The following is a 111,984-nucleotide window of genomic DNA, read 5'->3' on the forward strand; positions in this document are numbered from 1 at the left end:
CTGGCTGGTCGGCACCGGCCAGGTCGCCCCCGAGCAGGTGCTCGGCCTGACGTTCACCAACAAGGCCGCCGGCGAGCTGGCCGAGCGGGTCCGCAAGGCGCTGGTCAAGGCAGGGGTGACCGACCCGGACGTCATCGACCCGGACGATCCGCCGGGCGAGCCGCGCATCTCCACGTACCACGCCTTCGCCGGCCAGCTCCTGACCGACCACGGACTGCGCATCGGCCTGGAGCCCACCGCCCGCCTCCTCGCCGACGCCACCCGGTACCAGCTCGCCGCCCGGGTGCTGCGCGAGGCACCCGGCCCGTACCCCGCGCTGACCAAGTCCTTCCCCACCCTCGTCAGCGACCTGCTCGCCCTCGACGCCGAGCTGGCCGAGCACCTGGTCCGCCCCGCCGACCTCCTCCGCCACGACGCCGGGCTGCTCGCCGCCCTCGCGGACGCCCGCCTCACCAACGCCGACCTCCGCAAGGTCCCGGAAGCCGCCGGCGCCCGCCGCGAGCTGACCGGCCTCGTCGTGCGCTACCGCGCGGCCAAGCGCGAGCGCGACCTGCTGGACTTCGGCGACCAGATCGCGCTCTCCGCCGAGCTGGCGCTCACCCGGCCCGAGGTCGGCGCGATCCTCCGCGACGAGTTCCGGGTGGTGCTCCTGGACGAGTACCAGGACACCTCCGTCGCCCAGCGGCTCCTGCTGTCGGGGCTGTTCGGCGGGGGCACTGGACACCCGGTCACCGCCGTGGGCGACCCCTGTCAGGCGATCTACGGCTGGCGCGGGGCGTCCGTCGCGAACCTGGACGACTTCCCCGAGCACTTCCCGCACGCGGACGGCACCCCCGCCACCCGCTTCTCGCTCAGCGAGAACCGCCGCAGCGGCGGTCGCCTGCTGGACCTGGCCAACGGGCTCGCAGAGCCGCTGCGCGCCATGCACGCGGGCGTGGAGGCGCTGCGCCCGGCGCCCGGCGCGGAGCGCGACGGCGCCGTGCGGATCGCGCTGCTGCCCACCCAGGCGGAGGAGCTCGCCTGGCTGGCCGACTCCATCGCCCACCTGGTCCGCACGGGGAAGGAACCCGGCGACATCGCCGTCCTGTGCCGTACCGCCACCGACTTCCCCGAGATCCAGGCCGCCCTCGTCGCCCGGGACGTCCCCGTCGAGGTCGTGGGCCTCTCCGGGCTGCTGCACCTACCGGAGGTCGCCGACCTGGTGGCGGTCTGCGAGGTGCTCCAGGACCCGGGCGCCAACGCCTCGCTCGTACGGCTGCTCACCGGACCCCGCTGGCGGATCGGCGCCCGTGACCTCGCTCTCCTGGGCCGCCGTGCCCGGCTCCTGGTGCACCGCTCCCGGGACGACGGCGACACGGACCCGGACGAGCGGCTGGCGGCGGCGGTCGAGGGCGTCGACCCGGCCGAGGTGGTGTCGCTCGCCGACGCCCTGGACACGTTCCTCGAACCGGCCGGCGAGGACGACGGCCTGCCGTTCTCCGGCGAGGCGAGGGTGCGGTTCGCGCGGCTCGCCACCGAGCTGCGCGACCTGCGGCGCTCCCTGGCCGACCCCCTGATGGACGTCCTGCACCGGGTGCTGGCCACCACGGGTCTGGAGGTCGAGCTGTCCGCCTCCCCGCACGCCCTGGCGGCCCGCCGCCGGGAGACCCTCTCGAACTTCCTCGACATAGCGGCCGGCTTCGCCTCCCTCGACGGCGAGGCGAGCCTGCTGGCCTTCCTCGGCTTCCTGCGCACGGCCGCCCAGTACGAGAAGGGCCTGGACAACGCCCTGCCCGGTGGCGAGAACACCGTCAAGGTCCTGACCGCCCACAAGTCCAAGGGCCTGGAGTGGGACGTGGTCGCCGTCCCGGGCCTGGTCACGTCGCAGTTCCCCAGCACCCGGTCGCGCGAGTCCTGGACGGCCCAGCCGCAGGTCCTGCCGCACGCCCTGCGCGGTGACGCCCCGACCCTCCCGGCGGTCGACGACTGGGACGCCAGGTCGCTGAAGGCGTTCAAGGACGCCATGAGGGACCACCAGCACACCGAGGAGCTGCGCCTGGGGTACGTCACCTTCACCCGCCCCCGCACCCTCCTGCTGGGATCGGCCCACTGGTGGGGCCCGACGCAGAAGCGCCCCAGGGGCCCGTCCCCCTTCCTGCACGCGCTGTACGACCACTGCGCGGCCGGTTTCGGCGAGATCGAGGCCTGGGCGGACGAACCGGACGAGGACGCCGAGAACCCCATGCTCCAGGAGGCCACGGCCGACCGCGCCTGGCCGCTGCCCTTGGACCCGGATTCGCTGGCCCGCCGCCGAGCGGCCGCCGACAAGGTCATGGAGTACCTGGACTCCCTCCCCGAGCCCGGCGCGGACGACCCGGTCTTCCCGCCGGACCCCCCGGCCGACCACGGCCACCCGGTGCCGGAGGCGCCGGACGACCCGGACGCGCACGGCCACCCGGACCCGGACGAGCCCTGGCCCGACGACCTCACCGGCTGGGAGGAGGACTGGGACGACTGGGCGACCGAACCGCCCGCCGCCGACCCCACCGCCGCCGAACCGCCCGCCGGGGACCCCACCGCCGCCGACCCCACCGCCGGAAACCCCTCCGGGGACCCCGCCGCCGGACCCGCGTCCCCGGCGGTGGACGCGGTCGCCGCGCACCCCGACACCGCTGCCGCGCACCCCGACACCGCTGCCGCGCACCCCGACACCGCTGCCGCGCACCCCGACACCGCTGCCGCGCACCCCGACACCGCTGCCGGGCACCAGGCCGCCGCCTCCCGCCCCGGAGACGCCGGCCCCGCCCGGCCCGGCGTCCCCGGCCCTCGCCACGGCGACACCGGGGGTCCGGTGCGCGGGGCGGGGGAGCGGCTCACGCCCGAGGAGGCCCGCACCATCGCCTCCTGGGACCGCGACCTCGACGCCCTCACCGGGGAGCTGCTGCGCGCCCGCGCCACCACCCGTGACGTCCTCCTCCCGGCGTCCCTGTCGGCCTCCCAGCTGCTGCGCCTGGCCTCCGACCCCGACGGCTTCGCGCAGGAGCTGGCCCGCCCCATGCCGCGCCCCCCGCAGCCCGCCGCGCGGCGCGGGACCCGGTTCCACGCCTGGGTGGAGGCCCGGTTCGAGGCCCTGCCGCTGCCCATGCTCGGTCCGGACGAGCTGCCGGGCGGGGAGGTGTACGCGGACGAGCCGGAGATCGCCGACGAGCGGGACCTGGCCGCCCTGAAGGAGGCGTTCGAGAACACCCCGTACGCCCACCGCACCCCCCACCGGGTCGAGGCGCCGTTCCAGCTGGCCCTCGGCGGCCGGGTGATCCGCGGCCGCATCGACGCCGTCTACCGCGAGGCCGACCCGGACACCGGCGCCGTGACGTACGAGATCGTGGACTGGAAGACCAACCGCTCGCACACCGCCGACCCCCTCCAGCTCGCGGTCTACCGGCTCGCCTGGGCCGAGCAGCACGGGCTGCCCCTCGACGCGGTCACGGCCGCGTTCGTCTACGTACGCACCGGGGAGGTCGTCCGCCCCGCCGACCTGCCCGGACGCGACGGGCTCGAACGCATCCTGCTCCTTGGGACGGCGGACGGACCGCCCCCCGACGCCGGATAGGCTCGGGGGCATGAGCGACACCCCGGACAGCGCCGTCCAGACCGTACGCGGATACATAGAGCAGCACCGCGCCGCCTTCCTCGACGACCTCGTCGAGTGGCTGCGCATCCCGTCCGTGTCGGCGCAGCCCGCGCACGCCCCGGACGTACGGCGCAGTGCGCGGTGGCTGGCGGACAAGCTCGGCGAGACCGGCTTCCCGGTCGCCGAGGTGTGGGAGACGGACGGCGCCCCGGCGGTCTACGCCGAGTGGCCCTCCGGCGACGAGGGCGCCCCCACCGTCCTGGTCTACGGCCACCACGACGTCCAGCCCGCCGCCCGTGAGGACGGCTGGGACACCGACCCGTTCGAGCCGGTGATCCGCGGGAACCGGCTCCACGCGCGCGGTGCCGCCGACGACAAGGGCCAGGTGTTCTTCCACACCCTGGGGGTGCGCGCCCACCTGGCGCTGACCGGCCGTACGGCGCCCGCCGTCAACCTCAAGCTGCTGGTGGAGGGCGAGGAGGAGTCCGGCTCCCCGCACTTCCGGGCGCTCGTGGAGCGGAACCGCGACCGGCTCGCCGCCGATGCCGTGGTCGTCTCGGACACGGGCATGTGGTCGGAGACCACGCCCACCGTGTGCACCGGCATGCGGGGCGTGGCGGACTGTGAGATCGAGCTGTACGGCCCGGACCAGGACATCCACTCCGGTTCCTTCGGTGGTGCCGTGCCGAACCCGGCCACGGTCGCCGCCCGGGTGGTCGCCGCGCTCCACGACGAGCACGAGCGCGTCACGGTCCCCGGCTTCTACGACGGCGTCGCGGAGCTCACCGACGCCGAACGGGCGCTGATCGCGGAGCTGCCGTTCGACGAGGACTCCTGGCTGGCGACCGCCACGTCGTACGGGACGCTCGGCGAGGCCGGCTACTCGACCCTGGAGCGGGTCTGGGCCCGCCCGACCGCCGAGGTCAACGGCATCGGAGGCGGCTACCAGGGCCCCGGCGGCAAGACGATCATCCCGTCCTCCGCGCAGGTCAAGCTGTCGTTCCGGCTGGTGGCGGGCCAGGACCCGCACAGGATCGAGGCGGCCGTGCGCGACTGGGTGGCCGCCCGCGTCCCGGCCGGCATCCGCCACAAGATCACTTTCGGTGCGCCGACGCGCCCCTGCCTGACGCCGCTCGACCACCCCGCCCTCCGGTCGGTCGTACGGTCGATGAGCCGGGCGTTCGACGGCGCGAAGGTCCGCTTCACCCGTGAGGGCGGCTCCGGCCCGGCCGCCGACCTCCAGGACGTACTGGGCGCGCCGGTGCTGTTCCTGGGGATCTCCGTGCCGTCCGACGGCTGGCACGCGCCGAACGAGAAGGTGGAACTGGATCTGCTGCTCAAGGGCGTGGAGACGACCGCCCACCTGTGGGGCGACCTGTCCGGGGCCCTGCGCTGAGCGGGCCGGCGCCGGACGGCACCCAGCTGAACGGACACCCAGGAGAACCCATCCACCGGGGGAGTTGGAAGCACAGTGAGCACCATCAGTAACGGGGCCGGGCACCGGCCCATCGGCCTCACCGCCCCGAGCGGCATCGACCGCGCGGCCCACCACCGTCTCGACGAGGCGTGGCTGGCCGCGGCGTGGAGCCACCCGACCACCCGGGTCTTCGTGGTGTCCGGTGGCCAGGCCCTGATCGACGACACCCCCGACGGCCGCACCGAACTGGTGATGACCCCGGCCTTCGAGGCGCCGGTCACCGAGACCCACCGGTACTTCCTGGGCACCGACGAGGAGGGTGTCCGGTACTTCGCGCTCCAGAAGGACTCCCTGCCCGGCCGCATGGACCAGTCCGCGCGGCCGGCCGGTCTGCGGGAGGCCGGTCTGCTGCTGTCCCCGCGCGACGCCGGGCTCCTGGTCCACGCGGTGGCGCTGGAGAACTGGCAGCGGCTGCACCGCTTCTGCTCGCGCTGCGGCGAGCGCACGGTGATCGCGGCGGCCGGCCACATCCGCCGCTGCCCGGCCTGCGGCGCCGAGCACTACCCGCGCACGGACCCGGCGGTGATCATGCTGGTGACGGACGAGGAGGACCGCGCGCTGCTGGGCCGGCAGGTCCACTGGCCGGAGGGCCGCTTCTCGACGCTGGCGGGCTTCGTGGAGCCGGGCGAGTCGATCGAGCAGTCGGTGGCCCGGGAGGTCTTCGAGGAGGCCGGGGTGACGGTCGGCGAGGTGGAGTACGTCGCCAGCCAGCCGTGGCCGTTCCCCTCCAGCCTGATGCTGGGCTTCATGGCGCGGGCCACGTCGTCCGAGATCGACGTCGACGGGGACGAGATCGAGGAGGCCCGCTGGTTCTCCCGGGAAGAGCTGCGGGCCGCGTTCGAGTCCGGCGAGGTCCTTCCCCCCTACGGAATCTCGATCGCGGCCCGTCTCATCGAGCTCTGGTACGGCAAGCCGCTGCCGAAGCCCGGGAACGTGGCGTAGGACCGACCGCGCTCAGGCGCCGATCTTCTGCTTGACCTGGGCCAGCGAGGGGTTCGTCAGCGTCGTCCCGTCGGCGAAGAGCACGGTCGGGACGGTCTGGTTGCCCCCGTTGGCCTTCTCCACGAACGCGGCCGACTCCGGGTCCTGCTCGATGTTGACCTCGGTGTACGCGATGCCCTCACGGTCCATCTGGCTCTTCAGCCGGCGGCAGTAACCGCACCACGTCGTGCTGTACATCGTCAGGCTGCCCTGCATCGTCTGCGCTCCTCGGTGTCGCTGGGGGTGGGGTGCCTCGGGGCACCAGGAAGCAGAACGTCCACCGGCGCTCCACCATTCCCGGGACCGGTACGACCGGAGGCCGGCCCTGTGGACAACCGTCCCGTCCGCCTCGGCCGACCTGGCAGCATGGCAGGGTGACAGCAGCAACGCACTCCACTCTCTTCCCGCAGGTACCGGGCTCGAGCCAGTTCACGGCCCCGCCCCGGGACGCCGACGCGGTGCTCGACGGGCTGGACCCCGAGCAGCGCGAGGTGGCGACCACCCTGCACGGTCCGGTGTGCGTGCTGGCGGGCGCCGGCACGGGCAAGACGCGCGCGATCACCCACCGGATCGCCTATGGCGTCCGCGCGGGCATACTCCAGCCCAGCAGTGTGCTGGCCGTCACCTTCACCAACCGCGCCGCCGGAGAGATGCGCGGCCGGCTGCGGCAGCTGGGCGCGGGCGGTGTCCAGGCCCGCACCTTCCACTCGGCGGCCCTCCGCCAGCTCCAGTACTTCTGGCCGAAAGCAGTCGGTGGTGAGCTGCCCCGGCTGCTGGAGCGCAAGGTCCAGCTCGTCGCGGAGGCGGGCGCCCGGTGCCGCGTCCGGCTCGACCGCAACGAGCTGCGCGACGTCACGGGCGAGATCGAATGGGCCAAGGTCACCCAGACCGTCCCCGCCGACTATCCGGCGGCCGTCGCCAAGGCCCAGCGGGACGCCCCGCGCGACCCCGCCGAAATTGGCCAGATCTATGCCATGTACGAGCAGCTGAAGCGGGACCGCTCGTCGATCGACTTCGAGGACGTCCTGCTGCTGACCGTCGGCATCCTCCAGGACCGGCACGACATCGCGGAGCGGATCCGCGGGCAGTACCAGCACTTCGTGGTGGACGAGTACCAGGACGTCTCCCCGCTCCAGCAGCGCCTGCTCGACCTGTGGCTCGGCGACCGCGACAACCTGTGCGTCGTGGGCGACGCCAGCCAGACGATCTACTCCTTCACCGGCGCCACCCCCGACCACCTGCTGAACTTCCGCACCCGGCACCCGGGCGCCACCGTGGTCAAGCTGGTCCGCGACTACCGCTCCAGCCCCCAGGTCGTCCACCTGGCCAACGGGCTCCTCGCCCAGGCCCGCGGCCGCGCCGCCGAGCACCGCCTGGAACTGGTCTCGCAGCGGGACCCCGGCCCCGACCCCGTCTACGCCGAGTACGCCGACGAACCCGCCGAGGCCGAGGGCACCGCCCGCCGCATCCGCGACCTGATCGCCGCGGGCGTCCCGGCCGGCGAGATCGCCGTGCTGTATCGGATCAACGCCCAGTCGGAGGTCTACGAGCAGGCCCTCGCCGACGCGGGCGTGCCCTACCAGCTGCGCGGCGCCGAGCGGTTCTTCGAGCGTGCCGAGGTCCGGGAGGCGGGCGTCGCCCTGCGCGGCGCCGCCCGGGCCGGGGGCAACGACTCCTTGCTGGACGACGCCGAGGACCTGCCCTCGCAGGTGCGGGCCGTGCTGTCCACCAAGGGCTGGACCACCGAGCCGCCGGCCGGCTCCGGCGCGGTCCGCGACCGCTGGGAGTCCCTGGCGGCGCTGGTCCGCCTCGCCGAGGACTTCGCCCGCGCCCGCCCCGGGGCGACCCTCGGCGACCTGGTCGCGGAGCTCGACGAGCGGGCCGCCGCCCAGCACGCCCCCACGGTGCAGGGCGTGACCCTCGCCTCGCTGCACTCGGCGAAGGGCCTGGAGTGGGACGCCGTGTTCCTCGTCGGCCTCACCGAGGGCATGATGCCGATCACCTACGCCAAGACCGACGAGCAGGTCGAGGAGGAGCGCCGCCTGCTGTACGTGGGCGTCACCCGCGCCCGGCTGCACCTCTCGCTGTCCTGGGCGCTCGCCCGCTCCCCGGGCGGCCGCGCCTCGCGCCGGCCGACGCGGTTCCTGACCGGGCTGCGCCCCGGCTCCGCCGCGCCGGGGGCCCGCACCAGGGGCGGGGGCGCCGGGATCGAGCGGGGCGGAGCGGGCGCTCCGGCGGCGGCCCGGCGGGGGCGACGAGGGCCCGTGCGGTGCCGGGTGTGCGGCGCGACGCTCACCGACGCCGGCGAGATGAAGCTGATGCGCTGCGAGGACTGCCCGTCCGACATGGACGAGGCCCTGTACGAACGGCTCCGGGACTGGCGCTCGGAGCAGGCCCGGCAGCTCGGCCAGCCCCCGTACTGCGTCTTCACCGACAAGACCCTGATGGCGATCGCCGAGACCGTGCCCGCCACCGACGGCGAACTGGCCCGCATCTCCGGGGTCGGCGTCCGCAAGCTCGGCCGCTTCGGCGCCGATGTTCTGGCCATCTGCGCAGGCCAGGAGCCCGGCGACGGTGCCGCGGAGGACTGATTCCAACTCGTCGAAAAAATAGTTTGCGCCCGCCCCGTCAAGCCCCATAGGTTCTTAACCACGGAAACGGCGGCTTCTCCGAAGCCCCGTCTTCGTGCTGTACTTATCCGAATACGCGCGGGACCGGTTCCGACCGATCCCCCCCGAGACGCCGAGAGGAGGCGATTGAAGTGATCAGCATCAACAGCAGCTCCGTCAGCACCACCGCCAAAATGACCGATCGCGTCGTCGTCTCCGCCTGCTCGCTCGGCCTCTCCCGTTCGGCCCTCGTGGGCACCGGTCTGCCCGGCTTCGCAGCCGTGCGTCCGGCCACCCTCCTGGCCGCTCTCCCCGTCCGGGAGCGCGCCGAGCGACCGACCGAGGCACTGGAAGCAGGAGTAGCAGCAGGCAAGGCCCAGGCCTATGCCTTTGCGGCGACCGGTGCCGAAACCAAGACGCAGAAGCAGCAGCACCACACGATGTGGGCCTTCCGTGGGCTCGAACCCTGGAGTGATCCAGCCTGATCCGAGATCAGGCCGGCGCCTTCAGGGCCGCGGAACCCCACCCGGGATCCGCGGCCCTTCTGTTTTGCCCGAACGGGCGAAGCGGAGCGAAGGGGCCTCGGGACGACGCAGTACCCGGTACCAGCCCACCGGCCAACAGGCCGGACCGACCAGACGAGGAAAACGAAACCGTGCAACTCGAAGCGCACGCCCCGTCCGTACCGCCTTCCGAAACGCTCCCCCCGCCCGGTCTCACGGAGGACTCCGCCTTGACCCCCCTCACCGCGCTCACCGCGCTCGACGACGCCATCGAGAACCTCGGCGTACCCGTCCCGTGCCGCTCCTACGACCCGGAGGTCTTCTTCGCCGAGTCGCCGGCCGACGTCGAGTACGCCAAGTCCCTCTGCCGTACGTGCCCGCTCGTGGAGGCCTGCCTCGCGGGCGCCAAGGAGCGGCGCGAGCCGTGGGGCGTCTGGGGTGGTGAGCTCTTCGTCCAGGGCGTGGTCGTCGCCCGCAAGCGGCCCCGTGGCCGCCCGCGCAAGAACCCGGTCACGGCATGAACGTCCGCGCCGGAACCATCGACCGCCCCCTCACGCACGATCCCCAGAAGCAGGCCCCGATGACCTCTTCCACCAGCGAGCCGTCCGGCTCCGCGACCCCAGCCTTCAGCACCCCCGGCGCGACCGTTCCGCGCCAGAACAGGAACCGTGAGATGCAACTCATCCAAGAAGCCCTGGCACGCGCCCATATGCATCAGCGCATGCAGGAAGCCGACGCGGAACGCCAGGCCCTGCGCCTGGTCGCCGCGCGGCGCATGCAGCGCCGTGCCGAGCGCGTGTCCCTGCGCGCCCGGCGCGCGCTGGCCATGGCCGTCATGAACTAGTGCCGACCCGGCACTGAATCACCTTGCGGGGACCGGTCCTGACGGGCCGGTCCCCGCGGTGCGTGGCGCGCGGCCCCGGCCGCCCGGCGGGGTTATCGTCTCGTGGTGAACGAGCGGACTCCTCCCCCCGCGCAGCCGGGAGCGCCGAACGTGGTGTGCTCCCGCTGCGGCGCGACCGCCGACAGCCTCCCGGTGACGTGGACCTGTTCCGTGGAGAACGGCGGCCGCCTCTACTTCTGCGACGACTGCGCCCGGGCCCACCTCAGAGCCATCGAGAGCAGGCTCGACTCCTCCTGGTGGTGACCCCGGCGCGGCCGGCGGACCCGTGCGGCCGGCCGCACGGGCCCCGCACCGGTCCACTCGCACGGACCGGCCGTGACCCGGGGCACGGTCAGACGTGCGCCTCCACCGGTGCCGGATCGGCGTCGTCCTCCGGCAGGAACCCGGGCAGCCACGACTCCAGTTCGTCGCGCAGCCTCACCGTCGCGTTCAGCTGGCACAGCACCCCGATGGTGCTCAGCGTCACCCGGTGGATCAGCAGGTACGACGGCGGCAGATTGAGCTGCTTGCCCAACTGGTGTGCGGGAGAACGCAGATCGGCGAGCCGGGTGGCCTGGCCGCGTATCCAGTCACGGGTGAAGGTGAACTCGTCCACCTCCGCCGGCTCGATGATCGGCAGCAGGTACTCCAGCACCGCGTCCGGGTCCAGCTCGATGGTCTCCTTGACGAACCCCTCCTTCCGGAGCAGTTCGTACACCGCCTCCGAATCGCCCTCCAGGGCCATGCGCAGGGAGGCTCCGATGGTCTCCGGCAGACCGCCCGGCAGCCGGTCGACGGTGCCGAAGTCCAGCACCCCGAGCCGCCGGCCCGCCACGTCCGCCTCGTCCCCGCCCGGCAGCAGACGGAAGTTGCCCGGGTGCGGATCCGCGTGGAGCAGGCCCGTCCGCGCCGGCCCGGAGAAGAGGAACCTCGCGAGCAACTGCCCCGCCCGGTCCCGCTCCTCCGCGCTACCCGTCGCGATGATCTCCGACAGCGGCGTCCCGTCGATCCACTCGGTCACCAGCACCTGGTCGGACTGGTGCACCACGTCCGGCACCACCACGTCCGGATCGTCCGCGAACACGGCGGCGTGCTCCCGCTGGGCCTCCGCCTCCAGGCCGTAGTCCAGCTCCTCGGCCACCCGGTCCCGCATCTCCGCGATCAGCGGTTTGATGTCCATGCCCGGCACCAGCGGCCCCAGCATCCGGGCCACCCGGCTCAGCTGTGTCAGGTCCGACAGCAGGGCCTCGCCCGCTCCCGGGTACTGCACCTTCACCGCCACCCGGCGCCCGTCGTGCCACACGGCCCGGTGGACCTGGCCGATCGACGCGGCAGCCGACGGCTTGTCCTCGAACTCCAGGAACAGCTCCCGCCATTCCTCGCCCAGCCGCTCCTGGAGCACCGCGTGCACCGTACGCGTCGGCATGGGCGGTGCGGCCTCCTGGAGCTTGGTCAGCGCCGCCCGGTAGGGGCCCGCCATCTCCTCGGGCAGCGCCGCCTCGAAGACGGACAGTGCCTGCCCGAGCTTCATCGCACCCCCCTTCAGCTCCCCCAGCACGCGGAACAGCTGGTCCGCCGTGCGCTGCTGGAGCTCGCGAGCGACGAGCTCCGCGGACTTCCCCCCGATCCGCTTGCCCAGCCCCCACGTGGCCCGGCCCGCGAAGCCCAGGGGCAACGCGGCCAACTTGACGGTACGGGTTACCGCCTTCCGGGGTAGATCAGACATGCGCCCCTCCAAATCCGGAACTGCCGTGCCGCGTTTGCCGTAGGCGTCGCTTCGCCGGCCGCGGTTACCCCGCCATTGTGTCCTGCCCGCTCGCGGGGCCCGAGGCGCGCATCCCCTCCGGCCTCCGGCCCGCCCCGCAGGGGCAGCCGGCATGGGGCGACAACCGCTCCGAGCGCCACTCCAGCAACGGCAGCGACACCTCCCACCGGGCGCCGGTGCTCGCGGGAAGCTCTCCGTCCAGGAACGCCACCGCATGAGCCGCCGCGAGCCCCGCGACCGCCGCCGCGAGCCCCTGGTCGCACGCTGGCACCCTGCTACGCCGCCCCGAACGCCACTGCGCCAGCATCCGGGGCCACGCCGGATCCCGGTCGGACCGCTCCCGCTCCACACACCCCGCGCACGCCGTGCCGCCCGGCAGCACCAGAGGACCCACCACACCCGTCGCCTCGATCACCCCGGCGTACAGATGGGGTGTGCCGGTGGCCACCCAGTCGTCGGCGGTCACCGGGTCCGGGGCGTACGCCGCCAGACCGTCCCGCGGAGCGACCACCACCAGGGACAGCCCGGGCTCCGATCCCGCGGCCCTGCCGTCCCGGACCGCCCGGCCGCCCGGGGCCGACCGCCCCACCAGCCTCCGCGCCGCCGCGTCACGCCGCTCACCGACCGCCTCCGCCGGCAGCCCGCCGGGCGCCACGTCCCACGGCTCGACGCGGTCGCCGTCCCGCACCTCCACCCGGCCCACACCCGAGGCCGACAGCAGGGCGGCCACCGCCGCCCCCACCCGCCCGGCGCCCCGCACCTGCACCCGCATCCCCCGCCGCGCCGCCAACCGCCGCGCCGCGCCGCCCGGTTCGCGGTGGACGACGGACAGCGACCCCAGGTCGGCCCGGAGCCGGTCGAGCGCCCCGCTCTCCCCGCGCAGCGCGTCGGTGGCCGGGGCGCCGGCCACCGGATCCTCCAGCAGGCCCGCCTCCGCCAGCCGGTCCAGCAGGGCCTCCAGCCGTCCGTCGGGCAGACCCAGCGCCCGCGCCTCCTCCCGCAACAGCTCCAGCCCCCGCGTCCCGTCGAACAGGGTGAGGAGACTGCCCGTCGTCGTGTCCACCGGCCCGACCACCACCGCGTGCGCGGGCGCCGCCCCGAACTGCACGAACTGCAGATTCCGCCAGGCCCGCCGCAGCGCCGGCTTCAGCATCGGATGCATATCCGCCCCCGTGATCCTCATCCTCGACGGCCGCCGGCGATCTCCGGTGAAGCCGGCGAACTCGTCGATCTCCCGGCGTCAGAATGCCCGGCACCGGCGACCGCCGCGGAAAGTTGTCCACAGGTACGGGGTATTAGTCGTTCAAATGGTGCAGGCTGTGGAGGGATCACGCGTCAACCGCTCGGGAGGCGGGACTTCCCGTGCTGACAGCGGGTAACGTCGGGGCGTGCCCGCCGACCCCCAGCCCACATCCGCGAGCGAACCGTCCCACGGCGCGGGGACGCGTGCGGTCGAGGTCCGCAGGAGCTCCCGGCGCAACCGGACCGTCTCCGCCTACCGGGAGGGCGACCTGACGGTCGTGCTCATCCCTGCCCGCATGTCCGAGGCGGAGGAGCGGCGCTGGGTGGGCGTGATGCTCGACAAGCTCGCCGCCCAGGAGAGCAGGCGCACCCTCGGTGACACGGAGCTGGCCGAGCGGGCGGAGCGCCTGTCCGACCAGTACTTCGGCGGCAGGGCGCGGCCCACGTCCGTGCGGTGGGTGACCAATCAGAACACCCGCTGGGGCTCCTGCACCCCGGCAGAGGGCAGCATCCGCCTGTCGCACCGGCTGCAGGGCATGCCGGAGTACGTCGTGGACTACGTCCTCGTCCACGAGCTGGCCCATCTCCTCGTCCCCGGGCACGGGCCCCGGTTCTGGCGGCTGCTGGAGGCCTACCCCCGCACCGAGCGGGCCCGCGGCTACCTGGAGGGCGTCGTCGCGGCGGCCCGGCTGCCGCACCTTCCGGCCGGTCGCGGAGAGTGACATTCGTCGATCCTGTACCGAAACAGTCCCGACTTGGCTCAATGTCGTCGCCAGCCGTTAGCCTGGCGCGACGCATTCGAAAATTCGGGATGGGGGACGGTCGTTACGCATGGCCAGGGAATTCCAACGGGGCCACAAGGCCAAGATCAGCGATCTCACACCCGGAACCGATCTGTACGTGGGTGTGCAGATCGGCGCTCCAGGTCTGACCTTCGACATCAGCTGCTTCGGCCTGGACGCCAATGAGCAGCTCTCGGACGACCGGTATTTCATCTTCTTCAACCAGCCGAAGTCGCCCGAGGAGTCCGTCCAGCTGCTCGGCGCGCAGGCCGGTGACACCGAGTCCTTCCGCGTCACGCTCGACCGCGTCCCGCCGCACATCCACAAGCTGTCCTTCACCGCCACGATCGACGGCGCCGGGCAGATGTCCCAGGTGGGCCCCGGTTACCTGCGCATCGTCGCCGGTGGCGAGGAGGTCGCCCGGTACGCGTTCGACGGTTCGGAGTTCAGCACCGAGCGCGCCGTGATGCTCGGGGACTTCTACCTCAAGGACGTCTGGCGGTTCGCCGCCGTCGGCCAGGGCTTCGACGGCGGGCTGGAGGCGCTGCTGAAGAACTTCGGCGGCGAGGTCGCCGAGGAGGAGCCCGCCGCCCCGCAGCAGCCGGCACAGGCCGCGGCGCCGTCCTTCGCACCGCCGCCCTTCGCCGCCCCCGCCGCCCCCGGCGCGCCCGCCGCGCCGCAGGCGCCGCAGCCCGCACCGTCGTTCGGCGCCCCCGCGGCACCCGCGCCGGCACCCGCACCCGTGCCCGCCCCGGCGCCGCCCGCGCCCGCCCAGCCGGTGCACACCGCGCCGACGCTGGCCGCGCCGATCGCCCCCGCCGCGCCGACCCCGCCGCACGGCGCCCCGGCCGCCCCGTACGGCCAGCCGCCCCAGCAGCCGGTCCCGCCCCAGCAGCCGCAGTACGGTCAGGTCCCCGGCCAGACCCCGCCGCACGGTGCCCCGGCGCCGTACGGCCAGCCCGCGCCCGCCCCTTACGGCCAGCAGCAGTACCCGCAGCAGCCGTACGGACAGCAGCCGCCCATGGGCATGCCGCCCGGTGGGATGCCCCCCGGCATGCCCCAGGGCGTTCCGCAGGGCGTGCCCCAGGGCGGTGCCGGACTGGAGGCGGCACTCCAGAAGTACCGCGAGACCGCCACCGGACAGCGCTGGACTCCGCAGAACCAGCAGCTCATGCGGGTCGACCTGGCCATGGGCGGCACCCCCGTCCTGGCGCGCCAGGGCAGCATGGTCATGTACCAGGGCAAGGTCGACTTCGGCTACAAGGGGGCCGGTTTCTCCGGCCGCATGGTCGGCAACGCCACGGGCCAGGAGATGCAGCTCATGCGCTGCACCGGACGCGGCCAGGTGTTCCTCGCCGAGAACGGCGCACACCTGCACCCCATCGAGCTCCAGGGCGACGGCATCTGCGTCTCCGCCGAGAACGTCCTCGCCTTCGACGAGTCGCTGCAGTACGAGGTCCGCCGCATCGAGGGCCACGGCATCCCCGGCGGGGCGCTGTTCACCATGCAGTTCCAGGGCACCGGCACGGTCGTGGTGAAGACCCACGGCGTCCCCGTCGTCCTGCCCGTCACCCCGACCACCTTCGCGGACTGCAACGCGGTGGTCGCCTGGTCGGCCGCCTCCCAGGTGATCCTCTCCAGCCAGGTCCGGCTGCGCCGGAACGCCTATCCGGGACACAGCGGGGAGACCGTCAACCTCCAGTTCCGGGGCGCCCCCGGCAACTTCATCGTCGTCCAGCCCTACGAGGTCTAGAGGGAGCCCGAACATGAACCAGCAACTCGCGGGCTACGCCCCGACCCCCGTGGCGGCCCGGATGGAGAACCACGGCCGGCACATGCTCAAGGTCGCCATGGCCTCCGGCCAGGACCTCTTCGCCCGTACCGGCTCCGTCGTCGCCTACGAGGGCTTCGTGCAGTACGAGCCGAACCCGCCCGCCGTCCGCCAGATCGCCTCTCAGTGGGTCACCGGCGAGGGCGCGCCGGTCATGAAGTGCTCCGGCGACGGCCTGCTCTACCTCGCCGACTACGGCGCCGACGTCGTCGTCATCAACCTCGACAACGACGCGCTCTCCGTCAACGGCACCAATGTGCTGGCCTTCGACGCCCACCTCCAGTGGGGCGCCGAGAGGGTCAAGGGCATGGCGAAGTTCGCCGGACAGGGCCTGTGGAACGTCCAGTTCGCCGGTACCGGCTGGGTCGCCCTGACCTCCCGCGGCACCCCGATCGTCGTCGACTGCGGCCGCGGCGAGGACGAGACGTACGTCGACCCCGACGCCCTCGTGGCGTGGTCCCCGACGCTCAAGGTCAAGGGCAAGCGCAGCTTCAAGGCCTCCTCCCTCATCGGGCGGGGCAGCGGAGAGGCGTACCAGATGGCCTTCTCGGGGCAGGGCATCGTCGTCGTACAGCCGAGCGAGGACAGCACCGACCGCCTGCGGATCCGGGGCTGAGGGGGAGCGAGAACAACCATGCAGAGCCCGCTTTTCAGCAACACCGAACAGCAGAGCCAGGAGCGGTACGTCGTGCAGAACCCGCAGCTCCTGCGGGTCGCCCTCACCGGCCACGACGACGTCCTCGCCCGCAAGGGCGCCATGGTCGCGTACCAGGGGCTGATCGACTTCGACGGCGAGTACCAGAACAACAACCAGAGGCGCGCCCGCGCCAACACCGGTGAAGGCCTGGACCTGATGCGCTGCTCGGGGCAGGGCACGGTCTACTTCGCCAACCTGGCCCAGTACATCCACGTCGTGGACGTCGACCACGAGGGCATGACCGTGGACAGCTCCTACGTGCTGGCGCTGGACTCCGCGCTGCACACCGAGGTGATCGCCGTGGACAGCCAGTACGGCATCTCGGGGTCCGGCAAGTACCAGCTGAACATCTCCGGCCGGGGCAAGGTCGCGCTGATGACCTCCGGGCAGCCGCTGATGATGGAGGTCACGCCGGAGAAGTACGTCAACGCCGACGCCGACGCGATCGTCGCCTGGTCGTCGTCGCTGCGCGTCCAGATGCAGGCGCAGACCCACTCGTCCAACGTGCGCCGCCGCCGGGGCAGCACCGGGGAGGGCTGGGAGCTGAGCTTCCTGGGGCAGGGCTTCGCGCTCGTCCAGCCCAGCGAGGTCATGCCGCCGCAGAACGCCGACATCGGGCAGGGGGTCGGCGCCCAGTTCGGCGTCGGCCAGCACGGCGCCCGCGCCCAGAACCAGAACAACGCCTGGAACTGACGGACGGCACACGGGTAAGGGGCGGTCACCATGGGTGGCCGCCCCTTACCCGTCTCCCCGCCGCCGTCCTAGAGCGCCGCGCGGGCCGCCCCGACCAGCCGGACGACCGACGCGTCGGCCACCGCCGCCACCTCGTCGTAACCGAACCAGCGCAGGTCGAGCGACTCCTCGCTGATCGCCGCCACGGCGTCCGGGGGAGCGATCGCCACGTACTGCACGTCGAGGTGCCAGTGGCAGGGCGCCGGGATCGGGTGCCGGTCCAGCCGGGCCGGACCGCCCGGAAGCAGCGTCAGGCCCGGGATGCCGGACTCCTCCGTCGCCTCCCGCAGCGCCGCCGCGGCGAGCGTCCCGTCACCGGGCTCGCAGTGGCCGCCCATCTGCAGCCACATGCCCAGCTTCTTGTGCAGGGTCAGCAGGACCCTGCCGCGCTCCGGGTCCACCACCAGGGCGCTGGCCGTCAGGTGCCCGGCCCCGCACGCCTTCCACATGCCGTCCGGATGGGCCGCGAGATGGTCCAGATAGACCTGGCGCAGCTCCGGCTGGTCCTCGTACTCCTTCAGTACGAGGACGGCGTCGTCGTGCAGGCTCACGTGCCGGACTCGCCCTCGCCCTTGTCCTGCCCGCCCTCGTCCTTGCCGCGGTCCTGCCCGTCCCGGCCGCCCCCGTCCCGCCCGGCTGCCTCGCCGAGCATCTTGTCGAGCTCCGAGAAGTCCAGGTGCTCGCGGTGGACGAAACCGTCCGGGTCGTCCAGGTCGGACGCCGTCGGCAGCATGTCCGGGTGCGCCCACAGCCCGTCACGGCCGTCGACCCCGCGCGCGTCCGTGAGCGACGCCCACAGGCGCGAGGCGTCCCGCAGCCGGCGGGGCCGCAGCTCGAGGCCGATCAGCGTGGCGAACGTCTGCTCGGCGGGGCCGCCCGACGCGCGGCGGCGGCGCAGCGTCTCGCGCAGCGCGCCGGCCGACGTCAGCCGGCTCTTGGCGGCCTCGTGCACGACCGCGTCCACCCAGCCCTCGACCAGCGCAAGAGCGGTCTCCAGACGTGCCAGGGCGGCCTTCTGCTCCGGGGTGTCCTCCGGCTGGAACATGCCCTGCTGGAGGGCTTCCTGCAGCTGCTCCGGGTTGGACGGGTCGAGCCCGCCGACCGCGTCCTCCAGCTTGCCCGTGTCGACCTTGATCCCGCGGGCGTACCCCTCGACCGCGCCGAACAGGTGCGAGCGCAGCCACGGCACGTGGGCGAAGAGCCGCTGGTGGGCGGCCTCACGCAGGGCCAGGTACAGCCGCACCTCGTCCTGCGGCACCCCCAGGTCCTTGCCGAACGCCGTCACGTTCAGCGGCAGCAGCGCGGCCTTGCCGGCCGGCCCCAGGGGCAGCCCGACATCGGTGGAACCGACCACCTCACCGGCCAGGACACCCACGGCCTGGCCGATCTGCTGACCGAACATGGCGCCGCCCATGGAGCGCATCATGCCGATCAGCGGGCCGGCCATGGCCTGCATCTCCTCGGGCAGGACGTTCCCCATCGCGGCGCCGACCTGCTCGGCGACCGGGTCCACCAGCTGCTGCCAGGCGGGCAGCGTCGCCTCCACCCACTCGGCGCGGCTCCACGCCACCGCGGTGCCCGCCCCCGACGGCAGGGACGTCACGCCGTCCAGCCAGAGGTCGGCCAGGCGCACGGCCTCCTCGACGGCCGCCCGCTCGGCGGGGCCGACGCTGGCGTCCTTGGTGCCGTCCGACGTGCCCTGGGACACCGTCTGGCGGGCGATCTGCTTGGCCATGTCCCAGTTGACGGGACCGCCCTCGTAGCTCAGCATCTGGCCGAGCTGCTGGAAGGCCGCTCCCAGGTCCGTGGGGTTCAGCGAGCCGAACATCGCGGCGAACGGGTTGTCCCCGCCGCCCGGCATGCCGCCGAACCCGAAGGGGTTGCCACCGGCACCCTGGCCACCTTCGGCAGGTCCCTTCTTCTTGCCTTCGTCGCCGTCCTCCGGCTCCTCCGGCGGAAGGCCGAATCCGAATGGGGTGTCACTCACGGGGTTCCTCGGCTCGTAGGGCCGCCGGCTTCCTGCCGGCGGCGGCTGCCCGACAACACCACCAGCGTAGACATCCGAGCCGGATGTGGGCTCGGTGCTCCGCCGGCTCATGGCCTGGGGCAGGATGGACGCCACCTGGTACGTACGCGTCATACACGTACGTACTGAAGACAACCGCTGGAGACGCCCGGTGAGTTCCCCAGATCCGCAGGTTCGCGCAGCGCGAAACCACTCAACCCAGTCCGCCGGCCGAGGCCCCGTCGTCGCGGTCACCGGTGCCGCGTCCGGCGTCGGTGACCTGCTCACCCGGCGCCTCGCCGCGTCCGAGGAGGTCAAGCAGGTCATCGCCATCGACGAGCGCCGGGGCGAGGTCTCCGAGGCGCAGTGGCAGATCCTCGACGTACGCGACCCGGCCATCGCCGAGAAGCTGCGCGGCGCCGACGTCGTGGTGCACCTGGCGCTCGACCTCGACCTGGAGACCGACGCGGCCGCCCGTACGGCGTACAACGTGCGCGGGACGCAGACCGTGCTGACCGCCGCGGCGGCCGCGGGCGTCCACCGGGTCGTGCTGTGCACCTCGGCCATGGTGTACGGGGCGCTGCCCGACAACGACATCCCGCTCTCCGAGGACGCCGAGCTGAGGGCCACCGCCGAGGCCACCGGTGTGGGAGACCTGCTGGAGATCGAGCGCCTGGCCCGCCGGGCGCCCCGCGCGCACCCCGGCCTCAACGTCACGGTCGTGCGCCCCGCCGTCCTGGTGGGCGGCACCGACACGGCGCTGACCCGCTACTTCGAGTCGCCCCGGCTGCTGGTGGTCGCCGGATCGCGGCCGGCGTGGCAGTTCTGCCACGTCGAGGACCTGGTCAGCGCCCTGGAGTACGCGGCGCTGGAGAAGGTGGAGGGCGAGTTCGCGGTCGGCTGCGACGGCTGGCTGGAGCAGGAGGAGGTCGAGGAGCTGAGCGGCATCCGCCGCATGGAGCTGCCCTCGGCCGTGGCCCTCGGTGCCGCCGCGCGGCTCCACAGGATCGGGCTGACCCCGTCCCCGGCCGGTGACCTCGCGTACACCATGCACCCGTGGGTGGTGAGCGTCGGACGGCTGCACGACGCGGGCTGGCGGCCGCAGTGGACCAACGAGGAGGTCCTCGCCGCGCTCCTGGAGGAGGTCGAGGGCCGTCACACGGTCGCGGGCCGCCGCCTCGGGCGCAAGGACGCCACCGCGGCGGGTGCCGCGGGCGCGACGGTCGCCCTGCTGGGCACCGCCGCCCTGGTACGCCGGGCCCGCAAGCGCCGCGGGCTGTAGCGCCCGCCGGGGCGCGGCCCTGTAGGAGGCTCCAACGCGCGCGTGACGGGGCAGGTCGAAACCGCTATTCCGCGATGTCGGTGCCGTGCGGCACGATGGGCTGCATGGCACCCACGTACGACCACCCCGGCGAGCGCGCGGCGGCGGATCCGATCCGGCTGCTGGCGATCCGTGACACCCCGCTCTCCCTCGACGAGGTCTTCCGTGCCGTCGGCGACGACGCGGCCGGCGGGACCGCCCTCTTCGTGGGCACCGTGCGCAACCACGACGGCGGCGCCGACGTGGACGAGCTGGGGTACTCCAGCCACCCCACCGCCGAGGCGGAGCTGCGCCGCGTCGCGGAGAAGGTCGTCGCGGACCACCCCGTGCGCGCCCTGGCGGCCGTCCACCGGGTCGGCGACCTGTCGGTCGGTGACCTGGCCGTCGTGGTCGCGGTGTCGTGCCCCCACCGCGCGGAGGCCTTCGCGGCCTGCCGCAAGCTGATCGACGACCTCAAGCACGAGGTGCCGATCTGGAAGCACCAGCGCTTCTCGGACGGCACCGAGGAGTGGGTCGGGGCCTGCTGAGCCTCAGGCACATGTGTGGGGCCCCGGACGGAGTCCGGGGGAGGGCCGGCGCCTGCTGAGCGCGGGCCCCGGAGCCGGCCCGGGACGGCTCCCCGGACGGGTCCGGTGGCGGCCGGCCCGATCCGGACGGTGGTCAAGCGTCCGATTTGCGTAACCCGACCCCTGGCGTGAGCGTTGAACCGGCGGATGGTTAATCTGCTGATCAGTCAGTGCGTTGTGCTCATTGGGGACGGGAGGTCGCGATGGCAGTCCTGGCCTGGTTGCTGATTCCGCTGTTCACCGCCATAGGTGCCGCGATATGGGGGAGCTGGGCCTCGCGCGACCGCACCACCGGTGACGTGGCCGAGCTCGCGGGGTACGCGCGCTTCCGCGAGGTCATGGAGAAGTCCCACTCGGGCGGCGGAACCGTCTGAGCACGCCGCCGCCCGTCCCCCCGGACGGACCGGCCCCGGGGGTGCACGCGTGCGCGCGTCCCGTACTGTCGTTCCATGCCACGCCGCACTGCGACGATGCTCGCCTCCACCCTCGTCCTCATTGCGCTGCTCTGTGCTGGTGTGTTCTTTCCGGTGCCGTACGCGGAGATGAGCCCGGGACCGACGGTCAACACCCTCGGCGAGGCCGACGGCGAGCCGGTGCTGCAGGTCTCCGGCCACAAGACCTACCCCACGTCCGGCAACCTCAATATGACGACGGTCAGGGTCACCGGTGCGGACTACAGGATGAACCTGGTCGAGGCGGTCTACGGGTGGCTCGCGCACGACAGCGTGGTGGTGCCGCACGACACGCTCTACCCGAACGGCAAGACCGAGGAGCAGTCGACCCAGGAGAACGCCGAGGAGTTCAGCCAGTCCCAGGAGAGCGCGAAGGTCGCCGCGCTCGGGCAGCTGGGCATCCCCGTGGCGTCCCGGGTGGTCGTCTCCTCCGTGCAGAAGGACAGCCCCGCCGAGGGCACGCTGCACGCCGGCGACGTGATCAAGGCCGTGGACGGTGCTCCGGTCCGGCAGCCGCAGGACGTCGCGAAGTACGTCACCAAGCACAAGCCCAAGGAGCCGGTGGTCTTCACCATCGTCCCGGCGAAGGACGCGGCGGCGGCGGAGAAGGCGGGCCGGGAGCCCACCACCACCCAGCAGGTCACCATCACCACCAGGACGTCCGACGAGGGCGACCGGGCGATCGTCGGCATCCAGGCCGGGACGGACCACACCTTCCCGTTCACCGTCGACATCAAGCTCGCCGATGTGGGCGGCCCGAGCGCGGGCCTGATGTTCTCCCTCGGGATCGTCGACAAGCTGACCCCGGGCGACCTCACGGGCGGCAGGTTCGTCGCCGGCACCGGGACCATCGACGACGCCGGCAAGGTCGGCCCGATCGGCGGCATCGAGATGAAACTGGTCGGCGCGCGCAAGGCGGGCGCCAGGTACTTCCTGACGCCGGCGGACAACTGCGCGGCCGCCGCCTCCGACACACCGGAGGGGCTCACCCTGATCAAGGTGAACACCATCAAGGACGCCATGGCGTCGCTGGAGAAGGTCCGCGAGGGAGCCACGACGGGCTTCCCCAGCTGCTCGGCCGGCTGACCGAGGAGCGCGGCAGCGTGCGGGCCCGCCGCTCGCGGGCCGTCGCCCGCCGGGGCGGACCCGGGCGGCGCCGACCCGGGCGGTCCCGCCCGCCGCTCGGCCCCGACGCGCGCGGCCCGGCGGCCGCCCATGAGGCGGGCCGGCCGCCGGGCCGCGGCACGGTCAGGCGAAGGTCGCGGCCAGGGCCTCGGCGAGGCCCGGCACGAGGTCGGCGCCGGTCAGGACCTCCGTGGGGGAGTCCTTCTCGCGCAGCCGGAGGGCCGACTCGCGGGCGCCGTCGCGGAGGACCGCCACCGTCATGCGGACCTCCTGGCGGTCCGGGTGGGCGGCGACCCACTTGGCGAGGCCCGCCTCGTCGAGGCCGTCCGGGACGGAGGCCTCGGCGGACGGCGGGAGCATCAGCCGCTCCACCGTCATCGCGCAGCCGGCCACGGCGTCGGGCCAGGCGATGGTGCCGAGGAACTCGTCGAGCGGCCGGCCCGCCGGGATCTCGTCCTGCTCGATCGGGGTGAGCGGGGCGGCGGACTCGTCGGAGCCGAGCCCGAGCTGGGAGGCCAGCCCCGGCTCCTGGGAGCGCAGCTGCGCGGTGTCGACGAGGGCGAAGAGCCGGGCCGGCTGGTCCCAGCCGAGGCCGGAGGCGTACTCGTCGATCTCGAGCACCGCGCGGGTCAGCGGGCTGGCGGCCATCGGGGGGCCGGAGGGGGAAACGTTGGACATGGTCAATATCCTGCCTCCTTTCGACCCGGGAACGGGAACTAGGTAAAGCTTCAGTAAGTTGCATGAGTGGGCTCTACGATCGCTGGGCCTGCTACACCACACGACCGCGAACTCGAGGGGCGCACGTTGGCTTTCCAGATGCCGGACCGCGGCGGAGGCCCGACCGGGCCACGGATCAGAGTCGGCCGGCCGTCCCGGCGGGCCCGTACCCTGCTCATGACACTGGGCGTGCTGGCCGTGCTGGCCATGCTGTTCGTCATGTTCGCCGGGTTCTGGACGGACTGGCTGTGGTACAGGTCCGTCAATTACTCGTCCGTCTTCACCACCACCCTGTGGACCAAGATCGGCCTGTTCGCCGTCTTCGGGCTGCTGATGGCCGTGGCGGTGGGGCTGAACATCTGGCTCGCGCACCGGCTGCGTCCGCCGCTGAGCGCGATGTCGCTGGAGCAGCAGAGCCTCGACCGGTACCGGATGGGACTGGCCCCGTACAAGAAGTGGGTGCTCCTGGCGATCACCGCCCTGGTCGGGCTGATCGCGGGTGCCTCGGCCTCCGGGCAGTGGCGCACCTGGCTGATGTGGGTCAACGGCGTGTCCTTCGGCCAGAAGGACCCCCAGTTCGGTCTGGACGTGTCGTTCTTCGCGTTCGACCTGCCCTGGTACCGGTTCATGCTCGGCTTCGGCTTCGCGGCGACCGTGCTGTCGCTGATCGCCGCGGCCCTGACGCACTACCTGTACGGCGGGCTGCGCATCACCAGCCCCGGTGCGCGCGCGACCGCCGCGGCGACCGGCCACCTCTCGGTGCTGCTGGGCGTGTTCGTCTCGCTGAAGGCCGTCGCCTACTGGCTCGACCGGTACGGCCTGGCCGTGAAGTCCAGCGACTTCAAGGCGACCGGCAACTGGACGGGCCTGCGGTACGTCGACGCCAACGCCTACCTGCCGGCGAAGACCATCCTCTTCTGCATCGCGGTCATCTGCGCCGTGCTGTTCTTCGCCACGCTCTGGCGCCGCACCTGGCAGCTGCCGGTGATCGGCTTCGGCCTGATGGTCCTGTCGGCGATCCTGATCGGAGGGCTGTACCCGGCGATCGTGCAGAAGTTCCAGGTCCAGCCGAACGAGCAGGCCAAGGAAGCGCCGTACATCGAGAAGAACATCGAGGCGACGCGCAAGGCGTACGACATCGACCAGACGAAGCCGGAGAACTACTCCGGCAAGTCCACGGTCAAGGCCAAGGACCGGCTCCGCGCGGACGCCGACTCGGCGGCCAGCTACCGGCTGGTCGACCCGAACATCGTGTCGCCGACGTTCCAGCAGCTGGAGCAGCGGCGCAAGTACTACCAGTTCCCGACCACGCTCGACGTCGACCGGTACCAGGGCAAGGACACGGTCATCGGTCTGCGTGAGCTGAACATCAAGGGCATCCCCAAGCGGAACTGGATCAACGACCACTTCACGTACACGCACGGCTATGGCGCGATCATGGCCACGGGCACGGCGACGGACGCCAACGGCTCCCCGATCTTCACCGAGTCGGGCCTGCCGACCAGCGGCCAGACGCCGAAGTACGAGCAGCGGATCTACTACGGCGAGAAGACCGAGCAGTACTCGATCGTCGGCGGCCCGCAGAAGGAGCTCGACTACGAGGAGAACGGCGAGAAGACCACCAGCTACAAGGGCAAGAGCGGGGTCAACCTCTCCAACACCTTCAACCGGGCCGCCTACGCCGTGGCCTTCAGCGAGCCGCAGATCCTCTACTCGGGCGCCATCGGCGACGGGTCGCGGATCCTGTACAACCGCACGCCCAAGCAGCGCGTGGAGGCGGTCGCCCCCTGGCTGACCATCGACGGCGACGCCTACCCGGCGGTGATCGACGGCCGCATCCAGTGGATCGTCGACGCCTACACGACGACGAACGGCTACCCGTACGCCTCGCGCACGACCCTGGGGGACACCACCACGGACTCCCTCACGGCCGGCAACCAGACGCGCGCGGTCGTGGCCCAGCAGAACCAGGTCAACTACATCCGCAACTCGGTGAAGGCCACCGTCGACGCGTACGACGGCACGGTGAAGCTGTACCAGTGGGACACCAAGGACCCGGTCCTCAAGACCTGGATGAAGGCGTTCCCCGGCACGGTCGAGCCGAAGACCGCCATCGGCGCCGACCTGCGGGAGCACCTGCGCTACCCGCAGGACATGTTCAAGGTCCAGCGCGAGCTGCTGACCCGCTACCACGTCCAGGACGCCGCCCAGTTCTACAGCGGCAGTGACGCCTGGCAGGTGCCGGACGACCCGACGAACAAGGACGGCAACGCGGTCCCGCCGTACTACCTGAGCATGAAGATGCCCGGGGACACGGCCCAGCAGTTCTCGCTGACGACGACGTTCACGCCGAACGGCCGGCCCAACCTGGGCGGCTTCATGGCGGTCGACGCCGACGCCAACAGCAAGGACTACGGCCGGATAAGGCTGCTGAGGGTCACCTCCGACGTGCCGGGTCCCGCGCAGGTGCAGAACAAGCTCAACAGCCTGCCCTCCGTAGCCCAGTTCGTCCGTGACCTCAAGGGCGCCGACTCCGACATCCAGTACGGCAACCTGCTGACGGTGCCGCTCGACGGCGGCTTCCTGTACGTGGAGCCGATCTACGCACAGGGCCGCAACGCGCTCTACCCGCTGCTGCGCAAGGTGGCGGTGTCGTACGTGGACGCGGACCAGCCGGAAGGCGACACGACCAAGGACACCACGGTGTTCGAGGACAACCTCGCCAAGGCGCTGAACGCGGTCTTCGGGGTGGACGGCGAGACGCCCACCACGCCGCCGCCGAGCGACCCGACCAAGCCGCCGGTCACCGGCGAGGCCGCGCTCCAGCAGGCGATCGCCGACGCGCAGAAGGCCTTCGCGGACAGCGAGGCGGCGTTGAAGAAGGGCGACTGGACGGCGTACGGCAAGGCGCAGGACGAGCTGGCCGCCGCGCTGCAGCGGGTCGCGGACGCGGACGCCCAGCGCAAGGCCGACGCCGGCAAGAACGCCGACGGCAAGCCGGCGGCCGGGGCGGCCAAGCCCGCGGCCCCGGGTGCCACGGCCAAGCCCGCCGAGCCCGCCTCCGGCGGCTGATCCACGGCGGTGCCCCCTGCCCGCCCCCGGGGCGGGCGGGGGGCCCTCCGGGTCGTGATACGGTAGTGACACAACGACGCGGGGTGGAGCAGCTCGGTAGCTCGCTGGGCTCATAACCCAGAGGTCGCAGGTTCAAATCCTGTCCCCGCTACTGAAAGCAAGGGCCCGGATCCTTCCAGGATCCGGGCCCTTGCTGTGTTCCCTGGGGCTTTCGGGGGGACGTCGCCACTCATGTGAAGAACGGCCCTGACGGGGGCAGTTGAGGTGGGACGTGTTTGACTTGTCTCCCTGTGGGCATGTCGACAAAACGCTGAAGTGACCTCACTGGCTGCGGTATACCAGGTGTACGCGGGTAGCAGGTGGTGCGACGATGGGAATTATGGGGGACAGGGCAACTCTGTTGGAGACAGGGCGGTTTGTGCAGCGGCACGCCGAAAGCGCCGCAGATGTGATGAGCGACGCTGCCATGGAGACCACCGCCATGGACAGCGCTGAGACCGGCGACCCCGTCGAGACCGAGGAGCGTCACCGCCGCGCCGCCGAGAAGGGCGACACCGCCGCCATGAGCGTCCTCGGGGCCCTGCTGCTCCGCCGCGGCGACCTCGACGCGGCCGAGCCCTACCTGCGCGCCGCCACCGCCGACGGCGACCGCGCCGCCGCCAACAACCTGGGTGTCCTCCTCCACCAGCGCGGCTACGCCGACGAGGCCGCCGGCTGGTGGCGCATCGCCGCCGTCGCCGGGTCCGCCGCCGCCGCCCACGCCCTCGGCCGCCACTACCGCGAGCGCGGCGACGAGCCCGCGGCCGAGTACTGGCTGCGCCAGTCCGCCGAGCAGGGCCACGCCCTCGGCGCCTACGCCCTCGCCGACCTGCTGGAGCACCGCAGCGACGTCGGCGCCGAGCGGTGGCTGCGCGCCGCCGCCGAGCAGGGCCACCGCGAGGCCGCCTACCGCCTGGCCCGCGCCCTGGAGCGGCAGGCGCAGGCGCAGGCCGCCGACGACACCGCGCCCGTCACCGGCGCCGAGACCGCCGAGCAGTGGTACCGGCAGGCCGCCGCCCGCGGCCACCGGCGCGCCGCCCTGCACCTCGGGGCCATCCTGGAGCGGCGGGGCGAGCTGAAGGAGGCCGGCCGCTGGTACCTGACGTCCGCCAAGGACGGCGAGTCCCGCGCCGCCTGCGCGCTCGGGTTCCTGCTCCGTGACGCCGGCGACGAGGAGAGCGCCGCCGTCTGGTGGCTGCGCGCCGCCCAGGACGGCGACGGCAACGCGGCCAACGCGCTCGGCGCCCTGCACGCCGCGCGCGGCGAGCACCAGACCGCCGAGCGCTGGTACCGCGCGGCCACCGACGCGGGCGACGTGAACGGCGCGTACAACCTCGGACTGCTGTTCGCCGCGCAGAACCGGGTCGCCCAGGCCGAGCAGTGGTACCGCCGCGCCGCCTACGCGGGTCACCGCGAGGCCGCCAACGCGCTCGCCATCCTGCTCCTCCAGAGCGGCGACCCCAACGGCGCCGAGCCGTGGTTCTCCAAGGCCGCCGAGGCCGGCAGCGTGGACGCCGCCTTCAACCTCGGCATCCTCTACGCGGGTCGCGACGACGACGAGGCGGCGCTGCGCTGGTACGAGCGGGCCGCCGCGGCCGGCCACACCGAGGCCGCGCTCCAGGTCGGCATCGCCCGCCTCCGCGACGGCGACGAGCAGGAGGCCGAGCGCCATCTGCGGTGCGCCGCGGGCGGCGGGAGCGCCGAGGCCGCGTTCCGCCTCGCCACGGTGCTCGACGCCCGCCAGGCGCCCTCCGGCCCGCCCGCGCTCGGCGAGCCGCAGGCGCCGAAGAGCGAGTGCGAGGAGTGGTACGAGCGGGCCGCCGAACAGGGCCACCGGCGCGCCCAGGTACGGGTCGGCATGCTGGCCGCCGCCCGCGGGGACACCGCGGAGGCGGCCCGCTGGTACCGGGAGGCCGCCGACGCGGGCAGCCGAAACGGCGCCTTCAACCTCGGCCTGCTGCTCGCCCGCGACGGGAACGAGCGGGAGGCGTCGCTCTGGTGGACCCGCGCCGCCCGCGCCGGTCACGGGCGGGCCGCCCTGCGCCTGGCCCTCCTGGCCGCGCGGCGGGGCGAGCTGACCGAGGGCCGCCGCTGGTGCGCCCGCGCGGTGGAGCTGGGCCCCGCGGAGGTCGCCGAGCGGGCGGCCCGGCTCAGCGAGGCGCTGCACCAGGAGCTCACCGCGTAGGAGGCGCTCGCGGCCGGCGCGGCGCCGGCCCACGGAGCGTCGGCGCGGCGCCGGCCCACGGGGCCCGGGACCGTGCCGGTCCAAGGCCGGCTTATGGATTTGCGCTGGTCCACGCGGTCCCGTAAGGTTGTGTTCATCGACGCGGGGTGGAGCAGCTCGGTAGCTCGCTGGGCTCATAACCCAGAGGTCGCAGGTTCAAATCCTGTCCCCGCTACTGAAACCGAAGGCCCGGATCCTCAGGATCCGGGCCTTCGGCGTGTCCGGTGCCGGGTCCGGTCGCCCGCGCAACGGCCCCCGGCCCCGACGCCGCCGCGACGGGACGCCCCGCGCCGCCGCGACGGGACGCCCCGGCACGACGAAGCCCCCGGCGCGGGTCGCGTCCGGGGGCTTCGGTGCCGGCCCGGGGGCGCCGGGCGGCGGAGCTGTCAGGCGGAGGTGCAGTTCGGGCAGACGCCGCGGTAGGTGACCTCGACGTCCGAGATCGTGAAACCGAAGCGCTCGGTGGTGGGCAGGTCCGCCAGCGGGTCGCCCGTCGGGTGGACGTCGCGGATGGCGCCGCACCGGGCGCACACCAGGTGGTGGTGCGGACGGTGGGCGTTCGGGTCGTACCGCTTGGCGCGGCGGTCCGTGGAGACCTCCAGGACCTCACCCAGCGTCACCAGCTCACCCAGCGTGTTGTACACCGTCGCGCGGGAGATCTCGGGAAGCCGCTCCACCGCGCGCGCGTGCACCTCGTCGGCCGTCAGATGGACGTGGTCCCCGTCGAGGACCTCGGCCACGACACGCCGCTGTGCGGTCATACGCCAGCCGCGTCCGCGCAGTCGTTCCAACAGGTCACTCATGAAAACCAGCCTAACAGCAGGGGACCCAAGTCCCGAATCGGTGTGGCTTTGGAAGCGGGCTTGACTTAGACAATGTCCATTGTAGGATCGGGACCGGCATTAGCCAAGGGACAGGACTTGCAGGACATCGCAGGACACACGCAGGAGGCGCACGTGACGCAGGGACCGCTCACCACGGAGGCCGGCGCGCCGGTCGCCGACAACCAGAACAGCGAGACCGCGGGCGTCGGTGGTCCGGTTCTGGTCCAGGACCAGCTGCTGCTGGAAAAGCTCGCCCACTTCAACCGCGAGCGGATCCCGGAGCGCGTGGTCCACGCGCGCGGCGCCGGCGCGTACGGCACCTTCACGGTGACCGCGGACGTCACCCGGTACACCCGGGCGAAGTTCCTCTCCGAGGTCGGCAAGCAGACGGAAACGTTCCTGCGCTTCTCGACAGTGGCGGGCAACCTCGGTGCGGCCGACGCCGTCCGCGACCCGCGCGGCTTCGCGCTGAAGTTCTACACCGAGGAGGGCAACTACGACCTCGTCGGCAACAACACCCCGGTGTTCTTCATCAAGGACGCCATCAAGTTCCCCGACTTCATCCACACCCAGAAGCGCGACCCGTACACCGGCTCCCAGGAGGCGGACAACGTGTGGGACTTCTGGGGCCTGTCGCCCGAGTCGACGCATCAGGTGACCTGGCTGTTCGGCGACCGCGGCATCCCGGCGAGCTACCGCCACATGGACGGCTTCGGTTCCCACACCTTCCAGTGGAACAACGAGGCCGGCGAGGTCTTCTGGGTCAAGTACCACTTCAAGACCGACCAGGGCATCAAGTGCCTCACGCAGGCCGAGGCCAACAGGCTCGCGGGTGAGGACCCCGACTCCCACCAGCGCGACCTGCGCGAGGCCATCGAGCGCGGCGACTACCCGTCCTGGACCGTCGGTGTGCAGATCATGCCCGCCGCCGAGGCCGCGACGTACCGCTTCAACCCGTTCGACCTCACCAAGGTGTGGCCGCACGCGGACTACCCGGTCATCGAGATCGGCAAGCTGGAGCTCAACCGCAACCCGCAGAACGTCTTCGCCGAGGTCGAGCAGTCGATCTTCTCCCCGGCGCACTTCGTGCCCGGCATAGGCCCGTCGCCCGACAAGATGCTCCAGGGCCGCCTCTTCGCGTACGGCGACGCCCACCGCTACCGCGTCGGCATCAACGCCGACCACCTGCCGGTGAACCGTCCGCACGCCACCGAGGCGCGAACGAACAGCCGTGATGGGTTCCTCTACGACGGCCGTCACGCCGGGGCCAAGAACTACGAGCCCAACAGCTTCGGCGGCCCCGCCCAGACCGGTCGCCCGCTGTGGCAGCCGGTCCCGGTCACCGGTGTGACCGGCGACCAGGAGGCGCCCGTCCACGCCGAGGACAACGACTTCGTCCAGGCGGGCAACCTCTACCGGCTGATGTCGGAGGAGGAGAAGGAGCGCCTGATCGCCAACCTGTCCGGCTTCATCGCCAAGGTCTCGCGCGACGACATCGCCGAGCGCGCGATCAACAACTTCCGCCAGGCGGACGAGGACTACGGCAAGCGGCTGGAGGCCGCGGTCCAGGCCCTGCGCGGCTGAACAGCGCTGGATCGCTTGTCGTGAGCGGAGGGCCGGCTCCCGTGCGCGGGAGCCGGCCCTCTCGCGTACCTGCCGCCGTGTCCGCGAAGTCCCGCCCGGCCCCGTCGGGGCGGACGGGCGATGCCTCGCGGACGTGCCCTAGCCCGCGGCCAGCGTGGCCTCGCGCAGCCGCGCCGGCGCCCAGCACCGGATGATGTCGCGGACGGAGACGACACCGACCGGTCCGTCGCCGTCCAGCACGATCAGATGCCGGAAGCCGCCGTGGGCCATGGCCTGGGCGGCTTCCGCGAGGGTCCATTCCGGTGAGGCGAAGACGACGTCGGTGGTGGTGTGCGCGCCGGCCGTCTCCAGGTCCGGGTTCTGCCCGGATCCGACGGAGACCAGGATGTCGCGTTCGGTGAGGATGCCGAGGCCGCTGGTGTCGTGGTCCAGCACGACGGCCGCGCCGACGCGGCGCGCCGCCATCAGGGCGGCCGCCTGGCGGAGGGTGTGTGCGGGGCCGATGGTGAGGACCACCGTGCTCATGGCGTCACGGACGAGCATGGGCGTAAGCCACCTCCTTGGTGAACCCCCATGAGAAAGGATTCACAAGTTCACAAGCGGGGGGACTCTCAGAGTGGCAGCCGGCACGGCCCTCAACAAGGGGGCCGCACCACCTGGCGCACCCACGCCACCACGCTCCGTACGCCGTCCACGGCGCCCGCGCGGGTCGTCAGCGCTGGTTCAGGTACCCCAGCAGCTCCTCGTGGAGCAGGCCGTTGGACGCCGCCGCGTTGCCGCTGTGCGGGCCGGGCTTCCCGTCGAGGCCCGTGTAGACGCCGCCCGCCTCCTGCACCACGATCGCCGGCGCCGCCATGTCCCACAGCGACAGCTCCGGCTCGGCGCAGATGTCCACCGAGCCCTCGGCGACCATCATGTACGACCAGAAGTCGCCGTAGCCGCGCGTCCGCCAGCACGCGCGCGTGAGGTCCAGGAAGCCCTCCATCCGCCCCTGTTCCTCCCAGCCGCCCAGCGAGGAGTACGCGAACGAGGCGTCCGACAGCTCCGCCACCTTCGACACCCGCAGGGGCGTCGCCGACGACAGGCTGCGGCCCGAGTAGGCGCCCGCCCCCTTCGCCGCCCACCAGCGGCGGTTCAGCGCCGGCGCCGACACCACGCCCACCACGGGCTGGTAGCCGCCCGGCCCCGCCTCCATCAGCGCGATCAGCGTCGCCCACACGGGCACTCCGCGCACGTAGTTCTTGGTGCCGTCGATCGGGTCGATCACCCAGCGGCGCGGGCCGGTGCCCTCCACGCCGTACTCCTCGCCCAGGATGGCGTCCCGCGGGCGCGCCCGCTGGAGGTGACCGCGGATCAGCTCCTCGGCCGCCCTGTCCGCCTCGGTCACCGGCGTCATGTCCGGCTTGGTCTCCACCTTCAGGTCCAGGGCCCGGAACCGCTCCATGGTGGCGGCGTCGGCGGCATCCGCGAGGACGTGGGCGAGACGCAGATCATCGTGGTAATCGACCATGGGCCGACTCTATCCCGGCGGATCGGCCGCTCCGGCGGGGCCTATTGACAGTGCGTGGCCGCCCGTCAACCCTGAGCGCAGGGCCGAGGTGACGTGCCTGGGAGGCGACGATGCCCACCGCGCGAGAAGCACTGCTCAACGCCGCCCTGGCGGCGCTGGCGGAACTGCCCTGGACGGCGGTCCGGATGGTCGACGTGGCCGGTGCCGCCGGGGTCTCCCGGCAGACCCTCTACAACGAGTTCGGCAGCAAGGAGGGACTCGCGCGCGCCCTGGTGCGGCGCGAGGCCGACGCCTATCTGCACGGGGTGGAGCGCGCCCTGCGGACCGGGCCCGACGCCGCGTCCCGGCTCGTCTCCGTCGCCGAGTGGACCGTGACGGCCGCGGCCGGGCGCCCACTGCTGCGCGCCCTGCTCACCGGCTGCTGGGGCGAGCGGCTGCCCGCCCCGCGCCCCGCCCCCGTCCGCTCCCGCGTCCTGGCCGGCACCCCGGCGCAGCGGCGCGCCGACGCCGGGCCGCCCGCGCCCGGCGAACTGCTCGCGGCGGTGCGGGACCGCTCGCGCACCGTGCTGGGGCGCGACGGCGCCGGGCCCGGCGAGGAGGCGTGCGAGCTGGCGGTGCGGCTGGCCCTGTCGTACGTGGTGGCGCCGGCCGCGGGCGAGGGCGAGGCCCGGGGGCTCGGCGCGGTGCTGCGCCGGGCGCTCAGTGCGATGAGCCCGACAGCTGCAGACCGATGACGCCGACGATCACCAGCGAGATCGAGACGATCTTCAGCACGGACACCAGGTCGCCGAGGAAGACCATCCCGTAGACCGCCGTGCCCGCCGCGCCGATACCGGTCCACACCGCGTACGCCGGGCCGATGTCCAGCTTCCGCAGGGACAGCGTCAGCAGCCCGAAGCTGCCCAGGGCGAAGCAGGCGAACGCGACCGTGGGCCACAGCCGGGTGAAACCGTGCGACAGCTTGAGGCAGACCGCGAAACCGGTCTCCAGGAAACCGGCGACAATCACCAGCAGCCACGCCATCGTCAGTGCCTCCCGCGTCGGTGACCTCGGTGAGTGATGTCGGTGACTGCTTCGTGTCACTTGGTGCGATTATGCACTTACCAGGCGGAGCCACCCGCAAACGTGCGCGGCTCAGTCCCCCTCGCGTCGCTCCCGGGTGGAGAGCAGGCGCCGCAGCGAGAACAGCCGGGCCGGATCGGCGTGCCCCTCCGCCACCCAGGCGTCCAGCCCGCAGTCCGGCTCGTCGTGGCTGCACGCGCGCGGGCACTGCTCCGTGCCCGGCACCAGGTCCGGGAAGGCGTTGATCACCCGGGACGGGTCGACGTGGTGGAGTCCGAAGGACCGCACGCCGGGGGTGTCGATCACCCAGCCCTCCGCGCGGTCCAGCGGCAGCGCCAGCGCGGAGGTGGTGGTGTGCCTGCCGCGCCCCGTGACCGCGTTGACCAGACCGGTGCTCCTGCGGCGCTCCTCGGGGACCAGCGCGTTCACCAGGGTCGTCTTGCCGACGCCCGAGTGGCCGACGAACGCGGTGGTGCGGCCGGACAGGTACTCGCGCACCCGGTCGGCGGCGGTGTGCCCGTCGTACAGCTCGTCCTGGCTCGTCACGACGTACGGGATGTCGAGCGCGCCGTACAGCTCCAGCAGCTTCTCGGGCGGGGCCAGGTCCGACTTGGTGAGCACCAGCAGCGGCTCCAGGCCGCCGTCGTACGCCGCCACCAGGCACCGGTCGACCAGCCGGGGCCGGGGCTCGGGGTCGGCCAGGGCGGTGACGATGGCGAGCTGGTCGGCGTTGGCGACGACCACGCGCTCGTAGGGGTCGTCGTCGTCGGCCGTGCGGCGCAGCACGGACGCGCGCTCCTCGATGCGCACGATCCGCGCCAGGGTGTCCTTGCTGCCCGACATGTCGCCCACCAGGGAGACCCGGTCGCCGACGACGGCCGCCTTGCGGCCCAGCTCCCGGGCCTTCATCGCCATGACGACCCGGTCCTCCACGAGGCAGGTCAGCCGGCCGCGGTCCACGGTGAGGACCATGCCCTCGGCCGCGTCCTCGTGTTTGGGGCGGATGTTGGTGCGCGGCCGGTTGCCCTTGCGGTTGGGGCGGGACCGGATGTCGTCCTCGTCGGTGTTCTTGCCGTAGCGGCGCATGTCGTCAGGCCTCGAGCATTCCGGTCCACATCTGCGGGAAGTCCGGCAGGGTCTTCGCGGTCGTCGCGACGTTCTCGATCTCCACGCCGGCCACGGCGAGGCCGATGACCGCACCGGCCGTCGCCATCCGGTGGTCGTCGTAGGTGCGGAACACGCCCCCGTGCAGCGGGCGGGGGCGGATGTGCAGGCCGTCCGCGGTCTCCGTGACGTCTCCGCCCAGCTCGTTGATCTCCTTGGTGAGCGCGGCCAGCCTGTCCGTCTCGTGCAGGCGCAGGTGGGCCACGCCGCGCAGCGTCGAGGGCGAGTCGGCGAGGGCGGCGATCGCGGCGATGCCGGGCGTCAGCTCGCCGACCTCGCCCAGGTCCACGTCGATGCCGTGGACGGTCCCCGTGCCGGTGAAGGTCAGGCCCTGCTCGGTGAGCTCGCAGGAGCCACCCATGCGGGTGAAGATCTCCCGCAGCGCGTCACCGGGCTGGGTGGTCCGCTCGGGCCAGTCGGGGACGGTGACCCGCCCGCCGGTGACCAGCGCGGCGGCCAGGAACGGCTGCGCGTTCGACAGGTCGGGCTCGACGGTCAGGTCGCGGCCGAGCAGCGCGGACGGCGAGACGCGCCACACGTTAGGCTCGCCGCCGGTCTCGGGCTCGTCGACCTGGGCGCCGACCGCGCGGAGCATGTCGACGGTCATCCGGATGTGGGGCATGGACGGCAGCCGGTCGCCCGTGTGCCGTACCTCCACGCCCTGGTTGAAGCGCGGCGCGGACAGCAGCAGCGCGCTGACGAACTGGGAGGAGGACGAGGCGTCGATCTCCACCGGGCCGCCCTCCAGGGCACCCGCCCCGTGCACGGTCATCGGCAGCGCGCCGCGCGCCTCGTCGTCGATCCGGGCGCCGAGCACCCGCAGGGCGTCGATCACCCCGTGCAGCGGCCGCTCGTAGGACCGGGGGTCGCCGTCGAAGCGCACCGGGCCGGTGGCCAGCGCCGCGACCGGCGGGAGGAAGCGCATGACCGTTCCCGCGTTGCCGACGTCGATCGTGGCCGGGCCGTGCAGGCCCGCCGGGATGACCCGCCACCGCTCACCGGTGCCGTCCGGGCCCACGCCCTCCTCGATGCCGACGCCCATCATGCGCAGGGCCTCCGCCATCAGCAGGGTGTCGCGCGAGCGCAGCGGGTGCCGCAGCCAGCCCGGCTCGGAGGCGAGCGCGGCGAGCACCAGGGCCCGGTTGGTGACCGACTTGGACCCGGGCACGGTGACGGTCGCGTCCACGGCTCCGGTCGCGTACGGGGCCGGCCAGAGATCGAGCTGTGCGGGTGTTTCGGTCATGCCCCTCACTTTAGACGGGGCAGGTGGTCACGGCCGATCACAGGCCGAGCAGCCAGCGACCCCCACCGATCAGGGAGCAGAGCGAGACGGCGTGGAAGAGGAACAGCCACAGGACCGCCGGGACGTGCGTGAGCCGGGAGAGCTGGTCGGCGTCCGAGTCCGGCGCCCCGCCGTGCCGCCGCTTGGCCTGGAGCTCGAACACCGGCCGCACCCCGCCCAGCAGGAGGAACCACACCGCGCTGTAGGCGAACGCGGCCTGCACGTCCGGCTCCGTCAGCCATGACACCAGCAGGAAGGCCGTCCCGGTCACCACCACGGTGAGCGCCCCGTACGCGTTGCGGATCATCACCAGCATGGCCAGCAGCAGCGCGGTGGCCACCCACAGCAGCAGCGTGATGCGGTGCGCGGCGAGCAGCCAGGCGCCGCCGAGCCCGAGCAGCGAGGGCGCGGTGTAGCCGGCGGCCGCGGTGAGGACCATCCCGAGGCCGGTGGGCCTGCCGCGGCTCACGGTGAGGCCGCTGGTGTCGGAGTGCAGCCGTATGCCGTCGAGGCGGCGGCCGGTGAGCAGCGCGATCAGCCCGTGGCCGCCCTCGTGGGCGATGGTCACGGCGTTGCGCGAGACGCGCCACAGCGGGTGCGGGACGGTCACGGTCAGGGCGGCCACCGCGGTGACGACCACGAGCCACAGGTCCGGGGCGGGCTGGGTACCGAAGAGATCGGTGCTGGCCATTTCTCGGACGGCTCCTCATGGTGTCGGTGGCGCGTGGCAATGTTGGCAAGTATGTGCGGACGTTATTCGGCGAGTCGTAGGCCCGAGGATCTGACCGGACTCTTCCAGATAGAGAAGTGGGAGCCGAAGGAGGCCCTGGACCCCGACTGGAACGTGGCCCCGACCAAGGAGGTGTACGCGGTCCTCGAACGCCCCCTCAAGGAGGAGGACGCGGATCCCGACCGTCCGGTTCGGCAGCTGCGCGTCCTGAAGTGGGGCCTGGTGCCGTCCTGGTCGAAGACGCCGGAGGGCGCCGCCCGGATGATCAACGCCCGCGCGGAAACGGTGCACGACAAGCCGTCCTTCCGGCGGGCCTTCGCGCAGCGCCGCTGCATCCTGCCCGCCGACGGCTACTACGAGTGGGTCACCGGCGCCGCCGAGCGGCAGCTGGAGGAGCAGGGCAGGAAGAAGCGCCCCCGCAAGCAGCCCTACTTCGTCACACCGGCCGACGGGTCGGTCTTCGCGATGGCCGGCCTGTACGAGTTCTGGCGCGACCCCACCCTGCCCCCCGACCACCCGCAGGCGTGGTGGGCCACCTGCTCCGTGATCACCACCGAGGCGGACGAGGACCCGCTCGGCGTCGCCCCGGACGAGGGGCCGCACTCGCTGGCCGACATCCACCCCCGGATGCCGCTGATGCTCACGCCCGACCGGTGGGACGCCTGGCTGGACCCGTCCCGCACGGACCCCGAGGACCTGCGCTCGCTGCTCAGCCCGCCGCCCGCGGGGCTGATGCGGGCCTACCCCGTGGCCACCGCCGTCAGCAACGTCCGCAACAACGGCCCCGAGCTGCTGGAGGAAATCGCCGCCCCCGAGGAGGGAACGCTCTTCTGAACCCGGCACACGGCAGGATGGCCGGGTGACCACCACCGAAACCGTCCCGACCGGCCTCGGCGACGCCCGTATCACCTGGTACGAGGCACAGGGCCGGCCCGCCCGCCTCGTCGTCGCCCTGAGCCACGGCGCCGGGGGCGGCATCGAGGCCCGCGACCTGCGGGCGCTGGCCGAGAGCCTGCCGCCCGCCGGGGTGACCGTCGCGCTCGTCGAGCAGCCCTGGCGGGTCGCCGGCAGGAAGCTGGCCCCCGCGCCCAAGCGGCTCGACGAGGGCTGGCGCGACCTGTGGCCCGCGCTCGCGGCCGCCGGCCCGCCGGTGGTGGCCGGCGGGCGCAGCGCCGGCGCCCGGGTGGCCTGCCGCACCGCGCGGGAGCTGGGCGCCCGGGCCGTCCTCGCGCTGTCGTTCCCGCTGCACCCGCCGGGCAGGCCGGAGAGCTCCCGCGCGGACGAGCTGCTGGGCGCGGGGGTGCCCACCCTCGTCGTCCAGGGCGGGAGCGACCCGTTCGGCAGGCCGGAGGAGTTCCCCGCGGGGGAGCACGAGCTGGTCGAGGTGCCGTACGGGGACCACGGGTTCGCGGTGCCCAAACGGGCGCCCGTCACCCAGGAGGACGCCCTGGCGGTGATCACCGGCGGGGTCGGCGGCTGGCTGGACGCCCTGCGCTGAAGTGACGCCGGCCGGCGGGAATGCGGCGGTGCCCACCCGGTGTTGTGACGGGCGTCGGTGAGAGAACAGAGCCAGGAGAGGGAGTCCGTCGCATGGGTTCGACCATCTGCCCGAGCCGGTCGCAGTCCGCCACGGAGCTGGACTGGACCGTGCTGCCCGCGGCCAGGACCGCCCCCGGCCTGTCGGAGCGCGCCTCGGGCGGCAGGAATCGGAAGGACCTGTCCCCGGAAGGTCGACTATTCTCCGATTCGAGCGGGTCCGCACTCGGTCTCGCCGCCGCAGCGCTGGAGGAGGTGGGTCCGGTCACTGGGACCGACACAGGGACCGACGACGGCCACGAGGAGACGACGGCCGAGCGCAACGCGCGTTTCGAGCGCGACGCGCTGGAGTACCTCGACCAGATGTACTCGGCGGCGCTGCGCATGACGCGCAACCCCGCCGACGCGGAGGACCTGGTCCAGGAGACGTACGCGAAGGCGTACGGGTCCTTCCACCAGTTCCGCGAGGGCACCAACCTCAAGGCGTGGCTGTACCGGATCCTCACCAACACCTTCATCAACTCGTACCGCAAGAAGCAGCGCGAGCCCCAGCGCAGCGCCGCCGAGGAGATCGAGGACTGGCAGCTCGCCCGCGCCGAGTCCCACATGTCCACCGGTCTGCGGTCCGCCGAGTCCCAGGCCCTGGACCACCTGCCCGACTCCGACGTGAAGGAAGCCCTCCAGGCGATCCCCGAGGAGTTCCGCATCGCCGTGTACCTGGCCGATGTCGAGGGCTTTGCGTACAAGGAGATCGCGGACATCATGGGTACACCCATCGGTACGGTGATGTCCCGGCTGCACCGGGGCCGCCGCCAGCTGCGCGGGATGCTCGAGGACTACGCCCGCGAACGCGGACTCGTCCCCGCGGGCGCCGGAGAGTCGTCGAACGACGGGAAAGGCTCGGGCTCATGAGCTGCGGAGAGCCGCACGAGACGGATTGCTCGGAGGTGCTGGACCACCTCTACGAGTTCCTCGACCGGGAGATGCCCGACAGCGACTGCACCAAGTTCGAGGTGCACTTCGAGGAGTGCTCCCCGTGCCTGGAGAAGTACGGGCTGGAGCAGGCCGTGAAGAAGCTGGTCAAGCGGTGCTGCGGACACGACGACGTCCCGTCCGACCTGCGGGCCAAGGTCATGGGCCGGATCGAGCTGATCCGCTCGGGCGAGGCCGTGCCGGACCACGACGTGACGGCCGCCACCCAGGAGTGACACCCCCCGTCCCGCCCCGGTGACCGCCCCGCGGCCGCCGCGTGCGGGACGGCCGTGCGTGCGGACCCCGGCAGTGCGACGGGGGAGCCCCGTTTCCGCCCGCTCATGCCTCGCATCACCCGAAGGTGCTAATCGGTGTCGTCCCGCCGCCGCCTCCGGGCCAACTCGTTAGCCTGACGGTCCACTTGGTCGACGCAAGCCGACGTGAGGCCGACGAGCCGGCGGGAGACGATGGTGGGGATTCCGGTAGCGGCGCGCGCGTACGTCGCGGGAACCGCGGTGTGCGCCGTGGCGTGCGCCCTCCCGGCGCTCACCCCCGGCGCCGGCACCCCCTGGCGGCCCCTCGCCCTGCTGGCCACGCTTTATGCCGTCAGCGAGTGGCCCGCCCGCAGCCCCCTGCTCGGTCGCGCACTGGGCGCCGGATCGTTCCTGCCGGTCCTGCTCGCCGCCGCCCTGCTGCTCCCGCCCGCCGCCGCCGCGCTCGTCGCCGTGCCCGGCGCGCTGATTTCCCCCGTCGAGCACGGACCCGCCCTGCCGCGCAGGATCTGGCGCGCCGCCCGGCTCGCGCTCGCCGCGTGGACCGCCGCGCACGCCGCCGTGCTCCTCGGCGGCCCCGCTGCGGTGGCCACCGCCCACTTCCCGTACGCCCTGCTCCCCGCGGGCGCCGCCGCGCTCGCCTTCTGCCTGGTGGGCACCGCCCTCGACGGCGGCATCCTGGCCGTCGCGGAGCCGGTGCCGCCGCGCGACGCCTGGCACGGTCTGCTGTCCCGGTCCCTCGCCCCGCACGCCGTGCACGGGCTCGCCGGACTGATGATGGCGGTGCTGTGGCGCAGCCCGTACGGCTGGCCGGCCGCGCTGTGCGTGCTGCTGCCCATGTACCTGTCCTGCTGGATGTACGCCCAGTACCACCGGGAGCACGCGGCCCACCAGGCCACCATCCGGGCCCTCGTCCAGGCGGTCGACATCAAGGACGCCTACACCCGGGGGCACAGCGAGCGGGTCGGCCGGGCCTCGGTGCTCATCGCCCGCGAACTGGGCATGGACGACTCCCGGCTCGACGTCATCCGGTTCGCGGGGATCCTCCACGACGTGGGCAAACTCGGCGTCCCGACCCGGGTGTTGCGCAAGGACGGCCCGCTCACCCCCGAGGAGCGGCGGGTGATCGAGCTGCACCCGGAGTACGGGCACGAGATCGTGCGCGGCATCGGGTTCCTCGGCGAGGCGCGGGCCGCGATCCTGCACCACCACGAGCGGATGGACGGCAGCGGCTATCCGTACGGGCTCAGCGGCGAGCGCATCCCGGAGGCCGCGCGGGTGGTCGCCGTCGCCGACGCCTTCGACGCGATGACCTCGACGCGCTCGTACCGCAGGGCGCGGCCCGTGGCGACGGCGGTGGCGGAGCTGGAGCGGTGCGCCGGGCGGCAGTTCGACCCGAGGATGGTCCGGGCCCTGGTGCGCGCGCTGGACCGGCACGGCTGGCGGACGGCGGTCACGGCCGACGAGACCGCGCCCGCGCCCCCCGGTACCGCCGCCGGCACGTGCCCCGCCGACCCGCCCCCGGCCGGCGCCGACACCACCGCCCCGCGCCCCGCCGGCACCGACGCCGACACCGCGCGCCCCGACGCCGCGCGCCCCGCCGCCCCGGCGCGGGAACGCGGGGGCGTCGCGGCGGCGCGCGGCCCCGCAGCCGGGCCGGGTCGCGGCCACGGCCGGGCCCGGGGCGGCGCCCGATGACGGCCGGACCGTACGGCAGACCCGCGCACCGCCACGGCGGCGCCCGGACGTCACCCGTTCGGCTCACGGCGGGCGGGACGCTCCGCACGGCCGCCGCCACCGCCGCGCTGGCCGGGCTCGGCTGGACGCTCTGGCACGGGCTCGCCGAGCCGGGCACCGCGCTCGCCTTCGGCGTCCTCGTCGCCGTCGGCGAACTGGCCCGCCGGGGCGCCCGCCCGGCGGCGGGGGCACCGCCCGTGCCGGAGGAACCGCCGGGCAGGGAGCCCGCGCCCCTCGCGGCCGCCGGGGCCCTCGCATACGCCCTGCTGGGGGAGTCCGCCGGGCGGCCCACCACCCACGGGGTCGCCCAGACCGTCGCGGTCGTCGTCGCGGGCGCGCTGGTCGGAGCCGTACCGCAGGTGGCCGGGGGCCACGAGGCGGCGCTGGACCACGTCGTCCGCCGGGTGCTCACGGCCGGCTTCGCCGCCCTCTGCTTCCAGCCCCTGTACAACTCGGGCGAGCTGCTGCGGCTCGTCGGACGGGGGCCCCGCTACGCGCTGTTCCTGCTCCTCCTGCTCGTCCTCACCGCCCTGTGCGACGCGGTGATCACCGCTTCCCTGCTGCGCGCCCGCACCGGCCACCCGTACGGCGCGCTGCTCCGCGCGGAGCTGCGGGCCCTGCCGGGCATCGGCTCCGCCGTGTGCGCCACCGGCGCGGTGATGGCCCTCGCCGTGGCCGTGGCCGGCCTGTGGGCGCTGCCCGTCTTCTGCGTACCGCTGCTCCTCACCCAGCTGTCCTTCCGCCGGTACGCCGCGGTCCGCGACACCTACCGCCAGACCATCCGCTCCCTGGCGCGTGCCACCGAGATCGCCGGGTACACGCCCCCCGGGCACGCCCACCGGGTGGCCGCGCTCAGCCGGGCCGTCGGGCGCGAGCTGGGACTGTCCGGACCCGATCTGACCGTTCTGGAGTACGCCGCACTGATGCACGACATCGGACAGCTGTCCCTGGTCGACCCCGTACCCGAGGGGGCCACCGCCCGTCTGCCCGAGGCGGAGCGGCGGCGCATCGCGCTGCTCGGCGGCGCCGTCGTGCGGCGCACCGGTGTCCCGGCGGCCGTCGCGGTGGTCGTGGAGCGGCAGGCCGACCCGTACCGGGAGCAGCCGCTCGCCGCGCGGATCGTCCGGACCGTGAACGCGTACGACGAGCTGTCCCGGGAAGGCGGACGTGACCCGGACGGGGCTCTGTACGCCCTCGAACGGCTGCGGCTCGGCACCGCGCGGGACCATCACCCGAAAGTGGTGGAGGCACTCGCCGGAGTCCTCGCCCGGGGCGGCGTCGCGGGGCCGGCCCCTGGGTAACCCATGGGTAATGAGCGAGCGTGCGACCCGGCATGGTTGGATGCGAACAAGAGGGTGTCCGGGGGCAGAGACCTTCAGCGACCGGCAGACCGGCAGGCGGGAATCGTGAGGATCTTCGGGAAGGTACGGCATCGGCCCTCCGCCTCGTGGCGGCAGGCCACCGACCGCGCGTTCACGCTGATCGGGGACGGGCGGTACGAGGACGCGGGCGCGCTGCTGACACGTGCGGCGGACCTGGAGCCCTGGCTCTCGGAGTCCTGGTTCAACCTGGCGCTGCTGCACAAGTTCCGGCACGACTGGGAACAGGCACGCACCGCGGGGCTCCGCGCCGTCGCGCTGCTCGACAAGGAGACCGGGGCGCCCGACTGGTGGAACGTCGGCATCGCCGCCACCGCGCTCCAGGACTGGCCACTGGCCCGGCGGGCCTGGCAGGCGTACGGGCTGAGGGTGCCCGGGGCCGCCGCGGCCGGCGGGGAGCCGACCGGGATGGAGCTGGGCAGCGCCGCCGTGCGGCTGTCGCCGGAGGGCGAGGCCGAGGTGGTGTGGGGCCGGCGGCTGGACCCGGCCAGGATCGAGGTGCTGTCCATCCCGCTGCCGTCCTCGGGGCGGCGCTGGGGCGAGGTCGTGCTGCACGACGGGGTCCCCAACGGCGAGCGGACCACGTCCTCGGGGCACAGTTTCCCGGTGTTCGACGAGATCGAGCTGTGGGCGCCGTCGCCCGTGCCGACCTGGGTGGTGCTGCTGGAGGCGGCCACCGAGGACGACCGCGACGCCCTGGAACGGCTGGCCGCCGACGCCGGGTTCGCCGCCGAGGACTGGTCGTCGTCGGTGCGGCTGCTGTGCCGCGCCTGCTCGGAGTCCCGGATGCCCAGCGCCGAGGGCGAGGGCGAGCACCTGGACCCGCACGACCACAGCGAGCCGGGGCACCCGGGGCCGCTGGGCCACCGGTCGCCGGGCGAGCTGTGGGTGCCGGAGCGGGAGTGCGGCATCGCGGCGCCCGCGGGGCTGGTGCGGGGGCTGCTGGACGGCTGGGTGGCGGACAGCCCGGACAGCCGTGAGTGGCGGGATCTCGAGGAAGTCTGCTGACTCCTGCCCGTAGGCTGTACGGGCACAACGCGCCGGGCTGTACGGGCACGGCGCAGCATCGGGTACTCAGGAAGGCGCAGAAGGCGACATGGCGCAGCAGGAGACGGCTCAGCAGGTCGACGACGAGGGCTTCGTCGTCGACACGGAGGACTGCGAGGAGCGCGAGCGCGCGTACCGCGAGCGCGGCACCTCCCGCCCGATCACGGTGGTCGGCAACCCGGTGCTGCACAAGGAGTGCAAGGACGTCACCGAGTTCGGCGACGAGCTGGCACGGCTCGTCGACGACATGTTCGCCAGCCAGCGGACGGCGGAGGGCGTCGGCCTGGCCGCCAACCAGATCGGTGTCGACCTGAAGGTCTTCGTCTACGACTGCCCGGACGACGAGGGCGTGCGGCACACGGGCGTCGTGTGCAACCCGGTGCTGGAGGAGCTGCCGGCGGACCAGCGCCGCCTTGACGACTCCAACGAGGGGTGCCTCTCCGTACCCACCGCCTACGCCTCGCTGGCGCGCCCCGACTACGCGGTGGTGCGCGGCCAGGACGTGCACGGCAACCCCATCAAGGTGCGGGGCACCGGGTACTTCGCCCGCTGCCTCCAGCACGAGACGGACCACCTGTACGGGTACCTGTACATCGACCGGCTGTCGAAGCGGGACCGCAAGGACGCGCTGAAGCAGATGGCCGAGGGCACGCCCCGCTACCCGGTCGTCCCCAACGACTGACCGTCCCGCCGCGCGGCCCCGTTCCGGTGACCGGGACGGGGCCGTCGCACGTCCGCCATTGGGCCGACGAATGACGGTTGCGGGTGGCCTGTTGACGCGCGTCGACCCCGGGGGCCAGTCTCGGGGACGGCGTTCCCCGCAGGATCCCGACATGGAGGCTCGATGCCCGGACGATCCGTACGACTCCTGCTCTCGCTTGTCATGCTCATGGCTGCATCGGTGACCGGTGTGGTCGCCACCGCCACCGCCACCGCCGCGCACGCGGACACCTGCTACACCTGGTCGCGCACCCTCTCCCAGGGCGCCTCCGGCGCCGATGTCACCCAGCTACAGATCCGCGTCGCCGGCTACCCCGGCTACGGCGCCGTCCTCGCCGTCGACGGGTCCTACGGCCCGGCCACCACCGCGGCGGTCAAGCGCTTCCAGGCCGCGTACGGACTCACGGCCGACGGCGTCGCGGGCCCCGCCACCTTCAGCAAGCTCTACGCCCTCCAGGACGACGACTGCACACCCGTCCACTTCACCTACGCCGAACTGAACGACTGCAACACCACCTGGGCCGGCGGAGCCGTGAGCGCCGCCACGGCCAGGGCCAACGCGCTGCGCACCATGTGGAAGCTGGAGGCCCTGCGGCACGCGCTCGGCGACCAGCCCATCACCGTCACCAGCGGCTTCCGCTCGCACGCCTGCAACGACGCGGTCGGCGGGGCGTCCGGCAGCCGCCATCTGTACGGGGACGCCGCCGACCTGGGCGCGGGCCCGCACTCCCTGTGCAGGCTCGCCCAGCAGGCCCGCAACCACGGCTTCAACGGCATCCTCGGCCCCGGCTACCCGGGGCACGGCGACCACACCCACCTCGACCACCGGGCGAGCCGCTTCTGGTCCGCCTCCTCCTGCGGCATCTGACGGCTCAGGCCACCCGCACCGGCCCGCGGAAGGTACGGCGGTACGCGTTCGGGGTCGTCCCCAGGGTGCGCAGGAAGTGGTGCCGCAGCGCGGCCGCGTTCCCGAAACCCGACCGGCCGGCGATCGCGTCCACCGTGTCGTCCGTGGCCTCCAGCAACTCCTGCGCCAGCAGCACCCGCTGGCGCAGGAGCCAGCGGTAGGGCGTCGTCCCCGTCTCCTGCTGGAACCGGCGGGCGAAGGTGCGCGGGGACATGTGGGCCCGCGCCGCCAGCTGCTCCACGGTGATCTCCCGGTCCAGGTGCCGCTCCATCCACTCCAGTACGCCCCCGACCGTGTCGCAGCGGGTGCGCGGCAGCGGCCGGTCGACGTACTGGGCCTGGCCGCCGTCCCGGTGCGGGGGCACCACCATGCGGCGGGCGATGGTGTTGGCCACCTCGTGCCCGTACTCCTGGCGCACCAGGTGCAGGCAGGCGTCGACCCCGGCGGCCGTACCCGCCGAGGTGATGACCGGACCGTCGTCGACGTACAGCACGTCGGGGTCCACCAGGGCCCGCGGGTGGCGCCGGGCCAGCTCGGCCGCGTGCCGCCAGTGCGTCGTGCAGCGGCGGCCGTCGAGCAGTCCGGCCGCGCCCAGCACGAAGGCGCCGGTGCAGACGGACAGCACCCGCGCCCCCCGTCCGACGGCGTCCCGCAGAGCCGCGAGCAGGGGCTCGGGGTAGGAGCGCCGCGCGTAGCGGCCGCCCGCGGGAACGGCGACGAGGTCCGCCTCGGCCAGCCGTTCGAGACCGTGCTCCACCTCGATCGTGAAACCGGCGTGGGTGCGCAGCCGGGGGCCCTCGGCGGACGCCACGGCGAAGTCGTGGACGGGCAGCCCGTCGTCGCTCCGGTCGAGGCCGAAGACCTCGCAGACCACCCCGAGTTCGAAGGGGTTCACGCCGTCCAGCAGGACGGCGGCCACATTCCTCAGCATCCGACGAGCATGGCACGGTCGTGGCAGTAATTCGACGGCCAGTGACAGTACTGCCACTGATCTTTTCCCGCCGCGGGGACGACAGTGGAGGGCATGACAACGATCCTCGACGTCCTCGTCCCCGTCGCCCTCTTCGTCCTCCTGGCCCTCCCGTCGCTCGTCGGCCACGCCCGGGAGCGCGCCGTCGACCGCCAATTGCGCGGGTCGCGGCCCCCGGCGGACGGCCGTCGCCGCGGACCCGCACCCGGGCCCGCGGCGACGGTCCGCGCCGCACGACCGGTCTAGAAGTCCTCGTCGAGGTCGACCGAACCCTCCACGGCCACCTGGTACGCCGACGGGCGCCGCTCGAAGAAGTTCGTCAGCTCCTGCACGCCCTGCAGCTCCATGAACGAGAACGGGTTCTCCGAGCCGTACACCGGCGCGAAGCCCAGGCGGGTCAGGCGCTGGTCGGCCACGCACTCCAGGTACTGGCGCATCGACTCGGTGTTCATCCCCGGCAGGCCGTCGCCGCACAGGTCGCGGCCGAACTGGAGCTCCGCCTCCACGGCTTCCTTCAGCATGTCGGTGACCTGCTGCCGCAGCTCGTCGTCGAAGAGGTCCGGCTCCTCCTTGCGGACGGTGTCGACCACCTCGAAGGCGAAGTTCATGTGCATCGTCTCGTCGCGGAACACCCAGTTGGTGCCGGTCGCCAGGCCGTGCAGCAGACCGCGCGAGCGGAACCAGTACACGTAGGCGAAGGCCCCGTAGAAGAACAGGCCCTCGATGCACGCGGCGAAGCAGATCAGGTTCAGCAGGAAGCGGCGGCGGTCGGCCTTCGTCTCCAGCCGGTCGATCTTCTCCACTGAGTCCATCCAGCGGAAGCAGAACTGCGCCTTCTCCCGGATGGACGGGATGTTCTCCACGGCGTCGAACGCCGCCGCGCGGTCCGCCGGGTCGGGCAGGTAGGTGTCGAGCAGCGTCAGATAGAACTGGACGTGCACCGCCTCCTCGAACAGCTGCCGCGACAGGTACAGCCGCGCCTCGGGCGAGTTGATGTGCTTGTAGAGCGTCAGCACCAGGTTGTTCGCCACGATCGAGTCACCGGTCGCGAAGAACGCCACCAGCCGGCCGATCAGGTGCTGCTCGCCCGGCGTGAGCTTGGCGAGGTCGGCCACGTCCGAGTGGAGGTCGACCTCCTCCACGGTCCAGGTGTTCTTGATGGCGTCGCGGTAGCGCTCGTAGAAGTCGGGGTAGCGCATCGGACGCAGGGTCAGTTCGAAGCCCGGGTCGAGCAGGTTCTTCTCGGGGGAAGCGGACATCACTGGCAGGCCTCGCAGGACTCGGGGTTTTCGAGGGAACAGGCGACCGCGTCCTCCGGGGTCACCTGGGCGGGTACGGGGGCGGACGCCCGGGCGGCGCGCGCGATCCGGGTCGCGGGGCGCGAACGCAGGTAGTACGTGGTCTTCAGACCCTGCTTCCAGGCGTACGCGTACATCGACGACAGCTTGCCGATGGTCGGCGTCTCCAGGAACAGGTTCAGCGACTGCGACTGGTCCAGGAACGGCGTACGGGCCGCCGCCATGTCGATCAGGCCGCGCTGCGGGATCTCCCACGCCGTGCGGTACAGCTCGCGCACCTCGGCGGGGATCCAGGTGAAGCCCTGCACCGAGCCGCTGGCCTCGCGCAGCGCCTCACGGGTCTGCGCGTCCCACACGCCGAGCCGCTTCAACTCGTCCACCAGGTAGGAGTTGACCTGGAGGAACTCGCCCGACAGCGTCTCGCGCTTGAACAGGTTGGACACCTGCGGCTCGATGCACTCGTACACACCCGCGATCGAGGCGATCGTCGCCGTCGGGGCGATGGCCAGCAGCAGCGAGTTGCGCATGCCGACCTCGGCGATACGGGTGCGCAGCGCCTCCCACCGCTCGGGCCAGTTCAGCTCGACGTCGTAGTGGTCGGGGTGCAGCACCCCGCGCGCGGTGCGGGTCTTCTCCCAGGCCGGCAGCGGGCCGTTGCGCTCGGCGAGGTCGGCGGACGCCTCGTACGCGGCCAGCATGATCCGCTCGGCGATACGGGTCGACAGGGCACGCGCCGCCGGGGAGTCGAACGGCAGCTTCAGCTTGAAGAAGACGTCCTGGAGGCCCATGGCGCCCAGGCCCACGGGCCGCCACCTGGCGTTGGAGCGCCCGGCCTGCTTGGTCGGGTAGAAGTTGATGTCGACGACCCGGTCGAGGAAGGTGACGGCGGTGCGGACGGTCTCGTCCAGCCGCTCCCAGTCGATGCCGTCGCCGGACACGAAGGCGCCCAGGTTGACCGAGCCCAGGTTGCAGACGGCGGTCTCGCCGTCGTCCGTCACCTCCAGGATCTCGGTGCACAGGTTGGAGGAGTGGACCGTGTGGCCCGGCTCGGCCGTCTGGTTGGCCGTGCGGTTGGAGGCGTCCTTGAACGTCATCCAGCCGTTGCCGGTCTGCGCGAGGGTCCGCATCATCCGGCCGTACAGGTCCCGCGCCGGCATCGTCCTGCGGGCCAGGCCCCGGGCCTCGGCGGCGCGGTAGGCCGCGTCGAACTCGTCGCCCCACAGGTCGACCAGCTCCGGCACGTCGGCCGGCGAGAACAGCGACCACTCGGCGTCGGCGTTGACCCGGCGCATGAACTCGTCCGGGATCCAGTGCGCCAGGTTCAGGTTGTGCGTGCGCCGGGCGTCCTCACCGGTGTTGTCGCGCAGCTCCAGGAACTCCTCGATGTCCGCGTGCCAGGTCTCCAGGTACACGGCCGCCGCGCCCTTGCGCCGCCCGCCCTGGTTCACGGCCGCCACCGAGGCGTCCAGCGTCTTGAGGAACGGCACGATGCCGTTGGAGTGCCCGTTGGTGCCGCGGATCAGCGAACCGCGCGCCCGGATGCGGGAGTACGACAGGCCGATGCCGCCCGCGTGCTTGGAGAGCCGCGCCACCTGGTGGTAGCGGTCGTAGATGGAGTCCAGCTCGTCCAGCGGCGAGTCCAGCAGGTAGCACGAGGACATCTGCGGGTGGCGCGTGCCGGAGTTGAACAGCGTGGGGGAGGAGGGCAGGTAGTCCAGCCGGCTCATCAGCCCGTACAGCGCCGCGACCTCGTCCAGGGCCCGTACGGAGTCGTCCTCGGCCAGCCCGGCCGCGACCCGCAGCATGAAGTGCTGCGGCGTCTCGATCACCTTGCGGGTGAGCGGGTGCCGGAGCAGGTAGCGCGAGTAGAGCGTCCGCAGCCCGAAGTAGCCGAACCGGTCGTCGCCCGCCGGGTCCACCAGCGCGTCCATCCGGTCCGCGTGGAGCGACACGAACGCGGCCGTGCGGTCCGCGATCAGGCCCTCCCGGTGCCCCACGGCCACCGACGCCGAGAAGGACACCGCGCCCTGCCCGGCGGCCTCCTCCGCGATGGTCCGGGTCAGCAGCCGGGCCGCGAGCCGGGAGTAGGCGGGGTCCTCGGAGATGAGCCCGGCGGCCGCCTCGGTGGCGAGCTCGCGCAGTTCGGCCTCGTCCGAACCGGCGTGCCGGCCCCGCAGCGCGGCGGCGGCGACCCGGCCGGGGTCGGTGTCGGGCAGATCGGCGGTGAGGTCGGTCAGGGTCCGCAGCAGTACGGTCCCGGGTCCGTCGTTTCCGTCGCTCTCGATCGCTGAGACCGGATCGGCTGGCGCGATGGTCACGTGGGGGCTCTCCCTCGCTCGGCTCGGGGCCACCGGCGGCGCGGGCAGGGGAGCGGGCACGCCCGGGCACCGGGCGTGGAGCACCGCGTCCACCGGCCCACTCCGCGAGGCCCGGACGTCTGGGCACCCGGGCCGGACGGACCGGATGCGCTGTCGGCAGGTCCTCGGACTCGTACGTACACAAAGGCACACCAACACACCGTTGCGGGACAGTTCCGGAATTCCACCGGATTCCCCTGCGGCGACAGCGAGCACGAGCATACATGTGGGGGGCGCCCGTTGAGGCACCCCCCACATGTTGTGTCGGTCGGCCCTGGCGTCCGGCGGTCAGAGCGGAAGCGCGTACGTGGAGAGCGTCACGCCCGGGACGGGCTGCCAGTCCCGTTCGGGGGTGCGGACGAACCCCACCCGGTCGCAGATCCGGTGCGCCGCCCGCATCGCAGCCTGCGCGGAGAGCACCAGCCGCGCGCACCCCTCCACCTCCCGGGCCCGCTCCACGCACGCCCGTACGAGCGCCTCGCCCGCGCCCCGCCGGCGCGCCCCCCGCGCCACCGCCAGCATCGCCAGTTCCGCCTCCCCGGCCCGCGCCAGGCCGGCCCACGGCGTGCCGCCCCGCGCGACGAACGTCACGCCGCCGAGCACCCGGCCGTCCTCACCGGCGGCGACCAGCACCTCCGCCTCGGCGGCCCGCCGGGCCACGTCCCGCAGTTCCAGGAGGTACTCGTCGCTCTCCCCGAAGGCCAGCAGCCCGTCGCCGAGATAGGCCTGGGCCGTGATGTCGGCGAGCGTCCCGTGTTCCTCCGGGCGTACCGCCCTGATGGTGATGTCCATGGTCCGAGTGTGGAGGGGCACGGCGACGGGCCGCCGCATTTCCGTCCCCGGAAACACGGCGGCCCGTCGTGCCGTCACCCGCTCAGCAGCAGCGGAAGCCCTCACGGGGGTCGGCCTCCCGCGCGTCGGTGCGCCGGCGCTCGAACGCGCGCCGGGTCAGCACCTCGGCGTCCGGGTCGCAGGAACGGGCGTGGGCGACGTACCGGTCGTACGCGGCCTCGCCGGACAGCTCGCGGACGTACCAGCGGACCCAGTGCGCCGCGCGCCGCAGCCGGCCGCCCGGCCGCGCGGCCACCGCGCCGCTCACCGCGAGCCGGCCTGGGCCGGCACCTCGTCACCGGTGCCGCCGTCCTTGCGGACGCCGCCCTCGGGCCCGAGACCGGCCGCCACGAGTTCGGCCTTCTCCTCCGCCGTGGGGAACAGCCCGGCGGGGGCGACGATCCGGGACTCGGTGTACGGGGCCTCCGACAGCTTCACGTCGGCGGGCCGCCTGATCGCGCGGTAGCAGACCCGGCCCGCGTCGGCGATCACCACGACGATGAGCAGGGCGAAGAGCGCCGAGAGGACCCCGTCGACCGTGGAGTTGGTGACGACGGTGTGCATGTCGTCCATGGACTTGGCCGGCGGGAGCACCTGCCCGGAGTCGATGCCCGCCTGGTACTTGTCCCGCTGGGCGAAGAAGCCCACCCGGGGGTCGTCCGAGAATATCTTCTGCCAGCTGGCGGTGAGCGTGACCGCCACGTCCCAGGCGAGCGGCACTCCGGTGACCCACGCCCACTTCAGGCGGCCGGACTTGACGAGCAGTGTGGTGCAGACGGCCAGCGCCACGGCGGCCAGCAGCTGGTTGGCGATGCCGAACAGCGGGAAGAGCTGGTTGATGCCGCCCAGCGGGTCGTGCACGCCGACCCAGAGGAAGTAGCCCCAGCCGCCGACGACGACCGCGCTGGCGAACCAGACGCCCGGCTTCCAGCTGACCTGCTTGAACGGCTTGTACACGTTGCCGAGCGTGTCCTGGAGCATGAAGCGGCCCACGCGGGTTCCGGCGTCCACGGTCGTCAGGATGAACAGCGCCTCGAACATGATGGCGAAGTGGTACCAGAACGCCTTCATGGCGGTACCACCGACCACGGCGGAGAAGATCTCGGACATGCCGAGGGCGAAGGTCGGCGCGCCGCCGGTCCGGGAGAGCAGCGACGCCTCCTCGACGTCCGCCGCGGCCTTGGCCAGCTGGTCGGGGGAGATGGTGAAGCCGAAGTTCGCCACCGCCTCGGACGCCGACTGGACCGTCGTGCCGACCACGCCCGCGGGCGAGTTGATGGCGAAGAACAGGCCCGGGTCGATGATGGACGCGGTGATCATGGCCATCACGGCGACGAAGGACTCGGTGAGCATGGCCCCGTACCCGATCATCCTGATCTGGGTCTCCTTCTGGACCATCTTCGGGGTGGTGCCCGAGGAGACCAGGGAGTGGAAGCCGGAGAGCGCGCCGCACGCGATGGTGATGAAGACGAACGGGAACATCGACCCGGCGAAGACCGGGCCGTCGCCGCGGCTCGCGAAGTCGGTGACGGCGGGCATCTTCAGCGTCGGCAGGGCGACGAAGACGCCGACGGCGAGCAGGACGATCGTGCCGACCTTCATGAAGGTCGAGAGGTAGTCGCGGGGCGCGAGGAGCATCCACACCGGCAGCACCGAGGCGAGGAATCCGTACACGATCATCCAGATGACGAGCGTGCCCGGTTCCAGGGTGAAGGTGTCGGCGAGGGAGGACTCGGCGACCCAGCCGCCCGCGACGATGGCCAGGAGCAGCAGCGCCACGCCGACGACCGAGACCTCGGTGACCCGGCCGGGCCGCAGGACCCGCAGGTAGACGCCCATGAACAGGGCGATCGGGATGGTCATGCCGATGGAGAAGACGCCCCAGGGGGAGTGCGCCAGGGCGTTGACGATGACCAGTGCCAGCACGGCCAGCAGGATGATCATGATGGCGAAGACCGCGATCAGCGCGGCGGCGCCACCGAAGGGTCCGATCTCGTCACGGGCCATCTGGCCGAGCGAGCGGCCGTCGCGGCGGGTGGAGAAGAACAGCGTCACCATGTCCTGGACGGCGCCGGCGAAGATCACGCCGACGATGATCCAGATCGTGCCCGGCAGGTAGCCCATCTGCGCGGCGAGGACGGGCCCCACCAGGGGGCCGGCGCCGGCGACGGCGGCGAAGTGGTGGCCGAAGAGGACCCGGCGGTCGGTGGGGTGGAAGTCGACACCGTTGTCGAGCCGCTCGGCGGGGGTCGCCCGGGTCTTGTCGACCTTGAGCACCCGGTGGGCGATGAAGCGGGAGTAGAAGCGGTACGCGATGGCGTACGAGCCGAGCGCCGCCGCGAGCATCCAGGCGGCCGAGATCTCCTCACCGCGGGAGAGCGCGAGGACGGCCCAGCCCGCCGCCCCGGCCAGGGCGACGAGCGACCAGATGACGATCGACCGCGGAGTGAGGCCGGTCGCACGGGAATTGGGTGGTGCCGATGGCTCTGGCATGGTGCACGTCCCCTCGCTGATCACCTGTAATGCGCAGGAAATCTAGGGGAGCACCTCGCGCAGCGTCACCCCCCGTCCGCATATCGGTACGGCAACGCTTTGGGGCCGCCGGGCGGCGGGGCCCGGCCGTGCGCGGGCGACGGCCGGGCCGCGGGCTCAGCCGTTCGGCCGCTTCAGCCGCGCCACGAACTTGTACCGGTCGCCCCGGTACACCGAGCGGACCCACTCCACCGGCTCGCCGTTCCCGTCCAGCGAGTGGCGGGAGAGCATCAGCATCGGCAGGCCCACGTCGGTCCCGAGCAGGCCGGCCTCCCGGGGGGTCGCCAGGGAGGTCTCGATGGTCTCCTCCGCCTCGGCGAGGTGGACGTCGTACACCTCGGCGAGGGCGGTGTAGAGCGAGGTGTACTTCACCAGCGACCGCCGCAGCGCCGGGAAGCGCTTGGCCGACAGGTGCGTCGTCTCGATGGCCATCGGCTCGCCGCTCGCCAGCCGGAGCCGCTCGATGCGCAGCACCCGGCCGCCGGGGGAGATGTCGAGCAGCCCGGCGAGCGTGTCGTCCGCCGTCACGTACCCGATGTCCAGCAGCTGCGAGGTGGGCTCCAGGCCCTGCGCGCGCATGTCCTCGGTGTACGAGGTGAGCTGGAGCGCCTGCGAGACCTTCGGCTTCGCGACGAACGTGCCCTTGCCCTGGATCCGTTCCAGGCGGCCCTCGACGACCAGTTCCTGGAGCGCCTGCCGCACGGTCGTGCGGGAGGTGTCGAACTCGGCGGCGAGCGTCCGCTCCGGCGGCACCGGCGTGCCCGGCGGCATCGTCTCCGTCATGTCCAGCAGGTGCCGCTTGAGGCGGTAGTACTTGGGCACGCGCGCCGTGCGGGTGGCTGCCCCGCCCTCGGTCTCGGTGCCGCCCCCATCCGTGGCCATGGCCCGCCTTCCCGACTCCTGTGCTGTTGCCGTCACCGGCTCCTCCGTCTATTGCGGCTCACATGGTGGCACGGACCGGTCACGGGTCGTCGCCCTCCCTCAGGTGTCGGTCCGGTAACGGACCCGACTGCCCTTCTTATACACCCTTGACACCCCTAAAGGTCTAGGCCAAGCTCCGGGTTACTGGTCTAAACCATTAAAGACCAGGTCCCAGTCCCACGGGCAGCACGGGCAGTACACCGGTATGGCTTCGCGGTGGGGGCAGGGTTTGCAGGCATCCCTGAGGAGGGTGGCGTGAAGCGCAAGCTCATCGCGGCGATAGGCGTCGCGGGCATGATGGTCGGTATTGCCGCGTGTGGCTCGGACGACGGCAAGGGGGGCAGCACCGACGCCGGTGGCAACAAGACCCTCACCGTCTGGGTGATGGACGGATCGGCTCCCGACGCGTGGATCAAGAACGTCAACAAGGAGTTCGAGGCCAAGCACAAGGGCGTCAAGGTCAAGGTCGAGATCCAGCAGTGGAACGGCATCCAGGAGAAGGTCACCACCGCCCTCTCCGAGGACACCCCGCCGGACGTCCTGGAGCTCGGTAACACCCAGACCGCCGGCTACGCCGCCACGGGCGGTCTCGCCGACCTCACCGAGGACAAGGCCAAGCTCGGCGCCGACGGCTGGAACAAGGGCATGCTCGCCTCCAACGAGCTGGACGGGAAGCTCTACTCCGCCCCCTGGTACGCCGCCAACCGCGTCGTCGTCTACGACAAGGCCGCCTTCAAGAAGGCCGGGGTGACCCCGCCGAAGACCCGTGCCGAGTGGATCGCCGGCCTGAAGAAGCTCAAGGCGTCCGACCCCAAGAGCCAGCCCATCTACCTGCCCGGCCAGAGCTGGTACGTCTACGCCGGCTTCGTCTGGGACGAGGGCGGCGACCTCGCGGTCAAGGACGGCGACAAGTGGAAGGGCAACCTGTCCTCCCCCGAGGCCGTGGCCGCCATGAACTTCTACAAGGAGCTGCAGTCGTACTCGACCGCTCCGAAGGACAAGGACGAGGCGACCCCGCAGCAGTCCACCGACATCGTGCCCAAGGGCGGCGTCGCGTCCTGGATCGGCCTCGGCTGGGAGGCCGGCGGCGCGATCGACGCCATGAAGAAGGTCAAGAAGACCGCCGACTTCGGCTACTTCCCGATCCCGGGCAAGACCGCCGACAAGCCCGGCTCCGTCTTCTTCGGCGGCTCGAACCTCGCGGTGTCCGAGCGCTCGCCGAACAAGGACCTGGCCAAGGAGTGGCTGGCCCTGGCCGCCGGCAAGGAGCACATGGCCAAGTACGCCGAGGCCACCCAGGGCGCGCTGCTGCCGAACAACGACGCGGCGCAGTTCAAGCCGGCCGCCGGTTCGTTCGCCGAGGCCATGGCCCAGGCCGCGTCCGTCGGCAAGATCACCCCGGTCACCCCGGGCTGGGCGAACGTCGAGACCGCGCCCAACCCGATCAAGGACTACATGACCAAGGTGCTCAAGGGCGAGGACGCCAAGAAGGCCGGCGAGGCGGCCGACAAGGTGATCACCGAGCGCGTCAACCAGCAGTAGCCGATCACCCCGTGGCCGGCCGTCGGCGGCCGCCCCCTCCCCGGGGCGCCGCCGGCGCCGGCCCGTCGCGAGCGACCCGCCCGCCCCGCCGTGCCCGGCCGGCCCCGGCCGGCGCGCCGCGGCCCGCCGGGCACGGTCGCCACAGCCGCCCGGTGGGGCGACCGATGACCCTGTGCCGGTCACCCCACCGGGCCCATGACCCGGTCAGCACAGAACCGCGAGGAAGAAGACCATGACCGTGGACTCCCAGGGAGCGGTGAGCGCCGCTCCTCAGGACGCGCCCGGGAGCGAGGCGGGGACGCCGAAGACCCCGCCACCCCCGTCCGGCTCGAAGCACGTCCTCCAGCCTCCTCGCGGCAGGCGCTCCCTGCCCCACGGGACGCTGCCCTACCTGCTGATCGGCCCCGCCGTCCTCTCCATGGCGGTGCTGCTGCTCTATCCGCTGGTCCGCAATGTGATCCTCTCCTTCCAGCAGGTCAACCGGAAGGAACTGATCACCCGCAAGCCCGAGTGGATCGGCGTCGAGAACTACACGGAGCTGCTGGGGGACTCCGCGTTCTGGACCGTCGTCGTCCGCAGCGTCGTCTTCACGGCTGCCAACGTCGTCCTGATCATGGTCATCGGCACCCTGATCGGCCTGCTGCTCAACCGGCTCGGCACGAAGATGCGCCTGCTCCTGTCGCTGTCGCTGATGCTCGCCTGGGCCATGCCGATCGTCGCCTCCGTCACCGTGTTCCGGTGGCTCTTCGACGAGCAGTTCGGCGTCGTCAACTGGCTGATGCGCTCGCTGGGCCTCGAAGGCTACGAGCAGCACAACTGGTTCGAGACCGGCTTCTCCACCCTCGTGATCGTCATGATCCTGCTGGTCTGGGGCTCGATCCCGTTCGTCGCGCTCAACATGTACGCGGCTCTCACCACCGTCGGCACGGAGCTGTACGAGGCGGCCAAGATGGACGGCGCCAGCGGCTGGCGCACCTTCTGGTCCGTGGTCTTCCCCAACCTCAAGCCGTTCTTCCTCATCACCACGTTCCTGGAGATCATCTGGATCTTCAAGGCCTTCGCCCAGGTGTACGCGATGAACCTCGGCGGCCCCGACCGGGAGTCGGAGACCCTTCCCGTCTTCGCCTACATCGAGGGCCAGGGCCAGGCCCACTACGGCCTCGCCGCCGCCATCTCCGTACTGACCATCGTGATGCTGATCGCGGCCATGTCCTTCTACTTCCGCCTGATCCTGAAGCAGGAGGAGGAGCAGTGAGCACCACCACCACCCCGACCCCGCAGGTGCTGCGCCGGCGCAGGCCGCTGCGCCCCGGCACGGTCGCCAAGAACGCCGCCGCGCTCGTCCTGGCCGTGCTCTTCGCCTTCCCCGTCTACTGGATGTTCAGCTCCTCGCTGAAGCCGCAGTCGGAGATCCTCACCAAGGACCCGGTGTTCCTCTTCACGCCGACGTTCGAGAACTACCCGACCGCCACCGGCGTCGACCTGTTCTGGACGTACGTCGGCAACAGCCTCACCGTCACGATCGGCGCGGTCCTCCTCGCCCTGGTCGTCGCCCTGGCGGCCAGCTTCGCCATCGCCCGGATGAAGTTCCGCGGCCGCAAGGGCCTGGTGCTCGGCGTGATGATGGCGCAGATGGCCCCCTGGGAGGTCATGGTCATCGTGATGTACATGATCGCCCGCGACGGCGACATGCTGAACAGCATCCCGCTGCTGACCGCCATCTACTTCGTCATGGTGCTGCCCTTCACCATCTGGACCCTGCGCGGCTTCATCGCCGCCGTCCCGGTCGAGCTGGAGGAGGCCGCCCAGATCGACGGCTGCACCCGCGGCCAGGCCTTCCGCAAGGTGATCTTCCCGCTGCTGGCGCCCGGTCTGATGTCGACCTCGCTCTTCGGCTTCATCACCGCCTGGAACGAGTTCGCGATGGTCCTGATCCTCAACAAGGACAAGACCGCCCAGACCCTCCCCCTGTGGCTCACCCAGTTCCAGACGGCCTTCGGCAACGACTGGGGCGCCACCATGGCGGCCTCCTCGCTCTTCGCCCTGCCCGTCCTCATCGTGTTCCTCTTCCTCCAGCGCCGGGCCGTCGGCGGCATGACCGCCGGCGCAGTGAAGGGATAACGGCACCCATGACGACCCTCGTACGCGGCGCCTCCCCGACCCTGGTCAGGGACGCGCTCACCGTCCTCCAGCCCGGCTTCACCGGCACCACGCCGCCCGACTGGCTGCTGCGGCGCATCGGTGAAGGGCTCTCCTCCGTGGGCCTGTTCGGCCGCAACATCGCCTCGCCGGACCAGCTCGCCGCGCTGACCGCCCGGCTGCGCGCCGAGCGGGACGACGTCCTGGTGGCCATCGACGAGGAGGGCGGCGACGTCACGCGCCTGGAGGTGCGCAGCGGCTCGTCCTTCCCCGGCAACCTCGCCCTCGGCACGGTCGACGACACCGGCCTGACCCGGGCCGTGGCCGCGGAGCTCGGCCGCCGGCTCGCCGCCTGCGGCGTCGACTTCAACTGGGCGCCCTCCGCGGACGTCAACTCCGACCCGGCCAACCCGGTCATCGGCGTACGGTCCTTCGGCGCCGACCCGCACCTCGCGGCCCGCCACACCGTGGCGTACATCGAGGGCCTTCAGTCCGTCGGCGTCGTCGCGTGCACCAAGCACTTCCCCGGGCACGGCGACACCAACGTCGACTCGCACCTGGCGATGCCGCGCATCGATGTGGACCTCGCCACACTGCACGCCCGTGAGCTGGTGCCTTTCCGTGCCGCCATCGCCGCGGGTTCCAAATCGGTGATGAGCGCGCATATCCTGCTTCCCGCGCTCGACCCGGACCGCCCGGCGACCCTGAGCCCGCAGATCCTCACCGGTCTGCTGCGCCGGGAACTGGGCTACGAGGGCCTGATCGTCACCGACGGCATGGAGATGCAGGCCATCGCCTCGACGTACGGCATCGAGCGCGGCTCCGTCCTCGCACTGGCGGCGGGCGCCGACGCCATCTGCGTCGGCGGCGGCCTCGCGGACGAGGAGACCGTCCTGCGACTGCGCGACGCGCTGGTCGACGCGGTACGGACCGGCGAACTGCCCGAGGAGCGACTGGCCGACGCGGCGGCGCGCGTGCGCGCGCTCGCGTCCTGGACCCAGGCGCACCGGGCCAGGGGGGCCGAGACGGAGCCGGGCGCGGCTTCGGAGGAGGGGACCGCGCCCGGCACCGACATCGGCCTGGTGGCCGCCCGGCGCGCGCTGCGCGTCACCGGCGCGGGCGGGCCGCTCACCGCGCCCGCCCATGTCGCCGCCTTCACCCCGGCCACCAACATCGCGGTGGGGGACGAGACCCCGTGGGGCGTGGGACCGGAGCTGGCGCGGCTGATGCCGGGCACGACCACGGGTACGTACGCCGCCGACACGGCCGCGGACCGGGTCCTGCGGGACGCGGGGGAGCGGCGGATCGTCGCGGTCGTGCGGGACGTCCACCGGCACCCCTGGATGGCGGGCGCGCTGGACGCGCTGCTGGCGGTCCGCCCGGAGACGGTGGTCGTCGAGATGGGCGTGAACCAGGCCCCCGCCCGGGGGGCGCTGCACATCGCGACGCACGGGGCGGCGCGGGTGTGCGGGACCGCCGCGGCGGAGGTGCTCGCGGGGGCGTGATCCCCCGGGCGCCCGCGGAGGCGTGAACGGACGGAGGAGGGGGCCGGCGACGAGCCGGCCCCCTCCTCGTGCTTCCCCGGCCTCCCGGGCCGTCCGCTCCTCCGCGCGGTCTACAGGCCCTGCCAGGAGGGCTTGTTGGCGTAGGTGTGGCGGAAGTAGTCCGCGAGCTTCAGCTTGGAGGCGGCGGCCTCGTCCACGACCACCGTGGCGTGCGGGTGCAGCTGGAGCGCCGAGGCCGGTACGAGGGCGGCGACCGGCCCCTCGACGGTCTGCGCCACCGCGTCCGCCTTGCCCTCGCCGGTGGCGAGGAGGACCAGGTGCCGGGCCTCCAGGATGGTGCCGATGCCCTGGGTGATCACGTGGTGGGGCACCTGGTCGATGTCGCCCTCGAAGAACCGCGCGTTGTCGACGCGGGTCTGCTCGGTCAGCGTCTTGATGCGGGTGCGGGAGGCGAGGGAGGAGCACGGCTCGTTGAAGCCGATGTGCCCGTCGGTGCCGATGCCGAGTATCTGGAGGTCCACCCCGCCCGCCTCGGCCAGCGCCCTGTCGTACGCCTCGCACGCCGCCTGGACGTCCTCGGCCGAGCCGTCGGGGCCCATGAAGGCGTCGGGGCTCAGCCCCAGCGGCTCGACGACCTGGCGCAGCACCGTGGAGCGGTAGGACTCGGGGTGTCCGGCCGGCAGCCCGACGTACTCGTCCAGCTGCGCGATCCGGGCCCGCGACACGTCCACGTCCCCGGCCCGGACCCTGGCGGTCAGCGCCTCGTAGACGGGCAGCGGGGTGGAGCCGGTGGCCACGCCGAGCAGCGCGTCGGGCTTGCGGCGCAGAAGGCCGGCGATGCCCTCGGCGATGAGTTCGCCGCCTGCCTTGGCGTCCTGGACGATGACAACTTCCACGCTGGGCCTGCCGATCTCAGAGAACGTATGTGGTATAGACCAATCTAGCAGAATGGCCCCTCCGACTGGCGGGTTCCCGGGCGCCCTGCTCGACTGGTGCGCATGAGCGATCAGCCGGGCCGGATCATGTCGGGCGAGATGGCGGAGCAGCCCGGGGCGCTGCGCCGGATCCTGGAGGAGGGCGCCCCCGCGATCCGCGCCACCGCCCGCGCGGTGGCCGCCCGCAGCCCGCGTTTCGTCCTGCTGGCGGCCCGCGGCACGTCGGACCACGCCGCCCTGTACGCCAAGTACCTGCTGGAGATCCGGCTCGGCCTGCCCTGCGGGCTGACCTCCATGTCCACGACGACCGCCTACGGGGCGACGCCCGACCTCACCGACGTCCTCGTCATCACCGTCAGCCAGTCCGGCGGGTCGCCCGACCTGGTCGCCTCCACCAGGGCGGCCCGGGAGGCGGGCGCCGTCACGCTCGCCGTCACCAACAACGCGGACTCCCCGCTCGCGGCGGTCTCCGAGCACCACGTCGACATCCTCGCCGGCCCCGAGAAGGCGCTGCCCGCGACCAAGACGTACACCGCCTCGCTGCTGGCCCTCTACCTCTTCGTGGAGGGGCTGCGCGGCGACGGCGGCGCCGGTGCCGCCGTCGCCGTCCCCGGCCTGGCGGCCCGCGTCCTCGACCGCCGCCCCGAGGTCCACGCGCTGGCGGGCCGCTACCGCTTCGCCGAGCGCATGGTGATCACCTCACGCGGCTACGGCTACCCCACGGCCAAGGAGGCCGCACTGAAGCTGATGGAGACCAGCTACATCCCCGCCCTCGCCTACTCGGGCGCGGACCTGCTGCACGGTCCGCTCGCCATGGTGGACAACATCTCCCCGGTCATCGCGGTCGTCCCGGACGGGAAGGGCGGCGCCGCGCTCCAGCCGGTGCTGGACCGCCTGCGCGGCCGGGGCGCGGACCTCGTCGTCATCGGCCCCCGCCCGCAGGTCGAGGCGGCCTCCGCCGGGTTCGTCCTGCCGACGGAGGGGCTGCCGGAGGAGCTCCAGCCGATCCTGGAGATCCTGCCGCTCCAGCTCCTCGCCCACGAGGTCGCCATCGCCCGCGGCCAGGACCCGGACGCGCCCCGCGCCCTCGCCAAGGTCACCGAGACCCGCTGACGCGCGGGGAAGAGGGGGAGGGGGCGGAAAGACCCGCGGGCCGCGGCGCCGGGACGGGACCCTCAACCCGTCCGGCACCGCAGCCCGGAGTTGCCCGGCCGTCGGGTGTGCGGTCCCGCGGCCGTGGGGAGGACTCGGCGCAGTCAGGGCAGAGAGCGCCGGGTACCTCGATCCACCCTCCTGTGCGGGGAGGGCGGAAGCTTCACTTGTGGCATTGTGGACTAGACCAATCTGGTCTGTCCATCGGTCGGCGATCGATAATCCATCACCCATACTCCCTCACCCACCGGCAGAACACCAGATACGTGTGCGCGGGTACGCTCCACCTGTGCCCTCCATGAACGACCTCGTCCGCCAGCACACCGCTCTGAGTGAGTCCGACCTCGAGTGGCTCCACCTGCTGGTCTCGGAGTGGCAGCTGCTCTCCGACCTCTCCTTCGCCGACCTGGTGCTGTGGGTCCCGACCCTCGACGGCACCCGGTACGTCTCCGTCGCCCAGATGCGGCCGAACACCGGACCCACCTCCTACCAGGACGACATGGTCGGCCACCTCGTCCCGCGCGGCCGCCGCCCGCTCCTCGACGCCGCGCTCGACGAGGGCCGGATCGTGCGCGAGGGCGACCCGGAGTGGCGCGAGGAGGTGCCGGTGCGGGTCGAGTCCATCCCCGTACGCCGGGAAGGGCGCGTACTGGGAGTGATCGCCCGCAACACCAACCTGCTCACGGTCCGCACGCCCAGCCGGCTGGAGCTGACCTACCTCCAGTCCGCCTCGGACCTGGCGCAGATGATCGCGGCCGGAGCCTTCCCCTTCCCTGGTCAACAAGTCGACATGGACGCCTCGCCGCGCGCCGGGGACGGGCTGATCCGCCTCGACGCGGACGGCGTCGTCCAGTACGCCTCCCCCAACGCCCTCTCGGCCTACCACCGCCTCGGCCTCGCCGCCGACCTGGTCGGACAGCACCTCGGCCAGATCACCGCCGAACTCGCCCCCTCCCGCGGCCCCGTGGACGAGGCCCTGGTCAAACTGGCCAGCGGGTACGCCCCGCGCGAGGCGGAGGTCGAGGGCAACGGCGGCGTCATCCAGCTGCGCGCCATCCCGCTCAAGCCCAAGGGCACCCGCATCGGTTCCCTGGTCCTGCTCCGGGACGTCACCGAACTGCGGCGCCGCGAACGGGAGTTGATCACCAAGGACGCCACCATCCGGGAGATCCACCACCGGGTGAAGAACAACCTCCAGACCGTCGCCGCCCTGTTGCGCCTCCAGGCCCGCCGGATGGACTCCGACCGCGGCCGCGAGGCGCTCAACGAGGCGGTGCGCCGCGTGGGCTCGATCGCCATCGTCCACGAGACGCTCTCGCAGAACCTGGACGAGCGCGTCGAGTTCGACGAGATCGCCGACCGGGTGATCTCGATGGTCGCCGAGATCTCTCCGGGCAAGGTCACCTGCCGCCGCAACGGCCGCTTCGGCATCCTCGACGCGGAGGTCGCCACCCCGCTGTCGATGGTGCTCACCGAGATCCTCCAGAACGCGCTGGAGCACGCCTTCGGCCCCGCCGAGCACGGCACGGTCGAGGTCTCGGCGGTACGCGGGGACACCCGCGCCGACGACGCCCGGCTGCTGATCACCGTGCAGGACGACGGCCGCGGGCTCCCCGAGGGCTTCGACCCCCAGCGGGCCGGCAACCTCGGCCTGCAGATCGTACGGACGCTGGTGGAGGGGGAGTTGGGCGGCACGTTCGACATGCAGCCGGCCCCCCGGCGCGGCACGCGCGTGGTGCTCGACGTGCCCGTCCGGGCCCAGAAGTAGCCGCGGCCCGGAGAGCGGCGAAGCGGGCGGGCGCCCGGGAACAGCGGCGACGCGGGCACCCGGGAACAGCAGCGAGCCCCGGACCGTGGGAGACGGTCCGGGGCTCGAACGCTTTGGGTTACTGCTGCGCGCTGCGGCTCGGGAGGCGGGTCAGTGCGTACACGCTGTACGCGCCGCCTGGCTCAGGCTCGTAGCGGTGGCGTCGCTCAGGCGCTGGCGTTACGCGCCCGGTTGCGGGCGGCGCGGCGCTTCATGGCGCGACGCTCGTCCTCGCTGAGGCCACCCCAGACGCCGGAGTCCTGGCCGGACTCGAGCGCCCACTGCAGGCACTGCTCCATGACGGGGCAGCGTCGGCAGACAGCCTTGGCTTCCTCGATCTGCAGCAGCGCAGGACCGGTGTTGCCGATGGGGAAGAACAGCTCGGGGTCTTCCTCACGACAAACGGCGTTGTGACGCCAGTCCATGGCTGCTACCTCTCCTTGGTGTTGCATGCAAGTTGCTTGTGAATGTGAACGCTTTCACGAATCCCTCAACAAGTGAAGGGCCGAACGCCAGATGAACTGGTGTGGTCCTGGATTTGAGGAGGGGTTCTGGCTCTCACTGGAGGCCGGTCTTGCGGGCCGTCCCGATCGCCATGTAGAGATTCGCAAACCTCGGCGGCGGATACAACCCCTTCTGGAAAGTTTTTTTTGATTCCTCGGTGTCGGCTAGGTCACAGCCGTACTTCTATGGGGTGGACCCTGGCCCATACGTTCGAGATAAAGGACCAACGGCCCTTCCACTCACACAATCACACGCAGTGCACGACGAACGCCTGTGAACGTCACGCTGCTGCGCAGACCCAGGTGGTCTCCGTCCATCTGGAAGGGCAGCGGCACCTTCGAATGCAAGGTGAAGTCGGTCAGGTCGTGCAGGGAGAGGGCGTGCTTCCCGTGGGGTCCGCGCTCGGGGCTGGAGGTCAGCAGCTGGGTGGCGGCCCGGGCCACCGAAGCCGCCGACAGCCGGCTGAGCGCCAGTACGTCCAGCGCCGTGTCGAAGGACGCCCCGGGCGACGCGTACACCGGGCGATTGCCCAGGTAGGTCCAGGGGGCGGTGTTGCAGACTATCGACAGCGACAGGTCGTGGACGGGGTCGTGGCCCGGACGCTCCAGGGTGATCGCCCCGCGGCCGCGGCGCGGCTCGTCCAGGAACTGGCGGAAGGCCTGGCGGATGTAGAGGGCGTGCGTCGATCTCTTGCCGCGCTCGCGCTGCTGTTCGACCCGGCCGATCACCCCCGCGTCGAACCCGAAACCGGCACAGAACGTGAACCACCGGGCCGGAACCGACTCGTCCTCCGTGCCCGGCGTACCCGCCGCGAGACCGAGGCCGACGGTCCGGTCGCGCTGCTCGCGCAGCGCGTCCAGGAGCGCGCCGGTCGCCTCCACCGCGTCGTTCGGCAGCCCCAGCGCGCGGGCGAAGACATTGGTGGACCCGCCGGGCACCACCGCCAGGTGCGGGAGCCGGTCGGGGTCGGGGCCGTGGTGCAGCAGACCGTTGACCACCTCGTTGACGGTGCCGTCCCCGCCCAGCGCCACGACCAGCTCGACGTCCTCGGACTCGGCGGCCCGGCGGGCCAGGTCGCGGGCGTGACCCCGGTACTCGGTGGTGACGGCCTCCAGCTTCATCTCGCTGGCCAGCGCGTGGATCAGCACGTCACGGGTGCGGGCACTGGTGGTGGTGGCTGCCGGATTGACCACGAGGAGTGCGCGCATGCCCGCCAGGTTACCTACCGCGCGGTACCCGGCCCAGCGGCTCCCCTTCCTGTCCACGGGCTGGACACGCCCGCCGGCCGCCCGGCGGTTACCCTGCGGGGGTGAGCCGTACGGAGCAGACCCCCGCCGACCCCGCCGTTCCCGCCCCGCGTCCCGTCCGGGTGACCGCCGCCGCGGCGGTGTCCGGGCTGGAGGCGCTCGCCCTGATCGCCGGCGGCGTCCACCTCCTGGTGACGAGTCTCACGGGCCGGCCCGACGGCCTGACCCAGGCCCTCACCGGCGGCGCCACGCTCATCGCCCTGGGGGTGATCCCGCTGGTGGCCGCGCGCGGACTGCTGCGGTGCCGCAGCTGGAGCCGGGGCCCCGCGATCATCACACATCTGATGGCCCTGCCGGTGGCCTGGACGCTCCTGCGGGCCTCCGGCGCGGCCGTCCCGGCCGGCATCGCGCTGGCCGTCGTCGCGGTGACGGGCCTGGCGCTGCTGCTGCACCCCGCCACCACGACGGCCCTGGGCATCCGGGGACGCGCCTAGGCGGCGTGCGGCAGGTGCCGCCCGGCCCGCGGCACCGCGCCCGTCCTCACTCCTCCACGAGGCTCCCGCAGCTGCGCCAGCGTGCGCGCCAGCAGCCGGGACACGTGCATCTGCGAGATGCCGACCTCCTGCGCGATCTGCGACTGGGTCATGTTGCCGAAGAAGCGCAGGAGCAGGATGCGCTTCTCGCGCGGCGGCAGGTCCTCCAGTAGCGGCTTGAGGGACTCGCGGTACTCGACGCCCTCCAGCGCCTCGTCCTCCGCGCCGAGGGTGTCGGCGACCGCCGGGGACTCGTCGTCCGTGTCCGGCACGTCCAGGGACAGCGTGGAGTACGCGTTGGCCGACTCCAGGCCCTCCAGGACCTCCTCCTCCGAGATCCCCAGGCGCTCCGCCAGCTCGTGCACGGTCGGGGAACGGCCGTGCAGCTGGGAGAGCTCGGCCGTGGCCGTGGTCAGGGAGAGGCGCAGCTCCTGGAGGCGGCGCGGCACCCGCACCGCCCAGCCCTTGTCGCGGAAGTGCCGCTTGATCTCGCCGACCACCGTCGGAGTGGCGTACGTGGAGAACTCCACGCCCCGGTCGGGGTCGAAGCGGTCGACCGACTTGATCAGGCCGATGGTGGCGACCTGCGTCAGGTCGTCCAGCGGCTCGCCGCGGTTGCGGAAACGGCGCGCCAGGTGCTCGACGAGCGGCAGATGCATCCGCACGAGCCGGTTGCGCAGCTCGGCCCGCTCCGGCGAGCCGTCGGGCAGCGCGCGCAGTTCGATGAAGAGTGCCCTCGCGCCACTGCGGTCGTTCGGATCGTGGTGGTTGTGCTGCTGCTGCTCGTTCATCCGGTCCGCCCGCTCATCCAAAAGACCGTCCACCGGGTGCGGCCGCGCCTGTTGTTCCGGGATCGAGCTCAGTGCCCGCGGGCCGCGCTCCTCGTCTCGCACCGGACCGTCCCCGTTCCTCACGCCGGCCCGGGTCCCGCGCCGCGCTGTTTGTACAGGCTGATGCTGACCGTCCGGTCGTCGGCGACGGACGAGTCGACCTTGCCGGCCAGCGCCGAGAGCACCGTCCAGGCGAACGTGTCGCGCTCCGGCGCCCTGCCGTCGGTCGTGGGCGCCGACACCGTGACGTCCAGGGAGTCGTCGACGAGGCGGAACACGCAGCTCAGGACCGAGCCGGGCACCGCCTGCTGGAGCAGGATCGCGCACGCCTCGTCGACCGCGATGCGCAAGTCCTCGATCTCGTCGAGGGTGAAGTCCAAACGCGCCGCCAGGCCGGCCGTGGCCGTACGCAGCACGGACAGGTAGGCACCCGCAGCGGGCAGCCGGACTTCCACGAAGTCCTGGGTCCCGGGCTCGCCTGCGATCTGGGACACCCTCACCTCCAAGGTGGCACAAGCTCTTTCGGGGCTCCGGGAGGGCAGATCCTCCGCGGAACCGTGCGGTACGCAGGTATGCGTAGTCCGCCGTGACGCTATCGCGATCCGTGGTGCCGTGTCGCCGGGCCCCCCGGTCCGGCGCCTGTCACTCATGGTAAGCACATGGGTACGCTCAGTGGCTAGAGGTCTGCGGGGCCCAATCGCGAGAAACCGGCGGAGGGTTGACGTACCCAGACGTCACACGATCGAACCGTCGACAAAGCACCAACGCCACTTCTCCCCGGGCTCGAAGGTCCGCATCACCGGGTGTCCGGTGTCCTTGAAGTGCTTGGTGGCGTGCTGCCCCGCCGAGGAGTCGCAGCAGCCGACGTGCCCGCACACCAGGCACAGCCGCAGCTGCACCGGGTGCGTCCCGTCCGCCGCGCACTCCGGACAGGTCCGCGACAGCGGGGCGGGCTCGGGCCGTGGCAGTTCGGTCACGTGCAGGCACTCGCGCATGATTGCCAGGTTACGAGGTGCCCCCGCCGTGGTGCACCAGGGCGGGGCCCCGGCGGTGCGCCGAGGCCCCGGCGGTTGCCGACGAGGGGTGGCGGCAGGGCGAGACCCTGCGCCGCCACCGCCCGGGAGTGGGGAGACGATGGACGCACTGTCATTGGTGGCGCTCGTGGCGGTGAGCGCCGCGATCGCCGGGGCGGCCCGAAGGACGCCGGTGCCCGCGCCGCTGCTCCTGGTCGCGGCCGGGCTGGCGGCCGCCTACGTGCCGGGGGTGCCGGACTACACCCTGGACCCGCACATCGTGCTCCCCCTGGTGCTGCCGCCGCTGCTGCACACGGCCGCGCTGGACTCCTCGTACCTGGACCTGCGGGCCAACCTGCGGCCGGTCGCCCTGCTGTCGGTGGGCTACGTGCTCTTCGCGACGCTGGCCGTCGGCTACCTCGCCCACCTGATGGTGCCCGACCTGCCGCTGACCGCCGCCCTGGTGCTGGGCGCCGTGATCGCCCCGCCGGACGCGGTGGCCGCCACCGCCATCGCCCGGCGCCTCGGCCTGCCCGGCCGGATCACCACGATCCTCCAGGGCGAGTCGCTGGTGAACGACGCGACCGCGATCACCGCCTACAAGGTGGCCCTCGCCGCGGCGGTCGGCGAGGGCGTCAGCTGGGCCGGCGGCATCACCGAGTTCGCCGTCGCCGCGCTCGGCGGGATCGGCGTCGGGCTGGTCCTGATGGTGCCGATCCACTGGCTGCGCCGGTCCCTGCGCGAACCGCTGCTCCAGAACACCCTGTCGCTGCTGATCCCGTTCGTGGCCTACGCCGCCGCCGAGCGCGTCCACGCCTCCGGAGTCCTCGCGGTCGTCGTCGTCGCCCTGTACCTGGGGCACCGCTCCTGGCAGGTCGACTTCGCCACCCGCCTCCAGGAGGAGGCCGTGTGGAAGATGGTCGCCTTCGTGCTGGAGACGTCCGTCTTCGCGCTGATCGGGCTCCAGCTGCCCCACGTGGTGCGGGACCTCGGTGCCTACGGGACCGGCGAGGCCCTCCTGTACGCGGCCGGGGTCTTCCTCGCGGTCGTCGTCGTCCGGTTCGTCTGGGTCTTCCCCGCCACCTACCTGCCGCGGGCGCTGTCGCGCCGGGTCCGGGAGCGCGAGCCGGAGGTGGGCCTGGCCTCACCGGTGATCGTCGGCTGGGCGGGCATGCGGGGCGTGGTGTCGCTGGCGATCGCCTTCTCCATCCCGGTGACCGTCGCCGGCGAGGCGTTCCCCGCCCGGAACCTGGTGCTGTTCCTGACCTTCACCACGGTGATCGGCACCCTGGTGGTGCAGGGCCTCACCCTGCCGCCGCTGATCCGGGCGCTGAAACTGCCCGGCCGCGACACCCGGGCCGAGACGCTGGCCGAGGCGCAGGCGCAGAGCGAGGCGTCGCGGGCCGCCGAGCGGCGGCTGGAGGAGCTCCTCGCCGACGAGCGCAACACCCTCCCCGAGCCCCTCGCCGACCGGCTGCGCACGGTCCTGGAACGGCGGCGCAACGCCGTGTGGGAGCGGCTGGGCGCGGCCAACCCGGTCACCGGCGAGTCGGCGGACGACACCTACCGCAGACTCGCGCGGGCGGTCATCGAAGCGGAACGCGAGGTCTTCGTCCGGCTGCGCGACGAGCGCCGCATCGACGACGAGATGATGCGCACCCTGCTGCGCCGCCTGGACCTGGAGGAGGCCGCCGCCTACCGGGAGGCCGCCGACGACTGAGACGCCTCCGGGCGGCCGGTGACCACCGCGGCGAGGGCCGTGCCGGCGGGGAAGGCGCCCTCCTCGGCGAGGGTCACGAGCCCGTACAGCATTTTGGCGACATATATGCGCTCGATGGCGAGTCCGTGCCGTGCCTCGAAGTCGGTGGCGAACGCCTCCAGCTCGGGCGGGGTACGGGCGTAGCCGCCGAAGTGGAACCGTTCGTCGAGGCTCCAGGCGCCCGCCGGCCCGCCGAACGCCGCCTGCTGGAGCGCCCGTATCTCCCCGCCCAGGAACCCGCCCCGGAGCACCGGCACGCCCACCGTCCTGCGGTCGTCGCCGAGTCCGGCCGCGAGGCCGGCGAGCGTGCCTCCCGTGCCGCAGGCGACCGCCGCCACGTCCACGCCCCGGTCGCGCAGCTCCCGCCCCAGCTCCGCGCAGCCGCGCACGGCCAGGGCGTTGCTGCCGCCCTCGGGGACGACGACGCTGTCCGGGGGCGCCTGGCGCAGCAGGCGTGCCAGCACCTCGGGGTCGCCCTTGGCCCGGTACGTCGCGCGGTCGACGAACAGCAGCCGCATCCCGTCCGCCGCGCACCGGGCGAGCGACGGGTTCAGGGGCCGCCCGGCCAGCTCGTCGCCCCGGACCACCCCGGTCGTGGGGAAGCTCAGCAGGCGCCCGGCGGCGGCCGTGGCGCGCAGGTGGTTGGAGTAGGCGCCGCCGAAGGTGAGCACCGGCCGCCCGGCCGCGGCGGCCAGGTTCGGCGCCAGCTTGCGCCACTTGTTGCCCGGCAGGTCCGGGTGGATCAGGTCGTCGCGCTTGAGCAGCAGCCGCACGCCGTGCCGGGTGAAGCGCTCGTCGTCGACCGGCTCCAGGGGGGAGGGGAGGAGCGGGTCGAGGGAGGAGGGGCCGAGCGCGTTCACCCGGCCATTGTCACTTCAGCCGCTCCGCGATGCGTGCCCGCATGGTCTTCATGGAGAACCCGCGCGGATCGACCTTGCCCGGCTGCCACTCCAGGTGGCCGATGACCGAGCGGGCGGTCCAGCCGTGCCGGCGGCAGATCGCCGCCGCCGCCTTCTCGATGGCCAGCAGCTGCGCCTCGGGCCACGGGTCCTCGCCGTCACCGAGGTTCTCGCACTCGAATCCGTAGAAGTGGGCGTTGCCGTCGACGTTCGCCTGGTTGTCGTGCGGCAGCGCCTTCTCGGCGATCACCGCCCGCAGGACGTCGCGGTCGCCCTTGCCGGCGTGGTTGGCACGGCCGTGGCCGACCAGGTGGACGTGGCCGTCCTTGGTGATCACGCCGTGGCAGAGCGGGCCGGGCAGACCGGGGCGGCCGTCCCGGCACAGACGGACGGTGTGGTCCCGGCCCTTGGTGACGGTGTGGTGGATCATCACGCCGTGCACCGGCCCCCAGGGGCCCTTGTGGTTGCGGTTGTGGGTGCGCCAGTCGCCGACCTCGACGACGGTGAGGCCCTCGTCGCGCAGCGCGTCGAGAATGCCGTTCGCGGACATGGGTGGGGCCATGCCGCCTCCTTCGGTTCGTTCCTGTGGCGGTTCTACCCGTGGGGTACGGAACGCGGCGCCCGGAGACTCACTGTTCGGGCGGCGTGCGAGCCGATCCGGACAGTCGCCCCTGGGGCGCCTGGGGAACGGGGAAACGCGTGTCATGCCCAGTGGGTGAAGATCCAGTCTCGCTCATTTGTGTAATGGCGCCGACACGGAGGGTGCTGAAAGGCTTTTCCTCTGAAGGTCAGACCATGATCGAGAGGGATGTTCATGTCGGTTGGTTCGGTTGGCGAGGAAGTCCGCTCGGAGCAGGGGTCACCGCAGCAGAGTCTCGGTACGGCCGCCGCGCGGAACCTGGCGACCACCACCAAGTCGGTACCGCAGATGCAGGAGATCACCTCCCGGTGGCTGCTGCGGATGCTTCCGTGGGTGCAGGTGCAGGGCGGTACGTACCGGGTGAACCGGCGGCTCAGCTACTCGGTGGGCGACGGACGCGTGACGTTCGTGCAGACCGGTGCGCGGGTCGCGGTGATCCCGGACGAGCTGCGGGAGCTGCCGGCCCTGCGCGGCTACGAGGACGACGCCGCGCTCGGCGAGCTGGCCCAGCGCTGCACGCAGCGGGAGTTCGCCGCGGGCGAGGTGATCGCCGAGGCGGGCGCCGCGACGGACCGGGTGTTCCTGCTGGCGCACGGCAGGGTGGAGCAGGTCGGCACCGGCCCGTACGGCGACGAGGCGGTCCTCGGGGTCCTCGCCGACGGCGCCTACTTCGGTGACGGCTGCCTGGCCGACCGGGACGCCACCTGGGACTGGACGGCGCGCGCCGCCACCGCGTGCACCGTGCTGGAGCTCACCCGCGCCGACGTGACCAACCTCGCGGACCGCGCCGAGTCGCTGGCCGGGCACCTGGCCGCGCTGGCCGCCCTGCCGCACCAGCGCACCAACAAGTACGGCGAGAAGGCCATCGACCTGTCGGCCGGACACGTGGGCGAGGCGGTCGTCCCGCACACCTACGTCGACTACGAGGCCTCCCCCCGGGAGTACGAACTGAGCGTCGCGCAGACCGTGCTGAAGGTCCACAGCCGGGTCGCCGACCTCTACAACCAGCCGATGAACCAGACCGAGCAGCAGTTGCGGCTCACCGTCGAGGCGCTGCGCGAGCGCCAGGAGCACGAGCTGATCAACAACCGGGAGTTCGGGCTGCTCTCCAACTGCGACTACGGGCAGCGGCTCCAGCCGCACGACGGGGTGCCCGGTCCGGACGACATGGACGAGCTGCTCTCCCGCCGCCGCGGCAACAAGATGTTCCTCGCGCACCCGCGCGCCATCGCGGCCTTCGGCCGGGAGTGCAACCGGCGGGGCCTGGTGCCCGGCACGGTCGACGTCGCGGGGCACCAGATCCCCGCGTGGCGCGGCGTGCCGATCTTCCCGTGCAACAAGATCCCGATCTCCGACGCCCGCACGACCAGCATCCTCTGCATGCGTACGGGCGAGTCCGACCAGGGAGTCATCGGCCTCCACCAGACGGGCATCCCCGACGAGATCGAACCGAGCCTGTCGGTCCGGTTCATGGGCATCGACGAGCAGGCGATCATCTCCTACCTGGTCACCGCCTACTACTCGGCGGCGATCCTCGTCCCCGACGCCCTCGGCGTCCTGGAGAACGTGGAGGTCAGCCGCTGGCACTGACACCCGCCGCCGCGCCGCGGCGCCCACCCGGGCGCCGGGCGAGGGGGTCCGGTGCCCGGGCGGGCACCGGACCCCGCGGCGGTACCGGCGGGCGTCCGGCGCCGCCCCGCGGGCGGCACGGCCGCCGGCCGCGCTCCCGCGCCCCGGCGGCGAGCCGGGCGCGGGGCCGGCGCCCCACCTGCCTCCTGTGCGTTTCGTTGCCTAAGGAAGTGACTGTGACCAGCACGGATACCGCGACGGCCGAGGGCCGGGGGGCCGCGGTGCTCCTCGACCGGACCCGTACGGTCGTCACCCCCCAGCTGCGCTCCACGGTGGAGACGCTCCCCGGTTCCATACGGCGCGTGGCGATGTACCACTTCGGCTGGGAGGACCCGGACGGCACGCCCTCCGCCGGGCAGGCCGGCAAGGCGATCCGGCCCGCGCTCGTGCTCGCCGCCGCGCGGGCGCTCGGGGGCGACCCGCACACCGCCGTCCGGGCGGCGGCCGCCGTGGAGCTCGCGCACAACTTCACGCTCCTCCACGACGACATCGTCGACGAGGACCCCACCCGCCGGAGCAGGCCCACCGCCTGGACCGTCTTCGGCATGCCGGATGCGCTGATCGCCGGCGACGCCATGCTCGCCCTCGCCCTGCGGCTGCTCGCCGAGGACCGGCATCCTGCCGCGGCCGCCGCCTCCGCCCGGCTCGCGGCCTGCGTGATCGAGCTGTGCGCCGGCCAGCAGGCGGACTGCGCCTTCGAGGGGCGGGGGCCGCACGAGGTGTCGCTCGACGAGTGCCTCGCCATGGCCACGGCCAAGACGGGCGCGCTGCTCGGCTGCGCGTGCGCCCTCGGCGCGCTCTACGCGGGCGCGGGGGAGGCGGAGGTCGCGGCGATGGACGCGTTCGGGCGGGAAGCGGGCCTGGCCTTCCAGCTGATCGACGACCTGATCGGCATCTGGGGCGACCCCGAGCGGACGGGCAAGCCCGCCGGCGCGGACCTGGCCGCCCACAAGAAGTCCCTGCCGGTGGTCGCCGCCCTCGGCTCCGGCACGCCCGCCGGCGCCGAACTGGCGGAGCTGTACGGGGGGCCCGCCCTGGACGGGGCCGGTGTGCGGCGCGCCGCGGACGCGGTGGAGCGGGCGGGCGGCCGCGACTGGGCGCAGGCGGAGGCGGCCGACCGGATGGCGGGGGCGGTGCAGCAGCTGTCGAGGGCGGTGCCGGACCTGACGGCGGCCGGTGACCTGCTGGCCCTCGCGGAGTTCGTGACCCGCCGCACCCGCTGACGGCGCCCGCCGCGGGGTGGGGCGTCATCCGCCGGCCCGCGGGCGGCCGGCCGGCCGGTCCGTGGTGGTCGATCAGACCCGGGTGCGGCCCCGGCCTCCGCCCGCCGGCCCGGGGACGGCCGTCCATCGGTCCGTACCGCGGGCCGGGCATGCTCGTCGGCCCGAGGGCTGCCGATCGGCGTGCCTGCACGTCGGACGTGCCGCCGTGGCCCGGCTCCGTGCGCCCCGGCCGGGCGCCGGCCGGGGGCCTGCGCCGAGCCCGTGCTGTGCGCCAACGGGAGCCTGCACGAGCCCGGGTGCGGCCCCGGCCGCGCCCGCCGGGCGCCCCGCCGGCCCCCCCCGGCCGCTCCGTCCCGCCCGGCGGTCTAGGCGGCGGGCACGATGGCGTCGACCACCGTCTTCACGATCCGATCCAGCTCCTCCTCGGAGAGCACCCCGGGCAGGGTGAAGTGCTCCAGCAGCACACCGGTCATCGCCAGGTACAGCACCAGCACCGTGTCCGCGTCGCCCGGCAGCCCCGAGGCGAGGTGGAAGCGGACGTTCTCGTCGAGTTCCGCGCGGACCACGCGGGTCAGCTCGGCCTGGAGGGCGGGCCGCCGGGTGGCCTCCAGCCGCAGCTCCAGCAGGGCCAGGTAGCCGGTGCGCTCGGCCGTGATCCGCCGTACCAGCCACTTCATCAGCTCGGTGACCAGCGCGCGGTTCGGCTCGGGCCGCATCGCCGCGTCGACCGTCTCCGGCGCGGGGACCAGGCGTGCGTGGATGCGTGAACCGGCCTGGGTGAGCAGGTCGTCGCGGTCGGCGAAGTAGTTGGACGACGTGCCCGCCGGCACGCCCGCCCGGGCGTCCACGGCCCGGAAGGTCAGCCCGCGGGCGCCCTCCGCCGCCAGGACGTCGATGGCGGCGTCCAGCAGTGCCGTTCTGCGTTCCGGATTCCTCGCCATACGGCGGCCTCCCGAGATCTCCCTTGCGTAACCACTACACCTGGAGCACTATAGCTGTCGTGGTTGAGGCCGTGGCGGCGAGTACGTCCCGTCACGGCTTTCCGGTACGACGACAACGGGGGACATCCGTATGCGCAAGCTCACCTACTTCGTCGCGTGTTCGATCGACGGCTTCATCGGCGATCCCGGCGGCGACGCCTCCTCGATGTTCCGGTTCGTCGGGGACGGCTACCTGGCCTGGCTCTCCTCCGAGTACCCCGACACCATCGCGGGCCCGGGACGGGAGGCGATGGGTATCGCCGGAGTGGAGAACAGGCACTTCGACACCGTGATCCAGGGGCGGGGCAGCTACCAGCTCGGCCTGGACGCCGATCTTCCCAGCCCTTACGGGCACCTGCGGGAGATCGTCGTCTCGCGCAGCCTGAAGGACTCGCCCCACCCCAACGTGGAGATCGTCGCCGGCGACGTCGTCGGCCGGGTCCGCGAGCTCAAGGCCGAGGACGGCGGGCTGGGGATCTGGCTCTGCGGCGGCTCCGTCGTCGCGGGCCAGCTGCTCGATGAGGTCGACGAGCTGGTGATCAAGACCTATCCCCAGGTGTACGGCGCGGGCATGCCGATGTTCGGCGGCGGCGACTTCTCCGTGACGGACTTCGCCCTGGACGCGGTGCGGTCCTTCGACAACGGCGTCGTGGTCCGGTGGTACAGCCGGAAGCGGTGACCCTCCCGGCCGCTCCGGACGACGCTGCCTGTCCGGTTTGTCCAAAACGCAATATTCTGGACGCATGGCCAGCGAAGGGCGCCGAACCGTCCGCCGTGCGCAGGCCGGGCAGCATGTGTGCCCGGCCTGCGGCAGGCCCGTCGGTACGGCCATCAAGCGACGCAAGATCCTCGGCGTGTGGGCCCCCGTCTGGGAGCCCCAGCCGTGCCGCAATCCCGGGTGTGCGCTGTACACCGCCGAGGAGGGCCGGGCGGACGAGCCGGGCAAGGGCGACGAGACCGGCTGAAGTCCGGCTCCGGGGGTGACCGGCCGCACGCCGGGGGCGGTCCTAGCGCTACAGTCCGCGCCATGTCATCGGAGTCGACGGAAGTCTGGACCGGCTGGTACCGGGACCGCCGTGGTGCGGAAGCGATCGTGATCACGGCGGACGGGCGGCGGATCGCCACCCGTGTCAGGGGCGTGGAGTACGCGGGCCCGAGCTTTGACGGGCTGCGTGCGGCGGAGGAGAACGGCGGGCTGCCGTTGGCCGGCTGCGTACTGGAGTGGGACCTGCCGCTGCCGGTCCTCACCGACGGCGCCGCCCAACAGGCCACTCTCAGCTGCCTGTTGGCGCTGGGTGAAGCCCTGTCCGACGGCTCACCCGAGCGAGTGGATCTTCAGCTGACCCTGCACTGCGGGGGAGCGGCGTACGAGTCGGGCCTCGCCGGCGGCGACTTCGACCAGGCCCTCGACCGCATCCTGCGCCAGCTGCCGCCCGGCACCCGCTTCGGCCGCTCCTTCCTGGAGGGCGCGGAGGCCGCCGCCTGACACCGGCGGCGTCCGGCCTCCGGGCCCGCCGCCGGCCGGCGGGCCGGGCGGGCGGGGGGCGGTCGCGGCTCGCCACCCCCTGCCCGCCGGGCCCGGGTTCGCTAGGAGATTCCGGCGGCGGTCAGGCCGTTGCGCCACAAGTAGTCGACGCGGGCGCGTTCCTGGGTGTTGGGCTGGGCGTTCTGGCACGACGGGCCGGGCCCGCCGCCCGACATCAGCTCGCTGCACGGGCCGGAGTAGTGGTCGGGCAGCCCCAGCACATGACCGGTCTCGTGGGCGGTGACGCGGGTGGAGTTGTACGTCTGGTTCTGCCGGTAGTCCAGGAAGATGTAGCCCCGGCCGTGGCCGTCGGTGCTCGCGTACGAGCCGCGCGAGTCGTTGCCCTCGTAGTAGCGGAAGTCCGGGTTGCTGCCCTCCTGCAGCTTCACGTTGCTGACCGAGCTGTTCCAGATCTGCGTGGAGCGGGCTATCTGGGTGCGGAAACTCGGGGCGTTCGCCGCCGAGTAGACGACGGTGACGGCCTGGGTGCCGGGCACGGCGGCGCGCTTGCGCGCGACCGACTCCATGACGGCCTCGAAGAACGCGCGGTTCGCCCTGGCGTCCTCGGCGGAACCGGCGTACGCGGCGTAGGAGGACGGCGCCGCGGCGGGGGCGGCCGGGGCGGCGGTGGCGGTCGCGGCCGGGACGGCGGCCAGGGCGGCGGCGAGGCTCAGGGCAGCGGCCAGCGCGGCCTTGGGGTGTCTCATGGGGGGCTCCTCGTGTCTGAACGGCTGGGTGGGCCGTTCGATTGGGGAGAGTGTCGGGGAGCCGGCGGCCCGCGCGGATGATGCCAACGGGCGATAGCACCGGTGCATCACCCGCCCCTCAACTCCCCTTCCACGTCTGGTCGTACGGGCGTCAACCGCCCTACCCTCGGGGCATGGAGCTGGAGGTGAGACACCTGCGGGCGCTGTGCGCCATCGCGGACACGGGCAGCCTGCACAAGGCGGCCCGCCTGCTCGGCGTCAGCCAGCCGTCCCTGACGACCCAGCTGCGGCGCATCGAACACGCGCTGGGCGCCGAGCTGTTCGCGCGCGAGCGGACCGGCTGCCGGCCCACCCCGCTCGGCCACGCCGTCCTCAGCCGCGCCCGCCCCCTCGTGGCCCAGATGTCCCTGCTCGTCACCGAGACCAGGGCGGCCGCCGCCCGTGCCGACGGCGCCCGGCTGCGGGTGGGCTCCACCGCGAGCAGGGCGCTGGCCGGCTGGCTGCGCCGGCTGCGGGACCGGCTGCCCGGCACGGACATCACCCTGCACATGGACGTCTCCGCGGGCGCCCTGCTGCGGGCGCTGGCGGCCGGCCGGCTCGACGTGGCCTTCGTCCACGAGGTGGAGGGCTGCCCGCTGCGCGTGCCGGACGGGCTGGAGCGGCGCGTACTGGTCGAGCGGGAGCCCCAGTTCATCTCCATGGCCCGGGACCACCCGGCCGCAGCCGCGCCCGTCGTGGAGCTCACCGACCTGGCCGGGGACCGCTGGATGGTCGACCCGACCGTCGACGGCGAGTGGGACGGGCTGCGCCGGGTGCTCGGCGAGGCCGGGATCGACCCGCCGGTGCTGCACGGCGACTACCACACGGCGGCGTCGCTCATCGTGGCCGGCGAGGTGGTGGCGCCCTGCCAGCCGACGTCCGGGCCGCGCGACGACATGGCGATCCGGCCGTTACGGGGCGACCCCCTGGCGGTCCGCCTGCTGCTGTACAGCCGCCCCGGGACGGACGACGCGGGGCGCGCGGGGCCGGCGTACGAGGACCTCGCGGCCGCCTACCGCGAGGTGGCGCTGCGCACCTCGGCGTACCGGCAGTGGCTGCTGCGCCACGGAAGCCCCCTGGCCCAGGCGGCCTGAGCCCCACGGAAGGCACCCATGCTCCCCGCACCCCTCACCCTCACCGACGGCCGCATCGTGCTGCGCGAGTGGACGGACGCCGACGTGCCCGCCATGAGCGAGCTGTTCGACGACCCCGCCGTCGCCCACCGCACGCCCCTCGCCTCCCCGTTCGACGAGGCGGCGGCGGCCGCGTACCTGGCGACGATCCGCCGCACCCGCGCCGACGGCACCCGCCTCCACCTGGCCATCACCGAGGACGGCGGCGCACCGCTCGGCGAGGTCCTGCTCGGCGTCGTCCAGGGCGCCGTCGGGTACGCCGTCGGCGCCGCCCACCGCGGCCGGGGCCTCGCGACCCGCGCCACCCGCCTGCTCACCGCCCACGCCCACGAGGCACTGGGCCTGCCGCGGGTGGTCCTGCAGATCGAGCCGGGCAACACCGCCAGCGAGGCGGTCGCCCGCGCCGCGGGCTTCCGTCCCACCGGCGAACCCCCCGAGACGGCACAGAGCAACGGCCGCACCCACACGCTCCTCACCTGGGCCCACGACGACCCGGCGGCGGCCCCCGCCTGAGCCCCGGCCGCGGGACGACCCTGGGCCACGTGACAACCCCGGCCCCCGCGCAAGCCCCGCCACCGCGCTAGCCCCCACCACCGCGGAAGCCCCGGACACCGCGAAGTGCCCCGGACACGCGAACGCACCCGGTCCGCCGGGGACGCCGGGTCGCGGCGGCCCGGCGGACCGGGTGCGGACAGGGAGCCCGGCGGCGGGAGGCCGCGGGGCGGAAGGCCGATGCGGGTCAGGCCTTCTTGGTCTCCCAGAAGATCTTGTCGATCTGCGCGATGTAGTCCAGCGCCTTCTGGCCCGTCGCCGGGTCGGTGGACGCCTTGGCGGCCGAGAGGGCCTTCAGGGCGTCGTTGACCAGCTGGTGCAGCTCCGGGTACTTCTCGAAGTGCGGCGGCTTGAAGTAGTCGCTCCAGAGCACCGAGACGTGGTGCTTGGCGAGCTCCGCGCGCTGCTCCTTGATGACCGTGGCGCGGGCCTGGAAGTGCGGGTCGTCGTTCGCCTGCATCTTCTCCTGCGTGGCCTTGACGGACTCGGCCTCGATGCGGGCCTGAGCCGGGTCGTAGACACCGCAGGGGAGGTCGCAGTGTGCGCTGACCTTCACCTTCGGGGCAAACAGGCGGGAGAGCATTGAGCTGTCCTTCCTCGTGATCGTCTTCTCAGGTGGGACATTACTCCGTGGCGCACGGCTTTACGCGGGTGCCCCCATGGGCTTACGACAAAAGTCCAGGGGGACCATGGGACTCGTGGAGGAAGGTCCAGGCAGGCCCGGAACGGTTCAGGAGGTGTGCGGATGACGGAGCAGGGCGGGGAGCGCGGACGGGGCGCGAAGGCGCCGTTCGGCCTCGCGGAGGTGAGCGGGCCGTCGATGGTGCCCACCCTGCACCACGGTGACCAGCTGCTGGTGCACTACGGGGCGCCGCTGCGGGCCGGGGACGTGGCGGTGCTGCGGCACCCGCTGCAGCAGGACCTGCTCATCGTGAAGCGGCTGGTGGAGCGGCGGGAAGGCGGCTGGTGGGTGCTCGGCGACAACCGGGCCGCCGAGGCCGTAGACAGCCGGGCCTTCGGCCCCGTACCGGAGGAGCTGGTGCTGGGGCGGGTGCGGGCGCGGTACCGGGGGATCCGGCCGGGGCGTCAGCGGTCGGTCGGCGTGGTGCTCTCCTGGCTGGCGTCCGCGGTACGGCCCGTGCTCGCCGACCGCTCGGTCTCCAGGCGCTTGCGGGCGCGGTAGGCGGCGACGTTGGCGCGGGTCGCACAGCGGTCCGAGCAGTAGCGGCGGGACCGGTTGGTGGAGGTGTCCAGGTACGCGTTGCGGCACGGGGCCGCCTGGCACAGGCCGAGCCGGTCGGCGCCGAACTCGGTGAGGTGGAAGGCCAGGCCCATGGCGGCGATGGCCGCGTACCCGGCGGTCGCGTTGGACGGGTGGTCCGCGAGGTGCATGTGCCAGCGCGGCAGGCCGGCGTCGTCGAGGTGCTCGTGGCCGGAGATCTGCGGGCTGACCGGGAACTCCAGCAACAGGGAGTTGAGCAGGTCCACGGCCCGGGTCTGGTCGCCGGAGTCGGCCGCGGTGAAGACCGCCCGCAGCCGGGCCCGTACCGAACGGAAGCGGGTGACGTCCGCGTCGGTCGCGCGCCGCGCCATCTGCGAGGCCTCGCCGAACAGATCGCGGACCGCCTCCACGGAGGTGAGGGAGTCCTTGTTGCGCGCCGGCTCCTCGGTGTTCACCAGACGTACGGCGTAGTCCGAGTAATAGGCCAGTTCCACTTGTAGTCCTTACGGCGGCGGTCTAGGGTCGGGAACGGAACGAGTAACAGACGGGTCTGATACGAGGGTATTACGGAGGTCGTGGTGACGGAGACGACTGCGGGAACCGACTGGCGGGCCTGGCAGGACAGCTGGGACCGGCAGCAGGAGTGGTACATGCCCGACCGCGAGGAGCGGTTCCGCGTCATGCTCGACATGGTCGAGGCGCTGACCGGCCCCGCGCCGAGGGTCCTCGACCTCGCGTGCGGTACGGGAAGTATCACGAAGCGGCTGCTCGACCGGTTCCCGGACGCCGTCAGCACCGGTGTCGACCTCGACCCCGCGCTCCTCACCATCGCCGAGGGGTACTTCGCCGGGGACGAGCGGGTCACCTTCGTCCGGGCCGACCTCACGGACCCCGCGTGGGTGCGGGCGCTGCCGTACGACACGTACGACGCCGTCCTCACCGCGACCGCCCTGCACTGGCTGCGCACCGAGCCGCTGGCCGCGCTGTACCGGCAGCTCGGCGGCCTCGTCCGCGAGGGCGGCGTCCTCATGAACGCCGACCGCATGAAGGACGGGTCCACCCCGCGGATCGACGCCGCCGAGCGCGCCCACCGGCACGCCGCCATGGACCGCGCCAAGGCGGCCGGCGCCCTCGACTGGGCCGCCTGGTGGGACCTGGCCGCCGCGGACCCGGTGCTCGCCGCGCCGACCGCGGAGCGGTTCGCCCTCTACGGCGAGCACGCCGAGGGCGACACGCCCTCGGCGGACTGGCACGCGCGCACCCTGCGGGAGGCCGGGTTCGCGGAGGCCAGGACCGTGTGGTCGTCACCCTCGGACGCCCTGGTGCTGGCGCTGCGGTAGCCGGACCCGGCGCCGGAGCGGCCGGGACCATGGGAAGGGGCGGTACGGATGGTCCCGTACCGCCCCTTCCCGCGTCCGCTACAGCACCTTCGACAGGAACGCCTTCGTCCGGTCGTGCTGCGGGTTGGTCAGGACGTCACGCGGGTGGCCGGACTCGACCACCACACCGCCGTCCATGAAGACCAGCGAGTCGCCGACCTCGCGTGCGAAGCCCATCTCGTGCGTGACGACGACCATCGTCATGCCGGACTCGGCCAGGTCGCGCATCACGTCCAGCACGTCGCCCACCAGCTCCGGGTCGAGCGCCGACGTCGGCTCGTCGAACAGCATCAGCTTCGGCTCCATGGCCAGCGCCCGGGCGATCGCCACCCGCTGCTGCTGGCCGCCGGAGAGCTGGGAGGGGAAGTTGCCGGACTTGTCGCCCAGCCCCACCCGGTCCAGCAGCTTCAGCGCCCGCTCGCGGGCCACCGCCTTGGACTCGCCCTTGACCTGGACCGGCGCCTCCATGACGTTCTCGACGGCCGTCATGTGCGGGAACAGGTTGAAGCGCTGGAAGACCATGCCGATGTCCCGGCGCTTGAGCGCGACCTCGCTGTCCTTCAGCTCGTACAGCTTGTCGCCCTTCTGGCGGTAGCCGACGAGCTCGCCGTCGACGTACAGCCGGCCGGCGTTGACCTTCTCCAAGTGGTTGATGCACCGCAGGAAGGTCGACTTGCCCGAACCGGACGGGCCGATGAGGCAGAACACCTCACCCGGCGCCACCTCCAGGTCGATGCCCTTGAGGATGTGGGCCGCGCCGTAGGACTTGTGCACGCCCTCGGCCTTCACCATGGCGGTCATCGCGCCACCTCCGGGCGTCGCAGGGTCGACAGATTGGCCTTGACCTTCTGCCACGGGGTCTTGGGGAGGTCGCGGAGCGAGCCGCGGGCGTAACGCCGCTCCAGGTAGTACTGGCCGACGCTGAAGACGCTCGTCAGGGCCAGGTACCAGAAGGAGGCGACGAACAGCATCTCCATCACCGCGTACGTGCGGCCGGAGATGATCTGCGCGCTGCGCAGCAGGTCCGGGTAGGAGACCACGGCCACCAGCGACGAGGTCTTCAGCAGGTTGATGAACTCGTTGCCGGTCGGCGGGATGATCACCCGCATGGCCTGCGGCAGCACCACCCGGCGCATGGTCTGCGCCTGGGTCATGCCGAGCGCGTGCGCGGCCTCCGTCTGGCCCTCGTCGACCGACTGGATGCCGGCGCGGACGATCTCCGCCATGTAGGCGCCCTCGTTGAGGCCCAGGCCGAGCAGCGCCACGACCAGCGGGGTCATGACGTCCGTCATCTCGTCCTTGTAGATGAACGGGATCTCGAAGACGGGGAAGATCAGCGCGAGGCTGTACCAGAGCAGCAGCTGGACGTAGACCGGGGTGCCCCGGAAGATCCAGATGAAGAGCCAGGAGACACCACCGGTGACCGGGTTCTTCGACATCCGCATCACGGCGAGGACGACGCCGAGCACGAGACCGATGATCATCGAGACGACGCTGATCATCAGCGTCCGGCCCATGCCGGCCAGGATGTTGCCGTCGGTGATGTAGTCGCCGACCGTGTTCCAGTTGACATTGCCGCCGGCGAAGGCGGAGACCAGCCAGACCAGGAAGGCCAGGACGAGCGCGCCGCTGACGTAGCGCCCGTAGTGGCGGACGGGTATCGCCCGGATCGGCTCGGCGGCGTCGCCGTCCTCCTTGGCGATCCGCGGCGTGCCGCCGGACCCGCCGGCGTCCCCGGCGGCGGGCTCCTTGGTGAGCGTCGCGGCCTTCGTGTCCTTCGCGTCCGCGGGCTCCGTCTGGGCGGGCTCCGCGGGCTTGGCGTCCTCGGGCTCCGTCTGGGCGGGCTCCGCGGGCTTGGCCTCCTCGGGCTCCACCGCGGCGGCGGGGGATTCGCGGACGGTCTCCACGGCGTCGGCCGCGGTGGCGGCCGTCGCGGTGGCCTCGACGGCGTCGGTCGCCTTGGCGGCGGTCGCCTCGGCGGCGTCATCGCCCGCGGCGGCGGGGGCCTCGGCCTGGGCGGCCGGGGCGGTCTGCGCGCCCTGGGCCGTCTCCACGGCGTCGGCGGCGGTGGCGGCCGTCGCGGTGGCCTCGGCGGCCTCGGTCGCCTTCGCCGCGGTCGCCTCGGCGGCGGTGGTGCGCTTGGCGGGGGCCTTCTTGGCCGGCGTCGCCTTGCGCGCCGTGGTGGTCTTCTTGGCGGCCGTCGTCTTGCGGGGGGTGGCCGCCTTCTTGGCGGCCGTCTTCCTCGGGGTCGAGGCCTTCTTCGCGGCGGCGGGCTTCGCCGCGCCGCTCCCGGAGTCCTCCGACGGTGTGCCGGAGGATCCCGGGTTGAGCTGTTCAGTCACGATGACTGCCTTTCACAGAGCGGGGGTGGATCACTTGCCGCCGTTGATGACGGCCTTCTCGATCGCGCTCTGCGAAGCGCCCCACTTGTCGAGGATCTTCTTGTACGTGCCGTCCGCGATGATCGCGTCCAGGGCTTCCTTGATCGCGTCACGCAGCTGGGTGTTGCCCTTGTCGACGGCGATGCCGAACGGGCCCGCGTCGACCGGCTCGCCGGCGACCTCGAACGCCTTGCCGGCGTCCGCGGTCTTCGCGACGTGCACGGCGACCGGGTAGTCGTTCAGGTCGGCGTCCGCGCCGCCCGCCTTCACTCGGACCTGGGCCTCGGCGTCCGTGTCCGGCGTCTCGATGGCGATCTTGGGCTTGCCGTCCTTCTCGCACTTCGCGGACTGCGCCTTGGCGGCGTCCGCGTACGTCGTGCCGAGCTGGACCGCGACCTTCTTGCCGCACAGGTCGTCGAGGGTCTTGATCCCCTTGGGGTTGCCCTTCTTGACCAGGATGGCCGTGCCGGACTGGAAGTAGTCGACGAAGTCGACGCCCTTGCCGGTCTTCTTGCCCTCGTCCAGGCCCTGCTGGCGGTCCTTGTTGTCCGTCATGCCGGACATCACGATGTCCACGCGGCCGGAGTAGAGGGACCCGACCAGACCGTCGAACTTGCCGTTCTCGAACGTGAAGGTCACGCCCAGCTTCTTGCCGAGCGCCTCACCGATCTCCGGGTCGATGCCGACGATCTTGTTGCCCTCCATGGACTCCATGGGGGCGTAAGCGGCATCCGTGCCGACCTTGATGACGCCGGACTTCTTGTACTTCTCGGGCAGCTTCGCGAAGAGCGGGGCCGAGCTGCCCTGGGAGACGGCGCCCGAGTCCTTCGCCTTGCCGGCCTCGGTCTGGTCACCGCAGGCGGTCATCAGCATGGAGCCGGCGACCGCGATCGCGGCGACCGCGGCTATCCGGGACGTCCGGGGCTTCGCGGCGGTCGTACAGCGGGTGGTGCTTGCGGTCATGGTCGGGTTCCTCCGGCGGGTGAGGGAGTTGCCAAAGCGGTCGCGCACGCACCATCGGGTGCTTCGACCGCGTGTGATTACGGCATCTTGCCATTCGGACTAGCCCAAACAGGGGGCCACGCATGTCAAAATCGGATAACGGGACACCCCCGAACCCCAACAGGCCGGTACATCAAGGCCGGACCTCTTACGGGGTTGCCTTCTTCCGGCCGGAAAATCTCCGGTTGATCTCGTCATACGGACGCGATAGCGGCCGCAAACCAGGCTGCGTACGGACTTGTCCAGAAATCCGGCTATGAGTCATGTCACCGGATTCGGGCTGTGGCCGCGGTCGAGGCTCATATGAGATACCGACTCGTCGACAGAGCGGTCCGTCCGGTAAGAAGGATCCTTACACCCCTCATCCGGGGCTCAGGGCGCGTGTGCGGCGCGCCCGACGCGTGCGTACCTCCCCTGCCCGGGCGGGCCAACCACCTGGCGCAGGCACGGACGCGGTGCCCGCCCACCCCTCCTCAACCAGGAGTGGCCACCCTCGAACGAAATGACTTAAGGGGTCAACAAATGGCAGCGGAGATCGTCAATCCTCGCAGCGACAGTGACAACAGCACCGAAGGTGCCGCCGACGAGCCCTTCGATCCGGCGTTCGCGCTGCATCGCGGCGGCAAGATGGCCGTGCAGGCCACCGTTCCGATCCGTGACAAGGACGACCTGTCCCTCGCGTACACGCCCGGCGTCGCCAAGGTGTGCAGCGCCATCGCCGAGCAGCCGGAGCTCGTGCACGACTACACCTGGAAGTCCCAGGTCGTCGCCGTCGTGACGGACGGTACGGCCGTGCTCGGACTCGGTGACATCGGCCCGGAGGCATCCCTCCCGGTCATGGAGGGGAAGGCGATCCTCTTCAAGCAGTTCGGCGGCGTGGACGCGGTGCCCATCGCGCTCGCCACGACCGACACCGACGAGATCGTCGACACCGTCGTCCGCCTCGCGCCGTCCTTCGGCGGCGTCAACCTGGAGGACATCTCGGCGCCCCGGTGCTTCGAGATCGAGCGCAAGCTCCAGGAGCGGCTCGACATCCCGGTCTTCCACGACGACCAGCACGGCACCGCCGTGGTCACCCTGGCCGCCCTCCGGAACGCCGCGAAGCTCACCGGGCGCGGCCTCGGCGACCTGCGCGCCGTGATCTCCGGCGCCGGCGCGGCCGGTGTGGCCATCGCGAAGTTCCTGCTGGAGGCCGGCCTCGGCGACGTGGCGGTCGCGGACCGCAAGGGCATCGTCAGCCGGGACCGCGAGGACCTCACGCCGGTGAAGCGCGAGCTCGCCGAGCTCACCAACCGCGCCGGGCTCTCCGGCTCGCTGGAGAGCGCGCTGGCCGGCGCGGACGTCTTCATCGGCGTCTCCGGCGGTACGGTGCCGGAGCCGGCGGTCGCGTCGATGGCGCCGGGCGCCTTCGTCTTCGCGATGGCCAACCCGAACCCGGAGGTCCACCCCGACGTCGCGCACAAGTACGCGGCCGTCGTGGCCACCGGCCGGTCGGACTACCCGAACCAGATCAACAACGTGCTCGCCTTCCCCGGCATCTTCGCCGGTGCCCTCCAGGTGCGGGCCTCCCGCATCACCGAGGGCATGAAGATCGCGGCCGCCAACGCCCTGGCGGACGTCGTCGGTGACCAGCTGGCCGCCGACTACGTGATCCCGTCGCCGTTCGACGAGCGGGTCGCCCCGGCGGTCACCGCCGCCGTCGCCGCCGCCGCCCGCGCGGAGGGCGTCGCCCGCCGCTGACACCCGGCCCGGCGCCCGGCACGAAGGGCCCCGTCCCGCCCCCTCGGGGAGCGGGACGGGGCCCTTCGCACGTCCGGCAGGCACGGCAGCCACGCCCCGGCACGGCAGGCATACCCGGAAGGCCCGGCACACCCGGCGCCTTGGACTTTCGGCAGGGGTCCTTGGACCGCCCGCCCCCCGTTCGCCCGCGCTCTTCCGGAGGTTCACCCACGGCTGCTGTGATGCGCGCGCCCCCACCACGGGGGCGACACCAGCAGTCAGGAGGCGCGTGTGAACCTGGTCGTCAACGGAGACGCCGAGAGCGGTCCCGGAGGTACCGCCGAACCCGTCGCCACGGTCACCGGCTGGCGGGTCGTCGAGGGCGCGCCCGCCCTCGTCGCGTACACCCTGGGCGGCGGTTACCCGACCGCCGGCGACCCGGGCCCCGCCCGGCGCGGGAGCCGGTTCTTCTCCGGCGGCACCTCGCCCCGCACCGCGCTGCTCCAGGACGTCGCCCTGCCCGCCACCGGGACCACCGGCCACGACGCGATCGACGCCGGCCGGGTCCGCTGCACGGTGGGCGCCTGGCTCGGCGGCTACGCCTCCCAGGAGGACGGCGCCCGGCTGTCGGTGGAGTTCCGCGACGGCCGGGGCACGCCGGTCGCGCTCAGCGTCCTGGGGCCGGTCACGGCCGCCGAGCGCAAGGGCCGCACCGGGCTGCTGGAGCGCACCGCCGGGCTGCTCGTGCCGCCCGGCGCCCGCACCGCGCGGGTCCTCCTCGTCCTGACCCGGACGGGCGGCGGCACGTCGAACGACGGCTACGCCGACGGCATCACGCTCACGCTCACCGGGACCACGGGGGTACGGACATGACGACGCTCGACCGACGCAACCTGCTCAAGGCCGCCGGCGCGGCCGGCGCGCTGAACCTCGTGTGGCCGCTCAGCGCCGGCCTCTCGCCCGCCCGCGCGCGTGAGGCCGCCGAGGCGCTCGGCGCGGAGTACGACCCGGCGCCCTTCACCCTCGGGGTCGCCTCCGGGGACCCGCAGCCGTCGAGCGTCGTGCTGTGGACGCGCCTCGCGCCCGAGCCGCTCGCCGCCGAGCAGCAGCTGCCCGAGGTCGTCGAGGTCGGGTGGGTGGTGGCCGAGGACCCGGCGCTGAGCCGGGTCGTGGCCCGGGGCACCGCGCCCGCCTCCGCGACGCTCGGCCACAGCGTCCACGTACCCGTGCACGGGCTGGGCGCGGGCCGGCACTACTGGTACGCCTTCACCGCGCTGGGGAGGACCAGCCGGACCGGCCGCACGAGGACCGCGCCGGTCGGCGGCGTCCCCCGGGTGCGCTTCGCCGCCGCGAACTGCCAGGCCTTCCACGACGGCTACTACGCCGCCCACCGGGGCATCGCCCGCGAGGACGTCGACTTCGTCGTGCACCTGGGCGACTACATCTACGAGCACGGCCCCGTCGGCGGCGACCACGTGCGCGACCACGAGGGCCCCGCCGTCCTCACCCTCGCCGACTACCGCCGCCGCCACGCCCTCTACAAGGGCGACGCCTCCCTGCGCGAGGCGCACGCCGCGCACCCCTGGTTCCTCACCTGGGACGACCACGAGGTCGCCAACGACTACAGCGGTACGGGCGGCGGGGCACCGTTCCTCCAGCGGCGCGCGGCGGCGTACCAGGCCTGGTACGAGAACATGCCGCACCGGGACGCCTCCGCCACCTCCGCGCTGCCCGACCCGGAGATCCACCGCGTCCGCCGCTGGGGCGACCTGCTGGAGCTGACCGTCCTCGACCTGCGCTCGTACCGCTCCGCGCAGAACCTGCCGAACGGCACCATCCTGGGCGCCGGCCAGAAGTCCTGGCTCAAGACCACCATCGACCGGGCGCCCGACTCCTGGCACGTGTGGGCCAACTCGATCATGCTCAGCCAGCTGCGCGGCCGGCCTGGCGGGTCGTACATGTTCACCGACCAGTGGGACGGCTTCCTCGCCGAGCGCAAGGAGGTCCTGAACCACGTGCACACCAGCGGCCTGGAGGACCTGGTCGTCATCACCGGCGACTGGCACTCCGCCTTCGTCGACGACATCCGCACCGACTTCGACGACCCCTCCTCGCCGCTCGTCGGTACGGAGTTCACCGCCCACTCGATCACCTCGGGCGCGTACTCCGCCGACTGGAACGCCACCAACGGCCCCCTCATGGGCAGGGCCAACCCGCACCTGAAGTACTTCGAGGGCAACCGGTACGGCTACGACGTGTACGAGGTCACGCCGGAGCGGTTCAGCACCCACATGCGGGTGATCGCCGACCGCCGCGACCCCGCCTCGCCGGTCACCACGCTCACCACCTTCCACGTGGACCGGGGCAGGGCCGGCTCGTACGAGGACCCGGCGACGAGGAGCAGCCCCGCGCAGTGGCGCCGGGACTGACCCCCGGCCGGCCCGGGTCTGACGTACGTCACACCGGTGCGCGGTACCGCCGCGCACCGGTCCGTCCTATGGTCAAGGTCATGTTCGCTGCCTACGCCGCCCGAATCGACCGCGACCAGCCCCTGAACGGCCTGGAGCTGGGCGAACGCCCCGCTCCCGAGGTGCGCCCCGGCTGGACCACCGTCACCGTCAAGGCCGCCTCCCTCAACCACCACGACCTGTGGTCGCTGCGGGGCGTCGGGCTGGGCGAGGACAAGCTGCCGATGATCCTCGGCTGTGACGCCGCCGGCCTCGACGAGGACGGCAACGAGGTCGTCGTCCATTCCGTCATCGGGCAGAGCGGCCACGGCGTCGGGCCGAAGGAGCCGCGCTCCATCCTGACCGAGCGCTACCAGGGCACGTTCGCCGAGAAGGTCGCCGTGCCCGCCTGGAACGTGCTGCCCAAGCCGAAGGAGCTGTCGTTCGAGGAGGCCGCGTGCCTGCCGACCGCGTGGCTCACCGCGTACCGCATGCTCTTCACCAACGCGGGCGTGCGCCCCGGCGACTCGGTCCTGGTGCAGGGCGCGGGCGGCGGTGTCGCCACGGCCGCGATCGTCCTCGGCAAGGCGGCCGGGCTGCGGGTCTTCGCCACCAGCCGCGACGAGGCCAAGCGCAAGCGGGCGATCGAGCTGGGGGCGCTGGAGGCGTACGAGCCGGGCGCCCGGCTGCCGCAGCGCGTGGACGCGGTGATCGAGACCGTCGGCGCGGCCACCTGGTCGCACTCGGTCAAGTCGCTCCGCCCGGGCGGCACACTGGTGATCTCCGGCGCGACGAGCGGCGACCGGCCCTCGCACGCCGAGCTGACCCGCATCTTCTTCCTGGAGCTCAAGGTCGTCGGCTCGACGATGGGCTCGAAGGACGAGCTGGAGGACCTGCTCGCGTTCTGCGCGACGACGGGCGTGCGGCCGGTCATCGACGAGGTGCTGCCGCTGGACCGGGCCCGGGAGGGGTTCGAAAAGATGGCGTCCGGCGACCTCTTCGGCAAGATTGTCCTCAACCCCTCTTGATGGACCGTCAGTTCCGCTGATGGGATCTCCGGCACCGTCGACCGTGCCGGAGGTCCCGTCATGCGCACCCTCGCACTCGTCCTCTCCGCCGCCCTACTGGCCCTCGCTCCGCCCGCCTCGCCCGCCCCACCCCCCGCCCCGGCGGCGGCGGCCGCCGCCGTCGAAGCCGAACCCGGCATCCCCCGCCTGACCGACGACCGGGGCCGCGTCCTGACGCTGCGCGGGTGGAACGTCGAGGACAAGGTCCACCGCGGTGAGGCGGCCCTCTCCGCCATCACCGAGAAGCACTTCCGCGACATGCGGGCCCGCGGCTTCAACTTCGCCCGGCTGCTGGTCTTCTGGGACGACCTGGAGCCCGAGCGCGGCCGGTACAGCGAGGCGTACCTCCGTAAGGTCGAGCGCGTCCTGGACTGGGCCGAACGGCACGGCGTCCACGTCCTGATCGACGCCCACCAGGACGTCTTCGGTCCCGCCTTCGGTCACCGCGGCATCCCGGAGTGGGCCACCCGCACCGACGGCCTGCCGTTCACCCCGCACCCGGACGACTGGTTCGCCGAGTACTTCGAACCGGCCGTGCAGCGGGCCTTCACGCATCTGTACGAGGACGCGGACCTGGCGGCCGCACAGGCCCGGATGTGGCGGGTCCTCGCCGACCGGTTCGCGCACCACCCGGCGGTGCTCGGCTACGACCTGATCAACGAACCGATGGGCGAGCTGCGCGAGGGCGAGGACCTGCCGGCCGCCGCCCGCCGGATCGAGCGCGACCACCTCACACCGCTGTACAACCGCCTCGCGGACGCGATCCGCACGGTCGACGACGACAACTGGATCTTCGTCGAACCGACCCCGATCGTCGGGGAGGGCGTCCCCACGGGCCTGGGCCGGATCGACGACCCGAAGGTGGTCTATGCCCCGCACTTCTACAACACCGCGATGGAGGCGGGCGCCGACTACGACCCGTCGGCGGGCTGGATCGAGGCGTACGAGGCGGCCGTGACGGCCTATCCCGAGGAGTACGGCGTACCGGTCGTGGTGGGGGAGTGGGGCCCGCTGAACAACGCCCTGCCGAACATGGGCCGTTTCTACCGCGAGGCACTGGTCTCCCTGAACCGCTACAGCTCCGGCTGGGCGGGCTATGTGTGGTGTTACGGCGGCGGCTACTGCGCGGTGGACGGCTCGGGCGCCTGGCGCGCCAACAAGGAGCAGACGGCCGCGCCCTACGCGGAGGCGGTCGCGGGCCGGGTGATCGCGCAGGACCCGGCGCGGCTCTCCTACGTCGCCGGGCGCGGTGGCGCCACGGTGCTGTCCCTGCCGCCGGCCGCCACCGGCTGGCGCGTCACGGTCGACGGGCGGGCCAGGCCCCGGACGGCGGCGGTGCCCCCGGGCCGGGTGGGCCGCGTGGAGGTCCGGGCGGTGCCGGGCGCGACGGTCACGGTGTCGGTGTCGCCGGGGGCGGCCGAGGGCCGGAAGGGTGTCAATCAGGGTTGACGCCAAGGGGGTGTCAACGTAAGTTGACACCATGACCGAAGCGACCGATCTGGCCGCACGTGCGGGCGACCGCGACCCCCGGGTGGGGCTGCGGGCCGTCGCCGCGCTGCGGCGGCTGCTGGAGCAGCTGGAAGCCGTACAAGTCCGCAGTGCCAGGGCGCAGGGCTGGTCCTGGCAGGAGATCGCCGCCGAGCTGGGCGTCAGCCGGCAGGCCGTGCACAAGAAGTACGGGAGGCGTTGATGTTCGAGCGATTCACCGAGGCGGCCCGGAGCGTCGTCAAGGGGGCCGTCACCCACGCGGAACGGACCGACGCCGACTCCGTCACCGAGGAACACCTGCTGCTGGCCCTGCTGGACCTCCGGGGCACCCGGTCGGCGGCCGCCTTCGACGCCCTCGGAGTCTCCGCCCGGCGCACCTCCGTGGAGTCCGCCCTCGCGGACGCCCGGCGGCGCGGCGGCCTGACCCGGGCGGACACGGAGGCGCTGGCCGGCCTCGGCATCGACGTGACGGAGATCGTCTCCCGGGTCGCGGCGGCCCACGGCGCGGGCGCGCTGTCCGGCGGCCGGAAACCGAAACGCCGCTGGTCCAGCCACCGCCCCTTCACCCGCCCGGCGAAGGACACGCTGGAACAGTCCCTCCGGGTCGCCCTGGGCCGGGGAGACCGTCACATCAGCGACGAGCATCTGCTCCTGGCCCTCGCGGCCCGCCCGGGCGTCGTCGCGGACGTGCTCGCCGACCACGGGGCGACGTACACGGCACTGGAGCGAGCCGTCGCCGGCGGCCCCTCCGGCGACGCCAAGGCGAGCTGACCGGCGGTTCCCGGCCCGGCGGGCGGCCGCGCGCCGGAGGGCGCCGCCCCCGGCGGGCGGACCGTCCGCCGCGTACGCCGCGCGCCGGAGGGCGCCGCCCGTCTCCGAAGGACTGGCGGCGTCCCCGTCGTCGGGCGGTGCCGTGCCGCCGCCCCCGCCGGCGGGTCGGTCAGTCGCGCGGGCCCTTCAGCAGTGCGGTGATGTGGGCCGCCGCCGTGGACAGGTGGCGGCGGGCCTCGGCGAGCTGGGGGGCCGTCACGCCGTGGTCCCGGGCGGCGTCGCGGACGTCGTCCCGGAAGCGGTCCAGCAGGCGCTCCAGGTCCCGGGCCGGATCGGCGGACGCGGTGTCGTCCGCGGCCCACTCCGGGGTGTCGGCCGGGCCGGGCTTCGCGTACGGCGGCCAGGGCGAGGTCCCGGCCGTGCCGCCCAGCAGTCCGCCGAGCCGGCCGGCCAGGTCGGCCAGGCCGTCGCCCCGCAGCACGTGGTCCTGGACCTGCTGGGCGATGCGGAGCACCTCCTGACGGGCCTTGTCCTGGGCCTCCTTGGCCTGGCGCCGGGCCGACTGCGCGTCCTCCCGGGCGCGCCGCGACTCGTCCCTGGCCCGCCGCGCCTGGTCCTTCCACTCCTGCTTGGCCCGGCGCCACGCCGCCCACTCGTCGCCCTCGGGCGGCGGCGTACGGGACTCGCCCGCCGCGGCCCGCATCTCGCGGCGCAGGGTGCCGGCGGCGCCGCGCACGTCGTCGCGGATCTCGGCGGCGAGTTCGGAGACCGAGTCGCGGATCTCCAGCTCCAGGTCGGCCAGTTCGCCGCTGCGGTCGGCCAGCTCCGCGCGGCCGGCGTCGGTGATCGAGTACACCTTGCGCCCGCCCTCCGTGGCGTGCGTGACCAAGCCCTCGGCCTCCAGCTTGGCCAGGCGCGGGTAGACGGTGCCGGCGGAGGGGGCGTACAGGCCGTGGAAGCGCTCCTCCAGCAGCCGGATCACCTCGTAGCCGTGGCGGGGCGCCTCGTCGAGGAGCTTGAGGAGGTACAGGCGCAGGCGGCCGTGGGCGAAGACGGGGGACATGTCAGAGCACCTTTCCGGTGGGGCCGGCGGGGGCATCCTCCGGTCGCCGGAGCAGGGCGATGGAGCCGGAGACCGTGGTGGCCTTCAGCGTCCCCCTGCCCTCGCCGAGCGTGCCGGTGATCTTCTTGGCGCCCCACTGGCCGGTGACCCGCAGGTCGTCGAAGGCGTTGGAGACGGCACCGCCGAGGGTGTTGGCCTCGACCTGCGCGTTCGCCGGGTGCGGCAGCCGGATGGCGACCTCCCCGGAGACGGTGGTGAGCCGGATGTCGGCGGGCCGTTCGGCGGGGTCCAGGTCGACGACCATGTCGCCGCTGACCGACTCGGCGCGCACCGAGGTGCCGGACCCGTCGACGACAGTGAGGTCGCCCGACACGGACTTGAAGCGCAGGTCCCCGGTGACGGCCTGGGCCTCCACGTCGCCCGAGACGGTGTCGGCGTGGACCTCGCCGGACAGGCCGACGAGCGTGGTGTCGCCGGTGACGCCGCGTACGTCCGTACGCCCCCGGATGCCGGAAACCACGGCCCCGGCGCCGATCACGCCCACCTCCACGCGGGCGCCCGCCGGGACGGCGAGCGAGACGACCGCGCTGCGGTGGCGGTTCTTGGGGTCGAGCCAGGAGAGGAACCCGTGCCAGGGCAGGTCCTCGTACCCGATCGTCAGCGTGGAGCCCTCGTAGGTGACGACCAGGGGTGGGCCCTCGACCTCGGAGACCTCCAGCCGGGCCGGGCCCTCGTCGGTGCCGACGACGTTCACGGTCCCGTTGACGACGCGCACGTTCAGCGCCGTCACGGGTTCGTCGTCGAGGGTCAGTTTCGTCGGCTCGGTGACGGACCACTCCGGCATGGGGCCTCCTCGGGACAGGACGCGATACGCAACATATCGCGTCTCCGGTGAGGACACGATATATCGCGGTTGGGGGAAGTCAAGTGCGCCGAAAGCGGGCAAATTGCCCTAGCGTAAGGCGCATGAACGCGACTTCCCCAGGCGCGCTGCTGCTCTGCCGGGCCGATGCGGCCGCCGTACGGCCCCCGGCCCTGCTGCTGCGCGAACGGCTGCTCCTCACCCCGGCGGGGCCCGACTGGACCCTGCTCGTCCCCGAGGGCGCCCCCTGGCGCGACGGCGGCGAACCGGTCGACCGGGTCGTCGCGGGCTGGGCCGGCGCCCTGGCCATCGGCGTGTCCTGGCCGGTGGTCGCCCTGTGGTGGGACGCGGACCGCGCCGGCTGCGTGCTCGCGACCGGATTCCGCCGCCCCGTCGGCTACACCTGGCTCGCGGACGGCACTCCCGCCGGCGAGGACGAGGCCATGTACACCTTCGCGGCCCGCCTCGGGCTCGACCCGGTCCTGGACGCCCGCGACCTCGAACCCCTCATCCGCCCCGACCGGGACGCCGACGCCCCAGCCCGCCTGGTGGGCCTGACGGCCGTCCTCGCCCGGCACGGCCTCACCCTGCCACCGGGCATCGCGCCCGGCGAACCGGCCACCCGCCTGTGGGCGACCGCCGAGGTCGAGGGCGCGGAGCCGATCGCGTGGCAGGGCTGGCTCGATGCCGTACGCACCGAGCTGGACGCCGTCGAGGAGGGCCCCCTCGGCCCCTGGCTGCTCGGCCCACGGGCCCGCGCGCTCGCCACCGCCCAACTGGCGGCCGGGGTCCCCCTGCTCGTCTGGGCGATCGGCCGGCGCAGCCCGGGCTGGGCGACGGCCGCGGCACTGCTGATCACCCGCGGCGCACTGGGCCTCGCCTACGACCGCCTGCGCACCCCGGCCGCCGCAGCCCCCGTGACCGCCCCCGCCACCATGAGCGGCCCGGCCGGCCGCGGTGGCCGCTGACTACTCGTCGTCGTCCTCGTCGTCGAGCCGCGCCAGCCAGGTGGCCAGGCGCTCGACGGGCACCTCGAAGTCGGGGTTGAGATCGACGAACGTACGCAGCTGCTCGGCGAGCCACTCGAAGGTGACCTCCTCCTCGCCGCGCCGCTTCTCCAGCTCCTCGATGCCACGGTCGGTGAAGTACAAGACGTGCTCCTGATGCCTGCTCGATGTCCCCCCAAGGGTATGGCGTCCCCCGCCCCGCCCGGCAACGCCACAGGGCCCGGCCCCGCGGGTGCGGGGCCGGGCCCTGGTGGGTGGTGCGGGCGCCGGTCAGGCGTCGAAGACCTCCGCGACCAGCTGGGCCTGCTCGGCCTCGTGGCGCTTCTTCGAGCCCACCGCCGGGGACGAGCCGTGCGGCCGCGAGATGCGGCGCAGGCGCTCGCCGTGCGGGATGTCCGCGCCGACCGCCAGGTCGAGGTGGTCGATCAGGTTGAGCGCGATGAACGGCCAGGCACCCTGGTTCGCCGGCTCCTCCTGGGCCCACAGGTACTTCTCGGCGTTCGGGTACTTGGAGATCTCGGCCTGGAGCTCCGCACCCGGCAGCGGGTACAGGCGCTCGAGGCGGATGATCGCCGTGTCCGTGACGCCGCGCTTGACCCGCTCGGCCTCCAGGTCGTAGTAGACCTTGCCCGCGCAGAAGACGACCTTGCGGACGGCGTTCGCGTCCACCGACTCGTCACCGATCACCGGGCGGAAGCCGCCGTTGGTGAACTCCTCCGCCTTCGACGCGGCGGCCTTCAGGCGCAGCATCGACTTCGGGGTGAAGACGACCAGCGGCTTGTGGTGCGGGTTGTGCACCTGCCACCGCAGGAGGTGGAAGTAGTTCGACGGCAGCGTCGGCATGGCGACCGTCATGTTGTTCTGCGCGCACAGCTGGAGGAAGCGCTCCGGGCGGGCCGAGGAGTGGTCCGGGCCCTGGCCCTCGTAGCCGTGCGGCAGCAGCAGCGTGACGCCGGAGGTCTGGCCCCACTTCTGCTCGGCCGAGGAGATGAACTCGTCCACGACGGTCTGCGCGCCGTTGACGAAGTCACCGAACTGGGCCTCCCACATCACGAGGGCGTCCGGGCGGGCCAGCGAGTAGCCGTACTCGAAGCCCATCGCCGCGTACTCGCTGAGCAGCGAGTCGTAGACGTTGTAGCGGGCCTGCTCCTCGGAGAGGTACTGCAGCGGGGTGTAGTCCTCGCCGGTCTCCTGGTCCACCAGCACCGCGTGGCGCTGGCCGAAGGTGCCGCGGCGGGTGTCCTGGCCGGCGAGCCGGACCGGGGTGCCCTCCATCAGCAGCGAACCGATGGCGAGGGTCTCGCCCATGCCCCAGTCGATCGTGCCGTCGTCGATGGAGGCGGCACGGCGTTGGAGCTGCGGCATCAGGCGCGGGTGCACCTTGATGCGGTCGGGGATGTTCACCTGCGACTCGGCGATCCGCTTCACGATCTCCTGGGAGACCGCGGTGGTGACGGCGACCGGGAACTCGGCCTGCGGTTCCGGGCTGTGCGCCGTGCCGGGCTGCGAGGTCGCCTCGCGGACCTCCGCGAACACCTTCTCCAGCTGGCCCTGGAAGTCCTGGAGCGCCTGCTCCGCCTCTTCCAGCGTGATGTCGCCACGGCCGATCAGCGACTCGGTGTACAGCTTGCGCACCGACCGCTTCTTGTCGATGAGGCTGTACATCTGCGGGTTGGTGAACTGCGGGTTGTCGCCCTCGTTGTGACCGCGGCGGCGGTAGCAGATGAGGTCGATCACGACGTCCTTGTTGAACGTCTGGCGGAACTCGAAGGCGAGCCGCGCCACGCGGACCACGGCCTCCGGGTCGTCGCCGTTCACGTGGAAGATCGGCGCCTCGATCATGCGGGCCACGTCGGTCGCGTACATCGAGGAGCGCGACGACTCCGGGGCGGCGGTGAAGCCGACCTGGTTGTTGATGACGATGTGGACCGTGCCGCCGGTGCGGTAGCCGCGCAGCTGCGACATGTTGAGCGTCTCGGCCACGACGCCCTGGCCGGCGAAGGCCGCGTCGCCGTGGAGGGCGACGGGCAGGACGGTGAAGTCCGTGCCGCCCTTGTTGATGACGTCCTGCTTGGCGCGGACGACACCCTCCAGGACCGGGTCGACCGCCTCCAGGTGGGAGGGGTTGGCGACCAGCGAGACCTTGATCTGCTCGCCGTCGAGGCCGGTGAAGGTGCCCTCGGCGCCCAGGTGGTACTTCACGTCGCCGGAGCCGTGCATCGACTTCGGGTCGAGGTTGCCCTCGAACTCGCGGAAGATCTGCGCGTACGACTTGCCGACGATGTTCGCGAGGACGTTCAGCCGGCCGCGGTGGGCCATGCCGATGACGACCTCGTCCAGGCGGGACTCGGCCGCCGAGTCGATGACCGCGTCCAGCAGCGGGATGACGGACTCGCCGCCCTCCAGCGAGAACCGCTTCTGGCCGACGTACTTGGTCTGCAGGAACGTCTCGAACGCCTCGGCGGCGTTGAGGCGGCGCAGGATCCGCAGCTGCTCCTCGCGCTCCGGCTTGGAGTGCGGGCGCTCGACGCGGTCCTGGATCCACTTGCGCTGCTTGGGGTCCTGGATGTGCATGAACTCGATGCCGGTGGTGCGGCAGTACGAGTCGCGCAGCACGCCGAGGATGTCGCGCAGCTTCATCATCGACTTGCCGCCGAAGCCGCCGACGGCGAACTCCCGCTCCAGGTCCCAGAGCGTCAGGCCGTGCTCGGTGATGTCCAGGTCGGGGTGCTTGCGCTGGCGGTACTCCAGCGGGTCGGTGTCGGCCATGACGTGGCCCCGGACCCGGTAGGAGTGGATCAGCTCGAAGACGCGCGCGGCCTTGGTGACGTCGTCGTCGTGCGACGCGTCGATGTCCTTGAGCCAGCGGACCGGCTCGTAGGGGATGCGCAGCGACTCGAAGACGTCGTCGTAGAAGCCGTCCTCGCCGAGGAGGAGGTTCGCGACGATGCGCAGGAACTCGCCGGACGCCGCACCCTGGATGACCCGGTGGTCGTACGTCGAGGTGAGGGTCATCACCTTGGAGATGCCCAGCTTGTTCAGGGTGTCCTGCGACGTGCCCTGGAACTCGGCCGGGTAGTCCATCGAGCCGACGCCCATGATGACCGACTGACCGGGCATCAGACGCGGCACGGAGTGGACGGTGCCCAGGCCGCCGGGGTTGGTCAGCGAGACGGTGACGCCGGTGAAGTCGTCCATCGTCAGCTTGTTGTTGCGGGCGCGGCGGACGATGTCCTCGTACGCCTGCCAGAACTCGAAGAAGCCGAGCGTCTCGGCCTTCTTGATGCCCGCGACGACCAGCTGGCGCTCGCCGTTCGGCTTGACCAGGTCGATGGCCAGACCGAAGTTGACGTGCTCCGGCTTCACCAGGACCGGCTTGCCGTCCTTCTCGCCGTACGAGTGGTTCATCGACGGCATGGCCTTGATGGCCTGCACCATCGCGTACCCGATGAGGTGCGTGAAGGAGATCTTCCCGCCGCGGGCGCGCTTGAGGTGGTTGTTGATGACGATGCGGTTGTCGAACAGCAGCTTCACCGGGACCGCGCGGACCGAGGTGGCGGTCGGCAGCTCCAGCGAGGCGTTCATGTTCTTGGCGACCGCGGCGGCCGGGCCGCGCAGCGGCACGTACTCCGGACCGGCGGCGGGCTCGGCCTTGGCGGCGGCCGGCTTCGCGGCGGGCTTGGCGGCGGGCGCCGGCTTCGCGGCGGGAGCGGCGGCCGGGGCCGGGGCCTGCGCGGCGGGCGCGGGCGCGGGCTTCGCGGCGGGAGCAGCGGCCTGTGCGGGTGCCGCTGCTGCCGGCTGCGCCGGGGTGGCCGGGGCCTGGGCCTGCGGTGCCGGGGCCTGGCCGGCGGAGCCGGTGCTCGCAGCCCCCGCGGCTACGGCACCCTCGCCCGCGGGCTTGTCCGCCGAGCCGGACGAGGCGCCCGGCTTGTAGTCGGCGAAGAAGTCCCACCAGGCACGGTCGACCGAATTCGGGTCCTGGAGGTACTGCTGGTAGATCTCGTCGACGAGCCACTCATTGGCACCGAACGCGGCGGCAGGGTTCGAAGGACCCTGCCCGTCTTGGTCGGTCGAGATACTCGAGTTACTGGGGGACTGAGACGACACGGCGGCAACCGCCCTCTTCCGCTTCACAAGGTGATGGACAGCGGAAATAAAGGCTACGCCTCCCCGGCCGGGACGTGCAGGCCGGGCATGCCATCGTCGCGTAGATCACATCCGAGGACGTGTTTCGTCGCTATAAATGGCGGGAAACAAGCGTGGTTGCCCTGTGAATGGGTACACGGCGCCGCGGCTGCGGCCCCGGACGGCGCACAGCCTCGGCCACGTCCCGTACACGTATACGCAGAACGCGCGCTTCCGGTTCGAACCCTACGTCAACCGCGAGGCTGAGGGATCCCTGGAAGAGTGACCTGAATACGGCATCCACGTGCGGATTCGGCCACACCGATGCGCCCGCCGTGCAGATCGACCGCCCAGCGGGCGATCGCCAGGCCCAGGCCGGTGCCGCCGTCGCTGTCCGGGCCGTGCGGCGAGGCGACCCCGCCCCGGTTGAACCGCTCGAAGACCTTGTGCCGCTCCGACTCCGGGATGCCCGGTCCCTCGTCCACCACTTCCAGGTCCAGCGACTCCGGCTGCCGGCCCCGCCGGGCCCGTACCGTCACCCGGCCGTGCGGCGGGGAGTGCTTGACCGCGTTGTCGATCAGGTTCGCCACCACCTGGTGCAGCCGCTCGCTGTCCGCGTGCGCGGTCAGCTCGGGCGGCGACACGTCCAGGTGCAGGTGCACGTCCGTGCGCGTGTGGCTGCCCGAGCCGGAGCTGAGCCCGCGCTGCGCGGCGGCCAGATTGGCCTCCTTCAGCACCCCCGACAGGTACGGCCACACCTCGAAGCGCCGCGACCGCAGCGGTACGACACCGTTGTCGAGCCGTGACAGGTCCAGCAGCGTCTCCACCAGCCGGCCCAGCCGCTCGGTCTGCTTCAGCGCCGTGCGCATCGTCTCCGGATCGGCGGCGGACACCCCGTCCACCACGTTCTCCAGCACCGCGCGGAGCGCCGCGATCGGGGTGCGCAGCTCGTGCGAGACGTTGGCCACCAGCTCCTTGCGGTGCCGGTCCACGGCCTCCAGGTCGTCCGCCATGCGGTTGATGGTGGAGGCCAGGTCGCCGAGCTCGTCCCGGCGGTCGGCGCCGCGCACCCGGCGCGTGTAGTCGCCGTGCGAGATCGACTTCGCCACCGTGTTCATCTCGTCCAGCGGCGCGGTCAGGCCGTGCGCCACGAACTGGGTGATCAGCAGCGTGGCGATCACCGAGAAGACGGTGATGAAACGCAGCTCGGTCTCCGTGCGCAGGGCCACCATCAGCAGCCCGGTCGTGATGAAGACCGAGACGACGACGAGCGTGCCCAGTTTGGTCTTGATCGAGATCGAGACCGAACGCAGCCGGGACCGGAGCGACGTCATGGGGCGGGCGTCTCCAGGGCGTATCCGACACCGTGCACCGTACGGATCCGCTCGGCGCCGATCTTGCGGCGCAGCGCCTTGATGTGGCTGTCCACGGTCCTGGTGCCCGACGCGTCCGCCCAGTCCCAGACCTCGGCGAGCAGCTGCTCGCGGGAGAGGACCGCGCGGGGCGTGTTCGCCAGGCAGACCAGCAGGTCGAACTCGGTCGGCGTGAGGTGGACGTCCTCGCCGCGCACCCGCACCCGCCGCTGCGCGTGGTCGATCTCCAGCTCGCCGAGCCGCAGGATGCCGCTGCGCGGCGTGACGGCCGCCAGCGCCGCCCGCTCGACGCGCCGCAGCAGCACGTGCACGCGGGCCGCCAGCTCCCGCATCGAGAACGGCTTGGTCATGTAGTCGTCGGCGCCGACCCCGAGGCCGACCAGCATGTCGGTCTCGTCGTCACGGGCCGTCAGCATCAGCACCGGAACCGGCCGCTGGGCCTGCACCCGGCGGCACACCTCCAAGCCGTCGAAGCCCGGCAGCATGATGTCGAGCACCATCAGGTCGGGCTGCCACGCCTCGGCGGCGTCCACGGCCGCCGGGCCGTCGGTGGCCGTCTGCACCAGGAAGCCCTCGGCCCGCAGCCGGGCGGAGATGGCCTCGACGATGGTGGTGTCGTCCTCGACGACCAGCACGCGGCGCTGCGTACCCGGCGCGACCGCCGTGCCGGTTTGGCTGGTGTGTGTCTGCTCCATCGCCCCGCCCCTGTCGCGTCCTGCGCGAGCGTGTAGATCCGTGTGTTCGGTCAGCAGCGTAAAGGCACCGACCGCGTCCCGGCTACGCAGGGCGAACGGCGAGGTGGACCACGTCCGGTACGCCCCGGGCAACCGGGACCTCTTCGGTTCTTACCCCGCTGAACCCGGCATTCCGCAATGACTCTTCGAAATCGGCGGAGGGCCTGGCGGACCAGACGGCGAGTACTCCGCCGGGGTTCAGCCGGGCCGCGCAGGCCGCCAGACCGGCGGGGGAGTAGAGGCTGTCGTTGTCCTCGGTGACGGTCCAGTCGGGGCCGTTGTCGATGTCCAGGCAGAGCGCGTCGAAGGTGTCGGGCGAGGTGCGGACGTACGCCACGAGGTCGTCGTGGACCAGCACCGTGCGCGGGTCGGCGAGGGCCTCGCCGGAGATGCGGGCGAGCGGCCCCTCCCGGTGCCAGTCGATGATCGCCTCCTCGCGCTCGACGACCGCGATGCGGCCCCACGCGGGCTCGGCGGCGGCGTGCGCCAGGGAGAACCCGACCCCCAGCCCCCCGACGAGGACGGCCGGGTGCGGGCGGGCCCCGAGGGTCCGCAGGGCCGCGTCGACCAGCAGCCGCTCGGAGCGCCCGTCGGAGGTGTCCATCAGGAAGGTGCCGTTGGCGATGATCTCGAAGTCGTCGCCCCGCCGGCGCAGCACCACCTCGCCGTACGGGCCCTCGCGGCGGTCGAGCGTCACGGGGGCGGCCGCCGGAGCGGTGGCGGCGGTGCCGCCGGTGGCGGTGTCCCCGGTGGCGGCGGGCACGGGCGTGGTCACGGGCGTGGTCACGGATGCGGTCACGGGAGTCGTCACGGCCATGATCCTCAGCGTAGCGAGGGGCCGGCCGCGCGGTCCGGGATTTGTCCTGCTCCCGGCACGGCCGGGGCGGGAGCGCCCCGGCCGCCCGGTGTGATCCATGTCATGGACGCGGACACACATGATCGCGTTGGCTGGGGCAAGGGAGACCCGGGGGCGTTGCGCAGGGTGGTCGACGAGGAAGGGCGGCACGGTGCTCCAGCTCCGCACGCGTGGGACGGACGGCGGCGCCGAGCTGCTGAAGGGCGTCCCCGGTCAGCGCACGGCCACCGTGACACCCGCGCCCGCCCCGGCCCCCGCGGCTGCGGCCCCGGACGCGGCTCCCGGCCGCATGCAAGGTCCCGCCCGGCGACGGACCGGGCGGCTCGGACGCGCGGGGCGGCTGCTGCCCACGCCGGCGGGGACACCGTTCACCTTCGGCTACGCCCTGGTCCTGCTCGCCACGTCGCTCTTCGCCGAGTACGGCGACCCCGGCACCGTCGCCGGCCTGCTGCACGCCTCCAGCACCGACGTCGCCCACCTCTCCCGTACGCCCCTGCTGGTGCTGGTCGCCAGCGCGCTGTGGGTGGCGGGCGGGCTCCTCTCCCCGTACGCCATCGGGTTCGTCTTCGTCCTCACGGCACTGGAGCGCCGCATCGGGGCGTGGCGGACGGCGGCCGTGTTCCTGGTGGGGCACGTGGTGGCGACCCTCGCCACCGAGATCCCGGTGGCGCTGTCCGTACTGGCGGGGCACCTGCCGGACACGTCGCTGCACCGGCTGGACTACGGCATCAGCTTCGGGCTGATGGCGTCCGTCGGGGCGCTCGCCGGGCTGCTCACCCCGGTGGCGCGCGGGCTGGTGCTGGCGTGGGTCTCGGTGATGCTCCTCCAGGACCTGGTGGCCTTCGAGGACCCGCTCACCAACTGGGGCCACCCGCTCGCCCTGGCGGTGGGCGCCGGCTGCGGGCCCCTCCTGCGCCGGGCGGGGCGCCGGATCTAGGCCGGTTCCGCGCGGCGCGGCCCTGGGCCCGGCGCAGGCGTAATGACTGAAGCGGTGGTGGAGTAATTACGGTTCGGGGCGAGGGTGCGGCGCTAGGGGGTTTCTGTCCGTCATGAAGTGACAAAAAGGGTCGAGTTGGACACTCCTTGTTCCACCTGACGCCGAGCCGCCGGGTCTCCGGCGCCGCCGCGTCACAGTGGACCGAAGGAGACAGAACGCAGCATGAAGATCTCGAGCAGCACCCTGAAGCGGCTGGCCGTCCCGGCCCTGGTCGTGGGACTCGCCCTCCCGCTCGCCGCCGCGACACCGGCCACCTCCGCCGAGGCGGGCGCCACGGTCACCCGCTACAGCGGGACCGTCACGCTGAACGCCCGCACCGGCGTGGAGAACAGGGTCACCTTCTCCGCCAACGCGGCCCGCGAGCTGGTGGTCCGTGACACCTCGGGTCTCAAGATCGGCCCCGGGTGCAGGCGTGCCGGGACCGACGGCACCACCGCGGTCTGCGGGTCGCTGGCCGCGGTGACGCGCGTGCGGGCGATGGTCCGTGACGCCGACGACGTCGTCCGCGTCAACGTCGCCGAGGCCAGCACCATCGACGCCGGCAACGGCCGGGACCTGGTGCAGACCGGCGCGGCGAACGACACCATCAACGTCCGGGACGGCCAGGGCGGTGACCGGGTGGAGACCTGCGGCGGCGGCACCCACGACACCTTCTTCGCCGACGTCGCCGATGTCGTCCCCATGACCTGCGAGAACCGGTTCTTCGAGTAGTCCCGGCCGCTCGGCCGGCCCCCGGCCCGGGGTGCGGTGCCCGCGGTACGCCCGCGGCCACCGTCCCCGGGCCGGGCCGCGCCCGGACGCGAACGGGCGGACGGGCGGGCGGGCCGGGGCCGCCGTGCCCCCCGGGGCGCGCGGCGTCAGGGGCGTGGCGCCTTCACGCCGTGCACCGCCCGGTACTCGGCGGCCAGCCACGGGCCCAGGTCGTGCACCAGCATGTCCAGCACCGCCGCGTCGGCGTCCGCGGGCCGGCGCCCCACCGCGACGGCCGTCCGCATCGGGGCGGCCCACCGCGGGTAGTGGGCGGCGAACGCCTCCGCCATCTCGTCCAGGTCGCTCGTCCAGTCGCCCCGCAGCGGCAGTACCAGCGTGAATCCGGTACGCACCAGGTGGCGGCCCACCGCCCGGGCGAGCCGTGCGCGCTCCCGGCCCGCCGGTGCCTCGGCCAGCCGCTGCCGCCAGCGCGCCAGGAACAGCTCCAGGTCCCCGTTGGTCTCGCGGGCCAGCAGCGAGGTGGGCCGGTACGCCGGGAGCCGCGCGGCGAGGTCCTCGCCCAGCAGCGGGGTGCACAGGCAGGCGACGAAGAACCCCAGGTCGTACCGTTCCAGCTCGCTCAGGACCGTGCCGGCGCCGGCGAGCAGCGCCCCCACGCCGTCGATCTGCGGGAAGCGGGCGTCCAGTTCCGCCTCCAGGGCCGCGGCCGCCGCCCGGTCGGCCTCCGCCGGCTCCTCGCGCAGCACGATCAGCAGGTCCAGGTCGGAGACACCGGCGGTGGCGGCCCCGCGCGGAATGCTGCCGTACACGTACGCGCTGTGGAGACGTGACGGACCGGCGGCTCCGCCGCCCTCCGGGGTCCGCCCGGTCCCGAAGACCTCCGCGATCCGTTTCCGCGCCGCGTCGACCACCGGGACGAACACCTCCGGTACGCGGTCGAGCGAGCCCTCCCGGGCCAGGGTTCCGTTCTCGTTCAGCACCCGCCCACTCTGCCGCTCCGGGCGGCGAACGAGTGATCGCTGAGAGCGAACAGGAGTGGGGAACACCCCGGCTGTCATAAGCATTGAGTGTGTACAGCTCAACTTGACTGCCGAAGGGGAGATCATGGCTTCGACGTCCACACCGCTCACCCTGCCCGTGCTGCCGCTCGACGACGAGGTCGTGCTGCCCGGGATGGTGGTGCCGCTCGACCTGTCCGACACCGAGGTGCGCGCCGCGGTGGAGGCGGCCCAGGCGGCCGCCCGGTCGTCCGGGACACCGGGCGGCAAGCCCAGGGTCCTGCTGGTGCCGCGCATCGACGGCACGTACGCGGGGACCGGCGTGCTCGGCACCGTCGAACAGGTGGGGCGGCTCTCCGACGGCGACCCCGGCGCGCTCATCCGCGGCCGCGGCCGGGTGAGGATCGGCGCCGGCACGACCGGCCCGGGCGCCGCGCTGTGGGTCGAGGGCACCACCGTCGAGGAGTCGGTGCCCGACCCGCTGCCCGGCCAGGTCGCCGACCTCGTCAAGGAGTACAAGGCGCTGGCCACCAGCTGGCTCAAGAAGCGCGGCGCCTGGCAGGTCGTGGACCGCGTCCAGCAGATCGACGGCGTCTCCGCCCTCGCCGACAACTCCGGCTACTCGCCCTTCCTCACCGTCGCCCAGAAGGTCGAGCTGCTGGAGACGGAGGACCCCGTCGCCCGCCTGAGGCTCGCCACCGAGCAGCTGCGCGAGCACCTCGCCGAGCAGGACGTCGCCGAGTCCATCGCCAAGGACGTCCAGGAGGGCGTCGACAAGCAGCAGCGGGAGTTCCTGCTGCGCCGCCAGCTCGAAGCCGTGCGCAAGGAGCTGCGCGAGCTGAACGGCGAGAAGGACGGGGAGGAGTCCGACGACTACCGGGCCCGCGTCGAGGCGGCCGACCTGCCCGGGAAGGTCCGCGAGGCCGCCCTCAAGGAGGTCGACAAGCTGGAGCGGTCCAGCGACCAGAACCCCGAGACCGCCTGGATCCGCACCTGGCTCGACACGGTCCTGGAGATGCCGTGGAACGAGCGCACCGAGGACAGTTACGACATCCGGGGCGCCAAGGAGGTCCTCGACGCCGAGCACGCCGGCCTGGAGGACGTGAAGGAGCGCATCACCGAGTACCTCGCGGTGCGCAAGCGGCGCGCCGACCGCGGCCTGGGCGTCGTGGGCGGGCGGCGCGGCGGCGCCGTGCTGGCGCTGGTCGGGCCCCCCGGGGTCGGCAAGACCTCGCTCGGCGAGTCCGTCGCGCACGCGATGGGCCGGAAGTTCGTGCGGGTCGCCCTCGGCGGCGTACGCGACGAGGCGGAGATCCGCGGCCACCGGCGCACCTACGTCGGCGCCCTGCCCGGCCGGATCGTGCGGGCCGTCAAGGAGGCCGGGTCCATGAACCCGGTGGTGCTGCTCGACGAGATCGACAAGGTCGGCTCCGACTTCCGGGGCGACCCGGCGGCCGCGCTGCTGGAGGTCCTCGACCCGGCGCAGAACCACACCTTCCGCGACCACTACCTGGAAGTGGAACTGGACCTGTCCGACGTGGTCTTCCTCGCCACCGCCAACGTCCTGGAGTCCATCCCCGAGGCCCTGCTCGACCGCATGGAGCTGGTCCGCCTCGACGGCTACACCGAGGACGAGAAGGTCGTCATCGCCCGGGACCACCTGGTGCCGCGCCAGCTGGAGCGGGCCGGCCTGGAGGGCGGTGAGGTGGCGCTGGACGAGTCGGCGCTGCGCAGGCTGGCGGGCGAGTACACCCGCGAGGCGGGCGTGCGGAACCTGGAGCGGTCGATCGCCCGGCTGCTGCGCAAGGTGGCCGCCCAGCACGAACTGGGCGACCGGGAGCTGCCCTTCACGGTGGGCGCGGACGACCTGCGGGACCTGATCGGCCGGCCGCACCACGTGCCCGAGTCCGCCCAGGACCCGGCCGAGCGGCGCACCTCGGTGCCGGGCGTGGCCACCGGTCTGGCGGTCACCGGCGCGGGCGGGGACGTCCTGTTCGTCGAGGCGTCGCTGGCCGACCCGGAGACGGGCGCGGCGGGTCTGACCCTCACCGGCCAGCTCGGTGACGTGATGAAGGAGTCGGCGCAGATCGCGCTGAGCTTCCTGCGCTCGCACGGCGCCGAACTGGAGCTGCCCGTCACCGGCCTCAAGGACCGGGGCGTGCACATCCACTTCCCGGCCGGCGCGGTGCCCAAGGACGGGCCCAGCGCGGGCATCACCATGACGACGGCGCTCGCGTCGCTGCTGTCCGGGCGGCTGGTCCGTACGGACGTGGCGATGACCGGCGAGGTGTCGCTGACCGGGCGGGTGCTGCCGATCGGCGGCGTCAAGCAGAAGCTGCTGGCCGCGCACCGGGCGGGCATCACCACCGTGGTCATCCCGAAGCGGAACGAGGCGGACCTGGACGACGTCCCGGCCGAGATCCTCGACAAGCTGGAGGTCCACCCGGTCACCGACGTCCGCCAGGTGCTGGAACTGGCCCTCGCGCCGGCGACCACGGCCCCGGCCGCCGAACCCGTCGCGGCCTGATCCCGGGCCGGGGCCTCGTCACCGTCGCCCCGGCCCGCCGGCCGGCCCCGCCGCACCCCCGAGCGGCGGGGCCTCCGCGCGGAGACGCTCACCCGCCCGGTGCCCCGCGCCCCGTGCCCGGCGCCCGGCGCTCAAGACCCCGGGCTCAGAGCCCCGTGCCCCGCGTGCAAAGCCCCCGCCCCGCACCGGCGTCAGGCGCCGGCGGCCTTCACGGCCCGGTCGTACAGGGCCCGCGTCCTGGCGTCGAAGAGGACGGCCGTCGACTCCTCGTCCGTCTCGCCGCCGCTGAGCACACCGATCAGCCGGCCGCCGGCCAGCCACGGGCTGCCGCTCGTGCCGTCGAAGAAGCCGCCGCACTCCATCAGCATCGAACCGGGCAGGTCCGGGTCCCTGCGGGTGTCCGTGGTGCAGGAGATGGGGCCGTCGGACGGGTTGCGATCCTTGTTCGGGTAGCCGGTCACCGTCACCCGCCGCTCGGGACCGGACGCCCAGTCGGGCCGGGCAGCGCCCACCACCTGCTGGACCTGGCGGCCCCGGCCGTCCGGCTCCAGCGTCAGGAAGGCGTAGTCGTGGGCGTCCGCGTCGGCACCGGCGGCCTTCCACGCGTCGGCCACCAGCACCGTACGGACCTTCCACGTGCCGTACGGGGCGGGGTCGCCGCTCCCGCCCCGGTAGCCGGGCGCGAAGGAGAAGCCGGAACTCGCCGAACCGTCCGCGAACACGCAGTGCGCGGCGGTCGCGACGAGATTGCCCCGCGGGCTGTCGACCACGCTCGCCGTGCACCAGTGGCCGTCCTCGTCGAGGAGCACCCCCACCGACCGCACCCCGGCGGACGGCACCGCCGAGCGCTGCGGCGGCGCGGGCCGGGCGCTCGCGGCACCCGCGGCGGCGCCCCCGCCCGCACCGTCCGTGCGGGCGGCCGAGTGCGACGGCCCCCCGCACGCGGTGGCGGTGGCGACGACGGCGACGATCCACGGCAACGGTCTCTTCCAGCGCATACGGCCCATCCTTGCCCATGGGCCGGGCCGATCAGTCACCCAGCCAGCCCCGGGACGACGCCCGCGCCCCGGCCTGGAACCGCGTCCGGGCGTCCAGCGACTCCAGCAGCCGGCTGATCCGCCGCCGCGCGGTGTGCACATGGACGCCCAGCCGGCGCGCGATCGCCTCGTCCTTCAGCCCCGCCGCCAGCAGCGCCAGCAGTTCGCGCTGCGCCCCGGGCGGCCCGGCCGCCGCCCCGTCCTCCGGCGCCACCAGCGGTTCGGCCCGCTCCCACACCGCCTCGAACAGCGGCAGCAGTGTCCCGCACAGCAGCCCGTCGCCGATCACCAGCGCGGCCGCCCGCGGCCCCGCGGCCTCCGTCGGCGGCAGCAGCGTGACGCGCCGGTCCACCGCGACCAGCCGCGCCGGGACGTCCGCGGCCACCCGCAGCCGCAGCCCGCGCCCGACGAGGCCCGTCAGGGCCCGTACCCGCCCCGGGTCCGCGAGCCCGGACCGGTCCAGCACCGCCCGCACCCGCACCCCCCGGGCCAGCAGCGACTCGACGTCCAGCGCGGTGAACGGCGGGCGGTCCAGGAGCACGACCTCCCGTTCCGCGCCGTCCAGCAGCCGCGCGGCGCGCTCGGCGATGGCCCGCCGGCCCCTCACGACGTCCACGCGCCCCCGTTCGCCTCCGTGGGCGCCCGCGTCCCCGGCGAATCGGTCCGCGGCCAGCCGCAACCGGGCCAACTCGGCGGACTTCATGTGCAGTTCCGCCTGGCGGCGGTGGATCAGCGTGCGGAGGGCGGCGGCGGGTGCGGCCGGGTGCGGCAGCGCGTCCCCCGCGTCGGAGGGATCGGGCGGCCGGGCGAAACCGTGCGCGACGAGCCGGTCGAGTGCCGCGTCCAGTCGTTCGCGCGGCAGGTCGAGCAGCCGCGCCAACTCCTCCGCCCCGTCCGCCTGTTCCGCCAGCAGCGCCTCGTAGGCGCGCTCCTCGGTCCTGCCCAGGCCGAGAGTGGTCAGTTCTCCCTGGATCATGCGTCGGATTCTCACTCCGCCTTCACACGCCACACAAGTGTGCGTGTCCACTTCTCAACCCCCCGCGACCGTTGCCGCGCTGCCACCCCACGGCTTGCATGGCCATGACCACCTGAACGGCTGACCAGCACGTGGGAGGGATACGGACCGTGCGCGAACCCAGCACGCCCAGCACGCACTCGGGAACATCCGGCATACGGGCGGGGGCCCGGGCGGCGGCTCTGCTCGCCGCCGCCGGGCTCCTGATCACGGCGGTTCCGGCCTCGGCGGCGACCCCGCCGGCCGCCGAACCGCCGGCCGACGTCATCCCGGGGGCGCGGACCGCGACCCCGGCGCTCGTCGACGGCATCAACGAGGCGACGGACGCGGGGGCGAGCCCGGCGGACGCGGCGCGCGAGCACCTCGCCGCCCGGGAGAGCCGCTACAAGATCGCCGAACCGGGGCGTGATCTCGCCCCCGTACAGACGCTGAAGCGCGGTGCGGAGGAGACGGTACGGCTCCAGCAGAAGCACAGGGGCGTGCCCGTGCTCGGCGGGCAGTACGTGGTCCGGATGGAGAAGAAGGGCGGCGAGCGGGTCGTCACCGGCACGTCCGGCAAGTACTTCACGGGCCTGACGACCGGCGTGGCACCGGCCGTGGACAAGGACGTGGCGGTGCGCCGCGCGGTCGCGGCGACCCTGCAGCGGCTCGGCGGCCACCGGCTGGCGCTCACCGACGCCCGGCGCGCCGAGGAGCGCGCCCAGCCCCTGCGCGGCACCGCCGCCGGGCTGGTGGTCGTCCCGCGCGGCGAGGGCGTGCTGACGTACCACGTGACGGTGCGCGGCACCCACCCGCTGACCGGCGCGCCCGTGCTCCAGCACGTGTACGTCGACGCACGGGCCGGCTTCCCGGTCCTCCAGTACAGCGGCATCAAGACGCTCACGCCGCCGAAGGCCCCGGCGGGGGCGGCGGCCGCGAAGAAGGCCGACGCCCCGGACGGTCCGGGCACCGGGGCCGTGGGCAGCGGCACGCTGCTGAGCGGCGCCAAGGTGGACCTCAACGTCAGCAGGGCAGCGGACGACCGGTACGTGATGACCGACCGCGCCCGGATGGCGGACGGCAGCAAGGCCGCGCTCACCACGTGGGACGCGCGCGACAAGGACGTCTTCGAGGTGCTGGGCGGCTGGCCGGCGGACCTGAAGGAGTTCGGCTCGCCGAGCGCGGAGTTCGGCAAGGACGCCACGGAGGCGGGAGCCGTCGACGCGCACTGGGCGGCCGGGCAGGTCTACGACTACTACAAGCGGCACCACGGCAGGGACGGCCTCGACGGGCGGGGCGCCGCGGTCAACAGCCTGGTGGGCGTCACCCAGTTCGGCATGCCGTACGTCAACGCCTTCTGGGACGGAACCAAGATGGTGTACGGCTCCGGCGACGCCGACTACAAGCCGCTCTCGGCCGACCTCGACGTGGTCGGCCACGAGATGACCCACGGCGTGGTCGAGAACACCGCCAACCTGGTGTACGCGGGCCAGTCCGGCGCCCTCAACGAGGCCGTCGCCGACTACTTCGGCAACGCCATCGACGTGACGCGGTCCGGCATGGCGATGGACCACCCGGACGCGGGCCTCATCGGCGAGGACCTGTGCCGCACCAAGGCCCCCCGCGACTGCGCCTTCCGCGACCTCGACGACGGCGCCACCACCTCCCGCGACTTCCTCGGCGCCACCTTCGGCACCGACAACGGCGGGGTGCACCTCAACTCGACGATCTTCTCCGGCGCGCTGTGGGACATGCGGCAGGACCTGGGCGCCGAGCTGGCCGACCGGATCGTGTACAAGGCGCTGACCGAGTACATGACCCCGCTCGACGGCTTCACCGACGGCCGCAACGCGGTCCTGGCGGCGGCGAAGGACCTGGGCGTCACGGGCGCGCGGCTGAACACGGCCAAGCGGTCCTTCAACGCCCACGGCATCGTGGCCGGCTGGGAGAACGCCCTGGGCGTCGACTCCGACCAGCTCTTCGGGAAGCTGAACATCTCGGGCACCGGGGTGCAGGCGGGCGGCGGCTGGTGGACGGTCGCCAAGTCCAACGACGACGGCACCGAGCCGTACTCCGTCTACGCCGGCCGCGCGGACGGCAAGGGCGCCCCGAAGCTCATCAGCCCCAATGACGGTCGCTACCACGTCTACCCGGCCACGGACGGCAGGACCGTCGTCTGGACGGCGTACGGGGCGACGAGCGTGGACATCCTGTCGCGGCCCCTCGCGGGCGGCCCCATCAAGAGGCTGTACTCGTCCACCACCATGGACGTCGGCGGGCTGCGGGTCGACAAGGGCGTCACGGTCTTCGAGGAGCTGGGGCTGTTCACCCGGCACGTCGTCCACCTGCGCCCCGGCGACGTCACGCCCACGTACGTGGACGGCGGCGGCGACGACGTCCTGACCGGCCTGCCGTCCCTCGCGCACGGGCGGATCGCCTACGCCAAGCTGTACCCGGAGGGCGGCACCTACCGGCTCGGGGTGGAGCTGCTCGACCTCGCGACCGGGCGCAAGACCCTGACCGAGCCGCTGGACGAGCCGCAGACCTTGGGGCAGACCGGCCTCAACGGCAAGCACGTCTTCTGGCTGACCGACGCGAACAGCGCCGACGAAGGGCGGACGGGCATCCGCCGCGCGAACGTCGACGGCACCGGCACCTACGAC

General features: G+C 72.8%; 104 protein-coding genes, 2 tRNA genes and 1 riboswitch (2 of these 107 only partly in view). Of the genes, 61 read left to right on the forward strand and 45 right to left on the reverse strand.

All coding sequences use genetic code 11. The annotated features are described in order from the left end of the window. The 3 genes from A4V12_RS07685 to nudC form a co-directional block, all read left to right on the forward strand. Positions 1 to 3,589, forward strand: the 3' portion of a protein-coding gene (locus tag A4V12_RS07685) for an ATP-dependent DNA helicase (protein ID WP_064068593.1). The gene continues 158 nt to the left of window position 1, outside the view; only the last 3,589 of its 3,747 coding nucleotides appear in the window; the start codon falls outside the window, past its left edge; it ends in the stop codon at positions 3,587 to 3,589. Positions 3,590 to 3,599: 10 nt separating this feature from the next. Then, on the forward strand, positions 3,600 to 5,006 hold the full coding sequence (locus A4V12_RS07690) for a dipeptidase (RefSeq protein ID WP_064068477.1): 1,407 nt from the start codon (positions 3,600 to 3,602) through the stop codon (positions 5,004 to 5,006). 75 nt (positions 5,007 to 5,081) lie between these two features. Further along, on the forward strand, positions 5,082 to 6,029 hold the full coding sequence (gene nudC, locus A4V12_RS07695; RefSeq protein WP_064068478.1) for an NAD(+) diphosphatase: 948 nt from the start codon (positions 5,082 to 5,084) through the stop codon (positions 6,027 to 6,029). A 12-nt stretch (positions 6,030 to 6,041) separates the two neighbouring features. Here the strand turns inward: nudC and A4V12_RS07700 are convergent, their stop codons facing one another. Beyond that, positions 6,042 to 6,284, reverse strand: coding sequence for a mycoredoxin (locus tag A4V12_RS07700; RefSeq protein ID WP_064068479.1), 243 nt, complete (start codon positions 6,282 to 6,284; stop codon positions 6,042 to 6,044). 158 nt (positions 6,285 to 6,442) lie between these two features. On the opposite strand from A4V12_RS07700, the gene A4V12_RS07705 reads away from it, so the two are divergent. From A4V12_RS07705 to A4V12_RS07725, 5 genes are all read left to right on the forward strand, one after another. Beyond that, positions 6,443 to 8,659: an ATP-dependent DNA helicase UvrD2 gene (locus A4V12_RS07705; RefSeq protein ID WP_064068480.1), complete on the forward strand. Its 2,217-nt coding sequence runs from the start codon at positions 6,443 to 6,445 to the stop codon at positions 8,657 to 8,659. 170 nt (positions 8,660 to 8,829) lie between these two features. After that, complete coding sequence (locus A4V12_RS07710; protein WP_064068481.1) at positions 8,830 to 9,162, forward strand: hypothetical protein; 333 nt, start codon at positions 8,830 to 8,832, stop codon at positions 9,160 to 9,162. Positions 9,163 to 9,332: 170 nt separating this feature from the next. Further along, entirely contained in the window at positions 9,333 to 9,701 is a 369-nt protein-coding gene (locus A4V12_RS07715) for a WhiB family transcriptional regulator (RefSeq protein WP_064068482.1), read from the forward strand. Then, entirely contained in the window at positions 9,698 to 10,024 is a 327-nt protein-coding gene (locus tag A4V12_RS07720) for a hypothetical protein (protein ID WP_064068483.1), read from the forward strand. Before A4V12_RS07715 ends, A4V12_RS07720 begins: the two co-directional genes overlap by 4 nt. Positions 10,025 to 10,129: 105 nt before the next feature. Further along, on the forward strand, positions 10,130 to 10,327 hold the full coding sequence (locus tag A4V12_RS07725; protein ID WP_199831235.1) for a hypothetical protein: 198 nt from the start codon (positions 10,130 to 10,132) through the stop codon (positions 10,325 to 10,327). An 88-nt stretch (positions 10,328 to 10,415) separates the two neighbouring features. Here A4V12_RS07725 and A4V12_RS07730 read toward each other — a convergent pair whose 3' ends face one another. Together A4V12_RS07730 and A4V12_RS07735 are read right to left on the reverse strand one after the other, a co-directional pair. Then, the gene (locus tag A4V12_RS07730; protein ID WP_064068485.1) at positions 10,416 to 11,789 is read right to left on the reverse strand and encodes an ABC1 kinase family protein; all 1,374 of its coding nucleotides are present in this window, start codon (positions 11,787 to 11,789) and stop codon (positions 10,416 to 10,418) included. A 64-nt stretch (positions 11,790 to 11,853) separates the two neighbouring features. Further along, a complete protein-coding gene (locus tag A4V12_RS07735) occupies positions 11,854 to 12,990 on the reverse strand; it encodes a TOMM precursor leader peptide-binding protein (protein WP_064068594.1) in 1,137 nt (378 codons plus the stop codon). A gap of 226 nt (positions 12,991 to 13,216) precedes the next feature. Here A4V12_RS07735 and A4V12_RS07740 point away from each other — a divergent pair, with 226 nt between their 5' ends. From A4V12_RS07740 to A4V12_RS07755, 4 genes are all read left to right on the forward strand, one after another. Beyond that, the gene (locus tag A4V12_RS07740) at positions 13,217 to 13,792 is read left to right on the forward strand and encodes a M48 metallopeptidase family protein (RefSeq protein WP_064068486.1); all 576 of its coding nucleotides are present in this window, start codon (positions 13,217 to 13,219) and stop codon (positions 13,790 to 13,792) included. A gap of 109 nt (positions 13,793 to 13,901) precedes the next feature. Then, complete coding sequence (locus A4V12_RS07745) at positions 13,902 to 15,605, forward strand: TerD family protein (protein ID WP_064068487.1); 1,704 nt, start codon at positions 13,902 to 13,904, stop codon at positions 15,603 to 15,605. Positions 15,606 to 15,618: 13 nt separating this feature from the next. Next, positions 15,619 to 16,299 (forward strand): AIM24 family protein, encoded by a 681-nt coding sequence (locus A4V12_RS07750; RefSeq protein WP_064068488.1) that lies wholly within the window; start codon positions 15,619 to 15,621, stop codon positions 16,297 to 16,299. Positions 16,300 to 16,317: 18 nt separating this feature from the next. Next, positions 16,318 to 17,073 carry an AIM24 family protein gene (locus A4V12_RS07755; RefSeq protein WP_064068489.1) on the forward strand — a complete coding sequence of 252 codons (756 nt, stop codon included), beginning with the start codon at positions 16,318 to 16,320 and terminating at the stop codon, positions 17,071 to 17,073. Positions 17,074 to 17,141: 68 nt separating this feature from the next. On the opposite strand, the gene A4V12_RS07760 is transcribed toward A4V12_RS07755, so the two are convergent. After that, on the reverse strand, positions 17,142 to 17,663 hold the full coding sequence (locus tag A4V12_RS07760) for an NUDIX hydrolase (protein WP_064068490.1): 522 nt from the start codon (positions 17,661 to 17,663) through the stop codon (positions 17,142 to 17,144). Further along, on the reverse strand, positions 17,660 to 19,099 hold the full coding sequence (locus tag A4V12_RS07765) for a zinc-dependent metalloprotease (protein ID WP_064068491.1): 1,440 nt from the start codon (positions 19,097 to 19,099) through the stop codon (positions 17,660 to 17,662). The genes A4V12_RS07760 and A4V12_RS07765 overlap by 4 nt, the downstream gene beginning before the upstream one ends. 190 nt (positions 19,100 to 19,289) lie before the next feature. On the opposite strand from A4V12_RS07765, the gene A4V12_RS07770 reads away from it, so the two are divergent. From A4V12_RS07770 to A4V12_RS07780, 4 genes are all read left to right on the forward strand, one after another. Further along, a complete protein-coding gene (locus tag A4V12_RS07770) occupies positions 19,290 to 20,399 on the forward strand; it encodes an SDR family oxidoreductase (RefSeq protein WP_064068492.1) in 1,110 nt (369 codons plus the stop codon). A gap of 104 nt (positions 20,400 to 20,503) precedes the next feature. Then, positions 20,504 to 20,965 carry a molybdenum cofactor biosynthesis protein MoaE gene (locus tag A4V12_RS07775; protein ID WP_064068595.1) on the forward strand — a complete coding sequence of 154 codons (462 nt, stop codon included), beginning with the start codon at positions 20,504 to 20,506 and terminating at the stop codon, positions 20,963 to 20,965. A 242-nt stretch (positions 20,966 to 21,207) separates the two neighbouring features. Next, the gene (locus A4V12_RS37960; RefSeq protein ID WP_199831236.1) at positions 21,208 to 21,378 is read left to right on the forward strand and encodes a hypothetical protein; all 171 of its coding nucleotides are present in this window, start codon (positions 21,208 to 21,210) and stop codon (positions 21,376 to 21,378) included. A 75-nt stretch (positions 21,379 to 21,453) separates the two neighbouring features. Continuing rightward, a complete protein-coding gene (locus tag A4V12_RS07780; protein WP_064068493.1) occupies positions 21,454 to 22,542 on the forward strand; it encodes a PDZ domain-containing protein in 1,089 nt (362 codons plus the stop codon). A 162-nt stretch (positions 22,543 to 22,704) separates the two neighbouring features. Here the strand turns inward: A4V12_RS07780 and A4V12_RS07785 are convergent, their stop codons facing one another. Continuing rightward, the gene (locus tag A4V12_RS07785) at positions 22,705 to 23,259 is read right to left on the reverse strand and encodes a PPA1309 family protein (RefSeq protein WP_064068494.1); all 555 of its coding nucleotides are present in this window, start codon (positions 23,257 to 23,259) and stop codon (positions 22,705 to 22,707) included. A gap of 138 nt (positions 23,260 to 23,397) precedes the next feature. On the opposite strand from A4V12_RS07785, the gene A4V12_RS07790 reads away from it, so the two are divergent. The 4 genes from A4V12_RS07790 to A4V12_RS07805 all read left to right on the forward strand — a co-directional run bounded on the left by A4V12_RS07790 (position 23,398) and on the right by A4V12_RS07805 (position 28,808). Beyond that, a complete protein-coding gene (locus A4V12_RS07790; RefSeq protein WP_064068495.1) occupies positions 23,398 to 26,370 on the forward strand; it encodes a UPF0182 family membrane protein in 2,973 nt (990 codons plus the stop codon). A 77-nt stretch (positions 26,371 to 26,447) separates the two neighbouring features. Further along, a tRNA-Met gene (locus A4V12_RS07795) sits at positions 26,448 to 26,521 on the forward strand. Positions 26,522 to 26,740: 219 nt separating this feature from the next. Then, on the forward strand, positions 26,741 to 28,594 hold the full coding sequence (locus A4V12_RS07800) for a tetratricopeptide repeat protein (protein ID WP_064068496.1): 1,854 nt from the start codon (positions 26,741 to 26,743) through the stop codon (positions 28,592 to 28,594). A gap of 140 nt (positions 28,595 to 28,734) precedes the next feature. Continuing rightward, positions 28,735 to 28,808 (forward strand) — tRNA-Met (locus A4V12_RS07805). Between the two features lie 211 nt (positions 28,809 to 29,019). On the opposite strand, the gene A4V12_RS07810 is transcribed toward A4V12_RS07805, so the two are convergent. Then, a complete protein-coding gene (locus A4V12_RS07810; protein WP_064068497.1) occupies positions 29,020 to 29,436 on the reverse strand; it encodes a Fur family transcriptional regulator in 417 nt (138 codons plus the stop codon). Positions 29,437 to 29,589: 153 nt separating this feature from the next. On the opposite strand from A4V12_RS07810, the gene A4V12_RS07815 reads away from it, so the two are divergent. Further along, complete coding sequence (locus tag A4V12_RS07815; RefSeq protein WP_064068498.1) at positions 29,590 to 31,041, forward strand: catalase; 1,452 nt, start codon at positions 29,590 to 29,592, stop codon at positions 31,039 to 31,041. A gap of 138 nt (positions 31,042 to 31,179) precedes the next feature. Here the strand turns inward: A4V12_RS07815 and A4V12_RS07820 are convergent, their stop codons facing one another. Continuing rightward, positions 31,180 to 31,584 (reverse strand): CBS domain-containing protein, encoded by a 405-nt coding sequence (locus A4V12_RS07820; protein ID WP_064068499.1) that lies wholly within the window; start codon positions 31,582 to 31,584, stop codon positions 31,180 to 31,182. Positions 31,585 to 31,753: 169 nt separating this feature from the next. Further along, positions 31,754 to 32,551: a histidinol-phosphatase gene (gene hisN, locus A4V12_RS07825; protein ID WP_064068500.1), complete on the reverse strand. Its 798-nt coding sequence runs from the start codon at positions 32,549 to 32,551 to the stop codon at positions 31,754 to 31,756. A 110-nt stretch (positions 32,552 to 32,661) separates the two neighbouring features. Between hisN and A4V12_RS07830 the strand changes: the two genes are divergently transcribed. Further along, positions 32,662 to 33,285, forward strand: a complete 624-nt coding sequence (locus A4V12_RS07830) for a TetR/AcrR family transcriptional regulator (RefSeq protein ID WP_064068501.1) — start codon at positions 32,662 to 32,664, stop codon at positions 33,283 to 33,285. Here the strand turns inward: A4V12_RS07830 and A4V12_RS07835 are convergent. The 4 genes from A4V12_RS07835 to A4V12_RS07850 all read right to left on the reverse strand — a co-directional run bounded on the left by A4V12_RS07835 (position 33,251) and on the right by A4V12_RS07850 (position 36,750). Continuing rightward, entirely contained in the window at positions 33,251 to 33,574 is a 324-nt protein-coding gene (locus A4V12_RS07835) for a DMT family transporter (RefSeq protein ID WP_064068502.1), read from the reverse strand. The two genes, A4V12_RS07830 and A4V12_RS07835, sit on opposite strands and share 35 nt — an antisense overlap. Positions 33,575 to 33,685: 111 nt before the next feature. Further along, the gene (gene rsgA / locus A4V12_RS07840; RefSeq protein ID WP_064068503.1) at positions 33,686 to 34,699 is read right to left on the reverse strand and encodes a ribosome small subunit-dependent GTPase A; all 1,014 of its coding nucleotides are present in this window, start codon (positions 34,697 to 34,699) and stop codon (positions 33,686 to 33,688) included. A 4-nt stretch (positions 34,700 to 34,703) separates the two neighbouring features. Next, positions 34,704 to 36,020: a 3-phosphoshikimate 1-carboxyvinyltransferase gene (gene aroA / locus A4V12_RS07845; protein ID WP_064068504.1), complete on the reverse strand. Its 1,317-nt coding sequence runs from the start codon at positions 36,018 to 36,020 to the stop codon at positions 34,704 to 34,706. Between the two features lie 37 nt (positions 36,021 to 36,057). Continuing rightward, positions 36,058 to 36,750, reverse strand: coding sequence for a M50 family metallopeptidase (locus A4V12_RS07850; protein WP_064068505.1), 693 nt, complete (start codon positions 36,748 to 36,750; stop codon positions 36,058 to 36,060). Positions 36,751 to 36,801: 51 nt separating this feature from the next. Between A4V12_RS07850 and A4V12_RS07855 the strand changes: the two genes are divergently transcribed. From A4V12_RS07855 to A4V12_RS07895, 9 genes are all read left to right on the forward strand, one after another. Beyond that, the gene (locus tag A4V12_RS07855; protein ID WP_064068506.1) at positions 36,802 to 37,623 is read left to right on the forward strand and encodes an SOS response-associated peptidase; all 822 of its coding nucleotides are present in this window, start codon (positions 36,802 to 36,804) and stop codon (positions 37,621 to 37,623) included. Positions 37,624 to 37,648: 25 nt separating this feature from the next. Then, complete coding sequence (locus A4V12_RS07860) at positions 37,649 to 38,287, forward strand: alpha/beta hydrolase family protein (RefSeq protein ID WP_064068507.1); 639 nt, start codon at positions 37,649 to 37,651, stop codon at positions 38,285 to 38,287. A gap of 293 nt (positions 38,288 to 38,580) precedes the next feature. Next, positions 38,581 to 39,237, forward strand: a complete 657-nt coding sequence (locus tag A4V12_RS07865; protein WP_064068596.1) for a sigma-70 family RNA polymerase sigma factor — start codon at positions 38,581 to 38,583, stop codon at positions 39,235 to 39,237. Continuing rightward, positions 39,234 to 39,533, forward strand: coding sequence for a mycothiol system anti-sigma-R factor (gene rsrA, locus A4V12_RS07870; RefSeq protein WP_064068508.1), 300 nt, complete (start codon positions 39,234 to 39,236; stop codon positions 39,531 to 39,533). The genes A4V12_RS07865 and rsrA overlap by 4 nt, the downstream gene beginning before the upstream one ends. Positions 39,534 to 39,764: 231 nt before the next feature. Continuing rightward, positions 39,765 to 41,267: an HD-GYP domain-containing protein gene (locus tag A4V12_RS07875; protein WP_079136897.1), complete on the forward strand. Its 1,503-nt coding sequence runs from the start codon at positions 39,765 to 39,767 to the stop codon at positions 41,265 to 41,267. Further along, positions 41,264 to 42,607 carry an HD-GYP domain-containing protein gene (locus A4V12_RS07880; protein ID WP_234372104.1) on the forward strand — a complete coding sequence of 448 codons (1,344 nt, stop codon included), beginning with the start codon at positions 41,264 to 41,266 and terminating at the stop codon, positions 42,605 to 42,607. Before A4V12_RS07875 ends, A4V12_RS07880 begins: the two co-directional genes overlap by 4 nt. Before the next feature lie 105 nt (positions 42,608 to 42,712). Next, a complete protein-coding gene (locus tag A4V12_RS07885; protein ID WP_064068509.1) occupies positions 42,713 to 43,693 on the forward strand; it encodes a tetratricopeptide repeat protein in 981 nt (326 codons plus the stop codon). Between the two features lie 88 nt (positions 43,694 to 43,781). Beyond that, positions 43,782 to 44,414 carry a peptide deformylase gene (gene def / locus A4V12_RS07890; protein ID WP_064068510.1) on the forward strand — a complete coding sequence of 211 codons (633 nt, stop codon included), beginning with the start codon at positions 43,782 to 43,784 and terminating at the stop codon, positions 44,412 to 44,414. A 162-nt stretch (positions 44,415 to 44,576) separates the two neighbouring features. Continuing rightward, positions 44,577 to 45,320, forward strand: a complete 744-nt coding sequence (locus A4V12_RS07895) for a D-Ala-D-Ala carboxypeptidase family metallohydrolase (protein ID WP_064068511.1) — start codon at positions 44,577 to 44,579, stop codon at positions 45,318 to 45,320. 4 nt (positions 45,321 to 45,324) lie between these two features. On the opposite strand, the gene A4V12_RS07900 is transcribed toward A4V12_RS07895, so the two are convergent. Then, positions 45,325 to 46,290 carry a helix-turn-helix domain-containing protein gene (locus A4V12_RS07900; RefSeq protein WP_064068512.1) on the reverse strand — a complete coding sequence of 322 codons (966 nt, stop codon included), beginning with the start codon at positions 46,288 to 46,290 and terminating at the stop codon, positions 45,325 to 45,327. 93 nt (positions 46,291 to 46,383) lie between these two features. On the opposite strand from A4V12_RS07900, the gene A4V12_RS07905 reads away from it, so the two are divergent. Further along, positions 46,384 to 46,575: a hypothetical protein gene (locus tag A4V12_RS07905; protein WP_064068513.1), complete on the forward strand. Its 192-nt coding sequence runs from the start codon at positions 46,384 to 46,386 to the stop codon at positions 46,573 to 46,575. Here A4V12_RS07905 and A4V12_RS07910 read toward each other — a convergent pair. From A4V12_RS07910 to A4V12_RS07935, 6 genes are all read right to left on the reverse strand, one after another. Continuing rightward, on the reverse strand, positions 46,572 to 47,588 hold the full coding sequence (locus A4V12_RS07910) for a ribonucleotide-diphosphate reductase subunit beta (RefSeq protein WP_064068514.1): 1,017 nt from the start codon (positions 47,586 to 47,588) through the stop codon (positions 46,572 to 46,574). The genes A4V12_RS07905 and A4V12_RS07910 overlap by 4 nt on opposite strands. Beyond that, entirely contained in the window at positions 47,588 to 49,945 is a 2,358-nt protein-coding gene (locus A4V12_RS07915) for a ribonucleoside-diphosphate reductase subunit alpha (protein ID WP_064068515.1), read from the reverse strand. The genes A4V12_RS07910 and A4V12_RS07915 overlap by 1 nt, the downstream gene beginning before the upstream one ends. Before the next feature lie 150 nt (positions 49,946 to 50,095). After that, positions 50,096 to 50,193, reverse strand: a riboswitch (adenosylcobalamin-variant (AdoCbl-variant) riboswitch). A 79-nt stretch (positions 50,194 to 50,272) separates the two neighbouring features. Continuing rightward, positions 50,273 to 50,776: a GNAT family N-acetyltransferase gene (locus A4V12_RS07920; protein ID WP_064068598.1), complete on the reverse strand. Its 504-nt coding sequence runs from the start codon at positions 50,774 to 50,776 to the stop codon at positions 50,273 to 50,275. A gap of 82 nt (positions 50,777 to 50,858) precedes the next feature. Next, a complete protein-coding gene (locus A4V12_RS07925) occupies positions 50,859 to 51,083 on the reverse strand; it encodes a YbdD/YjiX family protein (protein ID WP_234372105.1) in 225 nt (74 codons plus the stop codon). Continuing rightward, positions 51,080 to 53,308 (reverse strand): carbon starvation CstA family protein, encoded by a 2,229-nt coding sequence (locus A4V12_RS07930; protein ID WP_064068600.1) that lies wholly within the window; start codon positions 53,306 to 53,308, stop codon positions 51,080 to 51,082. The genes A4V12_RS07925 and A4V12_RS07930 overlap by 4 nt, the downstream gene beginning before the upstream one ends. Before the next feature lie 156 nt (positions 53,309 to 53,464). Beyond that, a complete protein-coding gene (locus tag A4V12_RS07935) occupies positions 53,465 to 54,229 on the reverse strand; it encodes a GntR family transcriptional regulator (protein WP_064068516.1) in 765 nt (254 codons plus the stop codon). Between the two features lie 294 nt (positions 54,230 to 54,523). Here A4V12_RS07935 and A4V12_RS07940 point away from each other — a divergent pair, with 294 nt between their 5' ends. The 4 genes from A4V12_RS07940 (at position 54,524) to A4V12_RS07955 (ending at position 59,454) form a co-directional block, all read left to right on the forward strand. Continuing rightward, positions 54,524 to 55,810 (forward strand): extracellular solute-binding protein, encoded by a 1,287-nt coding sequence (locus A4V12_RS07940; protein ID WP_064068517.1) that lies wholly within the window; start codon positions 54,524 to 54,526, stop codon positions 55,808 to 55,810. Between the two features lie 232 nt (positions 55,811 to 56,042). After that, positions 56,043 to 57,065 (forward strand): ABC transporter permease subunit, encoded by a 1,023-nt coding sequence (locus A4V12_RS07945; RefSeq protein ID WP_079136898.1) that lies wholly within the window; start codon positions 56,043 to 56,045, stop codon positions 57,063 to 57,065. Beyond that, positions 57,062 to 57,931 (forward strand): carbohydrate ABC transporter permease, encoded by an 870-nt coding sequence (locus A4V12_RS07950; protein WP_423563270.1) that lies wholly within the window; start codon positions 57,062 to 57,064, stop codon positions 57,929 to 57,931. Before A4V12_RS07945 ends, A4V12_RS07950 begins: the two co-directional genes overlap by 4 nt. Positions 57,932 to 57,939: 8 nt before the next feature. Further along, positions 57,940 to 59,454: a glycoside hydrolase family 3 protein gene (locus A4V12_RS07955; RefSeq protein WP_064068518.1), complete on the forward strand. Its 1,515-nt coding sequence runs from the start codon at positions 57,940 to 57,942 to the stop codon at positions 59,452 to 59,454. 110 nt (positions 59,455 to 59,564) lie between these two features. Here the strand turns inward: A4V12_RS07955 and nagB are convergent, their stop codons facing one another. Further along, entirely contained in the window at positions 59,565 to 60,350 is a 786-nt protein-coding gene (gene nagB, locus A4V12_RS07960; protein WP_064068519.1) for a glucosamine-6-phosphate deaminase, read from the reverse strand. Positions 60,351 to 60,452: 102 nt separating this feature from the next. On the opposite strand from nagB, the gene A4V12_RS07965 reads away from it, so the two are divergent. Both A4V12_RS07965 and A4V12_RS07970 read left to right on the forward strand, forming a co-directional pair. After that, a complete protein-coding gene (locus A4V12_RS07965; RefSeq protein WP_064068520.1) occupies positions 60,453 to 61,502 on the forward strand; it encodes an SIS domain-containing protein in 1,050 nt (349 codons plus the stop codon). Between the two features lie 337 nt (positions 61,503 to 61,839). Further along, a complete protein-coding gene (locus A4V12_RS07970) occupies positions 61,840 to 63,309 on the forward strand; it encodes a sensor histidine kinase (RefSeq protein WP_064068521.1) in 1,470 nt (489 codons plus the stop codon). Positions 63,310 to 63,515: 206 nt separating this feature from the next. Here A4V12_RS07970 and A4V12_RS07975 read toward each other — a convergent pair whose 3' ends face one another. After that, complete coding sequence (locus A4V12_RS07975; RefSeq protein WP_003953983.1) at positions 63,516 to 63,773, reverse strand: WhiB family transcriptional regulator; 258 nt, start codon at positions 63,771 to 63,773, stop codon at positions 63,516 to 63,518. Positions 63,774 to 64,091: 318 nt separating this feature from the next. Then, positions 64,092 to 65,060 (reverse strand): diacylglycerol/lipid kinase family protein, encoded by a 969-nt coding sequence (locus tag A4V12_RS07980; RefSeq protein ID WP_064068522.1) that lies wholly within the window; start codon positions 65,058 to 65,060, stop codon positions 64,092 to 64,094. 101 nt (positions 65,061 to 65,161) lie between these two features. On the opposite strand from A4V12_RS07980, the gene A4V12_RS07985 reads away from it, so the two are divergent. Continuing rightward, positions 65,162 to 65,593, forward strand: coding sequence for a hypothetical protein (locus tag A4V12_RS07985; protein ID WP_064068523.1), 432 nt, complete (start codon positions 65,162 to 65,164; stop codon positions 65,591 to 65,593). Here A4V12_RS07985 and A4V12_RS07990 read toward each other — a convergent pair. The 3 genes from A4V12_RS07990 to A4V12_RS08000 form a co-directional block, all read right to left on the reverse strand. Continuing rightward, positions 65,590 to 66,546, reverse strand: coding sequence for an RNA polymerase sigma factor SigF (locus A4V12_RS07990; protein WP_234372106.1), 957 nt, complete (start codon positions 66,544 to 66,546; stop codon positions 65,590 to 65,592). The two genes, A4V12_RS07985 and A4V12_RS07990, sit on opposite strands and share 4 nt — an antisense overlap. Next, on the reverse strand, positions 66,543 to 66,956 hold the full coding sequence (locus A4V12_RS07995; RefSeq protein WP_064068524.1) for a hypothetical protein: 414 nt from the start codon (positions 66,954 to 66,956) through the stop codon (positions 66,543 to 66,545). Before A4V12_RS07995 ends, A4V12_RS07990 begins: the two co-directional genes overlap by 4 nt. Before the next feature lie 240 nt (positions 66,957 to 67,196). Beyond that, positions 67,197 to 67,457, reverse strand: coding sequence for a UBP-type zinc finger domain-containing protein (locus tag A4V12_RS08000; protein WP_064068525.1), 261 nt, complete (start codon positions 67,455 to 67,457; stop codon positions 67,197 to 67,199). 139 nt (positions 67,458 to 67,596) lie between these two features. On the opposite strand from A4V12_RS08000, the gene A4V12_RS08005 reads away from it, so the two are divergent. Further along, entirely contained in the window at positions 67,597 to 69,195 is a 1,599-nt protein-coding gene (locus A4V12_RS08005) for a Na+/H+ antiporter (RefSeq protein WP_064068526.1), read from the forward strand. Here the strand turns inward: A4V12_RS08005 and A4V12_RS08010 are convergent. Both A4V12_RS08010 and A4V12_RS08015 read right to left on the reverse strand, forming a co-directional pair. After that, entirely contained in the window at positions 69,171 to 70,094 is a 924-nt protein-coding gene (locus A4V12_RS08010) for a 1-aminocyclopropane-1-carboxylate deaminase/D-cysteine desulfhydrase (RefSeq protein ID WP_064068527.1), read from the reverse strand. The genes A4V12_RS08005 and A4V12_RS08010 overlap by 25 nt on opposite strands. A gap of 10 nt (positions 70,095 to 70,104) precedes the next feature. After that, on the reverse strand, positions 70,105 to 70,695 hold the full coding sequence (locus tag A4V12_RS08015) for an N-acetylmuramoyl-L-alanine amidase (protein ID WP_079136899.1): 591 nt from the start codon (positions 70,693 to 70,695) through the stop codon (positions 70,105 to 70,107). Positions 70,696 to 70,947: 252 nt separating this feature from the next. Between A4V12_RS08015 and A4V12_RS08020 the strand changes: the two genes are divergently transcribed. After that, on the forward strand, positions 70,948 to 72,363 hold the full coding sequence (locus tag A4V12_RS08020; RefSeq protein ID WP_064068603.1) for a family 2B encapsulin nanocompartment shell protein: 1,416 nt from the start codon (positions 70,948 to 70,950) through the stop codon (positions 72,361 to 72,363). A gap of 209 nt (positions 72,364 to 72,572) precedes the next feature. Continuing rightward, positions 72,573 to 73,625, forward strand: coding sequence for a family 2 encapsulin nanocompartment cargo protein polyprenyl transferase (locus tag A4V12_RS08025; protein WP_064068529.1), 1,053 nt, complete (start codon positions 72,573 to 72,575; stop codon positions 73,623 to 73,625). Between the two features lie 365 nt (positions 73,626 to 73,990). On the opposite strand, the gene A4V12_RS08030 is transcribed toward A4V12_RS08025, so the two are convergent. Then, on the reverse strand, positions 73,991 to 74,566 hold the full coding sequence (locus A4V12_RS08030) for a TetR/AcrR family transcriptional regulator (RefSeq protein ID WP_064068530.1): 576 nt from the start codon (positions 74,564 to 74,566) through the stop codon (positions 73,991 to 73,993). 130 nt (positions 74,567 to 74,696) lie between these two features. On the opposite strand from A4V12_RS08030, the gene A4V12_RS08035 reads away from it, so the two are divergent. The 3 genes from A4V12_RS08035 to A4V12_RS08045 all read left to right on the forward strand — a co-directional run bounded on the left by A4V12_RS08035 (position 74,697) and on the right by A4V12_RS08045 (position 76,091). Next, positions 74,697 to 75,284, forward strand: coding sequence for a dihydrofolate reductase family protein (locus tag A4V12_RS08035; protein ID WP_064068531.1), 588 nt, complete (start codon positions 74,697 to 74,699; stop codon positions 75,282 to 75,284). 64 nt (positions 75,285 to 75,348) lie between these two features. Beyond that, complete coding sequence (locus A4V12_RS37965) at positions 75,349 to 75,570, forward strand: hypothetical protein (protein ID WP_064068532.1); 222 nt, start codon at positions 75,349 to 75,351, stop codon at positions 75,568 to 75,570. A 62-nt stretch (positions 75,571 to 75,632) separates the two neighbouring features. Next, on the forward strand, positions 75,633 to 76,091 hold the full coding sequence (locus tag A4V12_RS08045) for a DUF6304 family protein (RefSeq protein WP_064068533.1): 459 nt from the start codon (positions 75,633 to 75,635) through the stop codon (positions 76,089 to 76,091). A gap of 101 nt (positions 76,092 to 76,192) precedes the next feature. Here the strand turns inward: A4V12_RS08045 and snpA are convergent, their stop codons facing one another. Further along, entirely contained in the window at positions 76,193 to 76,837 is a 645-nt protein-coding gene (gene snpA, locus A4V12_RS08050) for a snapalysin (protein ID WP_064068534.1), read from the reverse strand. 173 nt (positions 76,838 to 77,010) lie between these two features. Here snpA and A4V12_RS08055 point away from each other — a divergent pair, with 173 nt between their 5' ends. Beyond that, positions 77,011 to 77,970 (forward strand): LysR family transcriptional regulator, encoded by a 960-nt coding sequence (locus tag A4V12_RS08055; protein WP_064068535.1) that lies wholly within the window; start codon positions 77,011 to 77,013, stop codon positions 77,968 to 77,970. A gap of 18 nt (positions 77,971 to 77,988) precedes the next feature. Further along, entirely contained in the window at positions 77,989 to 78,522 is a 534-nt protein-coding gene (locus A4V12_RS08060; RefSeq protein WP_064068536.1) for a GNAT family N-acetyltransferase, read from the forward strand. Between the two features lie 226 nt (positions 78,523 to 78,748). Here the strand turns inward: A4V12_RS08060 and sodN are convergent, their stop codons facing one another. Next, positions 78,749 to 79,144 (reverse strand): superoxide dismutase, Ni, encoded by a 396-nt coding sequence (sodN, locus tag A4V12_RS08065; RefSeq protein ID WP_064068537.1) that lies wholly within the window; start codon positions 79,142 to 79,144, stop codon positions 78,749 to 78,751. 162 nt (positions 79,145 to 79,306) lie between these two features. Between sodN and sodX the strand changes: the two genes are divergently transcribed. After that, positions 79,307 to 79,744: a nickel-type superoxide dismutase maturation protease gene (gene sodX / locus A4V12_RS08070; protein WP_064068538.1), complete on the forward strand. Its 438-nt coding sequence runs from the start codon at positions 79,307 to 79,309 to the stop codon at positions 79,742 to 79,744. Here sodX and A4V12_RS08075 read toward each other — a convergent pair. Next, entirely contained in the window at positions 79,648 to 80,277 is a 630-nt protein-coding gene (locus tag A4V12_RS08075; RefSeq protein ID WP_064068539.1) for a CGNR zinc finger domain-containing protein, read from the reverse strand. The genes sodX and A4V12_RS08075 overlap by 97 nt on opposite strands. Before the next feature lie 84 nt (positions 80,278 to 80,361). On the opposite strand from A4V12_RS08075, the gene A4V12_RS08080 reads away from it, so the two are divergent. Then, positions 80,362 to 81,123 carry a class I SAM-dependent methyltransferase gene (locus A4V12_RS08080; RefSeq protein ID WP_064068540.1) on the forward strand — a complete coding sequence of 254 codons (762 nt, stop codon included), beginning with the start codon at positions 80,362 to 80,364 and terminating at the stop codon, positions 81,121 to 81,123. A gap of 78 nt (positions 81,124 to 81,201) precedes the next feature. Here A4V12_RS08080 and A4V12_RS08085 read toward each other — a convergent pair whose 3' ends face one another. The 3 genes from A4V12_RS08085 to A4V12_RS08095 form a co-directional block, all read right to left on the reverse strand. After that, positions 81,202 to 81,963: an amino acid ABC transporter ATP-binding protein gene (locus tag A4V12_RS08085; protein WP_064068541.1), complete on the reverse strand. Its 762-nt coding sequence runs from the start codon at positions 81,961 to 81,963 to the stop codon at positions 81,202 to 81,204. Further along, positions 81,960 to 82,865, reverse strand: a complete 906-nt coding sequence (locus A4V12_RS08090) for an amino acid ABC transporter permease (protein ID WP_064068604.1) — start codon at positions 82,863 to 82,865, stop codon at positions 81,960 to 81,962. The genes A4V12_RS08085 and A4V12_RS08090 overlap by 4 nt, the downstream gene beginning before the upstream one ends. Before the next feature lie 669 nt (positions 82,866 to 83,534). Further along, positions 83,535 to 84,506: an ABC transporter substrate-binding protein gene (locus A4V12_RS08095; protein ID WP_064068542.1), complete on the reverse strand. Its 972-nt coding sequence runs from the start codon at positions 84,504 to 84,506 to the stop codon at positions 83,535 to 83,537. Positions 84,507 to 85,067: 561 nt separating this feature from the next. On the opposite strand from A4V12_RS08095, the gene A4V12_RS08100 reads away from it, so the two are divergent. From A4V12_RS08100 to A4V12_RS08130, 7 genes are all read left to right on the forward strand, one after another. Next, positions 85,068 to 86,285 (forward strand): NAD(P)-dependent malic enzyme, encoded by a 1,218-nt coding sequence (locus tag A4V12_RS08100; protein WP_064068543.1) that lies wholly within the window; start codon positions 85,068 to 85,070, stop codon positions 86,283 to 86,285. A gap of 270 nt (positions 86,286 to 86,555) precedes the next feature. Beyond that, positions 86,556 to 87,137, forward strand: a complete 582-nt coding sequence (locus A4V12_RS08105) for a hypothetical protein (protein ID WP_064068544.1) — start codon at positions 86,556 to 86,558, stop codon at positions 87,135 to 87,137. Next, positions 87,134 to 88,693 (forward strand): alkaline phosphatase D family protein, encoded by a 1,560-nt coding sequence (locus A4V12_RS08110; RefSeq protein WP_064068545.1) that lies wholly within the window; start codon positions 87,134 to 87,136, stop codon positions 88,691 to 88,693. The genes A4V12_RS08105 and A4V12_RS08110 overlap by 4 nt, the downstream gene beginning before the upstream one ends. A gap of 80 nt (positions 88,694 to 88,773) precedes the next feature. Continuing rightward, positions 88,774 to 89,739: a zinc-binding dehydrogenase gene (locus A4V12_RS08115; protein WP_064068605.1), complete on the forward strand. Its 966-nt coding sequence runs from the start codon at positions 88,774 to 88,776 to the stop codon at positions 89,737 to 89,739. A 60-nt stretch (positions 89,740 to 89,799) separates the two neighbouring features. Further along, on the forward strand, positions 89,800 to 91,227 hold the full coding sequence (locus tag A4V12_RS08120; protein ID WP_064068546.1) for a glycoside hydrolase family 5 protein: 1,428 nt from the start codon (positions 89,800 to 89,802) through the stop codon (positions 91,225 to 91,227). A gap of 31 nt (positions 91,228 to 91,258) precedes the next feature. Next, positions 91,259 to 91,468, forward strand: a complete 210-nt coding sequence (locus A4V12_RS08125) for a helix-turn-helix domain-containing protein (RefSeq protein WP_064068547.1) — start codon at positions 91,259 to 91,261, stop codon at positions 91,466 to 91,468. Beyond that, positions 91,468 to 92,037 (forward strand): Clp protease N-terminal domain-containing protein, encoded by a 570-nt coding sequence (locus A4V12_RS08130; protein ID WP_064068548.1) that lies wholly within the window; start codon positions 91,468 to 91,470, stop codon positions 92,035 to 92,037. Before A4V12_RS08125 ends, A4V12_RS08130 begins: the two co-directional genes overlap by 1 nt. 169 nt (positions 92,038 to 92,206) lie before the next feature. Here A4V12_RS08130 and A4V12_RS08135 read toward each other — a convergent pair whose 3' ends face one another. Both A4V12_RS08135 and A4V12_RS08140 read right to left on the reverse strand, forming a co-directional pair. After that, entirely contained in the window at positions 92,207 to 93,100 is an 894-nt protein-coding gene (locus A4V12_RS08135; RefSeq protein ID WP_064068549.1) for a PadR family transcriptional regulator, read from the reverse strand. Position 93,101: 1 nt separating this feature from the next. After that, a complete protein-coding gene (locus A4V12_RS08140) occupies positions 93,102 to 93,944 on the reverse strand; it encodes a DUF4097 family beta strand repeat-containing protein (RefSeq protein WP_064068550.1) in 843 nt (280 codons plus the stop codon). 122 nt (positions 93,945 to 94,066) lie between these two features. Here A4V12_RS08140 and A4V12_RS08145 point away from each other — a divergent pair, with 122 nt between their 5' ends. Continuing rightward, on the forward strand, positions 94,067 to 94,930 hold the full coding sequence (locus A4V12_RS08145) for a hypothetical protein (protein WP_064068551.1): 864 nt from the start codon (positions 94,067 to 94,069) through the stop codon (positions 94,928 to 94,930). Here A4V12_RS08145 and A4V12_RS08150 read toward each other — a convergent pair whose 3' ends face one another. From A4V12_RS08150 to A4V12_RS08170, 5 genes are all read right to left on the reverse strand, one after another. Beyond that, entirely contained in the window at positions 94,931 to 95,113 is a 183-nt protein-coding gene (locus A4V12_RS08150) for a DUF6104 family protein (RefSeq protein ID WP_019075209.1), read from the reverse strand. It abuts the gene before it with no gap. Between the two features lie 126 nt (positions 95,114 to 95,239). Beyond that, a complete protein-coding gene (locus A4V12_RS08155) occupies positions 95,240 to 99,076 on the reverse strand; it encodes a multifunctional oxoglutarate decarboxylase/oxoglutarate dehydrogenase thiamine pyrophosphate-binding subunit/dihydrolipoyllysine-residue succinyltransferase subunit (RefSeq protein WP_064068552.1) in 3,837 nt (1,278 codons plus the stop codon). Positions 99,077 to 99,345: 269 nt separating this feature from the next. Next, the gene (locus tag A4V12_RS08160) at positions 99,346 to 100,428 is read right to left on the reverse strand and encodes a HAMP domain-containing sensor histidine kinase (protein ID WP_064068553.1); all 1,083 of its coding nucleotides are present in this window, start codon (positions 100,426 to 100,428) and stop codon (positions 99,346 to 99,348) included. Further along, positions 100,425 to 101,162, reverse strand: a complete 738-nt coding sequence (locus A4V12_RS08165) for a response regulator transcription factor (RefSeq protein WP_064068554.1) — start codon at positions 101,160 to 101,162, stop codon at positions 100,425 to 100,427. Before A4V12_RS08165 ends, A4V12_RS08160 begins: the two co-directional genes overlap by 4 nt. 82 nt (positions 101,163 to 101,244) lie before the next feature. Next, positions 101,245 to 102,018, reverse strand: a complete 774-nt coding sequence (locus A4V12_RS08170) for a spermidine synthase (RefSeq protein WP_234372107.1) — start codon at positions 102,016 to 102,018, stop codon at positions 101,245 to 101,247. A gap of 190 nt (positions 102,019 to 102,208) precedes the next feature. On the opposite strand from A4V12_RS08170, the gene A4V12_RS08175 reads away from it, so the two are divergent. After that, the gene (locus A4V12_RS08175) at positions 102,209 to 102,994 is read left to right on the forward strand and encodes a rhomboid-like protein (RefSeq protein ID WP_423551110.1); all 786 of its coding nucleotides are present in this window, start codon (positions 102,209 to 102,211) and stop codon (positions 102,992 to 102,994) included. A gap of 222 nt (positions 102,995 to 103,216) precedes the next feature. Next, positions 103,217 to 103,765 carry a hypothetical protein gene (locus A4V12_RS08180; RefSeq protein ID WP_064068555.1) on the forward strand — a complete coding sequence of 183 codons (549 nt, stop codon included), beginning with the start codon at positions 103,217 to 103,219 and terminating at the stop codon, positions 103,763 to 103,765. 146 nt (positions 103,766 to 103,911) lie between these two features. Here A4V12_RS08180 and A4V12_RS08185 read toward each other — a convergent pair whose 3' ends face one another. Then, positions 103,912 to 104,745 carry a nucleotidyltransferase domain-containing protein gene (locus A4V12_RS08185; protein WP_064068556.1) on the reverse strand — a complete coding sequence of 278 codons (834 nt, stop codon included), beginning with the start codon at positions 104,743 to 104,745 and terminating at the stop codon, positions 103,912 to 103,914. Positions 104,746 to 104,869: 124 nt separating this feature from the next. Between A4V12_RS08185 and lon the strand changes: the two genes are divergently transcribed. Further along, entirely contained in the window at positions 104,870 to 107,290 is a 2,421-nt protein-coding gene (gene lon, locus A4V12_RS08190) for an endopeptidase La (protein WP_064068557.1), read from the forward strand. A 191-nt stretch (positions 107,291 to 107,481) separates the two neighbouring features. Here lon and A4V12_RS08195 read toward each other — a convergent pair whose 3' ends face one another. After that, a complete protein-coding gene (locus tag A4V12_RS08195; protein WP_064068558.1) occupies positions 107,482 to 108,288 on the reverse strand; it encodes a trypsin-like serine peptidase in 807 nt (268 codons plus the stop codon). 31 nt (positions 108,289 to 108,319) lie between these two features. Next, positions 108,320 to 109,303: a helix-turn-helix domain-containing protein gene (locus A4V12_RS08200; RefSeq protein WP_064068559.1), complete on the reverse strand. Its 984-nt coding sequence runs from the start codon at positions 109,301 to 109,303 to the stop codon at positions 108,320 to 108,322. A gap of 149 nt (positions 109,304 to 109,452) precedes the next feature. Between A4V12_RS08200 and A4V12_RS08205 the strand changes: the two genes are divergently transcribed. Further along, positions 109,453 to 111,984: the 5' portion of a M4 family metallopeptidase gene (locus tag A4V12_RS08205; RefSeq protein ID WP_064068560.1), read on the forward strand. It continues 288 nt past the right edge of the window; only the first 2,532 of its 2,820 coding nucleotides appear in the window; it begins with the start codon at positions 109,453 to 109,455; the stop codon falls past the right edge of the window.

Source organism: Streptomyces noursei (genome assembly GCF_001646665.1).
GTDB classification, from domain to species: Bacteria; Actinomycetota; Actinomycetes; order Streptomycetales; family Streptomycetaceae; genus Streptomyces; species Streptomyces lavendulocolor.

Excerpts from the sequence above, each read along its gene's own strand:
- A4V12_RS07690 (WP_064068477.1), top strand. The coding sequence starts at position 3,600 with ATGAGCGACACCCCGGACAGCGCCGTCCAGACCGTACGCGGATACATA.
- A4V12_RS07700 (WP_064068479.1), bottom strand. The coding sequence starts at position 6,284 with ATGCAGGGCAGCCTGACGATGTACAGCACGACGTGGTGCGGTTACTGC.
- A4V12_RS07720 (WP_064068483.1), top strand. The coding sequence starts at position 9,698 with ATGAACGTCCGCGCCGGAACCATCGACCGCCCCCTCACGCACGATCCC.
- A4V12_RS07730 (WP_064068485.1), bottom strand. The coding sequence starts at position 11,789 with ATGTCTGATCTACCCCGGAAGGCGGTAACCCGTACCGTCAAGTTGGCC.
- A4V12_RS07735 (WP_064068594.1), bottom strand. The coding sequence starts at position 12,990 with ATGCATCCGATGCTGAAGCCGGCGCTGCGGCGGGCCTGGCGGAATCTG.
- A4V12_RS07745 (WP_064068487.1), top strand. The coding sequence starts at position 13,902 with ATGGCCAGGGAATTCCAACGGGGCCACAAGGCCAAGATCAGCGATCTC.
- A4V12_RS07750 (WP_064068488.1), top strand. The coding sequence starts at position 15,619 with ATGAACCAGCAACTCGCGGGCTACGCCCCGACCCCCGTGGCGGCCCGG.
- A4V12_RS07755 (WP_064068489.1), top strand. The coding sequence starts at position 16,318 with ATGCAGAGCCCGCTTTTCAGCAACACCGAACAGCAGAGCCAGGAGCGG.
- A4V12_RS07775 (WP_064068595.1), top strand. The coding sequence starts at position 20,504 with ATGGCACCCACGTACGACCACCCCGGCGAGCGCGCGGCGGCGGATCCG.
- A4V12_RS37960 (WP_199831236.1), top strand. The coding sequence starts at position 21,208 with ATGGCAGTCCTGGCCTGGTTGCTGATTCCGCTGTTCACCGCCATAGGT.
- A4V12_RS07780 (WP_064068493.1), top strand. The coding sequence starts at position 21,454 with ATGCCACGCCGCACTGCGACGATGCTCGCCTCCACCCTCGTCCTCATT.
- A4V12_RS07785 (WP_064068494.1), bottom strand. The coding sequence starts at position 23,259 with ATGTCCAACGTTTCCCCCTCCGGCCCCCCGATGGCCGCCAGCCCGCTG.
- A4V12_RS07790 (WP_064068495.1), top strand. The coding sequence starts at position 23,398 with ATGCCGGACCGCGGCGGAGGCCCGACCGGGCCACGGATCAGAGTCGGC.
- A4V12_RS07800 (WP_064068496.1), top strand. The coding sequence starts at position 26,741 with ATGGGAATTATGGGGGACAGGGCAACTCTGTTGGAGACAGGGCGGTTT.
- A4V12_RS07810 (WP_064068497.1), bottom strand. The coding sequence starts at position 29,436 with ATGAGTGACCTGTTGGAACGACTGCGCGGACGCGGCTGGCGTATGACC.
- A4V12_RS07820 (WP_064068499.1), bottom strand. The coding sequence starts at position 31,584 with ATGCTCGTCCGTGACGCCATGAGCACGGTGGTCCTCACCATCGGCCCC.
- hisN (WP_064068500.1), bottom strand. The coding sequence starts at position 32,551 with ATGGTCGATTACCACGATGATCTGCGTCTCGCCCACGTCCTCGCGGAT.
- A4V12_RS07830 (WP_064068501.1), top strand. The coding sequence starts at position 32,662 with ATGCCCACCGCGCGAGAAGCACTGCTCAACGCCGCCCTGGCGGCGCTG.
- A4V12_RS07835 (WP_064068502.1), bottom strand. The coding sequence starts at position 33,574 with ATGGCGTGGCTGCTGGTGATTGTCGCCGGTTTCCTGGAGACCGGTTTC.
- rsgA (WP_064068503.1), bottom strand. The coding sequence starts at position 34,699 with ATGCGCCGCTACGGCAAGAACACCGACGAGGACGACATCCGGTCCCGC.
- aroA (WP_064068504.1), bottom strand. The coding sequence starts at position 36,020 with ATGACCGAAACACCCGCACAGCTCGATCTCTGGCCGGCCCCGTACGCG.
- A4V12_RS07850 (WP_064068505.1), bottom strand. The coding sequence starts at position 36,750 with ATGGCCAGCACCGATCTCTTCGGTACCCAGCCCGCCCCGGACCTGTGG.
- A4V12_RS07855 (WP_064068506.1), top strand. The coding sequence starts at position 36,802 with ATGTGCGGACGTTATTCGGCGAGTCGTAGGCCCGAGGATCTGACCGGA.
- rsrA (WP_064068508.1), top strand. The coding sequence starts at position 39,234 with ATGAGCTGCGGAGAGCCGCACGAGACGGATTGCTCGGAGGTGCTGGAC.
- A4V12_RS07875 (WP_079136897.1), top strand. The coding sequence starts at position 39,765 with ATGGTGGGGATTCCGGTAGCGGCGCGCGCGTACGTCGCGGGAACCGCG.
- A4V12_RS07880 (WP_234372104.1), top strand. The coding sequence starts at position 41,264 with ATGACGGCCGGACCGTACGGCAGACCCGCGCACCGCCACGGCGGCGCC.
- def (WP_064068510.1), top strand. The coding sequence starts at position 43,782 with ATGGCGCAGCAGGAGACGGCTCAGCAGGTCGACGACGAGGGCTTCGTC.
- A4V12_RS07895 (WP_064068511.1), top strand. The coding sequence starts at position 44,577 with ATGCCCGGACGATCCGTACGACTCCTGCTCTCGCTTGTCATGCTCATG.
- A4V12_RS07900 (WP_064068512.1), bottom strand. The coding sequence starts at position 46,290 with ATGCTGAGGAATGTGGCCGCCGTCCTGCTGGACGGCGTGAACCCCTTC.
- A4V12_RS07905 (WP_064068513.1), top strand. The coding sequence starts at position 46,384 with ATGACAACGATCCTCGACGTCCTCGTCCCCGTCGCCCTCTTCGTCCTC.
- A4V12_RS07910 (WP_064068514.1), bottom strand. The coding sequence starts at position 47,588 with ATGTCCGCTTCCCCCGAGAAGAACCTGCTCGACCCGGGCTTCGAACTG.
- A4V12_RS07920 (WP_064068598.1), bottom strand. The coding sequence starts at position 50,776 with ATGGACATCACCATCAGGGCGGTACGCCCGGAGGAACACGGGACGCTC.
- A4V12_RS07930 (WP_064068600.1), bottom strand. The coding sequence starts at position 53,308 with ATGCCAGAGCCATCGGCACCACCCAATTCCCGTGCGACCGGCCTCACT.
- A4V12_RS07935 (WP_064068516.1), bottom strand. The coding sequence starts at position 54,229 with ATGGCCACGGATGGGGGCGGCACCGAGACCGAGGGCGGGGCAGCCACC.
- A4V12_RS07945 (WP_079136898.1), top strand. The coding sequence starts at position 56,043 with ATGACCGTGGACTCCCAGGGAGCGGTGAGCGCCGCTCCTCAGGACGCG.
- A4V12_RS07955 (WP_064068518.1), top strand. The coding sequence starts at position 57,940 with ATGACGACCCTCGTACGCGGCGCCTCCCCGACCCTGGTCAGGGACGCG.
- A4V12_RS07965 (WP_064068520.1), top strand. The coding sequence starts at position 60,453 with ATGAGCGATCAGCCGGGCCGGATCATGTCGGGCGAGATGGCGGAGCAG.
- A4V12_RS07970 (WP_064068521.1), top strand. The coding sequence starts at position 61,840 with ATGAACGACCTCGTCCGCCAGCACACCGCTCTGAGTGAGTCCGACCTC.
- A4V12_RS07975 (WP_003953983.1), bottom strand. The coding sequence starts at position 63,773 with ATGGACTGGCGTCACAACGCCGTTTGTCGTGAGGAAGACCCCGAGCTG.
- A4V12_RS07980 (WP_064068522.1), bottom strand. The coding sequence starts at position 65,060 with ATGCGCGCACTCCTCGTGGTCAATCCGGCAGCCACCACCACCAGTGCC.
- A4V12_RS08000 (WP_064068525.1), bottom strand. The coding sequence starts at position 67,457 with ATGCGCGAGTGCCTGCACGTGACCGAACTGCCACGGCCCGAGCCCGCC.
- A4V12_RS08005 (WP_064068526.1), top strand. The coding sequence starts at position 67,597 with ATGGACGCACTGTCATTGGTGGCGCTCGTGGCGGTGAGCGCCGCGATC.
- A4V12_RS08015 (WP_079136899.1), bottom strand. The coding sequence starts at position 70,695 with ATGGCCCCACCCATGTCCGCGAACGGCATTCTCGACGCGCTGCGCGAC.
- A4V12_RS08020 (WP_064068603.1), top strand. The coding sequence starts at position 70,948 with ATGTCGGTTGGTTCGGTTGGCGAGGAAGTCCGCTCGGAGCAGGGGTCA.
- A4V12_RS08030 (WP_064068530.1), bottom strand. The coding sequence starts at position 74,566 with ATGGCGAGGAATCCGGAACGCAGAACGGCACTGCTGGACGCCGCCATC.
- A4V12_RS08035 (WP_064068531.1), top strand. The coding sequence starts at position 74,697 with ATGCGCAAGCTCACCTACTTCGTCGCGTGTTCGATCGACGGCTTCATC.
- A4V12_RS37965 (WP_064068532.1), top strand. The coding sequence starts at position 75,349 with ATGGCCAGCGAAGGGCGCCGAACCGTCCGCCGTGCGCAGGCCGGGCAG.
- A4V12_RS08045 (WP_064068533.1), top strand. The coding sequence starts at position 75,633 with ATGTCATCGGAGTCGACGGAAGTCTGGACCGGCTGGTACCGGGACCGC.
- snpA (WP_064068534.1), bottom strand. The coding sequence starts at position 76,837 with ATGAGACACCCCAAGGCCGCGCTGGCCGCTGCCCTGAGCCTCGCCGCC.
- A4V12_RS08055 (WP_064068535.1), top strand. The coding sequence starts at position 77,011 with ATGGAGCTGGAGGTGAGACACCTGCGGGCGCTGTGCGCCATCGCGGAC.
- A4V12_RS08060 (WP_064068536.1), top strand. The coding sequence starts at position 77,989 with ATGCTCCCCGCACCCCTCACCCTCACCGACGGCCGCATCGTGCTGCGC.
- sodN (WP_064068537.1), bottom strand. The coding sequence starts at position 79,144 with ATGCTCTCCCGCCTGTTTGCCCCGAAGGTGAAGGTCAGCGCACACTGC.
- sodX (WP_064068538.1), top strand. The coding sequence starts at position 79,307 with ATGACGGAGCAGGGCGGGGAGCGCGGACGGGGCGCGAAGGCGCCGTTC.
- A4V12_RS08085 (WP_064068541.1), bottom strand. The coding sequence starts at position 81,963 with ATGACCGCCATGGTGAAGGCCGAGGGCGTGCACAAGTCCTACGGCGCG.
- A4V12_RS08095 (WP_064068542.1), bottom strand. The coding sequence starts at position 84,506 with ATGACCGCAAGCACCACCCGCTGTACGACCGCCGCGAAGCCCCGGACG.
- A4V12_RS08100 (WP_064068543.1), top strand. The coding sequence starts at position 85,068 with ATGGCAGCGGAGATCGTCAATCCTCGCAGCGACAGTGACAACAGCACC.
- A4V12_RS08110 (WP_064068545.1), top strand. The coding sequence starts at position 87,134 with ATGACGACGCTCGACCGACGCAACCTGCTCAAGGCCGCCGGCGCGGCC.
- A4V12_RS08115 (WP_064068605.1), top strand. The coding sequence starts at position 88,774 with ATGTTCGCTGCCTACGCCGCCCGAATCGACCGCGACCAGCCCCTGAAC.
- A4V12_RS08120 (WP_064068546.1), top strand. The coding sequence starts at position 89,800 with ATGCGCACCCTCGCACTCGTCCTCTCCGCCGCCCTACTGGCCCTCGCT.
- A4V12_RS08125 (WP_064068547.1), top strand. The coding sequence starts at position 91,259 with ATGACCGAAGCGACCGATCTGGCCGCACGTGCGGGCGACCGCGACCCC.
- A4V12_RS08130 (WP_064068548.1), top strand. The coding sequence starts at position 91,468 with ATGTTCGAGCGATTCACCGAGGCGGCCCGGAGCGTCGTCAAGGGGGCC.
- A4V12_RS08135 (WP_064068549.1), bottom strand. The coding sequence starts at position 93,100 with ATGTCCCCCGTCTTCGCCCACGGCCGCCTGCGCCTGTACCTCCTCAAG.
- A4V12_RS08140 (WP_064068550.1), bottom strand. The coding sequence starts at position 93,944 with ATGCCGGAGTGGTCCGTCACCGAGCCGACGAAACTGACCCTCGACGAC.
- A4V12_RS08145 (WP_064068551.1), top strand. The coding sequence starts at position 94,067 with ATGAACGCGACTTCCCCAGGCGCGCTGCTGCTCTGCCGGGCCGATGCG.
- A4V12_RS08160 (WP_064068553.1), bottom strand. The coding sequence starts at position 100,428 with ATGACGTCGCTCCGGTCCCGGCTGCGTTCGGTCTCGATCTCGATCAAG.
- A4V12_RS08165 (WP_064068554.1), bottom strand. The coding sequence starts at position 101,162 with ATGGAGCAGACACACACCAGCCAAACCGGCACGGCGGTCGCGCCGGGT.
- A4V12_RS08170 (WP_234372107.1), bottom strand. The coding sequence starts at position 102,018 with ATGGCCGTGACGACTCCCGTGACCGCATCCGTGACCACGCCCGTGACC.
- A4V12_RS08180 (WP_064068555.1), top strand. The coding sequence starts at position 103,217 with ATGAAGATCTCGAGCAGCACCCTGAAGCGGCTGGCCGTCCCGGCCCTG.
- lon (WP_064068557.1), top strand. The coding sequence starts at position 104,870 with ATGGCTTCGACGTCCACACCGCTCACCCTGCCCGTGCTGCCGCTCGAC.
- A4V12_RS08195 (WP_064068558.1), bottom strand. The coding sequence starts at position 108,288 with ATGCGCTGGAAGAGACCGTTGCCGTGGATCGTCGCCGTCGTCGCCACC.
- A4V12_RS08200 (WP_064068559.1), bottom strand. The coding sequence starts at position 109,303 with ATGATCCAGGGAGAACTGACCACTCTCGGCCTGGGCAGGACCGAGGAG.